This is a genomic window from Aureimonas sp. N4, assembly GCF_001463925.1.
GTDB classification, from domain to species: domain Bacteria; phylum Pseudomonadota; class Alphaproteobacteria; order Rhizobiales; family Rhizobiaceae; genus Aureimonas; species Aureimonas ureilytica_A.
Genome location: NZ_BBWS01000008.1, coordinates 1 through 113,864 on the forward strand (window position 1 = coordinate 1; position 113,864 = coordinate 113,864).

At 66.6% G+C, this 113,864-nt stretch carries 100 protein-coding genes (1 of these 100 running past the window's edge); 50 read left to right on the top strand and 50 right to left on the bottom strand.

Annotated elements, in window-relative coordinates:
• On the top strand, positions 1–992 hold a 992-nt coding region (locus AUL28_RS02535), incomplete at its 5' end, for a calcium-binding protein (protein ID WP_280137260.1).
• Positions 993–1,052: 60 nt separating this feature from the next.
• Here the strand turns inward: AUL28_RS02535 and AUL28_RS02540 are convergent.
• Complete coding sequence (locus tag AUL28_RS02540; RefSeq protein ID WP_062230558.1) at positions 1,053–2,144, bottom strand: catalase family protein; 1,092 nt, start codon at positions 2,142–2,144, stop codon at positions 1,053–1,055.
• Between the two features lie 94 nt (positions 2,145–2,238).
• Positions 2,239–2,430: a hypothetical protein gene (locus AUL28_RS02545; RefSeq protein ID WP_156419869.1), complete on the bottom strand. Its 192-nt coding sequence runs from the start codon at positions 2,428–2,430 to the stop codon at positions 2,239–2,241.
• Between the two features lie 68 nt (positions 2,431–2,498).
• Between AUL28_RS02545 and AUL28_RS02550 the strand changes: the two genes are divergently transcribed.
• Entirely contained in the window at positions 2,499–3,494 is a 996-nt protein-coding gene (locus tag AUL28_RS02550) for a ribonuclease Z (protein ID WP_062230560.1), read from the top strand.
• Here AUL28_RS02550 and AUL28_RS02555 read toward each other — a convergent pair.
• From AUL28_RS02555 to mutM, 4 genes are all read right to left on the bottom strand, one after another.
• Positions 3,470–4,540, bottom strand: a complete 1,071-nt coding sequence (locus AUL28_RS02555) for a lipocalin-like domain-containing protein (protein WP_062230561.1) — start codon at positions 4,538–4,540, stop codon at positions 3,470–3,472. The two genes, AUL28_RS02550 and AUL28_RS02555, sit on opposite strands and share 25 nt — an antisense overlap.
• Complete coding sequence (locus AUL28_RS02560) at positions 4,540–7,077, bottom strand: FtsX-like permease family protein (RefSeq protein ID WP_062230562.1); 2,538 nt, start codon at positions 7,075–7,077, stop codon at positions 4,540–4,542. Before AUL28_RS02560 ends, AUL28_RS02555 begins: the two co-directional genes overlap by 1 nt.
• Positions 7,074–7,808 (bottom strand): ABC transporter ATP-binding protein, encoded by a 735-nt coding sequence (locus AUL28_RS02565; RefSeq protein ID WP_062230563.1) that lies wholly within the window; start codon positions 7,806–7,808, stop codon positions 7,074–7,076. The genes AUL28_RS02560 and AUL28_RS02565 overlap by 4 nt, the downstream gene beginning before the upstream one ends.
• A 113-nt stretch (positions 7,809–7,921) precedes the next feature.
• Positions 7,922–8,827 carry a bifunctional DNA-formamidopyrimidine glycosylase/DNA-(apurinic or apyrimidinic site) lyase gene (gene mutM, locus AUL28_RS02570; protein ID WP_062230564.1) on the bottom strand — a complete coding sequence of 302 codons (906 nt, stop codon included), beginning with the start codon at positions 8,825–8,827 and terminating at the stop codon, positions 7,922–7,924.
• Positions 8,828–9,030: 203 nt separating this feature from the next.
• On the opposite strand from mutM, the gene ubiE reads away from it, so the two are divergent.
• From ubiE to AUL28_RS02605, 7 genes are read left to right on the top strand one after another with little or no spacing between them, the layout of a single operon-like run.
• Complete coding sequence (ubiE, locus tag AUL28_RS02575; RefSeq protein WP_058599150.1) at positions 9,031–9,810, top strand: bifunctional demethylmenaquinone methyltransferase/2-methoxy-6-polyprenyl-1,4-benzoquinol methylase UbiE; 780 nt, start codon at positions 9,031–9,033, stop codon at positions 9,808–9,810.
• Positions 9,811–9,816: 6 nt separating this feature from the next.
• Complete coding sequence (ubiB, locus tag AUL28_RS02580; protein ID WP_082640202.1) at positions 9,817–11,403, top strand: 2-polyprenylphenol 6-hydroxylase; 1,587 nt, start codon at positions 9,817–9,819, stop codon at positions 11,401–11,403.
• Positions 11,404–11,463: 60 nt separating this feature from the next.
• A complete protein-coding gene (locus AUL28_RS02585; RefSeq protein ID WP_058599151.1) occupies positions 11,464–11,721 on the top strand; it encodes a FitA-like ribbon-helix-helix domain-containing protein in 258 nt (85 codons plus the stop codon).
• A 2-nt stretch (positions 11,722–11,723) separates the two neighbouring features.
• Entirely contained in the window at positions 11,724–12,125 is a 402-nt protein-coding gene (locus tag AUL28_RS02590; protein WP_244493391.1) for a type II toxin-antitoxin system VapC family toxin, read from the top strand.
• Positions 12,122–13,342 carry a bifunctional phosphopantothenoylcysteine decarboxylase/phosphopantothenate--cysteine ligase CoaBC gene (gene coaBC / locus AUL28_RS02595; protein WP_062230566.1) on the top strand — a complete coding sequence of 407 codons (1,221 nt, stop codon included), beginning with the start codon at positions 12,122–12,124 and terminating at the stop codon, positions 13,340–13,342. Before AUL28_RS02590 ends, coaBC begins: the two co-directional genes overlap by 4 nt.
• Positions 13,339–13,794 (top strand): dUTP diphosphatase, encoded by a 456-nt coding sequence (gene dut, locus AUL28_RS02600; RefSeq protein WP_062230567.1) that lies wholly within the window; start codon positions 13,339–13,341, stop codon positions 13,792–13,794. Before coaBC ends, dut begins: the two co-directional genes overlap by 4 nt.
• Positions 13,791–14,408: a LysE family translocator gene (locus tag AUL28_RS02605; protein ID WP_062221818.1), complete on the top strand. Its 618-nt coding sequence runs from the start codon at positions 13,791–13,793 to the stop codon at positions 14,406–14,408. The genes dut and AUL28_RS02605 overlap by 4 nt, the downstream gene beginning before the upstream one ends.
• Positions 14,409–14,548: 140 nt before the next feature.
• Here the strand turns inward: AUL28_RS02605 and AUL28_RS02610 are convergent, their stop codons facing one another.
• Positions 14,549–15,358: a GGDEF domain-containing protein gene (locus AUL28_RS02610; RefSeq protein WP_062221816.1), complete on the bottom strand. Its 810-nt coding sequence runs from the start codon at positions 15,356–15,358 to the stop codon at positions 14,549–14,551.
• A 304-nt stretch (positions 15,359–15,662) separates the two neighbouring features.
• Between AUL28_RS02610 and cysK the strand changes: the two genes are divergently transcribed.
• Both cysK and AUL28_RS02620 read left to right on the top strand, forming a co-directional pair.
• A complete protein-coding gene (cysK, locus tag AUL28_RS02615; protein WP_058633263.1) occupies positions 15,663–16,691 on the top strand; it encodes a cysteine synthase A in 1,029 nt (342 codons plus the stop codon).
• A gap of 175 nt (positions 16,692–16,866) precedes the next feature.
• On the top strand, positions 16,867–17,808 hold the full coding sequence (locus tag AUL28_RS02620; protein ID WP_062230568.1) for a mechanosensitive ion channel family protein: 942 nt from the start codon (positions 16,867–16,869) through the stop codon (positions 17,806–17,808).
• Positions 17,809–17,815: 7 nt separating this feature from the next.
• Here the strand turns inward: AUL28_RS02620 and AUL28_RS02625 are convergent, their stop codons facing one another.
• Positions 17,816–19,204 (bottom strand): cytochrome P450, encoded by a 1,389-nt coding sequence (locus AUL28_RS02625; RefSeq protein ID WP_082640216.1) that lies wholly within the window; start codon positions 19,202–19,204, stop codon positions 17,816–17,818.
• 226 nt (positions 19,205–19,430) lie between these two features.
• Between AUL28_RS02625 and gyrB the strand changes: the two genes are divergently transcribed.
• The gene (gene gyrB / locus AUL28_RS02630; protein ID WP_062221802.1) at positions 19,431–21,881 is read left to right on the top strand and encodes a DNA topoisomerase (ATP-hydrolyzing) subunit B; all 2,451 of its coding nucleotides are present in this window, start codon (positions 19,431–19,433) and stop codon (positions 21,879–21,881) included.
• A 390-nt stretch (positions 21,882–22,271) separates the two neighbouring features.
• Here gyrB and AUL28_RS02635 read toward each other — a convergent pair whose 3' ends face one another.
• On the bottom strand, positions 22,272–23,483 hold the full coding sequence (locus AUL28_RS02635) for a pentapeptide repeat-containing protein (protein ID WP_192843382.1): 1,212 nt from the start codon (positions 23,481–23,483) through the stop codon (positions 22,272–22,274).
• A gap of 774 nt (positions 23,484–24,257) precedes the next feature.
• Between AUL28_RS02635 and AUL28_RS02640 the strand changes: the two genes are divergently transcribed.
• The 3 genes from AUL28_RS02640 (at position 24,258) to AUL28_RS02650 (ending at position 26,413) form a co-directional block, all read left to right on the top strand.
• Entirely contained in the window at positions 24,258–24,803 is a 546-nt protein-coding gene (locus AUL28_RS02640) for a hypothetical protein (RefSeq protein WP_156418394.1), read from the top strand.
• 155 nt (positions 24,804–24,958) lie between these two features.
• Entirely contained in the window at positions 24,959–25,369 is a 411-nt protein-coding gene (locus AUL28_RS22500) for a hypothetical protein (protein WP_156418393.1), read from the top strand.
• A gap of 429 nt (positions 25,370–25,798) precedes the next feature.
• Positions 25,799–26,413, top strand: a complete 615-nt coding sequence (locus tag AUL28_RS02650) for a hypothetical protein (protein ID WP_058633259.1) — start codon at positions 25,799–25,801, stop codon at positions 26,411–26,413.
• Positions 26,414–27,158: 745 nt separating this feature from the next.
• Here the strand turns inward: AUL28_RS02650 and AUL28_RS02655 are convergent.
• Complete coding sequence (locus AUL28_RS02655; protein WP_306302749.1) at positions 27,159–27,383, bottom strand: DUF1330 domain-containing protein; 225 nt, start codon at positions 27,381–27,383, stop codon at positions 27,159–27,161.
• 202 nt (positions 27,384–27,585) lie between these two features.
• On the opposite strand from AUL28_RS02655, the gene AUL28_RS02660 reads away from it, so the two are divergent.
• From AUL28_RS02660 to AUL28_RS02675, 4 genes are all read left to right on the top strand, one after another.
• Positions 27,586–28,056, top strand: a complete 471-nt coding sequence (locus tag AUL28_RS02660) for a hypothetical protein (RefSeq protein WP_062230569.1) — start codon at positions 27,586–27,588, stop codon at positions 28,054–28,056.
• Between the two features lie 260 nt (positions 28,057–28,316).
• A complete protein-coding gene (locus tag AUL28_RS23500) occupies positions 28,317–28,448 on the top strand; it encodes a hypothetical protein (protein ID WP_280137261.1) in 132 nt (43 codons plus the stop codon).
• A gap of 48 nt (positions 28,449–28,496) precedes the next feature.
• Positions 28,497–28,832: a hypothetical protein gene (locus AUL28_RS02670; RefSeq protein WP_062230571.1), complete on the top strand. Its 336-nt coding sequence runs from the start codon at positions 28,497–28,499 to the stop codon at positions 28,830–28,832.
• A 166-nt stretch (positions 28,833–28,998) separates the two neighbouring features.
• On the top strand, positions 28,999–29,430 hold the full coding sequence (locus AUL28_RS02675) for a GFA family protein (RefSeq protein ID WP_062230572.1): 432 nt from the start codon (positions 28,999–29,001) through the stop codon (positions 29,428–29,430).
• 781 nt (positions 29,431–30,211) lie between these two features.
• Here AUL28_RS02675 and AUL28_RS02680 read toward each other — a convergent pair.
• The 7 genes from AUL28_RS02680 to AUL28_RS02710 form a co-directional block, all read right to left on the bottom strand.
• Positions 30,212–30,607: a VOC family protein gene (locus AUL28_RS02680; protein WP_062230573.1), complete on the bottom strand. Its 396-nt coding sequence runs from the start codon at positions 30,605–30,607 to the stop codon at positions 30,212–30,214.
• A 6-nt stretch (positions 30,608–30,613) separates the two neighbouring features.
• Complete coding sequence (gene panB / locus AUL28_RS02685) at positions 30,614–31,432, bottom strand: 3-methyl-2-oxobutanoate hydroxymethyltransferase (RefSeq protein ID WP_062230574.1); 819 nt, start codon at positions 31,430–31,432, stop codon at positions 30,614–30,616.
• Complete coding sequence (gene panC, locus AUL28_RS02690; RefSeq protein ID WP_062230575.1) at positions 31,429–32,298, bottom strand: pantoate--beta-alanine ligase; 870 nt, start codon at positions 32,296–32,298, stop codon at positions 31,429–31,431. Before panC ends, panB begins: the two co-directional genes overlap by 4 nt.
• Before the next feature lie 99 nt (positions 32,299–32,397).
• Positions 32,398–33,705 carry an ABC transporter permease gene (locus AUL28_RS02695; RefSeq protein WP_062230576.1) on the bottom strand — a complete coding sequence of 436 codons (1,308 nt, stop codon included), beginning with the start codon at positions 33,703–33,705 and terminating at the stop codon, positions 32,398–32,400.
• 4 nt (positions 33,706–33,709) lie between these two features.
• On the bottom strand, positions 33,710–34,381 hold the full coding sequence (locus tag AUL28_RS02700) for an ABC transporter ATP-binding protein (RefSeq protein WP_062230620.1): 672 nt from the start codon (positions 34,379–34,381) through the stop codon (positions 33,710–33,712).
• 5 nt (positions 34,382–34,386) lie between these two features.
• A complete protein-coding gene (locus tag AUL28_RS02705) occupies positions 34,387–34,851 on the bottom strand; it encodes a hypothetical protein (protein WP_062230577.1) in 465 nt (154 codons plus the stop codon).
• A 78-nt stretch (positions 34,852–34,929) separates the two neighbouring features.
• The gene (locus tag AUL28_RS02710; protein ID WP_062230578.1) at positions 34,930–36,672 is read right to left on the bottom strand and encodes an alkaline phosphatase; all 1,743 of its coding nucleotides are present in this window, start codon (positions 36,670–36,672) and stop codon (positions 34,930–34,932) included.
• Positions 36,673–37,052: 380 nt separating this feature from the next.
• Here AUL28_RS02710 and AUL28_RS02715 point away from each other — a divergent pair, with 380 nt between their 5' ends.
• From AUL28_RS02715 to AUL28_RS02730, 4 genes are all read left to right on the top strand, one after another.
• Positions 37,053–38,666, top strand: a complete 1,614-nt coding sequence (locus tag AUL28_RS02715; protein ID WP_062230579.1) for a methyl-accepting chemotaxis protein — start codon at positions 37,053–37,055, stop codon at positions 38,664–38,666.
• Positions 38,667–38,925: 259 nt separating this feature from the next.
• The gene (gene rpsO / locus AUL28_RS02720) at positions 38,926–39,195 is read left to right on the top strand and encodes a 30S ribosomal protein S15 (protein ID WP_058599175.1); all 270 of its coding nucleotides are present in this window, start codon (positions 38,926–38,928) and stop codon (positions 39,193–39,195) included.
• 325 nt (positions 39,196–39,520) lie between these two features.
• Entirely contained in the window at positions 39,521–41,659 is a 2,139-nt protein-coding gene (pnp, locus tag AUL28_RS02725) for a polyribonucleotide nucleotidyltransferase (protein ID WP_058599176.1), read from the top strand.
• 145 nt (positions 41,660–41,804) lie between these two features.
• Positions 41,805–43,181 (top strand): diguanylate cyclase domain-containing protein, encoded by a 1,377-nt coding sequence (locus tag AUL28_RS02730; protein WP_062230580.1) that lies wholly within the window; start codon positions 41,805–41,807, stop codon positions 43,179–43,181.
• 79 nt (positions 43,182–43,260) lie between these two features.
• Here the strand turns inward: AUL28_RS02730 and AUL28_RS02735 are convergent, their stop codons facing one another.
• Positions 43,261–44,313 carry an aldo/keto reductase gene (locus AUL28_RS02735; protein ID WP_062230581.1) on the bottom strand — a complete coding sequence of 351 codons (1,053 nt, stop codon included), beginning with the start codon at positions 44,311–44,313 and terminating at the stop codon, positions 43,261–43,263.
• A 245-nt stretch (positions 44,314–44,558) separates the two neighbouring features.
• Between AUL28_RS02735 and AUL28_RS02740 the strand changes: the two genes are divergently transcribed.
• From AUL28_RS02740 to AUL28_RS02750, 3 genes are all read left to right on the top strand, one after another.
• Positions 44,559–45,257 (top strand): alpha/beta fold hydrolase, encoded by a 699-nt coding sequence (locus AUL28_RS02740; protein ID WP_062230582.1) that lies wholly within the window; start codon positions 44,559–44,561, stop codon positions 45,255–45,257.
• A gap of 239 nt (positions 45,258–45,496) precedes the next feature.
• Positions 45,497–46,009, top strand: coding sequence for an MmcB family DNA repair protein (locus tag AUL28_RS02745; RefSeq protein WP_058635862.1), 513 nt, complete (start codon positions 45,497–45,499; stop codon positions 46,007–46,009).
• A gap of 294 nt (positions 46,010–46,303) precedes the next feature.
• Complete coding sequence (locus AUL28_RS02750; RefSeq protein ID WP_062230583.1) at positions 46,304–48,073, top strand: putative bifunctional diguanylate cyclase/phosphodiesterase; 1,770 nt, start codon at positions 46,304–46,306, stop codon at positions 48,071–48,073.
• Between the two features lie 63 nt (positions 48,074–48,136).
• Here AUL28_RS02750 and AUL28_RS02755 read toward each other — a convergent pair whose 3' ends face one another.
• From AUL28_RS02755 to hrpB, 3 genes are all read right to left on the bottom strand, one after another.
• Positions 48,137–48,712, bottom strand: a complete 576-nt coding sequence (locus tag AUL28_RS02755; protein WP_058599182.1) for an ActR/PrrA/RegA family redox response regulator transcription factor — start codon at positions 48,710–48,712, stop codon at positions 48,137–48,139.
• Between the two features lie 48 nt (positions 48,713–48,760).
• Complete coding sequence (locus tag AUL28_RS02760; protein WP_082640207.1) at positions 48,761–50,167, bottom strand: ActS/PrrB/RegB family redox-sensitive histidine kinase; 1,407 nt, start codon at positions 50,165–50,167, stop codon at positions 48,761–48,763.
• Positions 50,168–50,589: 422 nt separating this feature from the next.
• On the bottom strand, positions 50,590–53,052 hold the full coding sequence (gene hrpB, locus AUL28_RS02765; RefSeq protein ID WP_062230621.1) for an ATP-dependent helicase HrpB: 2,463 nt from the start codon (positions 53,050–53,052) through the stop codon (positions 50,590–50,592).
• A 129-nt stretch (positions 53,053–53,181) separates the two neighbouring features.
• Here hrpB and AUL28_RS02770 point away from each other — a divergent pair, with 129 nt between their 5' ends.
• On the top strand, positions 53,182–53,655 hold the full coding sequence (locus AUL28_RS02770; protein WP_062230584.1) for a GNAT family N-acetyltransferase: 474 nt from the start codon (positions 53,182–53,184) through the stop codon (positions 53,653–53,655).
• Here AUL28_RS02770 and AUL28_RS02775 read toward each other — a convergent pair whose 3' ends face one another.
• Positions 53,656–54,345 carry a DUF1345 domain-containing protein gene (locus AUL28_RS02775; RefSeq protein ID WP_202814876.1) on the bottom strand — a complete coding sequence of 230 codons (690 nt, stop codon included), beginning with the start codon at positions 54,343–54,345 and terminating at the stop codon, positions 53,656–53,658.
• Positions 54,342–55,631 carry an ABC transporter substrate-binding protein gene (locus AUL28_RS02780; protein WP_062230585.1) on the bottom strand — a complete coding sequence of 430 codons (1,290 nt, stop codon included), beginning with the start codon at positions 55,629–55,631 and terminating at the stop codon, positions 54,342–54,344. The genes AUL28_RS02775 and AUL28_RS02780 overlap by 4 nt, the downstream gene beginning before the upstream one ends.
• Before the next feature lie 197 nt (positions 55,632–55,828).
• Here AUL28_RS02780 and AUL28_RS02785 point away from each other — a divergent pair, with 197 nt between their 5' ends.
• Complete coding sequence (locus AUL28_RS02785; RefSeq protein WP_058601117.1) at positions 55,829–56,587, top strand: SDR family NAD(P)-dependent oxidoreductase; 759 nt, start codon at positions 55,829–55,831, stop codon at positions 56,585–56,587.
• Between the two features lie 45 nt (positions 56,588–56,632).
• On the opposite strand, the gene AUL28_RS02790 is transcribed toward AUL28_RS02785, so the two are convergent.
• The 7 genes from AUL28_RS02790 to dnaK form a co-directional block, all read right to left on the bottom strand.
• Positions 56,633–57,238, bottom strand: coding sequence for an HdeD family acid-resistance protein (locus AUL28_RS02790; protein WP_062221806.1), 606 nt, complete (start codon positions 57,236–57,238; stop codon positions 56,633–56,635).
• Between the two features lie 287 nt (positions 57,239–57,525).
• Positions 57,526–58,104, bottom strand: a complete 579-nt coding sequence (locus tag AUL28_RS02795; RefSeq protein WP_058635857.1) for an NADPH-dependent FMN reductase — start codon at positions 58,102–58,104, stop codon at positions 57,526–57,528.
• The gene (locus AUL28_RS02800) at positions 58,101–58,733 is read right to left on the bottom strand and encodes a class I SAM-dependent methyltransferase (protein WP_058601126.1); all 633 of its coding nucleotides are present in this window, start codon (positions 58,731–58,733) and stop codon (positions 58,101–58,103) included. Before AUL28_RS02800 ends, AUL28_RS02795 begins: the two co-directional genes overlap by 4 nt.
• 93 nt (positions 58,734–58,826) lie before the next feature.
• Complete coding sequence (locus AUL28_RS02805) at positions 58,827–59,510, bottom strand: class I SAM-dependent methyltransferase (protein WP_244493392.1); 684 nt, start codon at positions 59,508–59,510, stop codon at positions 58,827–58,829.
• Between the two features lie 88 nt (positions 59,511–59,598).
• Entirely contained in the window at positions 59,599–60,741 is a 1,143-nt protein-coding gene (gene dnaJ, locus AUL28_RS02810) for a molecular chaperone DnaJ (protein ID WP_058601124.1), read from the bottom strand.
• 274 nt (positions 60,742–61,015) lie between these two features.
• A complete protein-coding gene (locus tag AUL28_RS02815) occupies positions 61,016–62,104 on the bottom strand; it encodes an acyltransferase family protein (protein ID WP_058601115.1) in 1,089 nt (362 codons plus the stop codon).
• Between the two features lie 246 nt (positions 62,105–62,350).
• Positions 62,351–64,279 (bottom strand): molecular chaperone DnaK, encoded by a 1,929-nt coding sequence (gene dnaK / locus AUL28_RS02820; RefSeq protein ID WP_058635866.1) that lies wholly within the window; start codon positions 64,277–64,279, stop codon positions 62,351–62,353.
• Positions 64,280–64,565: 286 nt separating this feature from the next.
• On the opposite strand from dnaK, the gene AUL28_RS22505 reads away from it, so the two are divergent.
• From AUL28_RS22505 to AUL28_RS02835, 4 genes are read left to right on the top strand one after another with little or no spacing between them, the layout of a single operon-like run.
• Positions 64,566–64,706, top strand: a complete 141-nt coding sequence (locus AUL28_RS22505; RefSeq protein ID WP_156418389.1) for a hypothetical protein — start codon at positions 64,566–64,568, stop codon at positions 64,704–64,706.
• Positions 64,707–64,717: 11 nt separating this feature from the next.
• Positions 64,718–65,641 (top strand): hypothetical protein, encoded by a 924-nt coding sequence (locus AUL28_RS02825; RefSeq protein WP_062230586.1) that lies wholly within the window; start codon positions 64,718–64,720, stop codon positions 65,639–65,641.
• Positions 65,638–66,033, top strand: a complete 396-nt coding sequence (locus tag AUL28_RS02830; RefSeq protein WP_062221757.1) for a phage holin family protein — start codon at positions 65,638–65,640, stop codon at positions 66,031–66,033. Before AUL28_RS02825 ends, AUL28_RS02830 begins: the two co-directional genes overlap by 4 nt.
• The gene (locus tag AUL28_RS02835) at positions 66,030–67,022 is read left to right on the top strand and encodes a DUF3618 domain-containing protein (RefSeq protein WP_062230587.1); all 993 of its coding nucleotides are present in this window, start codon (positions 66,030–66,032) and stop codon (positions 67,020–67,022) included. Before AUL28_RS02830 ends, AUL28_RS02835 begins: the two co-directional genes overlap by 4 nt.
• Before the next feature lie 86 nt (positions 67,023–67,108).
• On the opposite strand, the gene AUL28_RS02840 is transcribed toward AUL28_RS02835, so the two are convergent.
• Complete coding sequence (locus AUL28_RS02840) at positions 67,109–69,889, bottom strand: PBP1A family penicillin-binding protein (RefSeq protein WP_062230588.1); 2,781 nt, start codon at positions 69,887–69,889, stop codon at positions 67,109–67,111.
• Positions 69,890–70,189: 300 nt separating this feature from the next.
• A complete protein-coding gene (locus tag AUL28_RS02845) occupies positions 70,190–71,023 on the bottom strand; it encodes a MipA/OmpV family protein (RefSeq protein WP_058601109.1) in 834 nt (277 codons plus the stop codon).
• A 252-nt stretch (positions 71,024–71,275) separates the two neighbouring features.
• Between AUL28_RS02845 and AUL28_RS02850 the strand changes: the two genes are divergently transcribed.
• Entirely contained in the window at positions 71,276–72,241 is a 966-nt protein-coding gene (locus AUL28_RS02850) for a Bug family tripartite tricarboxylate transporter substrate binding protein (protein ID WP_062230589.1), read from the top strand.
• 60 nt (positions 72,242–72,301) lie between these two features.
• Positions 72,302–72,649 (top strand): ArsC family reductase, encoded by a 348-nt coding sequence (locus AUL28_RS02855; RefSeq protein ID WP_062230590.1) that lies wholly within the window; start codon positions 72,302–72,304, stop codon positions 72,647–72,649.
• A gap of 42 nt (positions 72,650–72,691) precedes the next feature.
• On the opposite strand, the gene AUL28_RS02860 is transcribed toward AUL28_RS02855, so the two are convergent.
• The 3 genes from AUL28_RS02860 to AUL28_RS22510 form a co-directional block, all read right to left on the bottom strand.
• Entirely contained in the window at positions 72,692–73,063 is a 372-nt protein-coding gene (locus tag AUL28_RS02860) for a cupin domain-containing protein (RefSeq protein ID WP_062230591.1), read from the bottom strand.
• The gene (locus tag AUL28_RS02865) at positions 73,060–74,454 is read right to left on the bottom strand and encodes a dipeptidase (protein ID WP_062230592.1); all 1,395 of its coding nucleotides are present in this window, start codon (positions 74,452–74,454) and stop codon (positions 73,060–73,062) included. Before AUL28_RS02865 ends, AUL28_RS02860 begins: the two co-directional genes overlap by 4 nt.
• Positions 74,455–74,550: 96 nt before the next feature.
• Positions 74,551–74,724: a hypothetical protein gene (locus AUL28_RS22510; RefSeq protein WP_156418388.1), complete on the bottom strand. Its 174-nt coding sequence runs from the start codon at positions 74,722–74,724 to the stop codon at positions 74,551–74,553.
• Positions 74,725–75,199: 475 nt separating this feature from the next.
• On the opposite strand from AUL28_RS22510, the gene polA reads away from it, so the two are divergent.
• From polA to AUL28_RS02935, 14 genes are all read left to right on the top strand, one after another.
• On the top strand, positions 75,200–78,121 hold the full coding sequence (polA, locus tag AUL28_RS02870; protein WP_062230593.1) for a DNA polymerase I: 2,922 nt from the start codon (positions 75,200–75,202) through the stop codon (positions 78,119–78,121).
• 186 nt (positions 78,122–78,307) lie between these two features.
• Positions 78,308–79,531: a PAS domain-containing protein gene (locus AUL28_RS02875; protein WP_062230594.1), complete on the top strand. Its 1,224-nt coding sequence runs from the start codon at positions 78,308–78,310 to the stop codon at positions 79,529–79,531.
• Between the two features lie 11 nt (positions 79,532–79,542).
• A complete protein-coding gene (pyrF, locus tag AUL28_RS02880; RefSeq protein ID WP_062230622.1) occupies positions 79,543–80,235 on the top strand; it encodes an orotidine-5'-phosphate decarboxylase in 693 nt (230 codons plus the stop codon).
• A 109-nt stretch (positions 80,236–80,344) separates the two neighbouring features.
• The gene (locus tag AUL28_RS02885; protein ID WP_058636010.1) at positions 80,345–80,635 is read left to right on the top strand and encodes a DUF1330 domain-containing protein; all 291 of its coding nucleotides are present in this window, start codon (positions 80,345–80,347) and stop codon (positions 80,633–80,635) included.
• Entirely contained in the window at positions 80,632–81,156 is a 525-nt protein-coding gene (locus AUL28_RS02890) for a GNAT family N-acetyltransferase (protein WP_062230595.1), read from the top strand. Before AUL28_RS02885 ends, AUL28_RS02890 begins: the two co-directional genes overlap by 4 nt.
• Before the next feature lie 131 nt (positions 81,157–81,287).
• Positions 81,288–82,793, top strand: coding sequence for a polyhydroxyalkanoate depolymerase (locus AUL28_RS02895; protein WP_082640211.1), 1,506 nt, complete (start codon positions 81,288–81,290; stop codon positions 82,791–82,793).
• Positions 82,794–82,896: 103 nt separating this feature from the next.
• Complete coding sequence (locus tag AUL28_RS02900; protein WP_058601098.1) at positions 82,897–83,325, top strand: DUF2852 domain-containing protein; 429 nt, start codon at positions 82,897–82,899, stop codon at positions 83,323–83,325.
• A 161-nt stretch (positions 83,326–83,486) separates the two neighbouring features.
• Positions 83,487–84,248, top strand: coding sequence for a M48 family metallopeptidase (locus AUL28_RS02905; protein ID WP_062230596.1), 762 nt, complete (start codon positions 83,487–83,489; stop codon positions 84,246–84,248).
• A gap of 126 nt (positions 84,249–84,374) precedes the next feature.
• A complete protein-coding gene (locus AUL28_RS02910) occupies positions 84,375–85,070 on the top strand; it encodes a phosphoribosylanthranilate isomerase (protein ID WP_058601122.1) in 696 nt (231 codons plus the stop codon).
• Positions 85,067–86,290: a tryptophan synthase subunit beta gene (trpB, locus tag AUL28_RS02915; RefSeq protein WP_062221729.1), complete on the top strand. Its 1,224-nt coding sequence runs from the start codon at positions 85,067–85,069 to the stop codon at positions 86,288–86,290. Before AUL28_RS02910 ends, trpB begins: the two co-directional genes overlap by 4 nt.
• A gap of 9 nt (positions 86,291–86,299) precedes the next feature.
• Complete coding sequence (cutA, locus tag AUL28_RS02920; protein WP_062230597.1) at positions 86,300–86,620, top strand: divalent-cation tolerance protein CutA; 321 nt, start codon at positions 86,300–86,302, stop codon at positions 86,618–86,620.
• A 37-nt stretch (positions 86,621–86,657) separates the two neighbouring features.
• On the top strand, positions 86,658–87,485 hold the full coding sequence (trpA, locus tag AUL28_RS02925) for a tryptophan synthase subunit alpha (protein WP_062230598.1): 828 nt from the start codon (positions 86,658–86,660) through the stop codon (positions 87,483–87,485).
• A gap of 65 nt (positions 87,486–87,550) precedes the next feature.
• Complete coding sequence (gene accD / locus AUL28_RS02930) at positions 87,551–88,471, top strand: acetyl-CoA carboxylase, carboxyltransferase subunit beta (protein ID WP_062230599.1); 921 nt, start codon at positions 87,551–87,553, stop codon at positions 88,469–88,471.
• A 14-nt stretch (positions 88,472–88,485) separates the two neighbouring features.
• Positions 88,486–89,823, top strand: coding sequence for a bifunctional folylpolyglutamate synthase/dihydrofolate synthase (locus AUL28_RS02935; protein WP_062230600.1), 1,338 nt, complete (start codon positions 88,486–88,488; stop codon positions 89,821–89,823).
• Between the two features lie 66 nt (positions 89,824–89,889).
• Here AUL28_RS02935 and trxA read toward each other — a convergent pair whose 3' ends face one another.
• The 12 genes from trxA to alr all read right to left on the bottom strand — a co-directional run bounded on the left by trxA (position 89,890) and on the right by alr (position 110,130).
• On the bottom strand, positions 89,890–90,213 hold the full coding sequence (gene trxA, locus AUL28_RS02940; protein WP_058636003.1) for a thioredoxin: 324 nt from the start codon (positions 90,211–90,213) through the stop codon (positions 89,890–89,892).
• 115 nt (positions 90,214–90,328) lie between these two features.
• Positions 90,329–93,979, bottom strand: coding sequence for a double-strand break repair helicase AddA (gene addA, locus AUL28_RS02945; RefSeq protein ID WP_062230601.1), 3,651 nt, complete (start codon positions 93,977–93,979; stop codon positions 90,329–90,331).
• Positions 93,976–97,086: a double-strand break repair protein AddB gene (gene addB / locus AUL28_RS02950; RefSeq protein WP_062230602.1), complete on the bottom strand. Its 3,111-nt coding sequence runs from the start codon at positions 97,084–97,086 to the stop codon at positions 93,976–93,978. The genes addA and addB overlap by 4 nt, the downstream gene beginning before the upstream one ends.
• Before the next feature lie 182 nt (positions 97,087–97,268).
• A complete protein-coding gene (locus AUL28_RS02955) occupies positions 97,269–98,057 on the bottom strand; it encodes a nucleotidyltransferase family protein (RefSeq protein WP_062230603.1) in 789 nt (262 codons plus the stop codon).
• Positions 98,054–99,592: a tRNA (adenosine(37)-N6)-threonylcarbamoyltransferase complex ATPase subunit type 1 TsaE gene (tsaE, locus tag AUL28_RS02960; protein WP_062230604.1), complete on the bottom strand. Its 1,539-nt coding sequence runs from the start codon at positions 99,590–99,592 to the stop codon at positions 98,054–98,056. The genes AUL28_RS02955 and tsaE overlap by 4 nt, the downstream gene beginning before the upstream one ends.
• A complete protein-coding gene (locus AUL28_RS02965; RefSeq protein WP_244493393.1) occupies positions 99,589–102,117 on the bottom strand; it encodes a sensor histidine kinase in 2,529 nt (842 codons plus the stop codon). The genes tsaE and AUL28_RS02965 overlap by 4 nt, the downstream gene beginning before the upstream one ends.
• A gap of 206 nt (positions 102,118–102,323) precedes the next feature.
• Positions 102,324–103,724: an adenosylhomocysteinase gene (gene ahcY / locus AUL28_RS02970; RefSeq protein WP_062230605.1), complete on the bottom strand. Its 1,401-nt coding sequence runs from the start codon at positions 103,722–103,724 to the stop codon at positions 102,324–102,326.
• Between the two features lie 358 nt (positions 103,725–104,082).
• Complete coding sequence (locus AUL28_RS02975; protein ID WP_058600072.1) at positions 104,083–104,388, bottom strand: HPr family phosphocarrier protein; 306 nt, start codon at positions 104,386–104,388, stop codon at positions 104,083–104,085.
• Between the two features lie 50 nt (positions 104,389–104,438).
• Positions 104,439–104,840, bottom strand: coding sequence for a PTS sugar transporter subunit IIA (locus tag AUL28_RS02980; protein WP_058599925.1), 402 nt, complete (start codon positions 104,838–104,840; stop codon positions 104,439–104,441).
• Positions 104,841–105,119: 279 nt separating this feature from the next.
• Positions 105,120–107,522, bottom strand: a complete 2,403-nt coding sequence (locus AUL28_RS02985; protein ID WP_062230606.1) for a diguanylate cyclase domain-containing protein — start codon at positions 107,520–107,522, stop codon at positions 105,120–105,122.
• A 206-nt stretch (positions 107,523–107,728) separates the two neighbouring features.
• Positions 107,729–108,985 (bottom strand): D-amino acid dehydrogenase, encoded by a 1,257-nt coding sequence (locus AUL28_RS02990; protein ID WP_062230607.1) that lies wholly within the window; start codon positions 108,983–108,985, stop codon positions 107,729–107,731.
• Positions 108,982–110,130, bottom strand: a complete 1,149-nt coding sequence (gene alr, locus AUL28_RS02995) for an alanine racemase (protein ID WP_062230608.1) — start codon at positions 110,128–110,130, stop codon at positions 108,982–108,984. Before alr ends, AUL28_RS02990 begins: the two co-directional genes overlap by 4 nt.
• Positions 110,131–110,254: 124 nt before the next feature.
• Here alr and AUL28_RS03000 point away from each other — a divergent pair, with 124 nt between their 5' ends.
• On the top strand, positions 110,255–110,695 hold the full coding sequence (locus AUL28_RS03000; RefSeq protein WP_062230624.1) for an Lrp/AsnC family transcriptional regulator: 441 nt from the start codon (positions 110,255–110,257) through the stop codon (positions 110,693–110,695).
• A gap of 67 nt (positions 110,696–110,762) precedes the next feature.
• Here the strand turns inward: AUL28_RS03000 and fabI are convergent, their stop codons facing one another.
• The 3 genes from fabI to fabA are packed head-to-tail and all read right to left on the bottom strand — an operon-like array spanning position 110,763 to position 113,427.
• A complete protein-coding gene (gene fabI, locus AUL28_RS03005) occupies positions 110,763–111,599 on the bottom strand; it encodes an enoyl-ACP reductase FabI (RefSeq protein WP_062230609.1) in 837 nt (278 codons plus the stop codon).
• 13 nt (positions 111,600–111,612) lie between these two features.
• The gene (gene fabB, locus AUL28_RS03010; protein ID WP_062230610.1) at positions 111,613–112,836 is read right to left on the bottom strand and encodes a beta-ketoacyl-ACP synthase I; all 1,224 of its coding nucleotides are present in this window, start codon (positions 112,834–112,836) and stop codon (positions 111,613–111,615) included.
• A 57-nt stretch (positions 112,837–112,893) separates the two neighbouring features.
• A complete protein-coding gene (fabA, locus tag AUL28_RS03015) occupies positions 112,894–113,427 on the bottom strand; it encodes a 3-hydroxyacyl-[acyl-carrier-protein] dehydratase FabA (RefSeq protein WP_058599931.1) in 534 nt (177 codons plus the stop codon).
• Between the two features lie 202 nt (positions 113,428–113,629).
• Between fabA and AUL28_RS03020 the strand changes: the two genes are divergently transcribed.
• Positions 113,630–113,864, top strand: the 5' portion of a protein-coding gene (locus AUL28_RS03020; protein ID WP_062230611.1) for a hypothetical protein. It continues 230 nt past the right edge of the window; 235 of the gene's 465 nt are visible here — the first part of the coding sequence; it begins with the start codon at positions 113,630–113,632; the stop codon falls past the right edge of the window.

The window sequence follows — 113,864 nt, forward strand, 5'->3', positions numbered from 1 at the left end:
CGGATGGCGGCCTGAGCCAGATCGACATGCGCGTCACCGACCTCCTGCACGGAACGGGCAAGCTGCTGACGGGAACGGATGGTAACGACCAGCTGACGGCAACGAGTTCGGACGGCTGGGTGCTCAAAGGTGGCGCGGGCGACGACAAGCTGACGGGCGCGGGCGGCAATGACGAGTTGCAGGGCGGCTCGGGCAATGACAGTCTCGACGGCAGGGGCGGCGCCGACACGATGATCGGCGGGCTCGGCAACGACGACTACATCGTGGACTCGGTGCTGGATGTCGTCATCGAGGCCGCCGGCGAGGGCAGTCGCGACCGCGTTATCACCTCGGTCGACTACAAGCTCTCGGCGAATGTCGAGCATCTTCAGATGGTCGGCAAAGGGAATGTCTCTGCTACCGGAAACGAACTCAACAACATCATGGGCGGCAATTCGGGGGCCAATGTTCTCGACGGCGGGCTCGGCGCAGATACGATGGACGGTGGCGCCGGAAACGACGTCTATTACGTCGACAATCTCGGCGACCGCGTGATCGAGAAGGCGGGGGGTGGGACCGATCTCGTCCATTCCTCCGTCAGCTTCAAGCTCGGCGAGAATGTCGAGGATCTGCAGCTGACCGGCATGTCGGACATCAACGGAACCGGCAATGCGCAGGCCAACCGGATTTTCGGCAATATGGGGGCGAACCTGATCGATGGCGGCGCGGGAGCCGACATGCTGATGGGCGGCATTGGCAACGACACGTTCCGCTTTGCCGCCGGGGAAGCGAATGGCGACTGGGTTCTCGATTTCCAGCGCCCTTGGTCCGGCATGTCCGGTTATGGAGACAAGCTGCTCTTCGTCGGCTACGGGCGGGACGCGCGCTTCTCGCAACTGGGGCAGAGCGACACCTATGTCGTCAGCAGTGCGGATGGTTCGATCAGCGACGAAATCCGCATCCTGGGCAACACGGGCCTGACAGCGAGCGACGTGACCTTCGGCGAGTTGTAACGGCCGAACCGACGATGGGGCGCCGGATCGTCCGGCGCCCCATCCGAAACTGAGCCTCGCCTACTCCGCCGCCAGACCCTTGGCGGCCGGCTCGTGCAGCGGGCAGCGGTTGAAGCGGGCGCGGAAGTCGGCGGAGTGCTGATAGGCCGTGCGGCGGGCGCGGTTGATGTTGCCGAGCGGGCGGTGCGCGGCGAGGCCGGTCCAGACGCTGAAGCGCATTTCCTCGTCCACGGCGCGAACGCGGTCCTCGTCCCAGCTGTCCTGCGGCTCGGCCGTGAGCGTGGCGACGGTCTGGAACGGGGCCTCGTCTTCCTTCCATTCGACGGTCGGGTCTTCCACCGGCTGCTTGGCGAGATCGCGGCAGAGCTGAACGCGCAGCTCCCACACGCCCATGCGCTCGCGCATCTCGGCCTGCACGGTTTCTCGGATGGCGTCCGGCCGGCCGGAGGCGTCGATCTCGCGGGTCTCCAGCTCGGTCAGGTCGGGCGCGACCGGCACGAGGCTGAACTTGGCGATATAATCTCCATAAAGGAACGGCGTGACGCTGTAATAGGTCTGCCCCAGCGGATCGACATTGGGCGCGCCGCCGAGCGACTGGATCGCCGGGCTTTCGACGCCGACCGCTTCCAAGGCCTTGTTGACGCCGCGCAGAACGGACGACATCACCGTCTTCGTGCCCTCCAGCTTGTCGGTCGTCTTGGCCAGAAGCTTGAGATTGCCGAGAAACTGGTCGGCCGTCTTGGCTTGGAAGACCGGGCCGTTGACCATGATGAAATCCTGCGTCTTGCCCTCGGCTCCGGGCAGGCGCTCGCCTTCGACGTCGAGAATTTTCAGGGCCAGACCGCGCGGCAGCGAGATCGCGTCGGGCAGGATGTCGCCGGCATTGGTGGACAGCCGAAGATAGGCCTTGTGCGTGGCCGGTTGGGCGAAGAGCCCTTGCGCGAGTTCCGGCGGCAGGCCGTCATGGACGCGCAGCGTCGCTTCCAGAATGCCATGCGCCTTGGCATGAACCGAGCGCACGGCGTGGCCATAATCATGCGCCGTGGTTTCGAGGATCGTATCGAAGGTCTCGTTCAGACCCTGAGCGGTCTCCGCTTCGTCCGGCTGAATGTCTTCCACATCGGGCGAATAGCGAATGGGGGCGTTGGTCATGGCGAGGCCCTTCTGGGAGTCTGGAACATGGGCGGCTAACCAAGCCATCGACAAAAGAGTTCCATCGCGCGCGAAAGGTTCGTTTAGTCGAATATCAGCCCTTGGCGTGGTTCGCTTCGCCCGAGCTGCCGCCCAGAACCGCCTGGAGATTGGCGACCATGAGTTCCACATTCTCGCGGCTGGCGCGGATTTCGAACACTTCGTCGCGGTCATCCACGATATGGATCACGAAGCTGCCATCGTCGCTTTCGCTGGCAAATCCGGCGAGGGTCCGGCGTTCGGCCATGATGAACTCCATTGGTTCGTAAGGCTTCGGGCGGCGGGCGCCGCCGGGGTCGAGAGGGAAAAGGCTCCATGGTCGCTTTGGTTCAGCCCCGTCTCGTGAACGGACCTTCGGGCGACTCCACGCTCTATCTCGACTTCGCCTTCGGGCGGCGGGCGATGTTGTTCGATCTCGGAGACATCCACGCGCTGTCGCCGCGCGAGGTCGGCCGGATCACGCATGTCTTCGTGTCGCATCTCCACATGGATCACTTTGCCGGCTTCGATCGCCTCTTGCGCCTGCGGCTTAATACGCCCGGCGTTGTCCGTCTCGTCGGGCCACCGGGCTTGGGAGAGGCAGTGGCGCACAAGCTCGCGGCCTATCGCTGGAACCTCCTCGGCGACACCTCGCCGGATTTCGCGCTGGAGGCGCTGGACTGGCGCGAGGGCGGCTTCGTCGCGACTGCCCTGTTTCGCGCGCGGGATGGTTTTGTGGGGCGTGCGTCCACGCTGCCCGATCTGCCGACCGGTCTCGTCTGGCAGGAGGCGGGGCTGGTGGTCGAAGCCGTGGAACTCGACCATGGCATTCCCTCGCTCGCCTTCGCCTTGCAGGAGCGCCTGCGAGTGAATGTCCACAAGGTCCAACTGGACGAGATGGGGCTGGCCGTTGGCCCCTGGCTTTCCCGCGCCAAGGAGAGGTTGCGGGCCGGCGAGAGCGGGGCGGTGGAGGGGCCGGACGGGCAAACGCTGTCGCTGGAGACCCTCGTTCAGGCCGGCGCGCTGCAGACGGCCGATGGCCAGCGCATCGCCTATGTCACCGATGCCGGATGGATCGAGGCCAACCGCCGGCGCATCCGCACTATTGCCCAGGACGCCGACACGCTCTTCATCGAAGCCGGCTTTCTCGACGCCGATCGCGAGATCGCCAACGGCCGGCAGCATCTGACCGCCGCGCAGGCCGGCAGCCTCGCGCGCGAGGCCGGCGCGCGGCGCGCCGTGCCGCATCATTTCTCGCCCCGCTACGAGACGCGGGAGGAGGAACTGACCGCCGAGTTCGAGGCGGCCTATAGGCGCAGCGGCGAGGCGTAGCCGGTGAGTTCGAGATAGCCGCGCGCGCCGGGGGCCGAGACCGCGCCTTCCCAATAGACCGGCAATCCGCCCGAGCGCCCGTCGAGTTCCTGATCGGGAAAGAGCGGTTTCAGGTGAAAGCTCCGTTCGCCCTCGGGCAGGCGCAGGGTCAGGCGCTGCTCCACGGGATAGACCGCATCGGTGCGCGGCGAGCGCCAGGTTTGGAGCGGCTCCAGGCTTACGTCTTCTGGCCGGAGGCGCGTGATCGAGCCGTCCGCGCGGCGATAGGAACCGCCGGCATAGATCGTGCCGCCGTCCCGCCCGCGAATGCGGAAGGCGACGAGTGCGCCGCCATCGTCGAGATTGAGCCCCGTCCAATCCCAGCCGGACGCCTCGACGGATAAAAGCGTGGACGACCATTCGCGGTCGAGCCAGGCCTCGCCCGTCACCGTCTCGCTCTTGCCCTCGCGCGTGACCGTGCCGGAAACGGTGAGATGCGGAATGGAATAGTAGTAGCTGGCCTCCTGGGGGTTCGGCCCCTTCTGGCTGTAGCCTTCCTTGCCCTGAAGCAGGATCGGCTGCGTCGGCTGGAAGGCGAGGTCGAGGGCGAACTCGCCCGTCGAGACCTCTGTCGTGAAGCGCCCGTCCGCCTCGCGCTGGAAGCGCCAGTCCTGAAGCGTCACGTCGGCATCGGCTTCCGCCGCCTCCGCAAGGCCGAAGCCGGCGCGCGCGGCGCGTTCGCCGTGGAGAAGGTGGCCGAGCGCGGGGTCGGACAGGCCGGCATGGGCGAAGAGCACTTGCGTCGGCGCAAATCGGCTGGGATTGGCCGGGTCCACTTGGGGCCGCGTGCGGAAGAACGTCACCTGGAAGCCGAGGTCGCGGCCCTCCGCCGTCTTCAGCCAGCCGGTCACATACCACCATTCCGTGCGGAAATCGGGATGGGCGCCATGGTCGCGCGGGAAGGCGAGCGCCGCGCCGGGCACGACGGGCGGATAGGCGATCTCGGCCGCGCGGAGCGGAGCCGTGAGGGTCGCGAGCGCGAGGAAACAGGCGAGAAACCGTTGCATCACCAATCCTCCCGCACGGCCAGAACCGCGCTTCGATGCGTCGCCCGCCGTCCGGCGAGAAGCGCCGTGCCCGCCGCCGCCAGCACCAGGGCGGCCACCACGGCCGGGATCGTGCCGATGGGCAGACGTGTCGTCATGGTCCAGTTGAAGGATTGCGGGTTGATGACATGGATCAGAACCTGCGCCAGCGCGAGGCCGAGCAGCACGCCGGCAATGCCGCCGACAAGCCCGAGCAGCGCGCCTTCGCGCGCCAGCATGGAGAGGATCTGGCCCTTGGTGAGGCCGAGATGGCGGAGCATGCCGAACTCGCGCGAGCGCGCCAGCGTCTGCGCCGAAACGGTGGCGGCGACGCCCGCCAAGCCGACGAGAATGGCAACGCCTTCCAGAACATAGGTGACAGCGAAGGAGCGGTCGAAAAGCTCGAGCGCGAAGCGGCGTAGCTCGGCCGGGCGCGAGACATCCACCGCGCCGCGCACCGCCTCGGGCAGGGCGGCGATCAGGGCGGCCTGCACCGCGCGCTCGTCCGCGCCGGGCGCGAGCGTCACCATGGCCTCGTCGCGGCCCTGATCGCCCGTCAGCGCCTCATAATCCGCTTCGGGCAGGATCACGGCGCCTGCCTGCCTGGCATAGTCGCGCCAGATGCCGGCGACGGTGAAGCGCTCCGTGCCCCGGCCGATGGGCAGCGAAATCGTGTCGCCCGGCTTCCAGCCATAGAGACGCGATGCCGGCTCGGAGACATAGGCGGAGATCGTGCCTGGCTTCGGCTGGACTGGCTCGCCGAGAAGCGTCAACAGTCCGTCCGGCCGCGCCGGGTTCACCGGCCGGGCGATCAGCGTGACGGGCGGTCGGTCGGCCTCGATCACGAGGGGGAACTGCCGGCTGAAGGCGATGGTGCCGACGCCGGGCACGGAGAGAAGCGCATCGCGCGTCGGCGGGTCGAAGCCCGCGCTCGCCTGCGCGCGCAGGTAAAGATCGGCCGAGAGAACCTGCCCCAGCCATTCGTCCACCGCGCCGCGAAAGCTCGTCACCATGGTGGCCATGGCGATCATCAGCGCCGTCGAGGCGACGATGCCGCACAGGGCCGTGGCCGCTTGGCCTGGCGCGCCGTGGAGGTGGCGCGTGGCGAGTTGGCCGGGCACGGAGCCGCCGTCGCGCCGGACAAGCGGCAGAAGAAGCTGGCGCGACAGGAAGGGCACGCCGGCGACGCCTCCCGCCAGCATCAGGGCCATGCCGACAAAGCCGAAGACGGGCAGGTTGGCGACGGCCGGCAGGAGCGCCGCGCCAGCGCCCGCCAGAAGCAAGATCAGCGCCGGCTTCCAGGGCACGGGCTTGCGCGGGTCGAGAAGATCGCCACTGTTCTTCAGCGCGGCGGCGGGCGCGGCGCGCGAGGCCGCGCGCGCCGGCAGGATGCTGCCGGCCAGCGCCGCCACGAGGCCGAGCGCGAAGAAGGCGAGCGCCGCCAGCGGCTGGAACACGATGCCCGCCGCCGCGCCGCGAAAATAGCCCGCGCCCAGATCGCCGCCGAACCAGCGAAGCGCGAGGCTCGCCAGCCCATAGCCGGCGAGAAGCCCGGCGGAGGCGCCGATCAGACCGATCAACAGCCCTTCGAGCGCCACGGCCGCCACGACGCCGCGCCGGGGCAGGCCGAGCGTGCGCACCAGCGCGAAGGCGCGCAGCCGCCGCGCGACGGAGAGCGATTGCGCGGAAAACACGAGAAAGCCGCCTGTCAGAAGCGCCACCAGCGCCAGCATGTCGAGATTGACGCGGTACGCCCGCGACAGGGCGCTGCCCTGCGCTTCCTCAGTTTCGGTGCTGGCGAGCGTGGTGCCGGCCGGCAGGAGCGGGCGCAGCGCGCTCTCGGCCGCCGTGCGGTCGGCCAGCGACAGGTCGATTCGATCGAGCCGGCCCAGCCGGTCGAAGCGCCATTGCGCGCTCGCGATGTCGATCACGCCGATGGCCTGCCCGTCCGGCACGCCGGGCAGGGAGCCCGCGACGCGAAAGCGCGCGCTCCGGCCATTGGCGGTGAGCTGAAGCGTCTCGCCGGGTTGAACATTCAGCGCGGCTTGCGCGGCGCGGGAGAGAAAAAGAGCGTCGGGATCGAACACGTCGTTGTTGGTCGTGTCGGGCCCGCGCGGGGCGAGGCCGATCAGGCTGGGCGTCACGCGCGCCGCGCGGATCACATCGAGGCCGAGAAGCGTGATGCGCCCGCGCTCGCCGCGCGCGTCGAGGCTGATGACGGGGCTGGCATCCCGCACGCCCTCCGCCCGCGCCGCCGCGCCGTAGAGCGCCTCGTCGAAGCCGAGCGGGGCCGAGGCGCGGATGGAGAGATCGGCTGCCCCGCCCACGGCCCGCACCGCGCCGCCGAAGGCGCTGAGCGCCGAACCGTTGACGAGATGGACCGCAAAACCCAAGGCGACGCCGACCGCAATGGCCAGGGCGGTGGCCAGAAAGCGGGCGGGATGGGCGCGCCATTCGCCCCCGATGAGCCAACCCAGCGCCAGCCGGGCTTCCACAAGGTCGGAGCGCACGCCGCTCATGCCGATGGCCTGAGGCCGGTGCGCGTCAGCACCAGAACCCGATCCGCGATTTCGGCCGTCGCGCGGCTATGGGTGACGATCACGGCGGCCGAGCGCCGGGTCTGTCCGCCCCCTGCGCGCACGCGCTCGGCAAAGAGCGCGAGAATGCGCCCGGCCGTTTCGGGGTCGAGATTGCCGGTCGGCTCGTCGGCGAGGATCAGGGCGGGCTGGTGGATCAGGGCGCGGGCGATGGCGACGCGCTGCATCTCGCCGCCCGACAGGTCTCGCGCATAATCGCCGCCGCGCGAGCCCAGCCCGACCGCCTCCAGCATGGCGTCGGCCCGGTTCGACAAGGTGGCGCGCTCATTCGAAACGAGGGCCAGCGGCAGGGCGACGTTCTGGCGCAGCGTCAGATAGGGCAGGATGTGAAAGGCCTGGAACACGAAGCCGATGCGCTCGCGCCGCAGCTTGGTGCGCGCCGTCTCGTCCAGCGCGCCGAGCGCGGTGGTCTCGATCCGCACCTCGCCGGCATCCGGCTCGTCCAGCCCGGCGAGGATATTGAGAAGCGTCGATTTGCCGACACCCGACTCGCCGACGATCGCGACGAGTTCGCCGGCCTTCACATCGAGGTCCAGCCCGGAAAAGAGTTGACGATCCGCGCCCACGGATTTCGACAGGCTGCGCACCGAGAGGGCTGCGGCCCCACCGACTGAGTTCCGTGCCTCCGGGGCGCGCGTTCGGGTCTCGTCCAATCTCTCGCCTCGTATCTGTTCGCTATTGGGGGATCGTAGGCCGCCGGGAGGCGTCGCACAGGGGGCGCGACAGGGCGACCCGGGGTTCAACCCCGAGATGGCCACATGCCCGCTCAGCGCTGGCAGACCGGGCAGAAGAAGGTCGAACGGCCCGACTGGACGATCCGTTGCACCACGCCCCGGCAGCTCTCATGGCGGCAGGGCTCGCCTTCGCGGTCGTAGACGTTGAAGCGGTGCTGGAAGTAGCCGAGGCTTCCATCGGCCTGCCGATAGTCGCGCAAGGTCGAGCCGCCGGCCTCGATCGCGTCCGCGATGGTCTCGCGAATGTGAAGGGCGAGCGTGTCGAGGCGCTGCGTCGCCGTGCCGTCCTTCTTCACCAGCGAGCCCGCCTCGCGCCGGGGCGACAGGCGCGCGCGCCAAAGCGCTTCGCAGACATAGATATTGCCAAGCCCGGCGATGATGGTCTGATCGAGAAGCGCGGCCTTCAGCGGCGCGGCCTTGCCGCGAAAGCGGGGCGCGAGATCGTCGCCCGACAGGGTGTTGCCGGTCGGCTCCAGACCGAGTGCGCGAAAATGCGGATGGTCGGCCATCTCCGCGCGCGGAAACAGCGTCATGTAGCCGAAGCGTCTGGGATCGTTGAAGACGATGCGCGCGGGCGTGCCGTCCGGTCGCTGGATATGGAAGAGCACGTGATCGTGCAGCTTGTCTTCCGAGCGGGCGAGGTGAAAGGCCGCACCCGCCACGGGCTCGGCCGCCTCGCCGCCCGCCGTCTCGATGCGGAAGGAGCCGGACATGCCCAGATGCATGGCGAGCACGAGATCGCCTTCGAGATCGGCCAGGAGATATTTCGCCCGGCGCGACAGGGCCTCGACGCGCCGCCCTTCCACGCGCTCGGCGAAGCGCTCAGGGAGCGGAAAGCGCAGGTCCGGCCGGCGCAGTTCCACGCGCTCCACCCGCGCGCCCTCCATCACGGGCTGAAGTCCCCGGCGAACCGTCTCCACCTCTGGCAATTCGGGCATGGCACCTACCTGTTGTCTCCTGGAGGCTGTTATGGACCTTGGCCAAGTCCTGTGTCGGGTCAGCGAGGAACAGCCTCCAGGCGGCCGCCGCGCCGATGGCGCTATCGGTTCGCTTGGTTTAAGACCGGCACACACTGGACGGCCTGCTGGCCGCTCACACCTATAGGCCGGCTTCGGCCCAGGTCCAACGCACGAGGTGAACGATGTCTGAATCCCGAGTCGGTTCCGCGGAAAGCATGGAAACCTCCTACGGATTCGAGACCGTTTCCGGCCGGGACGAGAAGCAGGCGCGCGTCAACGAGGTGTTCCACCGCGTGGCCGAGCGCTACGACATCATGAACGACCTCATGTCGGGCGGAATGCACCGGCTCTGGAAGGACGCGCTGGTCAATATGGTGGCCCCGTCCAAGCGGCCGGGCTGGCGCTTTCTGGATGTGGCGGGTGGCACGGGCGACGTCGCCATGCGCATCGTGGAAGCTTCCAACCGGCAGGCCGAAGGCACGGTGCTCGACATCAACGGCTCGATGCTGGCGGTGGGCGCCGAGCGCGCCCGCAAGAAGGGGCTCGACGAGCATCTTCTCTTCGTGGAAGGCAATGCCGAAGACCTGAAGCTGCCGGCGGAGAGCTTCGACGCCTATACGATCGCCTTCGGCATCCGCAACGTGCCGCGCATCGATCTGGCTCTGTCGGAAGCCTACCGCGTCTTGAAGCCGGGCGGGCGCTTCCTGTGCCTCGAATTCTCGGAAGTCGAGCTTCCCGTCCTCGACAAGATCTACGATCTCTGGAGCTTCAAGGCCATTCCCGCCATCGGGCAGGCGGTGGCCAAGGATCGCGACTCCTACGAGTATCTGGTGGAATCCATCCGCCGCTTCCCCAATCAGGTGAATTTCGCGAGCGCCATCCGCAAGGCCGGGTTCGACCGCGTGACCTATCGCAATCTGACGGGCGGCATCGCGGCCATCCATTCCGGCTGGAAGCTTTAAGAGCCCGTGGCCAATCCCGTCACCGGCACGATCGCCCTCGTCCGGGCGGTCTATATCATGGCCCGAGAGGGCGTCTTCTCCGCGCTGCCGGCCGAGGGCCTGCCGCCCATGGCCGCGCTCGCCCACAAGGCGGCCGGGCTTCTGGCGCGCCGCTCGGCCAAGAAGGCGGCCCGTAAGGACCGCCTGTCGGCCGCGCTGAACCGCCTCGGCCCCTCCTATGTGAAGCTCGGCCAGTTCCTGGCGACGCGCCCCGACATCGTGGGCACGCAGATCGCCGTCGAGCTCAGCCACCTGCAGGACAAGGTGCCGCCCTATCCGCGTGAGGTCGCGATCGAGACGATCGAGGTGACGCTCGGCCGGCGCATCGACGATCTCTTCCTCGAATTCGGCGAAGTCGTGGGCGCGGCCTCCATCGCGCAGGTCCACAAGGCGCGGGTGCGAACGCGCGATGGCGAAGAGCGCTTCGTCGCGGTCAAGGTCATCCGGCCGGGCGTGCGCCAGCGCTTCCTGCGCGAGCTGGAAGCCTTCGCCTTCATCGCGAAAGTTTTGGAAACCGTGGTGCGATCGACGCGCCGCCTGCGGCCCGTCGCCGTGGTGCAGACGCTCGCCCAGTCCACCCGCATCGAGATGGATCTACGGCTGGAAGCGGCGGCCTCGTCCGAAATGGCGGACAACATCAAGGACGATCCCGGCTTTCGCGTGCCGGGCATCGACTGGGAGCGCACGGGCCGCGACGTCCTCACCATGGAATGGGTGGACGGCATCAAGATGAACAATGTCGAGGCCGTGCGCGCCGCCGGCCACGACCTGCCGCAGCTCGGCGTCAACCTCATCCAGTCCTTCCTGCGGCACTCGATGCGCGACGGCTTCTTCCATGCCGACATGCATCCGGGCAATCTCTTCATCGCGCCTGATGGCACCATCGTCGCGGTGGATCTCGGCATTGTCGGCCGGCTGGCCGCCGACTCGCGTCGTTTCCTCGCCGAAATCCTCTACGGCTTCATCCGGCGCGATTACCGCCGCGTGGCCGAAGTGCATTTCGAGGCCGGCTATGTGCCGCGCAACCAGGATGTCCTGAGTTTCGCACAGGCGCTGCGCGCCATCGGCGAGCCGATTCACGGCCAGCCGGCCGAAACCATTTCCATGGCCCATCTCCTGACCCTCCTGTTCGAGGTGACGGAGCTGTTCGACATGCACACGCGGCCCGAACTCGTGCTGCTTCAAAAGACCATGGTCGTAGTGGAAGGCGTCGCGCGCTCCTACGATCCGCGCTTCAACATGTGGGAGGCGGCCGAGCCCGTCGTCTCGGACTATATTCTGTCCGAAATCGGCCCGGCGGCGAAGCTGCGTGACGCGCGCGAAGGGCTGGAGGCTTTGGGCCGCATCGCCAAGCGCCTGCCGGATTTCGCGACGGGCCTGGAGGTCTTCGCCAAGAACATGCCCGATCTCATCGAGAATGGCATTCACATCAACGACGACGACCTGATGGAACTTGCCAAGGAATCGCGCACCGGCCTCATCATCAGCCATATCGCGCAGATCGCCTCGGCCATCGCGCTGGTGGTGATCGCTTGGCAGCTGACCTTCGGGTAGCGTGATTGCATTGCTATCATCTCGTCCCGGTTCTATCGTCCGGGCGAGATGGAGGTCGCGATGGGCAGTTTGACGGTTCGCAATATCGAGGATGACGTGAAGGCCGCGCTGCGACTGCGCGCGGCCCGACGTGGCGTCTCCATGGAAAGCGAAGTGCGTGACATCCTGCGGCAGGCGGCGCGGGAGGCTTTGCCCCTGCCGGAAAGCGATGGCGAACGCGAAGCGCGGATCGCACGCATCCTCAGCTTCGGCCAGCCCCCTTTGCCATCCTTCGATTTGAAGGCCTTTTCGGACGCGCTTTCGGACGGTACGGAGTGATCGTGGTCGATACGTCGGCTGTTGTGGCGATCCTGGCGGCGGAGCCGGAAGCGCCCTTGTTCGCCCGCGTGGCCGGAACCCATGACGATCTGGTCATGTCCACCGGCACTCGACTGGAACTGACCATAGTAGCCCATGCGAAATGGACCCAACGGGGAATGCACCTCGTCGAGGGGCTTCTGTCCGAGATGCGGGTGGCCTTTTATCCCTTCGATCAAAGGCAGATGGACATCGCCATGGACGCCCATCGGCGCTTCGGCCGAGGCTCCGGCCATCCCGCCAAACTGAACTTCGGCGACTGCTTCTCCTATGCCCTCGCCCGCGCGCTTGACGCGCCGCTGCTCTTCAAGGGCGACGACTTCGTCCACACCGATCTCCGCTCCGCCCTTCCGAGCCCGCCATGACCCTCGCCGACAAGCGCATCCTTCTCATCGTCGGCGGCGGCATCGCGGCCTATAAGTGCCTCGACCTGGTGCGCCGCCTGCGCGAGCGGGGCGCGAAGGTGACGCCTGTCATGACGAAGGCGGCGGCGGAATTCGTCACGCCCCTGTCGCTCGGCGCGCTGGCGGGCACCAAGGTCTATGGCGATCTCTTCAGCCGAGACGACGAGCACGATGTCGGCCATATCCGCCTCGCGCGCTCGGCCGATCTCGTGATCCTCGCCCCTGCCAGCGCCACGCGCATGGGCAAGATGGCGGCCGGGATCGGGGACGATCTGGCCGGGGCCATTCTTCTCGCCACGGTCGCCCCCGTGCTCATCGCTCCCGCCATGAACCCGGCCATGTGGGCGCATCCGGCGACGCGCCGCAGCCTCGCGACCCTCCAGGGCGACGGGCTCTGTACGGTCGGTCCGAACAAGGGCGAGATGGCCGAAAGCGGCGAGGCGGGCGAGGGGCGCATGGCCGAGCCGCTGGAGATCGTGGCGGCGGCCGAACGAATTCTCTCGCCTCCAGATCGCCCGCTCGCGGGGCGGCATATTCTCGTCACCTCCGGCCCGACGCATGAGCCGATCGACCCCGTGCGCTATATCGCCAATCGCTCGTCTGGGCGGCAGGGCCATGCGATCGCGGCCAGCCTCGCGCGGCTCGGCGCGACCGTGACGCTCATCTCCGGCCCCGTCACGCTGCCCGACCCCGTGGGTGTCAGCACGGTCCATGTCGAGACGGCACGCGAGATGCTGGCGGCCGTGGACGCGGCACTGCCGGCGGATGCCGCCGTCTTCGTCGCGGCCGTGGCGGACTGGCGCGTGGCGAGCGAGGCGGGCGAGAAGATCAAGAAGCGCGCGGGGGAGGGGCCGCCGACCCTGCCGCTCGTGGAAAACCCGGACATCCTGCGCACGCTTGGCACAGGCCCCCGTCGCCCGCGCCTCGTGGTCGGCTTTGCGGCCGAGACCAACGATCTTCTCGCCAACGCCGCCCGAAAGCTGGAGGCCAAGGGGGCCGATCTCATCGTCGCCAATGACGTGTCGGGCGGCGTCGTCATGGGCGGCGCGCGCAACGCCGTGAAGCTCGTGTCCCGCGCCGGGGTCGAGGAATGGCCCGATCTGCCCAAGGAGGATGTTGCCGACCGGCTGGCGGCCGAGATAGGACGACGGCTTCTGGAACTGGAGAGCGCCTCGTGACCAAGGGCCCGACCATCGGCATTCGCCGCCTGCCCCATGCCGAAGGGCTGGAGCTTCCCGCCTATGCCAGCGCGGGTGCGGCCGGGGCGGATCTTCGCGCCGCCGTGAGCGAGGATCTGACCATCCCGCCGCTCGGCCGGGCGCTGGTGCCGAGCGGTCTCGTGTTCGATATCCCCGAAGGCTTCGAGATCCAGGTTCGCCCGCGCTCGGGGCTCGCCGCGCGCCATGGCGTGACGGTGCTGAACGCCCCCGGCACGGTGGATTGCGACTATCGCGGCGAGGTCATGGCGATCCTCGTCAACTTGAGCGCCGAACCGTTCACGGTGACGCGCGGCGAGCGCATCGCGCAGCTCGTCGTCGCGCCCGCGCTCCAAGCGCGCTTCGCAGAGGTCGAGAGCGTCGGCGAAACGGCGCGCGGAGCGGGCGGCTTCGGCTCCACGGGGCGCGCATGAGCGCCGCCGGTTTTCTCGCCTATGCGCTGACCCTGGCGCTCGCCGCCGCCATTCCCGGCCCTGGCGTGGTGGCGCTCGTCGCCCGCGCGCTCGGCGCGGGCTTCCGGCAGGCCATGGGCTTCACGCTCGGGCTGATTCTGGGCGATCTCACCTTTCTCACCGCCGCCGTCTTCGGCCTCGCGCTGGTGGCCGAAGCGCTGGGCGAGGTCTTCATCGTGGTGCGCGTCGTCGCGGCGCTTTATCTCGGCTGGCTTGCCTGGAAGCTTTGGCGCGCGGCCGGCAACGCGGCCGAGGTCGAGGCCATGGCGAAGGAGCGCCCGCTCGGCAGTTTCATCGCCGGGCTGACGGTCACGCTCGCCAACCCCAAGACCATCGTCTTCTATCTCGCGCTTCTGCCGACGCTGGTGGATATCAGCCATGTGTCCGTCGGCGACTATGCCGTTCTGGCGGCGCTGACGACGCTGGTGCTGCTTCTGGTCATGACGCCCTATGCCGCGCTCGCCGCCAAGGCGCGCCATGTCCTGCGCCGCCCCGCCATTCTCGCGCGCCTCAACCGCAGCGCGGCCCTCATTCTCGGCGGTGCGGCGATCTGGAGCTTGGTGCGCAAGGTCTGACGCTTGCGCCCTGTCCCGAGCTTTAAGGCTTGCGAGCCTCAAGGCTCGTTCCCGCTGAGGGGCCGGTCCTGTCCAGCCCCCGAGCGCAGGCAGAATGCGGGAGGCGACGACGGTCAGCCTTCCCCCGATGGGATGGCGTCTCAGGCCCGCCGCGCCTTGGCCTCGATCTGGTGATGCGTCCCGCCGACGCTGCGCAGGGTGCCGAGTTGGGAGAGGGTGACTCGGTTTCGGCCTGAGGTTTTAGCTTTGTAGAGATTGGTGTCGGCGATCTTGTACGCCGCCTCGAAGCTGACCTTGGTCTTGAACGAGATGCCGCCGAGCGAGACGGAGAGCCGGGTTCGCTGGTGGCGCGGGCCGACCTCCAGCATGTTGATGCGCGAGCGCAGGCGCTCGGCGACGATCATCGCTTCCTCGTAGCCCGCATTGCGCAGGAGAACGGCGAATTCCTCGCCGCCCAGCCGGCCGACGAGATCGTCCTTGCGCACGTTCATGCGCAGCGTGGCGGCTATGAGGGACAGCGCCTCGTCGCCGGTGCCATGGCCCAGGCGGTCGTTGATGCGCTTGAAATGGTCGGCGTCGAGAACCAGCAGCGTGTGGGGCACGTCGTCTTCGGCGCGGCGGCGGCTGTCGGGGCCGATGCGCAGTTCCACCGATTTCTGGAAGGCGGCGCGGTTCAGAACCTTGGTCAGGCCGTCGCGCGTGGCGATGTGGAACAGTTGCTTGTTGCGCCGGCGCAGCGCCACGATGCGGGTGGCCGCGTAGAGTTGCAGCGGTAGCGCCGAGACGAACAGCATCAGAAGCGTGAAGCCCAGCGCGCCTTGCGCGGCGGGAAGAGCGAAACTGCCGAAATACCAGTAGGTCGCGATCACGACGACCCCGGCCATGGTGAGGGTCAGTCCGAGGAGTTCCAGACAAAGCATCCGGAGCGATTCGAGCGTTTGGATGGGCATGGCGATCCGGCGAAAGGGTGGGTTGCCGTCAGTGTGCCCTTGTTTTCGCAGGACTTTCTGAATGCTGGGCGAAGGTTTTGACTTAAAGGCGGCGCACTTCGCCATGTCGCCTACGCGTCGGCGTTTTTCATTCTAGAGGAAATTTATTTCCAACGACTTGATGGTTCCGCGCATGAATTTGCCGCGCTGCCCCCGGAACGGGGTGGGGAGGGTTCGCCAGACGACCCTCTTCCGCGCTAGATTGATCCTGAGCGCGCCCGCGAGGCGCGGCCCGATAAAGCCCAAGGCAGAAGGACACGCCGTCATGGACACGCCCGCCAACAACCAGACCGCCCGCACCCATGGCCGGGGCCGCATCTACGATTCCATCATCGATACGATCGGCGACACGCCGCTGGTGCGGCTCGACAAGTTCGCGCACGAAAAGGGCGTGAAGGCCAAGATCCTCGCCAAGCTCGAATTCTTCAACCCGATCGCCTCGGTGAAGGACCGGATCGGCGTCGCCATGCTCGAGGCGCTGGAGGCCGAAGGCACGATCCGGCCCGGCCGCAACACCCTGATCGAGCCGACCTCCGGCAATACGGGCATCGCGCTCGCCTTCGCGGCGGCCGCCAAGGGCTATCAGCTGATCCTGACCATGCCAGAGACCATGTCGATCGAGCGGCGCAAGATGCTGCGGCTTCTGGGGGCCGAACTCGTGCTGACCGAGGGCGCCAAGGGCATGAAGGGGGCGATTGCCAAGGCCGAGGAGCTGAAGGCCGAAATCCCCAATTCCGTGATCCCGCAGCAGTTCGAGAACCCGGCCAACCCGCAGATCCACCGCGTCACCACGGCCGAGGAAATCTGGAACGACACGGCCGGCCGGGTCGATCTCTTCGTCGCCGGCATCGGCACGGGCGGCACGATCACGGGCGTCGGGCAGGTGTTGAAGAGCCGCAATCCGGGGCTTCAGGTCGTGGCCGTCGAGCCGGAGAATTCGCCCGTCCTGTCGGGCGGCGCGCCGGGGCCGCACAAGATCCAGGGCATCGGCGCGGGCTTCGCCCCGGCCATTCTTGACCGCGAAATCTATGACGAGGTGGTCGCCATCTCCAACGACGAAGCCTTCGAGACGGCCCGCCTCGTGGCGCGGCTGGAAGGCGTGCCGGTCGGCATTTCGTCGGGCGCGGCGCTGGCGGCGGCAGCCAAGGTCGGCGCGCGCGAGGAGAACGCGGGCAAGAACCTTGTCGTGATCATCCCCTCCTTTGCCGAGCGCTATCTCTCCACCGCCCTGTTCGACGGTCTGGTCGCCGAGGACGAGCCCAAGGAAAAGCCGAAGGGCGCGCCCTCGATCTGAGGCGCTTTCCTCCGCTCGAACCCTCCAAGGGGCCGCCGCTTCACCGCGCGGCCCCTTTTCTTTCGGCCGGTCTGTCCTTTCTTGGAAAGGACTCGCGCGGCGTCCTCCCTTCATCGGGCCATGCTCATGGATCAGGCGCGCCGCATTCCTCGCGACCGCCAACCGCAAGGCCCCCATGCCGCTTCAAGATACGATCGAATCCTCGCAGACCTTCCTGCGTACGCTCGCCGCCCAGGCCGCGACCTTCCTGCCCAATCTTCTCGTCGCCATCCTCGTCATGGTGATCGGCTTCTTCATTGCGGGCCGGCTGGCGGCGCTGGTGGGCCGGGCCTTCGGCCTGTCGCGCATCGACGAGACCGTGCGCGGGCCGCTGGTGGCCATGGTGCGCTATGTCGTGATCGTCATGGCGCTGATCATCGCGCTCGGGCAGATCGGCGTGCAGATGACCTCGCTGCTGGCCGTGCTCGGCGCCGCCGGCCTCGCCGTCGGTCTCGCCCTGCAAGGCACGCTCACCAATATCGCGGCCGGCATCATGCTGCTTTGGCTGCGCCCGTTCCGCGTCGGCGACTATATCGAGACGCAGAATTTCGCCGGAAGGGTGCATGAGATCGGCCTCTTCACCTGCCATCTGGAAACCTTCGACGGGCTCTTCGTCTTCGCGCCCAATTCCACGCTCTGGAACGTCTGGATGCGCAATCACTCGCGCGCGGCGTCCCGGCTTCTGGCGTGGCAAATCACGGTTCCGCGTCAGGTGCCTTTCGAGGCCGCGCATGAGGCGCTGATCTCTGCTTGGCCCCAAAGCGCGGGCGAGGAGCAATTGTCCGAACCCGTCGCCTTTCTGGACCAACTGACGGCGGATACGCAGGTCATCGTGTTTCGTGGTGTCGTGAAGGAAGGCGCGACCACGGAGGCGCAGCGCCGCACGGCACAGGCGATCCGGCGCATCTTCCTCGAGCGCTTCGGCGCCGACGGCGAGCCGCGCGCTATCCAGCGCATCGTGCCGGGCAACAGCGACCCGTCGCGCTATCTCGGCGCGGACGACGCGCCGGAAGCCAACCGGACGCTGGTCAACGAGAGGCCCGACGCGCCGAGCCAGGGCGTCGTCACGGCCCCCTGACGCGCCCTCAGCCCGCGCGGCGGGACACCCGCATCGGCAATCCGCCGCGCGGCTGCACCGTGATCTTCTGCACGGGATGAGGCGCGCGGGTTCCGACATAGTCGAAGCGCAGATCGCGCATGAGGCTCGCCAGCGCGATCACGCCTTCCTGCATGGCGAAGGACGCGCCGATGCACACGCGCGGGCCGACGCCGAAGGGGAGGTACTGGTAGCGGTCGAGCTTGGCGCGGTTTTCCGGCAGGAACCGGTCGGGCAGGAAATGGCCCGGCCGCTCCCACAGACGCTCATGCCGGTGAACGAGCCAGGGCATCACCAGAAGCGAAGCCCCGGCCGGCACGTCGAGATCGCCCACCCGGTCGTCCTCCAGGGCCATGCGGTTCAGCGAGGGAGCGGGTGGGTAGAGGCGCATCGCCTCCTCGAAGGCGGCGCGCGTCTGCGGCAGGGCCTCCAGCCAGTCGAGCGGATTGGGCAGGCCGGGCAGGAGCGTGTCCAACTCGCGCTCCACCTTCTCGCGTTCGGCGGGGGCTTGCGACAGAAGATAGAGCGTCCAGCCGAGCGCGCGGGCGGTGGTCTCGTGTCCCGCGCCGATGAAGGTGATGAGATTGTCCTCGACCTCGGAAGGCGACAGCCCCTCGCATTCGAGAAGCGAGGTCAGGAGATCGCGCGGCGCGCTGCCAGGATCGCTCGCCATCTGCCGGCGGCGGCGCTCGGCCGTGTCGGAAATGAGCTTGCGGAAATAGCGTGCTGCCGAGCGTCCGCGCCAATGGCCGATGCGCGGCAGGAAGCTCGGCGCATCCAGAATATCCAGCGGATCGACCCGGCCCATATGCGCCATGAAGACGTCCATGGCGCGAGCGAATTCGGTCGGCTCGCCGGTGATGTCGTCGGAAAACAGCGTCGCCTGGAGGATGTCGTAGGTCAGGAGCGTCATCTCGTGCGAGATGTCGAGAACGCCCTCCGAGCGCCCCGCCAGCCCATCGGCAAAGTTCTGCGAGCGGTCGGCCATGACGCGGGCGAGACCCGCCACGTTGCGCGGGGCGAAGACCGGGGCCATGGCCTTGCGCGTGCGCTTCCACAGATCGCCCTCGGCCGTCAGCAGCCCGTCGCGAAGGAGCGGCTTCAGGACGCGCTGGCGCAGCGGCTGCATGACGTAATTGGCGGCATTCTCCACCAGCGTGCGGCGGATGAGCGTGGGATCGTTGACGACGATGGTGGGCGTCTTCAGCCAGTCGTTGCGCAGCACCGGCTCGCGAAAGGCGCTCTCTCCCCAAAGCTCGATCGGGTTGCGCGAGGCCGTCAGAAGGAAGGCGAAGAAACCGAGCGGCTTGTCGTGCGGGCGCGGGGCGGGGGCCAGAAACGGAGCCAGATCGCTCATCGAGGACGACAGGTCGGTCATCAACGTCTCTCCTGCGCGGCGACGCCAAGCGGCGTCGATGGCGTCCTGTCGATATGGGAAAGCGATCATGGCGACGAAAGGGCCACCGAACCAAGGCGCGTTTCTCTCCCTTGGCCGCCCAAAGCCCGTAAAGCTTGGATTGCGATGCAAAAACTTCTATATGAAGGCGGTCGAACAGACGAGCCGCGCGGCCCCGCCCGCCGCGCCATGACCCGTTAGGAATGCCATGTCCGAAGCCCCCGAGACCACAGAAACCGCCAGCGCGGAATACGGCGCCGATTCCATCAAGGTGCTGAAGGGTCTCGACGCGGTTCGCAAGCGGCCGGGCATGTATATCGGCGACACGGACGACGGCTCGGGCCTGCACCACATGGTCTACGAGGTGGTGGACAACGCCATCGACGAGGCGCTGGCCGGCCATGCCACGCATGTCACCGTGACGCTGAACCCGGATGGCTCCTGCACCGTGACGGACAATGGGCGCGGCATCCCGACCGACATTCACACGGGCGAGGGCGTGTCGGCGGCCGAGGTCATCATGACCCAGCTCCATGCCGGCGGCAAGTTCGACCAGAATTCCTACAAGGTCTCGGGTGGCCTGCACGGCGTCGGCGTGTCGGTCGTCAATGCCCTGTCCGTGTGGCTGAAGATGAAGATCCGCCGCAAGGGCAAGATCCACGAGATGAGCTTCACCCACGGCGTGGCCGACGCGCCGCTGGAGGTGACGGGCGAGGCGGGCGACGAAACGGGCACCGCCATCACCTTCCTGCCCTCGACCGACACGTTCCGGGGCGTCACCACCTTCGACTACGGAACGCTGGAGCATCGCCTGCGCGAGCTCGCCTTCCTGAACTCGGGCGTGCGCATCATCCTGACCGACAAGCGCCATGCCGACGAGAAGCGTAGCGAACTCTTCTACGAAGGCGGCTTGGAGGCGTTCGTTCGCTATCTCGACCGGGCGCGCAAGCCCCTGCTTTCCGAACCGATCACGGTGAAGGCCGAGCGCGACGGCATCACCGTCGAGGCCGCGCTCTGGTGGAACGACAGCTATCAGGACAACGTCCTGTGCTTCACCAACAACATCCCGCAGCGCGACGGCGGCACGCATATGGCGGGCTTTCGCGGAGCCTTGACCCGGCAGGTGATCGGCTATGCCGAGTCGTCCGGCCAGCTCAAGAAGGAGAAGGTCCAGCCCACCGGCGACGACTGCCGCGAGGGTCTGACCTGCGTTCTCTCGGTCAAGGTGCCGGACCCCAAGTTCTCCTCGCAGACCAAGGGCAAGCTCGTCTCCTCCGAGGTGCGCCCCGTCGTCGAGGGCGCGATGAACGAGGCGCTGAACGCCTGGTTCGAGGAGCACCCGTCCGACGCGCGCACGGTCGTCGGCAAGATGGTTCAGGCGGCAGCAGCGCGCGAGGCGGCCCGCAAGGCGCGTGAGACCGTGCGCAAGGACGTGATGAGCGTTTCGACGCTGCCCGGCAAGCTCGCCGACTGCCAGGAGAAGGACCCGGCGAAGTCCGAGATTTTCATCGTCGAGGGCGATTCCGCCGGCGGCTCGGCCAAGGGCGCCCGTTCGCGCCAGAACCAGGCGATCCTGCCGCTCCGTGGCAAGATCCTGAACGTCGAGCGCGTGCGCTTCGATCGGATGATCTCGTCCGACCAGATCGGCACGCTGATCACCGCGCTCGGGACCGGCATCGGCACGTTCGAGGGCTCGACCTACGGGTTCGACGCCGACAAGCTGCGCTACCACAAGATCATCATCATGACGGACGCCGATGTCGACGGCGCCCATATCCGCACGCTTCTCCTGACCTTCTTCTTCCGGCAGATGCCGGAGCTGATCGAGCGCGGCTATGTCTATATCGCGCAGCCGCCGCTGTATAAGGTGACGCGCGGCAAGCAGAGCCAGTATCTCAAGAACGAAAAGGCGATGGAGAACTACCTGATCGACACCGGCCTCGAAGATGCGATCCTGCATCTCGACGGCGGCGAGGCACGGTCGGGCCGGGACCTGCGCACCGTGGTGGAAGACGCGCTTGTCGTGCGCCAGCTCCTGTCGGGTCTCCATTCGCGCTATAGCCGTCAAATCGTGGAACAGGCGGCCGTCGCCGGCGCGCTCTCGCCCTCGGTTGCCGACAATCAGGGCGAGGCCGAGGTCATGGCCGACCGCATCGCCAAGGCGCTCGACACCGTGTCGGAAGAAACCGAGCGCGGCTGGATCGGCGAGTCCGACGGCATGGGCGGCTATCGCTTCCAGCGCACCGTGCGCGGCGTTCTCGACGTGCAGGCGCTCGATGCCGCGCTGATCCATTCGGCCGACGCCATCGCGCTCCATCGCCTCTCGGCGCGTCTGGCGGAGGTCTATCCGCTGTCGCCCATGTTGAAGCGCAAGGAAACCGAGCGCGCCATTCTCGGGCCGCTCGATCTGGTCAACGCCGTGTTCGAGGTCGGCCGCAAAGGCCTCTCCACCCAGCGCTACAAAGGTCTTGGCGAGATGGACCCCGAGCAGCTCTGGGAAACCACGCTCGACCCCGAAGTGCGCTCGCTGCTTCAGGTCAAGATCAACGACGCGACGGATGCCGACCAGCTCTTCTCCCGCCTGATGGGCGACGAGGTGGAGCCGCGCCGCGAGTTCATCCAGGACAACGCGCTGCAAGTCGCCAATCTCGACATCTGACGGCGCGCATAGCGCACCTGCAAGTGATTGCGCCCAACCTGCAAGCCCTTAAGCTGACCAAAGGAGGCCGCCGGAGTTGATCCCGGCGGCTTTCTGCATCCATCCCGGATTTGTTCCGAGCGTCTTGGCTCCCCTCCAAAGCGGTCCTCTGGATCTAACCAACCAGCTTTCGTCGCGAGTTTGATCCTCCAGAAGATAGTCCGCAACCTCGGTCTTTCCGATCTCGTCGACGGCAGGAGTTAGCTTTCGCCCAAAAGCGGACCAGTAGCTTTCGGCCCATTCCATGCGTCTGAAGGGGGGGCAGCCTATGCTTGCTTCCTCAACCGCGACGGACCAAGGCCCTCGCATTCGGTCGGGTTTGCGATCCCCTTTCGTGCTCTGTGCCACCGGTCAACGCCGAATGCGATTTCCCAGAATGTAGCCGAACAGTCCCATCAGGATGATACCGAGAGCGCCCTGCAGTCCGACCAGGATATTGGCGGTGCGTCCGACCACGGACATTCCGATTTCCGGCGGGTTGGAGGTCATCATGTTGAGCGCGCTGTAGCTGACGATGTCGATCAAACTGTGCGTCGCGGTCTCTTCTCCATGCGGAACGAGCCCACCCAAGATACCGTACAGGGCGGCGAAAAGCGCGATCAGGATCAGGAAAGCCCGCAAGACCCGCGACATGCTCTCTCCGTAGTCACAGAGCCATTCCACGAACCGATCCGAGGCCCAGGCATAGGTATGAAGCAGGGCTGGGCCCCAGTCTTTGCGGTGCGTCGCTTCGCGAGCCTTGGTCCAGGAACTCAGGCAGCCCATTTTGCGACCCTTCTTGTAAGCCCAACCGGCCTCCGCCTTGGCTCCGATGCTGGTGAAATTGGCCTCCAGCACGCTGTAGCTCCCGCGCGCGCCGTCATAGTTTCGGTCGATCTCCTCGCCCACCGCACCATCGAGCTGCTCGACCCGAAGCCGGCATCCCTCGATCCACGCGCCGTTGAAGCGGGTGTGCCTGAGGTTGGAATTCGACAGGTCGAGACGAATGAGCCGCGTTTCGGAAAGATCGGCCCCTTCGAAATCCGTGCCGCTGAGCGTGGCGTTTGCGAAGTTCGATCCGCGCAATCTCGATCCGCGCAGCTTCGTTCCTTTGAGGCTGGCTCCTTCGAAGTCCGAAAAGGTCAGATTGACGTCCGACAGGTTCGCCTCGTCGAGGCGGGCATTTCGAAATACGGTGCGGTCGGCATCGGCTCCCGTGAAGTCCGCACCCCACGCGTCGGCCGCTTCGAAATCGGTCCCGTCCAGAAGTGCTGCCTGAAACCGGGCAAAGCGCAAATGGGCGGATGTGAACCGTGCATCCTCGAGCATCGCCCCCTGGAACGAGGCCTGGCCTGCAACCGCAGCGTTGAACGAGGCTCCACTGAAGTCCCCGTTCTTGAAGCTGGCTTCTTCGATCAGCGCACCGTCCAGCCGCATCCCGCGTCCGACGCCCTTCGTCAGATCGGCGCGTTTCAGATTGGCGTCGGAAAGATCCGCATCCGTGAGGGAGAAGCCCGACAGCACGGCATCGCTGAGATTCAGCCTTCGCCCTTGGGCGTCCCACCAGACAGCGGGGGCGTCCATGCTTGCAAGTGCGCGAGCGAGCGAAGGGCCATCGGCCCGCGTGCTGCGCAGAGCGACCGTCGCAGACATCGGATACCGATCCAGACCTCGATCCGCAGCCAGCCAAGCCAAGAAGGCATCCAAACGCTGCTGAGCATCAGAGCGATCGTCCGACGAACTTCCAGAATCTGGCGTTTGAGTGCCGATGGCGCTCCGTTGTGCCATCGAGCTTTCCATGGTCATGCGCCTCGTAACCCATCACTGATCCGTGATGGGACAGAGGTCAGGGCGTGCGGTTTTCAAGTCACGGCACGCGAAGCAGAGCGACCGGTTCGTTTGGCGGGAAGCAGAGCGTTCCGAACGGGTCGACAGCGCAAGAGCCATTCCTGCGCGATCTCGCCCGAACGATGACGGGCCGCTTTCGGCTCCAACCGCGCTGACCGCTTGCACCGTTGGCTCACATCGATAACGGCCTCGGACCAAAGGTCCTCTTTCACAGGGATACGTCATGGCTTCGCTCGAGCCTGCCGCAGGCCGCTGATACCGGACCCTCACCGGCGCACCCTGGCCTTCGACGTTGTTTTCTTGACCGGCTCCAGATCTGTGGAGGCGATCCATCGGAGAGGCGCGCCCGAACTCGGTCACCGCGTGAGGAGGTGGGCATCATTTCCGACGTGGCGAACCTGCTGCGTGACCAGGACAACCACATGAACCGAAGCTGAACTGACCGGTTCAGCGTGCTGTGTGCCGACCGGGCCTAAGACCGTCATCACCGAAACCCAAAGGATGATGACGATGACCGACGATCTCCACGACACACCCGATCAGGCTCGCGCCGAAGCGTCGCACCTATCCTCGCCGGCGGCGCGCCGAGCGCGGCCATCCCGGCGGAACGCTCTTCTGGGCGCGGGTGCCCTCGGCATCCTGGCGCTCGGCTTTGCCGGCGGCGCGGCGGCCTGGAGCGCGAGCCAGCACCCCGAGGTCACATTCGACACCAGCCTTGCGACCACGCCGATCAGCCAACTCTCGAACGCGTCCTCGGTCGGCATCGCCGGACAGGTCGCCGAGGTCTACGGCAACAAGTTCGTCCTGAGCGAGGGCACCGCGAAAGCTCTGGTGGAAACCGGGCGTGCGGGGGAAGGAGGAAAGCTCGTTGCCGCTGGCGAGACGGTGACGGTTCAAGGCCGTTTCCGCGATGGGTTCCTCCATGCGAGCGCCATCCAGCATGCCGATCAGCGGATCGACGAGCTCGATCCGCCCCCGCCGCCTCATCGCGCGCCCGGCCATGGCCTCCGCGATGCCGGGCCAGCCGGCCCGGACGCTGCCCCCGACGCGAACTGAGCGTCGCGCAGCCAGGCCGCCCCTTCTCATCCAAATGTCCGGCGAGACCGCCGGATCGATCGCAGGCCCCTTCGATGTCCATCTCTTCGGGCACCGCGGCTCGAGCTCCATCCGCAAGGCGCCGGATCGGGCATTTCGTTCAAGGACAGAACCCCATGATCAAGTCAGCTCTGCTCGCAACGGCGCTCGCCGTCGGGCTTACCTCATTCGCGTCGGCGCAGACGGCTCCCAAGCCGAACGCTCCTCCGCCCCCGCCACCGGCCACAGCGGCGATGCCGGGACCGGGAGGGGACGCCCGTCCCGCGCCCGGCGACATGCCGCCACCGCCCCCGCCGGGCGAAGCGCCGCGACCGGGCGACCATCGCGGGCCGCCGCCACCCCCGCCGATGGGCAAGGGCGTCGAGATCCGGCTCGGCCGTGACGCCGGCATCCGCGTCACCTGCGGCGACGAGCCGATGGCGGCCTGCTTGGCGGCCGCCAAGCCGCTCACCGACCGCATCCCCGACATGAGCGTGCCGCCGGCGCCGCCCGCGCCTCTCGGCGCGCCGATACCTCCGGCGAACTGAGAGCCCAATGGCCCGGCGGCGGGGCACCGCCACCGGGTCTTTATCGCCTGACCTTGGTCGAGGCATGGGCGTGCCCGGACGATCTGGCTTCGCGCCGAACAGCCGTCCCGTGCGTGACGGCGCGAAGCCTGCCCTCCCTCTCGCCCAACATCGGAACGGCTATCGCCCCCGGGCTCCCCGCCTCCCATGACGCAGATGGCGGTCGGTCAGCGTCGTGGACGTTGGGACAAACAGGTGCGTTTCGATCCGTGGCGGCATCATCGAGCCGGCGTCCGATCGTCGGGCCGCGATCGCAGCCGCCCGATGTGCCGCCGACGAGGACGCTTGCGGGATTTCGCAACGCTTCGCCACGAAACCAACGCGAAGGCAGAAGCTTATGGATGAAAACCTGGTCGCGATTTGATCGCGCCTCAACCAACGGAGTGCCCCATGCGCCTGTCCCGTTCCATGAGTCTTGTCGTCGGTTCGCTGCTTCTCGCAACCTCATGGGCACAAGCCCAGGACGGACAGCCGGCACGCGTGCGCGGAACGATCGCGGCCGTCGAGGGCCAGACCCTGTCCGTGACCTCGCGAGAGGGGCCTGTGGTGAAGATCCAGATGGCACCGAATGTCGGCCTGCGCGGTATCAAGACGGCCGCAGCGAGTGACATCAAGCCGGGAGATTATGTCGGGGTCGCCTCCGCCCCCGCATCCGGCAGCCAGCCTGCGGGGGCGTTGGAAGTCCTGATCTTTCCTGCAGCGATGAAGGGCGCCAACGAGGGTAGCTTCCCATGGGATCTGCAACCCAATTCCACGATGACCAATGCCACGGTTTCCAACGCGGTGGAGAACGTATCGGGCCGCCAGTTGACCCTGACCTATCCCACCGGCTCCAAGACGGTTTCGCTCCCGGCCAACATACCCGTCGTGACCTTCGCCGATGCGAGCGCAGCCGATCTGAAGCCTGGCGCGCCGGTCTTCGTACCTGCCACGAAGGCCCCCGACGGTACGCTGTCCACCGCCTTCGTGGTGGTGGGAAACCAGGGCGTCGTTCCCCCTATGTGACCGCCTGGCCATGCTGGGTTGCGCCGATCCGAGGCGCTATGCAGCCTCGGATCGACCGCTGACGTCACGCCCTGTGGCGAGAGAGTTTCGGCAACACCCCCTGGAAGCACGAAGAGATCCACTTCGGCATGGCGGGGTGGTCCTCTGGTGGCAGGTCCGCGCAACCCAAATCTCTGAACCTCCGCTTTTCTGCCTTACGGCCGAAAAGCGGACCGGCAGCTTTCGGTCCTTTCAGAATCGTCGTGTGCAGCCGAACCCGGTGGAAGAACGAAGGCGTCTACGCCAGGGAAACCGTCATTGGGATGGTGCCCCAACCGATCGTGGCTTGGCAGACAGCGGTCCACGTTCCCGGCATCCACGATCTGGAACTGGACACCTCGACCTGATCACCCGAAGAGTCTGCCGCTCGTATCGAAGCCATCCGGGGAACTGGTCCGCAACACCCGACCGCCCGTGAACGCATCCTGGCGGCCCGCGACACATCAGGAACGTCCGCTGTCGAGAAAACCGGGATAGTACTTGAACGTCACGGACGGCTCGAAAGCGGTTGGCCCGCTTTCGGGCGTCCGTTTCGTGTCTTAGATCCGCTCGCCGGGGTGGTTTCCGGCTGATCTGCTCCAAGGCGATGAGCCAGCAGAGCCGACGCAGCCTGCCGGATGGTTCCCGATCCTCGACCGGGGTTCACTCCGTCCACAAGGATGAGGCTGCGAACGAGGGCTTGATCTCGCACTTCCAGGGCAGCGGCCTATTCCGGCGAAGCATACCACCTCCGCGCCGTTGCTGCGTCGGGGAACTCAACGACGACGATGGCGGGGTGCTGCGGTTCTCCTTCGAGGACGCTGATCGCTCCGCCACGGACAAGATGGCGGCCGCCGAAAGCTTCGATCGATGCGGCCGCGCGGGAACGATAAGTCTCGAAGGCCGCATGATCACGCACGGTGACATTGGAGATCGGATAGACAGGTACCAACGCCCCTCGATCCCTGACGAAATCTACCTAACGAAACGTAGTCTTCCACCCCGATGCCGGCGGCCTTCCAACGAACGACCGCTTCCAAGCGGCGCAGGTGGCCGCCTCTACGGCCGCACGGGGCCGGTCTATCTCCGTATAGCAAACGTTTGCAATCTGGTACGGTCGCGATCCCAGCCCGTGAAAAACGGCAGAGCCCGGCATGATCAAGCGCTACAGAATCCTGGCCGACTACCACCAGTTTTACCTGTGGGATCATGGGGAGAGCCCGGATGCGCCCACAGACTATACGGAAGCCGATACGGTTCTGCGCATCAAAGCCGCCCCATTCGTGGTCGTCGTTCAGCCCGAACGCAACATGGAGGTGCCGGTCACGGTCGAGATCAGGGACGAAGCGCCCGAGGTCGCTCTCGCTGCATGGGATCATGTCGCCGAAGCCAGCCTCGCCTTGCCGTCCGGCAAGCTCGAGATCCACGAATGCACCGGGGGATCGATCGACATCCTGACGGTTCCGGCAGGCACCTACCGTGTCAGAGCCCATCACGGTGGGTTGAGAACATTGAGCGACGACGGGCTCGATGGGAACGATCACTACCGGATCGTGCTGTGGCCTGCGCCTTTCGCAGACATCACCGTGTTGAAGCAATATGTCGATCCGAGCGCCGGATCGTAAACCGCAGGCATCGCCTCCTGATGCCTAGGCCGTGGCCTCGACACATCGCTATGTGTTCGATCCCAGGCCTGAGGGTGTGATCCTTTCCATGGAACGGAACGAGCTTTACGGGACATGTTCGGCACGGCGGCGCCCTGACCACGCATGCCATCCGAGCAGCCATACAGCGATCGCAAGCTTGGCTCGCGACGCTGAGCCGAGAGTTCGGTAGCAACCCGAAGACGGGCGTCAGATGGCGCAAACGTCGGACCTTGGAGGACATGACGACCGGACTGAGGGAGCAACGATCGACCACGCTGAGCGAGGCCGAGGAGGCGATGGTGGTGGCGTTTCGCCGGCACACGCTACTGCCGTATGAATGCGTGAAGGGATCGATTGCTGCGGTTGCGTGAGCGAATGGAAGCGTGCGAACTCCGCCCGATCCATCACGGGAGATACCCATGAATGACGATGTGAAAGCTCGCCTTTACGGACTTGGCAGCGTGGTGGCCGGGATTGCTATGTCATGGCCCACCATCTTCGACCGTTTGAGGCTCGCTCGGCAAGGCGCGCCGGAGGTCAGCGTCTGGTCGATGGCTTCCTTCTTGGTCGGCCCCCTGATCGTTATGGGTCTCGTAATGATGCTGCTGGGAGCCAGAACGGAACCGCTCATGCGTGACGCCGAGCGGAAGCGTATGAGGCCTTTCGGAAACATCGTGGCGCTCGCCTGTGTTGTTGCGGGATTCGGGGGAATGCTCGGAACGAGCTATCTACTGCGCTCCTATGGGTATCGATGAGCCGGCCCTGTCCCTGAAGCGCGCTTGGGTGGCGTCCGGACTGTCGGCTTGGGACTTGAGAAGGAGGCATCGCCTCATTGGCATCCGGTGATGTAATCGCTTTCGGTGCGTTCGAGGCGCCAGTTCGGATTGACGCTCCGCGTCATAATACGAGAATGTTGGAGTGATGGAACCCGAAGTGGAGGATCGACAAGGCGGCTGTCACTGTGGCGCGGTCCGCTTCCGCGTCAAACTGACAGACGGTCTGCGAACTGCACGGCGATGCACGTGTTCCTATTGCAGGATGCGCGGGGCGGTCGCGGTTTCCGCGAACCTGCACGATATCGAGATCACGCGAGGCACGGACGCCCTGACTCTCTACCAGTTCGGGACCAAGACCGCGAAGCACTACTTCTGCTCGATTTGTGGGATTTATACCCACCATCAGCGTCGCTCGAACCCGAACCAATACGGAACCAATGTCGCCTGTCTGGACGGCGTGAGCCCGTTCGACTTCAATGAGGTGCCCGTCAACGACGGCATACGGCATCCCACCGATGCATCGTCGGGGGGACCACGCATCGACGGGGTTCTGCGGTACGAACGCAATCCAGTCTAATATAGCGGCCCGAGGCCAGTGGTTCTGGTGAACGGCAGCTTTCGGCGGAGACGTAGGTGAGCCAGGAACCGCAAGGACGTGTCGATAGCGGTTGGATCGCGTCTAGGCGACCGCTTCGCCCGTGTCGATGGGCGGTCGGACTGATTGCCCGACCGTTCGGGTGCTGACGACATGCGATGGCGGACGTCCGTCAGCGCCTTTTCGCGGCGACATCCGACACGAGAAACCCAGACGATCGCGACGCCAAGCGCTGTCAGCTACGGTCCGGCATGAGCCGGTGAGATGGCTTCGATCGCGAAAGTTAGGACCGGCAACGCTGCCGTGGTCACCATGACGGTATAGGAGATCGCAGCGTCCGATCCCGATCTGCAGCAGCAGGCGGAGCGGTGTCAGGACGCCAATAACGGACACGGCCAGCCGTGTCGCGGCAAGCCCGCTCGTCCACACGACCGGCACATTACCACCCTGATCGCGAGGACCGGAGAGACCGGCAGGATCAGAAAGAAGCGGTGCGCCATCACCCTTCCGAACCGCCAGCCTCGATTGAAGCCGCTCGTGATGCCGAGTGATGGAAACAGCGCCGTCGCAGCGTTCAAGAGAAGAATCGGACCCCAAGCTGGCTCTCCAGCGCCCTTGCGCGATATAGCTAGACAGAAGACCGCTGTCATCGCGAAGTTCAGGAATACGAAGAGCTTGGATGGAGCGGCTTAATCGGTCCCACTGATGGGTCCGGTCGGAAAGTTAGTTAAGGGTTGGTTGGTCCTGCCCCGGCCGCTCTCCCTCAGCCCGCGTTCGGCTGGATCAAATCCCAGCGATTGCCGAACGGGTCGCGAAACACCGCGACCGTGCCATAGGGTTCGCGGCGCGGCGCTTCCTCGAAGGGGACGCCGCGCGACAGCATCGCGGCGTGCTCCCGCGCGAAATCGTCCGTTTCCAGAAACAGGAACACGCGCCCGCCCGTCTGATCGCCGATCCGGGCGGCTTGGCGCGCGTCGGCGGCTTTCGCCAGCAGCAGGCCGCCACCGGCCGAGCCCTTGGGGCGCACGACGACCCAGCGCTTGTCAGGCGAAAGCGCTCGATCCTCCACCAAGTCGAAGCCGAGAACGCCGACGTAGAAGGCGAGACCCACGTCGTAATCGGGCACGAGAAGCGCCGTCAGGGCGAGGGACTGGCGCAAGCAGGGTCAGTCCTTCGGCTGATAGACATGGTCCGGGCCGGGGAAACTGCGCTCGCGCACGGCTTCCGCATAGTCGCCGACCGCCTTGTTGATCGCCGCGCCGACGTCGCCGAAGCGGCGCACGAAGCGGGGCACGCGCGCGTTGAAGCCCAGCATGTCTTCCAGAACGAGGATCTGCCCGTCGCAGCGCGCCGAAGCGCCGATACCGATGGTCGGCACCGACAGAGCGGTCGTGATGCGCTCGGCCAGCGGCTCGACCACGCCTTCCACCACCACGGCGAAGGCGCCGGCCTCGGCCACGGCGCGCGCGTCCGCCTCGATCCGATCCCATTCGGCGCGCTCGCGCCCTTGCGTGCGGAAGCCGCCGAGCGTCATGACCGATTGCGGCGTCAGCCCGATATGAGCCATCACGGGAATGCCGCGCGCGGCGAGAAAGCCGATCGTCTCGGCCATGCCCGCGCCGCCTTCGAGCTTCACGGCCGAGCAGCCGGTTTGCGTCAGAACGCGCGCGGCGCTGCGAAAGGCCGCCTGCGGGCTTTCCTCGTAGGTTCCGAAGGGCAGGTCCACCACGACCAAGGCTCGGGCCGAGCCGCGCATGACGCTTTGCCCGTGCAGGATCATCATGTCGAGCGTTGCGCCCAGCGTGGTGTCCATGCCGTGCTCGACCATGGCGAGGCTGTCGCCGACGAGAAGAATGTCGGCATGGGCATCCACCAGCCGCGCCGTCAGCGCGCTATAGGCCGTCAGCGCGACCAGCGGCGTGCCGCCCTTGCGCGCGCGGATGTCTGGCACGCTGAGACGCTTCGTCTCGCTGCGCGCGCTCATGCCTCTCCTCCCTCGGCGGGGAGGGGCAGCACGCGCTGGTCGATCAGCAGGACCTGGCCGAAATGGGCGGTGACGAGAAGCACGGCGGGCCGGTCGGAAAGACGCTCCAGCGGCTCCAGGGTTTGAGCGTCGCACAGGTCGAGCGACTGGAGCCGGGCGCGGGGCTCGGCCTCGATCAGGGCGCGCGCTCCGGCCAGAAGCTGTGCGCCGTCGTGCTCGCCCGAGCGGGCCGCGCGCTCGGCTGCGTCGAGGGCGCGGGAGATCACCACGGCCGCCGCGCGGTCCTCGGGCGTCAGCCGGGCATTGCGCGAGGAGGCGGCGAGCCCGTCGGCCTCGCGCACGGTCGCAACGCCGACGATCTCAGTGCGGACGGACAGATCGCGCGCCATGCGGCGGATGACGGCGAGCTGCTGGAAGTCCTTTTCGCCGAAATAGGCGCGGTGCGGCTCTGCGATGTTGAAGAGCTTGGTGACGACGGTCGCGACGCCCCGGAAATGGCCGGGCCGGTGCCGGCCGATCAGGACGTCCGACAGGCCCTCGACCTCGACATGCGTCCGGATCGGCTCGGGATAGATCTCCGCCACATCGGGAGCGAAAACGACGTCCACCCCATGCGCCCGGCAGAGGTCGAGATCGCGCGGCAGGTCGCGGGGATAGGTGGCCAAGTCCTCGTTCGGGCCGAACTGCGTCGGGTTCACGAAGATCGTCAGCACCACGATGTCGTTTTCGCGCTTGGCCCGCTCGGCCAAGGCCATATGGCCCTGATGCAGATAGCCCATGGTCGGAACGAGGCCGACCGTGCGGCCGGCCGCGCGCTCGGTGTCGAGACGCTCGCGAAGCGCTGATATCGTGGATGTGAGCTGCAAGGGGGTGCCTCTCGTTGCGCCATGCCCGCTTGGCGCGAGCACCCCGTGGTATCAAGTTGGCGGCCCGCAGGTACAGACCCAATCTCCACAGACCGGCTCTTAGCCCCGCAGCGCCTCGGCCGGGGACTGGCGATAGGCCAGGCTGGCGGGAACGAGCGTCACGAGCGCGACGGCGGCGAGAAGCAGGAGAAGCGTCGTGAGGTCGCCGGCGCGCAGTTCCACGGGAAGCGCGATGCCGCTGGCCCCGCCCGCGACCTGCGCCAGGAGGCTGGCGGCCGCAAAGCCGAGGCCGAAGCCGAGAACGACGCCCGCGCCGACCATCGCGAAAATCTCGGCCCAGACGATGGCGAAGATCGACAGGCGCGGCGCCCCGAAGGCCCGGAGCGCGCCGATCTGCCGGCGTCGTTGCAGAACATGGACGATCACGACGAAGAGAATCGCCGCGCCGACCAGCGCCTGCGCGCCATAGGCGATGGCGGCCAGAACCGTGCGCGCGTCGCCGAGCGTCCCGTAAAGGCGCGTCAGAACTTCGGCCGGGAAGACCGCGAGCGTTCCGTCGTGCCGATAGTTCTGGCGCAGCTTGTAGGCATCCGCGATGGTGCGCGGCTTCACCACGATGGCCGGAACGCCGGGCGCGTCCGGCCGCTCCAGCGCGGCCGGATCGATGGGACGGTTCAGATCGAGGCTGCGGCGGGCTTCCTCGGCCTGCTGATCGTAGTCCGCTGCCAGCACCGCGATGCCGACGCCGCCGCGGGCGGCCTCCTCGCCATGGGCGGTCTCGTCCGCTCCATGGTCCTTGCTTCCCGGTTCATGGCCATGCGCCAGCCAGACGGCCTCGATCGGCACGAGAATGGCCTTGTCCCAGGCTGTGCCGGTCGGCTTCATGCGCCCGACCACCTCGTAGGAAATCGCACCATGGACATGACCGCCCTCCGACAGGCGGCCATGCAGCGGCTTGAAGCGCGAGCCGATGGGGCGCGCGACGGCGGAGCCCACCACGGCGTCCTGCAATTTCTGGAAAGCCCGCCCTTCCGCCAGGCCACCGAGGCCGCCGACGACATCGCCGGTGGTGCCGACCACGGGATCGTCGCCGACGAAATCGCCGAAGCCGACCGGCGCGGCATAGGCGACGCGCGGGTCGGCCCGCAGGGCTGCCAGCGTGCGACCGGGCAGAAGGGGGAGGGGCGCGGGCTGGAGAAACACGGACGAGAGCACGAGCTGCGTTTCGCTGCCCGGCGCACCGATCACCAGATCGAAGGCCGAGGCGGCGCGCGCGCTGCCGAGCCGGATGGCGCGCTCGCCGAGCGTGACGCAGGTGCCCAGCGCGCTGGCCAGCGCGATCAGAAGAACGACGGCGAGGACGCCCGCCCAGTGCCGCCGGAGATCGGCCCAGATGAAACCGAACATGGGATCAGTGCTCCGGCGCGAGTTGGCCATTGGCGAGCCGCAGGACGCGGCTCATGCGCGCCACGAGATGCGGATCGTGCGTGGCGACGATCAGGGTGACGCCGGTCTCGGCGCTGAGTTCGAGGAGGAGGTCGCCCACCGCCGCGCCGGATTCCGCGTCGAGGCTGGCGGTCGGCTCGTCGGCGATCAGGATGCCCGGCCGGCCGGCGAGCGCGCGGGCGATGGCGACGCGCTGCATCTGCCCGCGCGATAAGGTCTCGACCCTTTGCGCCTGTCGGACAATGCCGAAGCGGTCGAGCAGTCGCTCGCCCTCGGCGCGCGCCTCGGCCAGCGGCAGGGCGCGGGACAGGCGATGGGGCAGGAGCACATTGTCCATCACGGATAGGCCGGGAAACAGGTGGAAATCCTGCATCACGAGGCCGATCGAGGCCGCGCGCCAGCGGTCGCGCCGGGCCTCCCCTAGCGTGGCGAGATCCGTCTCGCCCCAGCGCACCAGGCCCTGGCGCACCCGCTCCAGACCGCTGACGGCGTTGATGAAGGTCGTCTTGCCCGAACCCGACGCGCCTGTCAGCGCCACGCGCGCGCCGGCTGCCAGGTCGAGGACGGGAATGGCGAGCGCCGGCGCGTCGAGGCCGGCAAAGCGAATGTCGAGATCGCGAATGGAAAGCGCCGGCATGTCGGTCACACCGTCCGGAACCGGGCATCGACGATGCGCACGAGGCTGACGAAGCCGGTTTCGGGGTCGGTCCAGGAGCCGATCTCGAAGCGGCCGGAGACTTCGATCACCTTGTTGGCCTGTTCGAAGGTCTGCGCTTCCTTCAGATAGACCACGACGATATTGGCCGGCCAGTCCGCGTCGGATGAGCAAAAGGGGCAGAGCGACATCGGAATTTCGGTGAGCACGAAGAACTTCGCCTCGGCCTTCAAGGGCGGGGCCATGAAGCCCTGCATCTCGACGCTCCGGCCGGTGAGCGCCTTGGCCTTTTCGGAAAAGGACAGGCCGAGCACGCTGATCTTGCCGTAGAGATCGTCGAAGCCGATCCGCTCGATCGCGGCCAGGGCTCGGCGCGGCGCGAGCGCGAGCGTGGCAAGGGCGGCGAGACCCGAGCCGATCAGGCGCCGGCGGGTCGGGGCGAAACTGGCCATGGGCAAGCCTCCTCCAAATGGCGACAGGTCCCGGCGCAAGAGGCGCCGGGACCCGAGATGGCGGTTCAGAACGAGCGATCAGTTCTTCTGCGGGGCGAGCGCGAAGGCGTCGGCCAGAACGCGGTAGATGTCGCTTTCTTCCATGTAGCCCTTGAACTCGTCGGCGCCGGGGCCGGCGGCCTGGAGCACGACGTCGTCCACGGCATGGACGGCCGTGTCGGCCGAACGCGGCAGGTTGCCTTCGCGGAAGACCGCGCCCGGCACGGCCTTGTAGGCCTCGTTGGCCACATATTCCTTCTTCTCGTTCTGGACGGCGGGCTCGAACGGGCCATCCATCTTCGGGCGGAAGGTTTCGTAATAGTCGGGGAAGTCGGCGGCGAAGATCGCGAGGCGGCGCGACACGTCCACCTTGTCCGGGTAGCCGTCGCCGTCCTTGTCCTCGTAGTTCGGGAAGCCGGCCTCGGCATAGACGCCGACCTTCTCGCGCATGTCGGTGCCCGGCTTGTCGTCGTCGATCGTGCCGATGATGGAGATGCCGTGCGTGTGGTCGGCGGTGGTGACGATCAGCGTGTCGGGATGGGTCTTCTGGAACTCACGCGCGACGCCCACGGCCTTGTCGAACTCGATCGTGTCGATCATCGAGCGCTCGAAATCCATCGGATGCGAGGCCTTGTCGATGCAGGAACCCTCGACCATCAAGAAGAAGCCCTCGGGATTCTTCGACAGCTTGTCGAGCGCGACTTCCGTCATCTCCACGAGGCCCGGCTGGTTCGGGAATTTCGACACGGTGCCCTTCTTCAGGAAGCCGCGGTCGAGCATGAAGTCCATGTTGCCGGTGTGGAACAGGCCGAGAAGCTTGTCCTGATTGGAGCCCTTGGCGGCTTCCAGCTCACCCTTGTCGGTCGCCAGCGCGTAGCCGGCGTCCTGGAACATCTGGATGTAGTTCTTGTCGTCCTTGCGCTTGGAGCCCGGGGTGGACTGCGGCAGGAAATAGGCCGAGCCGCCGCCGAGCAGCACGTCCGGCTTCACCTTGAAGATCATGTCCACGATCTCGGGCTTGTCGGCGCGCTTGCGCGTGTGGGCCACCACGGCGGCGGGCGTGGCGTCCTCCAGCTCGGAGGTGACGACGATGCCGACCGACTTCTTGGTGGTGCGGCGCAGCGCCTCGGCGATGGTCTCGACCTTCGGATCGTCGAAGGAATTCTTGGTGCGGTCGGCATAAACGCCGAGCGCGTTGATCGCCGTCTTGTGGCCGGTCATGTAGGCCGACATCGTGTTGGCGCTGTCGGTGGCGACCGAGTTGGTGGACGAGGTGCCGACGAAGGCCATGTGGTCGAGATCGTCCATGGCGAGGCGACCGTTCGCCTTGCCCTCGGTCATGCCCTTGGACATGATGCGCGCGCCGGTGCGGTTGGCGACCGTCATGCCGTCGCCCAGCAGGAAGATGATGTTCTTGGCCTTGGCGATGGCGGGCGTGCCGAACACGTCCCAGGTCACGCTCTGGGTTTCGTCGCCGGCCTTGGCTTCGACCTTGTAGCTGCCGGGCGCCAGGATGTGGCCGCCCTGGATGCGAACGGCGGAAGCCTCGACGCCGTCTTCCTTTTCGATGAACTCGACCGGCTGGCCCAGAACCTCGGCGGCGGGCTTGCCGTTGATCGTGACGGTGACGTCACCGGGCTTCACGACGCCCTTGAACTCGACCTTCATATCGAAAGGGGAGCCGGCGAGGATGGTCGCGCGGTCGAGCGGCATCACGGTGGCAGCCTGGGCCGCGAGGGGAAGCGCGCTGGACAAGGCGAGCAGGGCAAGAAGACGACGCATCGAAGGCCTCCTGTGAGGTGGGATCGTATGCGCAATAGGACCTCTGCGTAACACTCTCGTGACGAGCCAGAGTATAACCCCCAGCTGATCTGTAATGTTATATTATTACAATTCGGGATGTGGAAGCCATTCTGGTCGACTTCAAGTTTGCGGCAGGATTTAATTTTCCGTAATCTGTATTAAGCACCTATGATGCGGATACTTCTGCTATCCTTGCACCGAGATATTTGATCATTAAAATAAAAATATTGCGGAACGTCGCTAAATCTCTTATGAGTTGTACGATTCGGAAGTAAAAATTCAGCTCGCTGCGTTGGCAGAGAGTTAAGCTGTGTATGTCATCACTTGCAATTGATGAGGTCGGTATCGATCGTGGGGTCATGGCGATGGGTATGTGGTATTCGTTCAAGGTTCGTTTGGCTGTATCGTTTCTGTTGCTGACAGTTCTGGGGGCGGCGGGGAGCTATCTGGCGCTGGAGCAGTCCAGGCGAACGTTCGTGGATTTGACCACATTGGCGGAAGGCCCGCTTCAGCAGGTGGATGCGTCCGGGCATTTGCAGCTTCAACTCAGCGAAGCGCGCCGTCTCATGTTCAAGGCGCTGGTTATTCCCGCCGACGCGCGTGGAGCCATCGAGTCCGAATATGCCGGCATCTGGCGTGAAGTCGATGTCTCGCTGAAAGCCTACGAGGCTTCGTTGCCCACCGGCGAGCGCGGGACTGTCCAAACGCTATCCGCATCCCTCGTATCGCTGCGGGCGCAGATGGACGCGATCCTTCGGGACATCAACACAGGCGTCCCTTCGGCCGAGATCCTGAACGCGATCACCAAGGACGAGGGGCCGACCGCCCAGCGCATCGACAATGAACTGGCGCAGGCAAGCAAGGCCGCGAAAGCCAATGTGACGACTTTCGTCGCCCGGGCGGGTGAGAGCTACGACAGGGTCTGGACCGAGACGGTCTCGATCGTCGGCGCCTCCTTGTTGCTCGGCGGCGGTTTCGCGGCTCTGATGCTGATGACCGTCTCGGCTGGCTTTGCCCTTCTGCGCGAGAACATGCTGCGCGTCGGTTCGGGCGATATTTCCCATCGCATCGTGCATGGCCGAAAGGACGAGATCGGCTTGCTTCTGACGACCCTCTGCCAGATGCGGCTCAAGCTCAACGAGATCGTCGCCGCTGTCGGAAACACCGCCAATTCGCTGTCTGGTACGGCGAGCACCACGGCCAGCCTGTCGCAGCAGCTGGCCTCCGGCTCGGCCGAGCAGGCTGCGGCCTCCGAGCAGGCCAGTTCCGCCATGGAAGAGATCGCGGCCAATATCCGTCAGAACGCCGACAATGCCTCCCAGACGGAAAAGGTCGCGCGCGAAGCCTTCGCCAGCGCCCGGTCGAGCGAGACGGTGGTGCAGTCCTCCGTGGTGGCCATGCGCGAGATTGCCGAGAAGATCGCGCTGGTGCAGGAAATCGCGCGCCAGACCGATCTTCTGGCGCTGGACGCCGCCATCGAGGCGGCGCGTGCCGGCCAGCACGGCAAGGGTTTCGCGGTCGTCGCCTCCGAAGTGCGCAAGCTCGCCGAGCGCAGCCAAGGCGCGGCGGTGGAAATCGCGGCCCTGTCGGAGCAAACGCTGAGCGCTTCCGAAGAAGCGGGCCGGATGCTAACCGTGCTCGTGCCCAGCATCCAGCGCACGTCCGAACTCGTCAGCGAAATTTCCGCGTCCTGCCGCGAGCAGTCCATCGGCATCGAGCAGATGAACCAGGCCATGCAGCAGTTGAATCAGGTGACGCAGGAAAACTCGGACGGCGCCGTCCAGATGTCCGCAGCCGCCGGCCATCTCAATGGCGACTCGGACGAGCTTCAGTCCCGCATCGGTTATTTCCAGTTGGAAAAGATGGCGCAAGGGGCTGGGGTGCCGGTGGCGGCCACATCGACGGCCGCGCGGGCGGAGCACCGCCCCGAGCCCGAGGCTGCGGTTCACCCGTCCCGACAACTCGCGGCCTGACGCCACCCTGGGGGGGCGAATGTTGCCACCCCGCTCCGTCAAAACGATCCTTCGTCGCATCCGCCCGGCCCCGCCGGGCGCTTGCGTTTTTCGGGGCCGGAACGCCGCCTTCAGGGCTGGGCTGGTGTTTTGGCGCAAAGCCGCTTATATCGGGGGCGCGAAAGGGTGAGCGGTACGCCGCCCCTTGCGCTTTCATGGCCCTGGCTGGACGACATCCCGGCTATGGGCGACCCCATCCTCCAACACGAAGGACATCACGATGTCGATCACGCCCGAGCGCAAGTCCGAGCTTCTCAAGGAATACGCCACCAAGGCCGGCGACACGGGTTCGCCCGAGGTCCAGGTCGCGATCCTGTCGGAGCGCATCGCCAATCTGACCGAGCACTTCAAGGGCCACAAGAAGGACAACCACTCCCGCCGTGGCCTTCTGAAGCTCGTTTCCCAGCGTCGTCGTCTTCTCGACTACCTGAAGGAGCGCGAGGAAGCGCGTTACACCACGCTGATCACGCGCCTCGGCCTGCGCCGCTAAAACCATTCGGACGGGGCCGGGTCCGATCACGGATCCTGCCCCGCCCGCCCCTTGGCCCCGCCCTTCGGGCAGGGCCCATGCCCCGGCAAACCCGCGCCGATCGCGGGGGCTGCCAGGGAGGGCTTGGCCCTCCCGACGAGTGGAACGCTCATGGGGCAGGATTGCCGGTTGCTTCCCGGCGTGGGTTCGCGGGCTTGCGCCCCGGATCGCAGCGTGACCGGGCGGCTCGCAAAGCCCCCCGCGAAGCACCCCGCCGTCTTGCCCGTGCGCGTTTTGAAATTCTGCCCCGGCCGCCCATCGCGGCCCGCACGAGAGGCATATTCTCATGTTCAATACCCATAAGGTCGAGATCGAATGGGCCGGCCGCACGCTGGTTCTCGAAACCGGCAAGATCGCCCGTCAGGCTGACGGCGCCGTGCTCGCCACCTATGGCGAGACCACCGTTCTCGCCACCGTCGTTTCGGCCAAGTCCCCCAAGCCCGGCCAGGACTTCTTCCCGCTCACCGTCAACTACCAGGAAAAGGCCTTCGCGGCCGGCCGCATTCCGGGCGGTTATTTCAAGCGCGAAGGTCGCCCGAGCGAAAACGAGACGCTGGTCTCGCGTCTGATCGACCGTCCGATCCGCCCGCTCTTCGCCGAAGGCTACAAGAACGACACGCAGGTCGTCGTCACCGTTCTCCAGCATGATCTGGAAAACAATCCCGACGTTCTCTCCATGGTCGCCGCCTCTGCCGCGCTGACGCTGTCGGGCGTGCCCTTCATGGGCCCGATCGGCGGCGCGCGCGTCGGCTACATCAACGGCGAATACAAGCTGAACCCGCATGTGGACGAGATGGCCGAGTCCAAGCTCGACCTCGTCGTGGCCGGCACGCAGGACGCCGTCCTGATGGTCGAGTCCGAAGCCCGCGAGCTGGACGAGCAGACCATGCTCGGCGCCGTCATGTTCGGTCATCGCGGCTTCCAGCCGGTGATCGACGCGATCATCAAGCTGGCCGAGCACGCCGCCAAGGAGCCGCGCCAGCACAATGCGCCCGACTTCTCGGCGCTCGAGAGCGAGATGCTCGGGCTTGCCGAGGGCGAACTGCGCGACGCCTACAAGAACACCGACAAGCAGGCCCGCTACGCCGCCGTGGATGCGGTAAAGGCGAAGGTCACGGCGCATTTCTTCCCCGAGGGCGCGACCGAGCTCCGCTATTCCAAGGAAGACGTCGGCACCGTCTTCAAGGAACTGCAGGCCAAGATCGTCCGCTGGAACATCCTGGACACCAAGAGCCGCATCGACGGCCGCGATCTTTCCACCGTTCGTCCGATCGTGGCGGAAGCGGGCATCCTGCCGCGCACCCACGGCTCGGCGCTTTTCACGCGCGGCGAGACGCAGGCCCTCGTGGTCGCGACGCTCGGCACCGGCGAGGACGAGCAGTTCGTCGACAGCCTGACGGGCACCTACAAGGAAACCTTCCTCCTTCACTACAACTTCCCTCCGTATTCGGTGGGTGAGACGGGCCGCATGGGATCGCCGGGCCGCCGCGAAATCGGCCATGGCAAGCTCGCATGGCGCGCCATCCGCCCGATGCTGCCGGCCAAGGAAGCCTTCCCCTACACGATCCGCGCCGTCTCGGAAGTGACCGAGTCGAACGGCTCGTCCTCCATGGCCACCGTCTGCGGCACCTCGCTGGCTCTGATGGACGCCGGCGTTCCGCTGGCGCGCCCGGTCGCGGGCATCGCCATGGGCCTCATCCTCGAAGGCGAGCGCTTCGCGGTTCTGTCGGACATTCTGGGTGACGAAGATCACCTGGGCGACATGGACTTCAAGGTCGCCGGCACCGAGAACGGCATCACCTCGCTGCAGATGGACATCAAGATCCAGGGCATCACCGAGGAGATCATGCGCATCGCGCTCGATCAGGCCAAGGGCGGCCGCGTCCACATCCTGGGCGAGATGAACAAGTCCCTCGGCACGGCGCGCGCCGAGCTGGGCGAGTTCGCCCCGCGCATCGAAGTGATGAACATTCCGACCGACAAGATCCGCGACGTGATCGGCTCGGGCGGCAAGGTCATCCGCGAGATCGTCGAGAAGACCGGCGCCAAGATCAATATCGAGGACGACGGCACGGTGAAGATCGCTTCGTCCTCGGGCAAGGAGATCGAAGCGGCCCGCAAGTGGATTCACTCCATCGTGGCCGAGCCGGAAGTCGGCGAGATCTACGAGGGCACGGTCGTCAAGTGCGTCGAGTTCGGCGCCTTCGTGAACTTCTTCGGTTCGCGCGACGGTCTCGTCCACATCTCGCAGCTCGCCGAAGACCGCGTTCAGAAGACGCAGGACGTGGTCAAGGAAGGCCAGAAGGTCTGGGTCAAGCTCATGGGCTTCGACGAGCGCGGCAAGGTTCGCCTTTCGATGAAGGTCGTGGATCAGGCCACCGGCGAAGAGGTCAAGAAGGCCCCCAAGGAAGACGCTGCGGAGTAAGTCCGCCGTCTGAAACGGTGCTGACAATCGAAAGGGGCGGGTGGCGACACCCGTCCCTTTTTCGTGCCTTCGTTAAATCGCGGCCTTCCGTGACAGCTGTTCCTTCATCTCGCTCGGGCAGAACGGGTGAGAAACGGTCTTTCCCATGAACAGTCTCGACAGCCATTACCGCCGCTCCCTCCGGCGCTTCATCGTCCCGCTGGGCCTCCTGATCTGCGTTCTCCTATCGGCCCTGCTGGCGGGTATCCTGGTGGTGGCGAACCAGCAGACCCGCTCCGTGGACGAGGCGCAGCGACGGCTGGTGACGGCGGCCCTGCGCATGAACCAAACCGACCTCAAGCGCACCACCATCGATTACGGCACCTGGGAAGACGTCGGCGCGCATGTGATCGACGCCAGGGATCTGGACTGGATGGAGACCAATGTCGGCCTGTCGGTGTTCCGCACTTTCGGCGTCGATGACGTTTTCGTGGTCCAGCCGGATGGCAAGACCCTCTTCGCCTTCAGGGACGGCGCGCGCATCGAAGCCAAGGTCGAGGATGTTCTGACGCAGGGGCTCCAGCCGCTCCTGGCGGATGTGCTCCGCTGGATGCCCGGCAACGCCACCGTGGGCAATCTCCTGGCGGACGGAATTCCGGCGATGGCGGCGGTGACGCCCTTGGCGCTGCGCGATTTTCCCGCCAAGCAGCACCTGCCTGTCCTAATCCTCGTGAAACGGCTCGACGCGGAGATCATCACGGAACTGGAGCAGGCTTCGGCGCTTCAGAGCCTGCAATTGCAGCGCCAGCCGCCCTCCGATATGACCAGCGTGCCGATCGACACGATCGACGGACGGCCGACCGCTTATTTCGTATGGGGCAGCGCCCATGCGGGAGCCGAGCTTCTGTGGGTGGCCCTGCCGATCTGGGCGGCGCTGGTGCTCGCCTGTGCGGCCAGCGGCTATTTCCTCCATCGACGGATCAACGCGGCCGCCCGCCTTCTCAGCGTCGGCGAATGGCAGGTGCGGCACGATCCGCTGACCGGCCTGCCGAACCGCATCCGGCTGTCGGAGCGCCTGGAGGAAACCTGCGGCAACCTCATCGAGTCGCAGCATGGCTTTGCGCTTCTCTATCTCGACCTCGACGGCTTCAAGGCCGTCAACGACAGCCAAGGCCACGATGCGGGAGATCAGGTTCTGCGCGCGGTGGCCGATCGCATTCGAACGCAGCTGGCTCCGTGCGACCTCGCCGCCCGGCTCGGCGGCGACGAGTTCGCCGTTCTGCTTCTCCCAGTGCCGTTTCCCGACGTCGCGCGCTCGCGGGCCGAAGCCTTGATCGAGGCGATCTGCCGGCCGATCCGTCTAGAAAGCGGCGTGGAGGTTCAGGTCGGCACCACGATCGGCGTGACCGTGGCTCCGCAGGACGGATTGACGCCCGATACGCTGCTGCGCCGCGCTGACGATGCGCTCTACGAAGGCAAGCGGCGCGGCAAGACGCGCGTGTGTTTCGCGAACCAGGTTCCTCAGCGCGCCAGCGTGGATTGAAGGCGGGGCCATAGGCCCGACGCCCTTCGACGCAGGCCGGCCCGACCCGCGCGAAAAGCGGGTGGGCCGGTCGGCTCCGTCAGGGCGCGGGGTTACCGACGCGCTGGTGAACCGCATCCACCGCCGCCTGCATCTCGTCCGTCCAGGTGACGTGTTCGGCCGCCAGGCATTCCTCCAGCTGCTCCATCGTCGTCGCGCCGATGATCGTGGCCGTGACGAAGGGCTGAGCGAGAACGAAAGCGTTGGCGAAGGTGGCGGGCTTCAGGCCGAAGCGCTCCGCCAGCGCGACATAGGCGTCCACCGCTTCGGCCGTGCCGGGCTTCTCATAGCGCTGAAGACGATCGAACAGGGCCTTGCGCGAGCCGGCCGGCCGCGCGCCGCCGGCATATTTGCCGGTTAGATAGCCTTGGCCGAGCGGCGAGTAGGCGAGAAGGCCGACATCTTCACGCAGCGCAACCTCGGCCAGCGCCGGCTCGAACACCCGGTTCAGGAGATTATAGGCGTTCTGGATGCTGGCGACGCGCGGTGCGCCCGTCCGCTCGGCATGGGCGAGGTAGCGCATCGTGCCCCAGGCGGATTCGTTGGACAGGCCGAGATGGCGGACCTTGCCCTCCTTTACGAGCTCGCCCAGCGCATCCAGCGTTTCCTCGATGGCGACTTCGCTCGGGTCCTCTTCGGGCGACTTCCAGCGCGTCGGCACCGAGCCGAAGCCCGAGGTCGGCCGGTCCGGCCAATGAACCTGATAGAGATCGATCGCCTCGACGCCCAAGCGCTTCAGTGAGCCCTCCAGGGCTTCGCGAATATTTCGGATATCGAGGCGCGGCTTCGACCCGTCGGCGCGGAACCATGTGGAGTCGGAGCGGCCGACGACCTTGGTCGCAATCACCAGCTGGTCGCGAAGGCCCCGGGTCTTCAGCCAGGAGCCGATATAGCGCTCCGTCGCCCCTTGCGTCTCGGCCTTGGGCGGGATCGGATACAGCTCGGCCGTGTCGAGGAAGTTGATGCCGAACTCATGGGCGCGGTCGAGCTGGGCATGAGCCTCGCTCTCCGTGTTCTGCTCGCCGAAGGTCATGGTTCCAAGACAGATGCGGCTGACCTGGAGACCGGTGCGGCCGAGAGGACGTGTCTGCATGAAAGGTCCGATCGTGAAAGGCGCAAAGGATGGGCGGCGGTCGATCCGGGCCTGCTCGGGCCGGTCCGATCGGAGCGTCGCATCGAGGACGTTCCATGCCGGCTCTTACGCCCGCTTCGCCCGCGCAGCAAATGGGGAGGCGGGCAAACTTCGTTTGTGGAGAAAGACGCGCTTTCTCGTCGGCACCGGGGGATGGCGCCCTATATCAGTCAGCCGTGCCCCGATCCCGACACCGGAGCGACCCGATGCGCCTCGTCTTCATTCCCGCCTTTGCCTGCGACGGCGATCTCTACGAACCGCTCGTGCCGCTGCTGCGGCCGGACTTCGACTGCCGGACCGTGATCCCAGCCGAGCCCGACATGAAGGCTTGTGCCAAGGCGGTGCTGAATGCGGCCGGCGAGGGGCCGTTTCTTGTCGCCGGCACCTCGTTCGGCGGCCATGTCGCGCGCGAGGTGGCGTTGATGGCGCCCGCCCAGGTGCGGGGGCTCGTGGTCATGGGCGCGGGGCCGACGGGGGTGACGGACCCTGCGCCGCTGGAGCGCCGCCGTGCCGCGATCGAGGCCGATGGCGGGGCGGATATGCTGGAAGACATGGCGCGGCGTATCGTGTTCGAGCCCGAAGGGCGCGGTGCGGCGGCGGCCGACACGTTCCGCCTGATGACCGGGCGAGCCGGCGCGAGCCTTCTTCTGGCGCAGAACGAGGCGCTGCTCTCGCGCCCCGATCGCACAGCCGATGTCTCTGGTATCACCTGCCCCGCGCTTCTTCTCTGGGGCGCGGAGGACCAATTTTCGCCGCCTTCCGCCGGAGAGGCCATGGCGAGCGCCATGCCCGACGCGCGCTTCGTGCTTCTGGAGGAATGCGGCCACCTGCCGAGCCTGGAGGCGCCGATGCGCGTCGCCGCCGAAATCCGCCATCGTTTCGTGGACGAAGCGCCGGGCCTCTGAGCGGGTTGTTGGACAAGCGGGCTGCGTCGATCAGGCGAGCTCGGCCCGCGCGCGGAACCATTCGCCGTGTTGACCTTCGAAGGCCTGCTTGGCCTGTGGCGGCAAGGGATAGGCCGCACCTCCCATCTGCCCAAGAGCAATCCGCAGGCGTTGCGAACCTCACGCGACACCCTGTCGCGTTTTGCTTTTGTTCCCGTTTTGGCTTGCCGATCAGCTCGAGCCTAGGTTAACTCCCCGTTATGCCTATCGTTTCGCTGAACCAGCGCGATCCGCTGATCGACGGTCGCCAGTCCGAACGCGCCATGCTGGTGCGTCGGGGTGTGCAGCGCCTGATGATCCAGATGCGCGTGTCCGTCCTGCCCGAAATTCCGCTCGTGACCGGGCGGCGCGCCGATCTGCTCGGCTTGTCGGAAAAGGGCGAGTTCACGATCGTGGAAATCAAATCCTCGATCGAGGATTTCCGCGTCGATCGCAAATGGCCGGATTATCGGCTGCATTGCGACCGGCTGTATTTCGCGACCCATCCCGGCGTTCCCGCCGACATCTTTCCCGAATGCTGCGGCCTCATCCTGTCGGATGGTTACGGGGCGGAAATCCTGCGCGAGGCGCCGGAGGAGCGCATGTCGCCCGCCACGCGAAAGGCCCTGACGCTGCGCTTCGCGCGCATCGCCTCCGATCGTCTCCTGCGCGCGGAATGGAGCGCCAACCCGTTCCTGACGGAGGGCGGTCTGGCGCTGGACGAGGATGGTTGAGCGCGTTCCGAAATCTCAGGCATCTCGTTCCAGCCCGGTCGCCTGAGCCGTCTGTCATCCCTCGCGCGCTCTTTGCGCAATAGGCCATAAGCTGATGCCAAATGGATCGGCCCAAGTCTGACATAAGGCCGAGGCCCTTGCCAAAGTTTCCTCGATACGCAGGGTCGAGCAAACCGCTTTGTCAATAAATTTCCGATACAACCTCAAGGAGCGCCTGCGGGGAACTCTTGAGGAAGCGATTTGGTTGTGATCAGGTTGCTCGAATTGCAAACGGAAATGCTCCGTGAAATTGCGATGGGACGTGACCTCTCGTCCTTTGCGGACTTGCTGTGCCGCAGTGCGGAGCAACTGGCCACGGATGTCATCTGCTCGATCATGACCCTCGACGGGGATGGGCGTCTGCATCTGCTGGCGGGGCCGAGTCTGCCGGATTCCTATCGCACGTTGCTTCATGGTATCCCCTGCGGACCGAGGGCCGGCTCCTGCGGCACGGCAGCCTTTCATGGTCGAGAGGTCGTCGTCACCGACATCGAGAGCGATCCTCTTTGGGAGGTGGCGCGCGGTTTGGCCTTGCCGTTTGGTCTGCGGGCCTGCTGGTCGAGCCCGATCACCGGCGATAATGGCCGCGTGCTTGCAACCTTCGCTTTCTATTATCGAACGAGCCATCGCGGTCCCGGCGAGATGGAGCGGCGCATCGTCGAGACCTGCGTCGATCTTTGCGCCATTGCGATCCGGCATCACGACGCGCAGACTCGCGTCGAGCGCCTCGCATTCATCGATGCCTTGACCGGCCTTCCGAACCGCGCGGCCTTCGAGGAGTTTGCCGAACGGGCTTTGATGAGCGAAGCGCATCCGGTCGCGATTCATTACATCGATGTCGATGAGTTCAAGCTGATCAACGACACGCTCGGCCATCGCGCGGGCGACCTTCTCCTCAACGAAATCGGCCGTCGATTGAAGGTGGTCGTCAGCGACGATGTCTTTCTGGCGAGGCTCGGCGGCGACGAATTCGTCCTATACCTTCGCGGTAACGATCCCGCGACGCAGGCCAGACTCGCGCGCACGGTTCTGGAGGCTCTCATCCCGCCGGTCGAGATCATGGAGCATTCGTTCGTGGTCACGGCCAGCATCGGCATCGCCTTGGGGCGCAGCCAGGATGGCTATCTGGAGGAGTTGTCTCGAAACGCCGATATCGCTCTTTACAGGGCCAAGGCGGAAGGGCGGAACACCTATCGCCTCTTCTCGGACGACATGGCTGGGGAGACGCAGGAGCGCCAGAAGCTGAAAGCTGATCTGCGCTGGGCGATCGACCATGACGAGCTTCATCTCGTGTATCAGCCGATCATAGACATGCAGACCCGTTCGCTGTCGTCCTTCGAAGCGCTGCTGCGCTGGACACATCCCGAAAGGGGGCCGATCGGTCCCGATCGCTTCATTCCATTGGCTGAAGAAAGCGGATTGATCGGCAAGATCGGTCTATGGGTTCTTCGCCGTGCGGCGCGGGACGCCTTGGCCTGGCCAGCCGAGATCGCGCTGGCCGTCAACATCTCGCCCTTGCAGTTGAAGCAGCCGGGCTTCGTGCTGGAGGTCACCCGAGCGTTGCGGGACAGTGGATTGCCGCCGACGCGCCTCGTTCTGGAGATGACGGAAACCGCGCTGTTCGACAATGACGCGTTGACGCGCCAAGCGCTGACGGAACTCAAGGCGCTCGGAGCCACCATCGCGCTGGATGATTTTGGAACCGGCTACTCGTCCCTGAGCCTGATCCGCGACCGTCGCTTCCGGCAACTCAAGATCGACAAAAGCTTCGTGGACGGCATCGGCTCATGCCGCGACAGCGAGGCGATCGTGAGGGGAACCATCAATATCGCCCGACAGATGGGGTTTCGCATCGTGGCGGAGGGAATCGAATACGCGTCTCAGCTGGCTTGGCTGGAAGCGAATGGCTGCGACGAGGCGCAGGGATACCTCATCAGCCGCCCGATGCCGGAAAAGGACATCGCGGGCTTCATCCTGGCCCAGACCCACCTATCGACACGCCTGAACGCGGCTGGCCGAACATGACCGCACGGGGGCAATGAGAGGCTTCCCGCAGGATCGAATTCAGCGAGCCCGAAGCGGATCGATCTAGCGGGGCGCGCGCTTGGCGAGAATGCGCTGGAGCGTGCGACGGTGCATGGACAGGCGGCGCGCCGTTTCCGATACGTTGCGATCGCACATCTCGTAAACACGCTGGATATGTTCCCAGCGAATGCGATCGGCCGACATCGGGTTCTCGGGCGGCTCGGCCTTGATGGTGGGATCGCGCATCAAGGCGGCGATCACCTCGTCGGCATCCGCCGGCTTGGCGAGATAATCGATCGCGCCGAGCTTCACCGCGTTTACGGCCGTCGCGATATTGCCGTAGCCCGTGAGAACCACGACACGCGCATCTGGCCTTGCCTGACGCAGCGCCTCGATCACATCGAGCCCGTTGCCCGTCCCGAGCCGCATATCCACGACGGCATAGGCGGGCGGTGCGGCGCGGATGGCACCCGTTCCATCCGATACGCTTTCGGCGGTACGAACGTCGAAGCCGCGCTGTTCGAAAGCGCGCGCCAGGCGCGTGACGAACGGCTTGTCGTCGTCCACCAGAAGAATGGAGTTGTCACCCTCGACACGGATCTCGGCGAGGGATGAAGAATCGTTCTCGTGCGTCAGCATGGCCCATATCCCTTGTGCATCAAGATATGGGGCACCAGGGGACTGAAATCAAAGCCGGGAAACGTCAAACTCGCTGAAACTATCGGCTGCATAATGTGTGGACGGCGAAGCACTTTGGGAGGCCAGTCTTGTGTCGAGCGTCGAGCGGGCCCAGACGATCTGCACACTGGCGCCCTGCGGGTCGCCTTCCGGGCGGTTGCCGAATGTGATCTGCGCCCCCGAGCGCTCCAGCAGCGTCTTGGCGATGAAGACGCCGAGGCCGAGATTGCCGCCGAACTGGCGCGGCTCGCTTTCACGCGGCGAGACATAGGGATCGCCGATCCGCGACAGGACATCGGACGAAAATCCCGTGCCGTCGTCGATCACACGGATCGCCACATGATCGGCCGTCCAGGAGACATCCACCACGACTTCGCCCGTGGCGAAGTCCACGGCGTTTTCCACGATATTGCCGAGCCCGTAGAGAATGCCGGGATTGCGCCGAAGCACCGGCTCCGCACCCGTTCGGCGCCCAGCCGACACGCGAATGGCAATGTCGAAATCGCGATGGGGCGCGATCACTTCCTCGATCAGGGAGAGAAGCGGCAAATGTGCCATATGCTCCTCCGAGGAGGAGGATAGGCTGGACAATTGGCGCAGGATCGCCCGGCATCGCTCGGTCTGGGTGATCAGGAGATCGATGTCCTCGCGCATCGGATGGTCGGGCGGGGTGAAGCGGCCCATTTCCTTGGCCACCAGCGCGACGGTGGCGAGCGGCGTGCCGAGTTCGTGCGCGGCCGCGGCCGCCAGGCCATCCAGCGCCGACAAGTGGTTCTCACGCTGGAGCACCATTTCCGTCGCGGTCAGCGCGTCCGACAGGGTGCGGGCCTCGGCGGCGACGCGGTAGATATAGAAGGTGGCGAAGACCAGCGTCGTCACCAGCGCGAACCACATGCCGCCGAGATAGGGAAAGGGAAGGTTGAAGGGCAGGTCCGACGGCCAGGGCACGGGGTAGTGAAAGAAGGCCAAAAAGGTCGCCGCCGCTACCGCCAGAATGCCGAGGCCGATCGTGACGGCGGCCGGCTGCGTGGCCGCCGCGATCATGGCGGGCACGATCAGGAAGATCGAGAACGGGTTCTGAATGCCGCCCGTGAGAAACAGAAGGCCGGTCGGTTGCAGGATGTCGAAGGTCAGGATCGCCGTGACCTGACGCGGCGACAGGCGCTGCGTGCGCGTATAGCTCAGCCCGATCGCGATATTGAGAAGCGCCGACAGCGCGATCAGGCTGAGACAGGCGATAACGGGATAGGGATACCACAGGCCCCAGGCGACGAAGATACAGGCCGCCATCTGCCCGCCGACCGACAGCCAGCGCAGCCGCGTCAACGTCGCCACTCGCATCCGCTGGCTTTCGCGCAGGCGGCGCGGCGGCCAGGTCGGGGCGTCGAAGTCGGACGGACCGGGCAGTTTCATCATCGCGGCGCAGCTTTCCCTTGATCCGTCAAGAGATAGAACATCCGGTGTCGTCCGACAGGGTGGCCGATGGACGCGCGGCGCGGCGGTCGCGCAGCAGGCTGACCAGCGCCTTGCAAAACCTTTACGGGTGCGGCCGGGCGGATCTGTTCATCCCTCGGAGCGAGCCCGGCGTCTGACCCGTCCTTCGCAGTGTCGAAGGTTTGGCCCTGCGCCCTCCCATCCGTGCGCCTCGCTCCGTGCGGGCCGACGAAACATCCCTCGGCCCGCCTTCAGCCGAAGATTCTGAGAGGGATTTTCAGAGCCGGGCACGTCACCCTACGGCGGAGGACCGACGAGGGGGGGGCGTTGCCGGCGGGCATCGGCGGCGATGTCCATGGACGCAAAGAGCCGATGGGCCGATCCGAAGGGTCCGGTTCCCGGTTTCAGGTGCGCGGCTTGGCGCGGTTCGTGGGCGCGGCGGACGCCGGGTCTTCGGGCCAGGGATGACGGGGATAGCGCCCGCGCAGGTCGGCGCGCACATCGGCCCAGGAGCCCGCCCAGAAGCCCGGCAGGTCGCGCGTGATCTGGATGGGGCGATGGGCGGGCGACAGAAGCTCCAGCGTCAGCGGCCAGCGCCCGCCGGCCACGCGCGGATGCGCCTTGAGGCCGAAGAGTTCCTGCACGCGGATCGCCAGCACTGGCCCGTCCGCCTCGTAGCGGATCGGATGGTGCGAGCCGGTGGGGGCGGCGAAATGGGTCGGGGCCAGCGTGTCGAGGCGGCGCGCTTCGCCGGGCGGCAGGCGCGAGAGAAGCGCTTCATGCAGGCTTCCCGCCTCGATGGCGCCGAGCGAGGACACGCCGGGCAGATACGGGCCGAGCCAATCCGCCAATGTGTCCAGAAGCGTTTCGTCGTCGAAGCGCGGCCAGCTTTCATCGGCCTGTGCCACGAAACGCAGGCGTTGCAGCAACCGCTCGCCGTCCTTGCCCAGAGGCAGCGCGCCCATGCCGAGGCGGCGGATGCCCCCCATCAACGCCTCCGTCACCCGCCCATCCGAGGGAAGCGGCAGGGTCGCCTCGCTCAAGGTGGCGCGGCCGAGCCGGCGCAGGCGGCGCGCCCGCACGCTGCGGCTGCCGGGGTCGAAGGCGACCACCTCCTCCTCGCGGATGCGCGCGGCCATGACGGCCTCCAACGCCTCGCGCGATAGCGGGGCGGCGGCGCGAATGCGCCCGACGCGCGCTTGTGCATGGGGCTGAGCCAGCCCGCCGAGATCGGCCACGACCAAGGCCGGCTCGCGTGCCAGCGCATGGGTTTCCTCCAGTGCCCCGCCGCGCCCGTTCGACAGGACGAAACTGCCCCGCGCCCCGCGCGCGATGGCGATCCGATCGGGATAGGCGAGGGCGAGCAGCGCGCCGGGCTCGTCGCTGTCCAATTCGCCCGGCCCGTCCGCCTGGCGCATGATGCGCGCAGCGAGATCGCTGGCGGCCTTGGCGCGGGGGCTGCGATCGGCGCCCCAGCGGCGCAGACGCTCCGACAGGTCGATCTCGTTACCGCCGAGTCCGTGCTCGCCGAGCAGCACGGCGAGGCGGGCGGCCAGACGCCGGCTTTCGCCCTGCGCCGCGCCCGTCACCATGCGCGCGAGACGCGGCCCGAGCGGCAGGGCGCGCATCCGCTCGCCGGCCTCCGTCAACCGCCCGCTCTCGTCCAGCGCGCCAAGCTCCTCCAGGAGAAGCCGCGCTTCGGCGACGGCCGGCGCGGGCGGCTTGTCCAGAAAGGGCAGGCTCGCCGGATCGGCCGCGCCCCAGCTGATGCAGTCGAGAAGCAGGCTGGAAAGGTCGGTCGAAAGGATTTCTGGGCGGTCGAAGGGCTCCAGCGCCGCCGTCTGCTCGGCGCGCCACAGCCGAATGGCGGTGCCCGGTGCGGTTCGCCCCGCGCGGCCAGCCCGCTGCTCGGCCGAGGCACGCGACACACGCACCGTTTCCAGCCGCGACAGGCCGGTGGCCGGCTCGAAAACCGGCTGGCGCTTCAACCCGCTGTCGATCACCGTGGTCACGCCGTCGATGGTGATGGACGTCTCGGCGATCGTCGTGGCGAGCACGACCTTGCGCCGCCCGGCCGGAGCGGGGCGGATGGCGACATCCTGCGCCGCGCCTTCCATCGCGCCGAAGAGCGGGGCGAGGATCACATCCTCCGGCACGCGCCCCTCCAGCCGCTCCAACGTGCGCTCGATCTCGCGCTGGCCAGGCAGGAAGACGAGAATGGAGCCCGAGCCGCCCTTCAGTTCCTCCAGCACCGCGCGCGCGCTGGCGTCTTCCACCGGCTCGTCCGGCGCGCGGTCGCGGTGCCGAATCTCGACCGGAAAGGCGCGGCCTTCGGACTGGACGACCGGGGCATCCGACAGGAGCGAGGCGACGCGCGCGCCATCGAGCGTCGCGGACATGACGAGAAGCTTCAGGTCTGGCCGCAGCGCCCCTTGCACATCGAGGGCCAGCGCCAGACCGAAATCGCCGTCCAGCGAGCGCTCGTGAAACTCGTCGAACAGGATCGCCGCCGTCCCGTTGAGTTCGGGGTCGGAGATGAGAAGGCGCGTCAGCACGCCCTCGGTCACGACCTCGATCCGCGTGCGGGCCGAAACGCGCGTGTCGAGCCGCATCCGCCAGCCGACGAGCCCGCCGACCTCCTCGCCCGCCAGCGAGGCCATGCGGCTGGCCGCCGCGCGCGCGGCGATGCGCCGGGGCTCGACCAGAAGGATGCGGCCCTCGGGCAGGTCGTTCAGGAGATGCAGCGGCACCAGCGTCGTCTTGCCCGCGCCGGGCGGGGCGACGAGCACGGCCGAACCATGGGCGGCGAGCGCGCGCGAGACATCGGGCAGGACGGCGGAAACGGGAAGCGTGGGCAGCGCGATCATGCCGGGCGTTTTGGCGGGCGGCAGCGCGCAAGTCCAGCGGCGCGCGGGCCTTCGCGCCGTTTGTGCGACGAAAGCGTTCCGCCTGTCCGCGATCTTGCCAGACCCGTCGAAAATGGCCATGCGGGGCGCATGAGTGAGCACCCCGATCGCGCCATCCCGTCCCCGCGCCCCTATGAGCCCCAAGACCGCGACGCCTGCCTCGCCCTGTTCGACGGCAATGTGCCGCGCTTCTTCGCCCTGTCCGAGCGCGCCGACTTCGCGCGCTTTCTGGAGCGGCAGCGCTCCGATGGCACCTATCTCATTCTGGAGCGCGAAGGCCGCGTCGTCGCCTGCGGCGGGCTCGGCGTCTCGGCCGATGGCGCAATGGGCGAACTGTGTTGGGGCATGGTCGATCGCACGTGCCACGGGCAAGGGCTCGGGCGCGCGCTGACCGAGGCGCGTCTGCGCGTGGCTGCGACGAAGCCCGGTCTTCGCCGGATCAGGCTCGACACGAGCCAGCATACACAGGGCTTCTATGCCCGCTTCGGCTTCCGCACCCTGTCCGTGACCCCGGACGGCTACGGGCCGGGACTGGATCGCTGGGACATGGTTCTGGATCTCTGATCAGATCACGCTCGCGCCCACATTCACCGCCAGCGCCAAGATCGTCGTGTTGAACAGGAAGGCGAGGATCGTGTGGGCCAGCACGAGCTGGCGCATTCCGCGCGAGGTGACGGCGACGTCCGAGGTCTGCGCCGCTGCGCCCATGGTGAAGCTGAAATACAGAAAGTCGAGATAGTCCGGCATCGTATCGCCACCCGGAAAGGCGAGGCCGCCTTCGGCCTTGGGGTCGCCGTAGAATTCCCCGGCATAGTGCAGCGCCATGACGACCTGCGTGATCACCCAGGACAAGAGCACGGTGACGCCCGCAAGCGCCAGGCGGCCGGGGCTATGAGTCGCGTTGTTGCCGAGTCCGTGCAGCTCGGCCGCAATGGCCCCGAAGCTTGCGAAGATGCAGAGGCTGGTGACGATCAGAACGGCGAGCCGCCCTTCGTCCTGCCGCCGGGCGCGGGCGCGCAGCAGGCCGAGATCGGCGCGCATCATCATGCGCCCGACCGAGAGGAGATAAGAGAGCACCCCGACATCCCAGGCGATCAAAGCGCGGGTCGAGCCGCGCATGGAATGGGGCAGGAGCGCAAAGCTCGCAGCCATCAAAGCGATCGACACGAGAAGGCGCGGCCGGTTCTTCAGGATCAGCCCAAAGCGGCGCCAGTTGCGGGCGCGCCGGGTCGGCGAAAGCGGTGTCTGGCTCAAGGCTTCGACCTCCGCGCCCATTCCTCGGCCAATTTGTCGCCCCAGCCGGGAGGCGGCTCGGCGATGGTGAAACCCAGCGCTCGCGCCGACGGGATGGCGGGGTCCCGCGCTTCCGCGCGCATCCGATCCGCCAGCGGGGCGGGGAGGGTCTTGGCGGCCAGCGCGCTCGGGTCCGCCCAGCCGGCGAGATCGGCCTTGCGAAGCTGGGCCTCGGGCGACAGGAAGAAGTTGGCCGCGACCAGTGCCCCGGCGGGCTGGGCGGCGGCTTGCGGAATGGCGAGGAAATGCGTGCCGCCGATCGTGCCGCCGTCGAACAGGAAGGGGCGGGCGGTGGTCGGCAGATGGCCCTGGCGGATCGCGCTGGCTGCGCCCATCGGGTTCAGGCCGGCCACGATGTCCACCTCGCCCTTGGCCAGAAGGTCGAGCGCTTCGCCGTCGCTCCAAGGGAAGGAGCGGCCCTCGTGCCAGCTGGCCGCGCGCAGCCGATCCAGAGCGCGCCAGAGCGGCGCGCTGACGCTGGAAAAGTCGCTCTCCTCCACCGGGCGCAGGAGCACGGAGGGCTCGTCCGCCAGATCGAACAGCATCTGTTCCAGAAAACGCCGCTCCGTCAGGCTGCCGGGCGCGGGTAGGGCGACCCGGCCCTTGTGCGCTTCGGCATAGGCGACCAGCGCCTCGGCCGAGCGGGGCAAGCCCTCCACCGGGCCGGTGCGCGCGGTGTCGGTGAAGAAGGTCAGCTTTTGCAGGCCCCAGGGCGCGAGACGAAAATCGCTCGGCTCGCCCGCATCCGACAGGACGCTCGGATGCTGTTCGAGATCGACGAAGCGCCAGTTGGGCAGGCGGTCGGCAAAGGGGGCGGAGAGAAGGCCGGCCTTCATCATCGCGGGAAAGCCGTCGCCCTCGATCCAGACGAGATCGGGCACGGTTCCGCCCGATGTCGGCGATAGAGCGGACGCAGCACTCGCCTCGGCGGAAACCTCCAGCGTCACGCCGTAAAGATGGCTGAGTTCCCCCGACGCCCATTGGAGATAGGCAAGCGCGGCGGGCGGCGCATTGGGCACGGCGATCCGCACGCTGGTCCCCCGCGCCGCGCTCTCGACCCCGCTCCAGTTGGCAAGGTCGGGCAGCGGCGCGGCGCCGGCCGGCGCAGCCAAAAGGGCGAGCACGCTGACGAGAGCGACGCGGGCGGAGCGGCCCAGGCCCCAGCGCGATCCCCTCGAGCGGGCGGCGCGCCCGCTCGCTTCGACCCCACATTCCCCTTGCGCCTCGCGCTTCAAGCCTCGTGTCATGTGGCGGCGACCTTTCCTTGCAACGCGCACGCGGCCTCGTCCCGGTGCGGCGGGACGGGAGGCCGGGGCGAGGCGGAAGGAAGTCTTTTCCCTTCCGCGCACCCTTGCGCTAAAGGAGGGGCAGGTCCGCGTGAAATCAACCGGCCGAACGCCCGCGCGAGGCGCGTGGGCGCTCTTCTTATCCATGAGGTTCCGCCGTGTCCGAAGCCCAGCCGCGCGATTCCCGCAAGACGATCGTCCTCACCGGCGCTTCGCGCGGCATCGGCCATGCCACGGTCAAGCGCTTCTCGCGCGAGGGCTGGCGCGTCATCACCTGCTCGCGGCAGGATTTCGCGGTGGATTGCCCCTGGCCGGCGGGCGCGGAGGACCACATCAAGGTCGATCTCGCAAACCCCGAAGATGTCGGCTTCGCGGTTTCGGAAATCCGCCAGCGGCTCCAGAAGAATGGCGGCCAGCTGAACGCGCTGGTCAACAATGCCGCGATTTCGCCGAAAGCCGAGAAGGGCGCGCGCATGGACTCGATCCGCACGCCGATGAATGTCTGGCGCGACGTGTTCCAGGTGAACTTCTTCGCGCCCATCATGCTGGCGCGCGGGCTCCACGCGGAACTCGCCGCCGCCAAGGGCTCGATCGTCAACGTGACCTCGATCGTCGGCAGCCGGGTGCATCCCTTCGCGGGCACGGCCTATGCCACGTCCAAGGCCGCGCTCGCCTCGCTGACGCGCGAGATGGCCGCCGATTTCGGGCCGGACGGGGTGCGCGTCAACGCCATCGCGCCGGGCGAGATCGACACGGCGATCCTCTCGCCGGGCACCGAGAAGATCGTGGAGCAGATCCCGATGCGCCGGCTCGGCAAGACCGCCGAAGTCGCCGACATCATCTATTTCCTCTGCTCGGAACAGGCGTCCTATGTGAACGGTGCGGAAATCCACATCAATGGCGGTCAGCACGTCTGATCGACAGCGGCCGGGACGAGCGAGCGCCCCGGCTTGCGCGTCGGTTCAGCGCCGGCCCGAGCCGCCCTTCGGCCCGGTGCGCGCGTCGAGCGCGGCCAGAAGCAGGCTGATGCCGGAGATCAACAGCGAGATGCCGAGAAAGCTGCCGACGGCCCAGACCGCCGTGCCCGGCAGGCCGATCACGAGGAACAGCGCCAGCGCGACATTGACCAGGGCCGACACGACCAGAAGCACGAAGCGCCCGGTCGATTGGCGAAAGGCGAGGGCCAGCGGAAAGGTCGCGAGCCCCACCAGCAGGAAATAGACGGCAAGCGCCGTGGTCAGAGTCACCGCTCCGGCGAACGGGTCGAACAGGATGATCGCGCCGAGCAGCAGCGTCAGCAGCGTGAAGGCGAGATTGCTCCAGAACCCTTCCGCGCCGCGCATTCGGAAACAGGCGATCAGCCCGGCGAAGGCCAGGAGGATCAGAAGCCAGCCGAAGAAGAGCGTGGAGACGATGGTGGCGACGAAGGGCAGAAGCAGCGCCGCAACGCCCGCGAAAGCCATCAGCAACCCCTGAAGGCTGAAGGCGCGCCAATGGGCATGGAGATAGCGCCGCATGTCCCGTCGCACCGTCGCTGGGTCCATGGGCGGATCGGGATCGAAACTCACATGCAACTCCTCTGGCCGATAGGCCATTTGGCCGGCAGGACGCCTTCGCTGGGGAACATGCCCAAAGATCGCGGGAAAGCAAGTTCGGTCCATGCAGCCTGCGCGCTCATCGCGAGTTGGACGGCGCGCTCTGGCGGATCGCTCTGGATTCCCAATGTCCGCCGGGCGTCAATCGCGTTCCCTGGCAGGTGTTCGAAGGCCGGGAAAACCACGAGGGGAGCCGGTGCAACGAAACGGGGCGGTTCAAACCAGCCGTCGTGTCGGCCTCCGGTCTATCCCACAAGCTTTCAGGCTTGACGCCCCAATGCGCCCACATGATCTAGCGCGCCGTCCAAAAAGTCGCCGAGCCGCTCGGCATCGCCGGGCCGCGTCAGCTGGCCGCTAGCGTCGATGGCCGTGCCCGCCTCGCCCAAGCGAAACTCGCGCGTCATCACCTCCGCGCCGAGATAGGCCAGAACGGTTCGCAATTGTCCAAGGGTTTCGCGGCCGCCCGTCGCGTCCGGTGCGGCGGCGGCCAGCGCCACCACCAGTCGGCGGAACGGATCGAGCGGGCGGTTTTCGCGCGCCGCCGCATGGGCGATCCAGTCGATCGCGTTCTTCAAAAGGGCCGGCATTCCGCCATGGTGCTCGCCGCTGACGATCAGGACCCCGTCCTGCAGGGCGATGCGCTGCGCCAGCAGCCAAGCATTCTGCGGCAAGGCCTCGTCCTTCCCGCCCTCGAAGAGCGGAAGCGGATAATCGGCGAGGCTTGCTGCCGTCAGCAGCGTGTTCGAAGCCGCCAGAAGCCGTGTCGCCTCGGCCGCGAGGCGCGATTCGGGCGCGTCGGGCCGGGGCGAGCCGGAAAGAACGAGAAGGCGTGGGATCAATGCACCGCGCCCGCCGCCGCGAAGGGCGCGGCCTGCGAATAGATCCAGACGCGCGCCGGGGGGATGTTGTCCCAGACGATCGGCGTCGAGGACACATCGAACACGCCGGCCACCGATTTGACCGGCGGCTTCCAGAGATAGGACAGTTGGGTCAGGTTGCCGCCCGGCATGAGACGGCGGAAATAGCGCGAGAACAGCGCCTGACGCTCCGCCTGCTCCATGTGGACGATCGGGATGGCGAAAAGGATGGCGGCGAACTTCGTCTCGCCATCGTCGCCGAGCGTGGCGTCGAGATCGAACCCGTCGCCGTGGATCACGTTCACGCGCGGAAAGCGCTCGCGCAGGGTCGAGGCGAATTCGCGGTCATATTCGATCGAGGTGATGCGCTCGGGCGCGACGCCGGCATTCAGAAGCGCGCGGGTGACGACGCCGAGACCCGGCCCGAGTTCGAGGATCGGCCCGTTCAGCTCCGTCGTCGCCGCGCCCACCATGGTCGCGCAATAGCGGGCAGATGAAGGGGCGACGGCGCCCATCTTGATCGGATGGCGAATCCAGGTTCCGAAAAAACGGGCGAGATCGGCGTTCCGCTCGTCCTTGTTCGTCGTCGCGGCGTCCGTACGGCGTTCCATCACCATTCCTCCCGGTTCGAGTCGCTTCTGCTAACCTCTCATACCGCCGGAATGAGACAAGCTTGATGACGCAAATGCGAAGGAAATGTTTTTTTAACCGATGGTGCCGGCGAGCTTGGGGCAGCCGCGCCGATAGACGAGAACGCGGGCGGGCGGAATGTTGAGCTTCACCCAGGGGCTGACCTCCACCTTCGCCTCGACGCGCTCGGGCCGAACCGGCAGGGCGGGCGAATAGGTGAACTGCACGAAGGGCGCGCCGACCGGCAGACGATCAAGATAAGCACCGAGCGCCGCGCTGCGCTCGTCCTCGGGCCGCGCCATCAGGGGCAGGCTGGAGACGACGGCGGCCAGCGGGCGTCCATCCAGCCATGCGTCGAGGTCCGCCCCCGGCCGATAGGCATCGCCTCGCAGGATATGCACGGCGGGAAAGAGCGAGCGCAGAAGCGCGCAGAATTCGGGCGCGTATTCGAGACACAGAAGCCGGTCCGCTTCCACGCCCCGCTTCAGCAGCGCGCGGGTGACGACGCCCGTTCCCGGCCCAAGTTCCAGGATCACGCCGTCCTCGCCCGGCAGGGGCACGTAGGAGGCCATGCGCTCGGCCAGCGCCTTGGACGAGGGCGACACGGCCCCGACCTTCAGCGGCTGGCGCAGCCATTCGCGCAGGAAACTGGCCTCGGCCAAAGGCGGCTTGCGGAGCGGGGTGGTCGACAGGCGCGGATCTCCCTCGAAGCGATCCGGCAGGACCCGCGTCGGGGCATGGCCCCCGGCGCGAGGCACAGGCGCGGCCGGATCGACCCCACCTATGCCTGGATGATCCGCCCGAAGGGCGGGAAAGGGAGGGCAAGCCGACCCTTTCAGCGAAGGCTCAATCGCTGAGGCCTTCGAAGAATTCCTTCATACGCGAAAAGAAGCCGGTGGATTGCGGCGAATTCTCGGACGAGGAGATTTCTTCGAACTCCTGTAGCAGTTCGCGCTGGCGACGCGAAAGGCTTTGCGGCGTCTCGATGGAAATCTGAATGAAGAGATCGCCCATCTGCGCCGAGCGCAGAACCGGCATTCCCTTGCCCTTGACGCGGAACTGCTTGCCGAACTGCGTGCCTTCGGGAACCTTGACCCGCGTCTTGGCCCCGTCGAGCGTCGTGACCTCGAAGGAGCCGCCGAGCGCGGCGGTGGTCATGGAAATCGGCACCTTGCAGAAGAGGTCCGCCCCGTCGCGCTGGAAGAATTCGTGAGGCTTGACTGACAGGAAGATGTAGAGATCGCCCGCCGGGCCACCGCGCAGGCCCGCTTCGCCTTCTCCGGCGAGGCGAATGCGGGTGCCGTCCTCGATGCCGGCCGGGATCGAGACCGAAAGGTTGCGCTCCTCGGGCAGGCGGCCTTCGCCGCCGCACTTGCCGCAGGGGTCCGCGATGATCTCGCCGCGCCCTTGGCAGGTCGGGCAGGTGCGCTCGATGGAGAAGAAGCCTTGCGCGGCGCGCACGCGGCCGATGCCGCCGCAGGTGGGGCAGGTGCGCGGCGCGGTGCCAGCCTTGGCGCCCGAACCGTTGCACACGTCGCACTGGATCGTGGTGGGCACGCTGATCTCGGCGGTCTTGCCGAGATAGGCCTCTTCCAGCGAAATCTCCATGTTGTAGCGCAGGTCCGAGCCGCGCTCGCGCCCGCCCGAATTGCCGCCCTGACGCCGAGTCTGGCCACGCCCGCCCATCATCTCGCCGAAGATGTCGTCGAAGATATCGGCCATGGAAGAGGAGAAGTCGCCGCGGAACCCGCCGCCGCCGCCACCGTTCTGGAAGGCGGCATGTCCGTAGCGATCGTAGGCCGAGCGCTTCTGCGGGTCCTTCAGAACCTCGTAGGCCTCGCCGATCTCCTTGAACTTCGCCTCGGCGACAGCGTCGCCAGGGTTCTTGTCCGGATGATATTGCATGGCGAGCTTGCGGAACGCCGCCTTCAGAACCTTGTCGTCACAGGTTTTCGCGACGCCGAGCGTTTCGTAGTAATCGACCTTCACGGACACTGCTTCACCGTTCTCGCACCGAGTGGAATGCGGGATGGCCGCGCCCTGTCGCAAATACGAGGCAAGCCGATCCCGGCGCGCGCCGCAAAGGCGCGTTCTGGCATGTAAGCGCTGTTCTGGCGCGTTACCATAGGCAAGGCTCGCGAGAAAGACGGCCGCGCGCGCCGCATGGCTGTATCGTAGCCACCTGTCATGTTTACGCCACGGCTCTTGGAATGGAAGCCATGGCGCGAACTATCGAAGAAACTCAGGCGCTGACCGCGATGCGTCAGGCGTTGGCGAGGCGCGCGGCAGGGGCGGTGCGGCGGTGCGTGCCCGCCAGAAGCGCGGCGATCCGGCCGTCCAGCGTATAGTGCCAAAGCAGCGCGACGAGGATCGAGGCCAGGATCGGCAGCACCAGATAGGCGTGGAAGCCGATCCAGCCCGTCGGCTCGATGACGCGCTTCCAAAGGATCGACAGGAACAGCGTCTCCATGACGGGATGCCAGAGATAGATGCCGAAGGAAACGCAGGTGAGCTTCATCGCTGGCGCCAGAGCGCGGGTGGAGTCGGGCCGCGCGCTTTCCGACAGGCCGATCAGGAGGATCGCGCCGAACAGAAAGAGAAGCGTGGCGTGGACGTCGATCTGCCACACCATGCAGGCGACGGCCAGACCCAGGCTGACGAGGCCCGGCGCATGCGAGGTCACGTTGAGCGCGCGCCGGGTGACGAGAAGCGAGGCGAGGCCGCCGGCCATGAAATCGGCGAGCGCGCGGTAAGCGCCATAGGTATCGGCTGTGGTCCAATGGCCACTCGGGAAGAAGCCCGCGCGGCTGGCGATCTCCAGACCCACGACATAGGCCGCGAGCGTGAGCGTCAGGCCGAGCGCGCCGGCCCTGCGCACCACGAAGGGCACCAGCGGAAACAGGAGATAGCAGAAGATTTCCGCGCTGACCGACCAGGAGGGATAGTTGAAGGAGAGTGCGTTCGTCGTGCCCCAGGCATGGATCGCCAGAAGATGCAGCGGCACCGCGTGGAGATCCCAACGCTCAGGCAGTTGAAGATGCACGAAGCCGGCGCGGCCGATCAGCGCCACGCCGACGAAGAAGGCGAGCGTCAGAAGATGCAAGGGGTAGAGCCGCGCGATGCGCCGACGCAGGAACGTCGCATAGGCCGGCAGCGTGTCGATGCGGTCGCCATAACGGCTCATGATCACGAAGCCCGAGATCATGAAGAACATGTCGAGCAGCGGCAGGAGCCGGAACAGAAGATCGGTTTCCGTATAGGCGGCTTGGCCCGGCGCGAAGAACAGGAAGTGATAGGTCATCACGAGAAGCGCGGCGGCAAAACGCCAGCAATCGAAAATGCGGAAATGCATCGGCTTCGCCTCTCAGGGCCCAGTCCATCTCAGGTGTTGAAGGCCATTATAGACGGAAAGGGCTCACCCGGCAGTCAGAGTGGGAGGTTTACCTCGGGTTAACGTTAAGTCTTGCTTGGAGATATCGGTTTGACCTTCAGGTGGTGGAGGTCGGGCGGTGCCGCCTATGGGAGGCCGAGCATCCGCTCCAAACGAAAACAGCCCCGGCTCTTTCGAACCGGGGCTGCTGGCAGTGATAGAAGGAGATCAGGCCGACTTCTTGCGGCCGTCGTCCTGCACTTCCTCGAAGTCGGCATCGACCACGTCGTCATGCTCGGCCTTGGCCCCGCCCTGCGAAGCGGTCGCGTCCGCGCCGCCATCGCTCTGCGAGGCTTCGTACATGGCCTGACCGAGCTTCATCGAGACCTCGCCGAGCTTCTCGCTCTTGGCCTTGATGGCGTCGGCATCGGCGTCCGACTTGTCGAGCTCGGCGCGTAGGTCCGCAATCGCGTCCTCGATCGCCTGACGGTCGGCGGCCGAAACCTTGTCGCCATAGTCCTTGAGGGACTTCTCGGCCGAGTGGACGAGGCTTTCGCCGTGGTTCTTGGCTTCGACGGCGGCGCGGCGCTTCTTGTCGGCGTCGGCGTTGGCCTCGGCTTCCTTGACCATTTTCTCGATGTCGGCGTCGGAGAGACCACCCGAAGCCTGGATCGTGATCCGCTGCTCCTTGTTGGTCCCCTTGTCCTTGGCCGACACGTTGACGATGCCGTTGGCGTCGATGTCGAAGGTCACTTCGATCTGCGGCACGCCGCGCGGTGCGGGCGGAATGCCCTCGAGGTTGAACCGGCCGAGCGACTTGTTGTCGGCCGCCATCTCGCGCTCGCCCTGGTAGACCTGAATGGTCACGGCGTTCTGGCCGTCCTCGGCGGTCGAGAAGACCTGGCTCTTCTTGGTCGGGATCGTCGTGTTACGGTCGATCAGGCGCGTGAACACGCCGCCCAGCGTCTCGATGCCGAGCGAAAGCGGGGTCACGTCGAGAAGGAGAACGTCCTTCACGTCGCCCTGCAGAACGCCGGCCTGGATCGCCGCGCCCATGGCGACGACTTCGTCCGGGTTGACGCCCTTGTGCGGCTCCTTGCCGAAGAAGCCCTTCACGACTTCCTGGACCTTGGGCATACGCGTCATGCCGCCGACGAGAACGACCTCGTCGATGTCGTTCGGCGTGAGGCCCGCATCCTTGAGGGCGGCCTTCATCGGGCCGACCGTGCGCTGCACGAGATCGTCGACCAGCGCTTCGAACTTCGAGCGCGTCAGCTTCAGCGTCAGGTGCTTCGGGCCGGTCGCGTCCGCCGTGATGAAGGGCAGGTTGATCTCGGTCTGCGAGGCGGACGAGAGTTCGATCTTGGCCTTTTCGGCCGCTTCCTTCAGGCGCTGAAGAGCGAGCTTGTCGTTCTTCAGGTCGATGCCCTGATCCTTCTTGAACTCGCCGGCCAGGTAATCGACGAGGCGCATGTCGAAGTCTTCGCCGCCGAGGAACGTGTCGCCGTTGGTCGACTTCACCTCGAACACGCCGTCACCGATTTCGAGCACGGACACGTCGAACGTGCCGCCGCCCAGATCGTAGACCGCGATCGTCTTGCCGTCGTTCTTCTCGAGACCGTAGGCGAGCGCGGCCGCCGTCGGCTCGTTGATGATGCGCAGGACGTCGAGGCCGGCGATGCGGCCGGCGTCCTTGGTCGCCTGACGCTGCGCGTCGTTGAAGTAGGCGGGAACCGTGATGACGGCCTTCTCGACCTTCTCGCCGAGATAGGCTTCGGCGGTTTCCTTCATCTTCTGAAGGATCATGGCCGAGACCTGGCTCGGCGAATATTTCTCGCCATGCGCTTCGACCCAGGCGTCGCCGTTGGAAGCGTTGACGATCTTGTAGGGCACGAGGCCCTTGTCCTTGGCAACGGTCGGGTCGTCGTAGCGACGGCCGATCAGGCGCTTGACCGCGAACAGCGTGTTCTCGGGGTTGGTCACCGCCTGGCGCTTGGCCGGCTGGCCGACCAGACGCTCGCCGTCGGTCGAGAAAGCGACGATGGAGGGTGTCGTACGCGCGCCTTCGGCGTTCTCGATCACCTTCGCCGTCTTGCCGTCCATGACGGAGACGCAGGAATTGGTCGTGCCAAGGTCGATACCGATCACCTTCGCCATGTTCATTTCTCCTTTAAGAGCGTGCAGCCCGGACCCCCGTTCGAGGCATTCCGAAAGGCGGCACCTAGCGGATTCGTCGTGTCGCCGAGGGGCGGGGATGATCCCTCCCGGCGAGGCTGGAGGCTATATATGAATGGGGCTTGAGGGGCGCAAGACACCGTTTCGATCGGCGCGCCACAGCTTGCGATTTTCCCGCTCCATACCCGCCTAAGCATGGACGCCCAAAGGAAAACCCCCCTTTGGGCGAGCCTTGCGCAGGAACTTCGCCCCGAATGGTTCGCTTGGCTTGCGAACGGTCTTCGCCGCATCCGACGACGCGGAGGAGACGCCCACACAACAAGAAGGCGGAGCCATGCACAGTATCATCTATCTGATCGGCCTCATCGTGGTCGTTCTGGCGATCCTGTCGTTTCTCGGGCTGCGCTGAGGAGGTCCGGGATGTCATCAACGCACAATCCAACCGGCGCAGAGCGCTGGAGCGACGATCGCCAGACCCTGTCGCAGGCCGCCGAACGCGAAGGCCAATCGGCCCGTGCGCAGGCCTCGCAGGCCTCGGCCAGTCTGCGCGACGAGGCGTCGAGCCTCATGTCCGAAGCGCGGTCCAAGGCCTATGAGACGGCTGAAAGCGGGAAAGCTGCCGCCGCCAGCAGTCTGGAGGATTTTACCGCCGCCATTCGCAAGGCCTCCGACGAACTCGGAGAGCGCGACCAGTCCATGGCCGCCGGGCTCGTGCGGCAGGTCGCGGCCGGACTGGAGCAGGCCTCCGGCGCGCTCAAGGGTCGCGATCTCCAGGACGTGACGCGCTCGGTCGCGGATTTCGCCCGTCGCCAGCCCGCCGCCTTTCTGATCGGCGCGACGCTGGCCGGCGTGGCGCTGGGCCGCTTCGCCCGCGCCTCGGGCGATCATGCCGACGCGGACAGGGTGAGGAGCGCTCTGCCGACAGCCGAGAGCGAGCATTCCCACACGGGCTCCGGCGAAAGCGCCGCGCGCTACGCCTCGCACGGCGGGTCGTCCGGTCACGACAGCACCGTCACCAAGACCAGCGGCAGCACGGGCCATGTTCCCGGCGCCAGCGCCGTCACGCGCCCGCCCGCCGGCGCGATGGGCGCTTCGATGCCGGGGAGCCTCGCGTCGGGCGTGCCCACCAGCGAAGCCATCGCATCGTCCGGCTCGTCCGCGCTCGCCGCCGATCCGCTCGGCCCCGGCGCGCCGGATGCCGATCTTCTGTCGGGCGGCGCGAAATCCGGCTCGGCCGGCCGCACCGAGTCTCGCGCCGATCTCGGCGCGCCCGGCACATCGGGCTCCACCAACACGCAGAGCCTGACGGGCTCCTCCTCCAGCCTTCAGGGAGACAAGCGATGAGCGTCGAGCCGCGTGAAACCCGCAGCGTTCCCGATCTTCTGGCCGATGTCCTGCGCGAGGCGACGGAGCTGTTTCGCACCGAGGGCCGCCTGATCCGGGCGGAACTCTCCGACAAGCTGAGCCAGATGCAACTGGCCGGCGGCTCGCTCGTGGCGGGCGCGATCTGCCTTCTCGTGTCGCTGATCATCCTCGCCGGCGCGCTGGTCACGGCGATGGCGAAATACATGGACCCCGCCTGGGCCGCGCTTCTGGTCGGCGTGATCATCGCCGCCATCGGCGTCGTGCTTCTGGCCGCTGGCAAGAAAAGCCTCGAAGCCGTCAATCTCGCGCCCGAGCGCACGCTCGGCCAGCTTCAGAAGGACGGCCAACTCGCCAAGGAGCAGACCCGATGAGCCTCGAGACAGACCGCTTGGCCCGCGAAGCCGAAGATCGCCGCTCCAGCCTGGAGGCCACGCTCGACAGCTTGAAGGGAAAGCTGTCTCCCGGCCAGATGGTGGACGAGTTCATGACCTATGCCCGCGAGGGCCAGGGCGCGGAGATGCTGCACAATCTGAACCGTCAAGTGCGCGACAATCCGCTGGCGCTCGGCCTGATCGGGGCCGGCGCGGCGTGGCTCCTGCTGGGTCAAGGCGCGCGGGCGACTACTCACAGCCATGACGCCGGCCGGTCGCCGGAGCGCTATCCGTCGTCGCTCGGCGAAGGCACCGGCACGAACGGCGTCGTCACCCGAACCGGATCGCAGGCGGACGCTTCGCCGGGGCTGGCCGACCGGGCGCGCTCGGCCGGCGGCGCGGTGGCGGACAGCACGCGCTCGGCCGCCTCGGGGCTGGCCGATCGCGTGTCCGGCGCGGCGGGTAGCATATCGAGCGGCGCATCGGCCGCCTCCGACAGCGCGACGCGCCTCACCCACGACGCCCGCGACGCGATCGCTCATGCGGGTTCCTCCACCTATCGCAGCGCCTCGCATCTGGGCGATCAGGCTTCCTCCTACGGCCGCTACGCCCAGCGCTCGCTGCTCGACACGCTGCAGAAGGAACCTCTGATCCTTGGTGCGGTGGCGCTGGCGGTGGGCGCGGCCATCGGCGCGGCTCTGCCTTCCACCCGTGTCGAGGACGAGTTGATGGGCGAAGCGCGCGATCGCCTGCGCGACGATGCGCTGGAGCGTGGGCGTGACATGGCCGGAGCGGTGGAGACCGCCGCCACGAAAGCCTATGAGGCCGGCAGCGCCGAGGCCGAGAACAAGGGGTTGAAACCCTCCGGCGGGTCGGGCGAGACAATCGCTGAAAAGGTCTCCTCCGTCGCCAAGGCTGCGGCCGGTGCGGCCAAGGAGGAGTTGCGCTCCGACGATACCTCCTCCTCGAAGGAGCGGCCGGCGATCTGACGCGCGGCAGGTTCCAGAAATGCAAAAAAGGCCGTGGGACTGACCCACGGCCTTTTTCGTTGTGTCGCCTGCGTCCGGCGTGCGGATCAGTTGTTGAAGAAGTCTCGGAAGAGGGAGCGGTCGCTTGCCCGACCGCCGGGGGCGGGGCCTTCCAGCACCGCGTCGGGCGGCAGGTCTTCCGGGCGCACCACGCGGGCCGGCCCTTCGAGCACTGCGTCCGGCGGCAGGTCGCCGCGCCGCACTGAGCGCGCCGGCGCGATGGGCGCGGGCGGACGCATACGGGCGGGCTCGCCATATTCGGGCGGCGGCCCGCCATACTGGTCGTCGCCATAGGGGTCGGCATACGGGTCGCCATAGGGATCGCGGCCAGCGGGCCGAGCGCCGTAGGCGTCGCGGCTCGGCAGGTCCTGTTCCGGCCGGCTGGCATAGCCCCGGTCCTCGCCGCCGAGACCCTGGCCCTGATCGTGGCGCGGCTGCTGGCGGGGCGTTTCGCGATAGTTCGGAGTTTCGCGGTAGCGCGGTATGTCGCGCACGGCCGGCGTCGGCTCGCGCGCCGCCACGGGCGCGTCCTGGTAGGTGCCCTCGGGGGAGGGCGCCTGCGCCGGGTCCTCGGCGGGCGGTGCGATGGCGGTGGGCTCGCCCGGCACGGTCTGGCCGTAAGGATCGGTGCCGCCGGCCGGCAGTTCGGTGTTCTCGTAGACCGGGTTGCCGCCCGCGTCATAGCCGATGATCGCGCCGTTCGGCTGCGCGCTCGCCACCGGAATATTGGCGGGGTCGCCGATCCGGTAATGGCCGGGCAGCGGCACGGCGGGCAGGCCTTCATGCGCGGCGACCATATAATCCTTCCAGGCGTCGGCCGGCAGCGAGCCGCCTGTGACCTGGCGCATCGGCTTGCCATTGTCATTACCGAGCCAGACGCCGGTGGTCAGATTCGACGTGTAGCCGATGAACCAGGCGTCTTTGAAATCCTGCGTCGTGCCGCTCTTGCCGGCGATCTGCCAGCCGGGGAAGGACGCGCGGCGGCCGGTGCCCGAGGTGACGACGCGCGTCAGCATGGCGTTCATCATGCCGACCACGTCCTGCCCGACGATCACGGGCGGCACCGCGTCGTCACGCTCGTAGAGCACCTTGCCGGACGATGTGGTGACGCGGTTCACCAGATGAGGCGTTGCCAGATAGCCGCCATTGGCGAAGGGCGCGTAAGCCCCCGTCAGCTCCAGAAGCGAGACTTCCGACGTGCCGAGGCCGAGCGTGGCATTGTCCACCAGCGGCGACTGGATGCCCATGCGCTTGGCGGTGGCGATCACCGTCTGCGGCCCGAGATCCGCCGTCAGCTTGGCGGCGACCGTGTTCAGCGATTTGGCGACGGCATCGGCCATGCTGACCTCGCCGCGAAACTTGTTGTCGTAGTTGGAGGGCGTCCAGTTGCCGATGCGCACCGGCCCGTCATTGACGATGGTCTCCGGCCGGTAGCCGTGCTCCAGCGCCGTCTCGTAGACGAAGGGCTTGAAGGACGAGCCCGGCTGGCGCTTGGCGTCCACCGCGCGGTTGAACTGCGACGTCGCATAGTCGCGCCCGCCCACGATGGCGCGGATCGCGCCCGTGCCGTCCACCGAGACGAGCGCGCCCTGCGACACGTTCTGGTTGGCGCGGTCGATCGTCTTGGCGATGGCCTGCTCGGCCTTCTTCTCCAGATTGAGGTCGATCGTGGTCTGCACCACGACATCTTCCTTGATCTCGCCACCGACCAGGAGCGGGAGATCGCGCATCACCATGTCGGCGGCGTAATGCTGCGCGCCGGTCCAGAAGCTCTTGGGCTTGGTGGGCTTGGCGGCCTTGGCGGCGTCCGCCTCGGCCTTGGTGATCATGCCCTCGTCCACCATGGCCTGAAGCACGACCTCGGCGCGGGCGCGCGCCGCCTGCGGATCGCGCGCCGGCGACAGGCGCGAGGGCGCCTTCAGAAGGCCGGCGATGGTGGCGGACTCGATCAGGGTCAGTTCGTCGGCGTTCTTGTCGTAGTAGCGCCGCGCCGCCGCCTGGATGCCCGTCGCGCCCGAGCCGAAATAGACCCGGTTCAGGTACATTTCCAGGATCTGATCCTTGGTGAACTTGTGCTCCAGCCAGAGCGCCAGAATGGCTTCCTGCACCTTGCGCTGGATGGTCTGGTCGGGCGTCAGGAAGATGTTCTTGGCGAGCTGCTGGGTCAGCGTCGAGCCGCCCTGCACGGTGTCGCCCGCCGCCATGTTCTGCGAAAAGGCACGCAGAATACCGATCGGATCGACGCCGTAATGCGAATAGAAGCGCCGATCCTCGATCGCCATGACCGCCTGCGGCACATAGGGGCTGATCCGGTCGAGCGCGACCGCTTCGCCGCCCGTGGTGCCCCGGTCGGCCAGAAGCTCGCCCGAAACCGAGACGATCTTGACGTTGGGCGGCCGGGCGGGAATGGCCCAGGCTTCCTGCGGCAGCTTGATGGCGAAATAGCCGATCACGGCCAGGCCCGCGAGCCCGCCCCAGAATGCCAGAAGAAAGCAAAGCCGGATCGTGTGGCCGATCAGCGAACGGCGCTTTCGCGGACGGCGGCCGAAAAAGCCACCCATGCCACCGCCGTCGCCGGTGCCGCCACCCTTGCCGCCGCGCCCGGAGCCACCGCCGCCGCGCCCGCCGCTGCCGAGATCACGCGAGTTGGTGTCGCGGCGCGTGGCGCGCCCGTCGATGTCGCGGGCAGCGCGTCGCCCACTCCCTGCGCGACGCTCGTTCGAAGCCACCACGGCGCGGTCGTCGGCGGAGACGCGAATTTCGCTTTCGTCCGGTTCGACGTCGCCGCCGAAGGTCGGCTCGATCCGCTCGTTCTTGCGCCAGGCCATCCGCACCCCTTTTGTTTCGATCTCGCAGCGCGTGCAGCGCACGGCATGGCCTGTCCATGCGCGAGGTCCGCCGACCTTGCAATGGCATGAGGCGTCTGAACCCCGTCTGAACCCTTTGGAACCATGGCGCGGGGTCGAAGGCGCGCATGGCAAGGCCACCGCATGTCCAGCCTAAATGCGGCGATTTAACGGGGTCTTAAGGAACGCTGCCGAGGCGTGAACGGCGCGCCGCCCCCAAACGCAAGAGGCCCGGCGGGATCGCTCCGGCCGGGCCTGCTTGTCATGTTCGGAAGGCGTCGCTCAGAACAGGTCGAGCGAGAAGCGGTGCGACAGGCCGATGCCGGCGAAGAACTGGTCTTCCGAGCCGACCTTTACGATCGGCGAATCCTTGGCGTCGCCCACCATGCGCTCATAGGCGGCATTGGCGTTGATGAACCAGTTGGGGCGGAACTCGTAGCGGGCCGAGCCGCGCACGCCGACCGTCTTGAAGCCGCCATCGGCCTCGTAGGCCGACAGGCGGCCGAAGGAGGCGAGGCTCTCGATCGGCGTGACCGAGAAATAGGTGCTCATGTAGTTGCTGTCGGCAAAGCTCGTGGTGGGGCCGAGCTTCAACTCCCAAGCCTTGGTCGGGCGCGAGATGAAATCGACGCCGGCATTGCCGACGAAACCGTCCGCCTCGCCGAAGGCATAGCGCGCTTCGCCATAGATTTCGGCGTTGAACGTCTCGTAGATCGGGAATTCATAGCCGGCGCGCAGACCGACCTGATAGGTCTCGTCCAGCGCGCGCGTGCCGCGCAGCTCGGGATAGTCGGCCGCGTTGCGCTTGTCGATGAAGCGGAACGAGGGGGCCAGCTTGAAGCCGCCGTTCGTCTCCTCGCGCGAGCCGATCTCGAACAGGCCCGGCAGGTTCAGATACTGCAGTGAGACGATCGGGAAGCCCGAAACGATGTAGTCCTTGGCACCTTCATAGGCGGGCTGCGTGGACACGCCCGCGCCCAGCTCTATGATCAGGTCCGAATTGTTGGCGACGGCGACAGCGCTCGTATCGGGCGTGCCGTAGTCGGCCGCGGAGGCGGCCGAGGCGAGCAGGCCGAGCGTAACGGCAAGAAGGGTCGAGGCAAGACGCTGAGACACGAAAGACTTCTCCGGGTGCGGACGGATCCGCTTTGTCGCTATCATTAGCCCAATTCTTGCCTGGCAAACCCGTCTTTCAAGCCAATCGATCGCGTGCAGTGCATTCGGTGGTGCGGTCGTTACCTCGAAGACACAATTGCGCCTCGCTCACGTTTGCGTGTGGTTCCGCCCCGGTACTTGCGCGCCTATGACCCTGTTGATCCTCTTCGCTGGAGCGCCCCTGCCGGGAGGCTCTGGGTTCTGGGAGGAATCATGAAAGCCAGCTTCGTCGTCGCGGCCCTTGTCGCGACCTTTACCGCCGCGCCCGCCTGGGCACAGGATTTTCCGTCCAAGCCGGTGACGCTGGTCGTGCCCTTTGCGGCGGGCGGTTCGACCGACCTCGTGGCGCGCACGGTGGCGCAGGCCATGAGCATGCATCTCGGGCAGCAGGTCCTTGTGGACAACAAGGGCGGCGCCGGCGGCAATCTGGGTGCGAGCTTCGTCGCCAAGGCCGCGCCGGACGGCTACACGATCCTGATGGGCACGATCGCGACCCACGCGCTGTCGGCCTCGCTCTACGCCAAGCCGCCCTTCGACCCGGTGAAGGATTTCACGCCCGTCGCCTGGCTCGTCACGGTGCCGAACGTCCTGACCGTCAATAAGGACTATCCGGCCAAGGACGTGAAGGAGCTGATCGCGCGGCTGAAGGAAAAGCCCGGCGAAGAGCTTTACTCCTCGTCCGGCAACGGCACGCCGCTACATCTCTCTGGCGAATTGTTCAAATCCATGGCGGGCGTGGACATGGTGCATGTGCCCTATCAGGGCTCCGGCCCGGCGCTGGTGGATGCGATCTCGGGCGCGGTACCGATCAATTTCGACAATCTGCCCTCGTCTACCGAGCATATCCGCGCTGGCACGCTGCGCGCGCTCGCCGTCACCACCAAGACCCGCGCGCCGAACTTCCCCGATATTCCCACGATGGAGGAGGCCGGCGTTCCCGGCTACGAGACCAACACCTGGAACGCGCTCTTCGCACCAGCCGGCACGCCGCCGGAGGTCGTCGCCAAGCTTAATGATGCGGCCAACGCGGCCTTGAAGGACGAGGCGGTGGCCAAGCGTTTGGCGGAGGTCGGCGCGACCGAAGTCGGCGGTTCGCCCGAAAAGCTCGCCGAACACGTCAAGACCGAGATCGCCCGCTGGAAGCCGGTGATCGAGGCATCGGGCGCGCGGATCGAGTAAGACCCGTTCCTGAAACGGCGGGCGGCGATTCGGGCCGCCTGCCATTTTAAGGGAACGCTCATGACGGTCACGCTCCACGGCATCCGCAACTGCGACACGGTGAAGAAGGCGCGCCTCTGGCTGGAGGCCAAGGGCGTCGATTACGCCTTTCACGACTTCAAGACGCAGGGGGTGAGTGAGGCGCAGCTCGAAAGCTGGTGCGATCAGGTGGGCTGGGAGAATGTCCTCAACCGCGCCGGCACGACCTTTCGCAAGCTGCCCGAGGCCGAGCGGGAGGACCTGTCGCGCGAGAAAGCCATCGCGCTGATGAAGGCTCAGCCTTCCATGATCAAACGCCCGGTTCTGCAGCGGGGCGACACGATCACCGTCGGTTTCAAGCCCGAAGACTACGCTCAGCTCTTCGGCTGAGACGAGACGGGCGAGCGGTGTTGGCCGCACGCCCGCTCGCTGTCAGATCGCGTGTTTGGTCGCGGCCGTTGCGGGATCGCCCGTGTTGGGCGTGCCGGCCGGCTCGATCAGGAGGAGATGGGTTTCCTCCTCCGCCACCGGGCAATGCTCGACGCCCTGAGGCACCACGAAGAGCTGGCCCGGCAGGAGCGTCACGTCGCCCTCGCGCATTCGGATGGTCAGCCGCCCCTTGAGGACGAAGAAGAAATCGTCCGTCTGGGGATGCGAATGCCAGACGAATTCGCCCTGCACCTTCACCACCATGACATCGTGGCCGTTGAAGCCGGCCACGACACGCGGCGACCATTGCTCGCCGAAACTGGCGAGCTTGGCGGCGAGATCGATGGGCTCCCGGTTCACCGGCTCCCCGCTCATGCGCGCTTTTCGCCGAGCGCCGCCAGCACCCGCGCCCAGGAGCGCTGGCCCTTGGCAAAGGAACTCATCTCGTATTTCTCGTTGGGCGAATGGATGCGGTCGTCGCCGAGACCGAAGCCGATCAGAAGCGAGGGCATGCCGAGGCGGCGCTTGAACTCGCCGACCACCGGGATCGAGCCGCCCATGCCGATCATCACGGCGGGCTTGGGCCATTCGGCCGAGAGCGCCTCGCGCGCCGTGCGCAGAACCGGCGAATCGAAAGGCAGCTGGATGGCCGGCGAGCCGCCATGCTCGTGGAACTCGGCCGTGCAGTCCGCCGGCAGGCGCTCGGCCACGAAGGCGCGGAAGCTCTCCCTGATCTTGGCCGGGTCCTGATCGAAGACGAGGCGGAAGGAGACCTTGGCATGGGCCTCGGCCGCGATCACGGTCTTGAAGCCCTTGCCGGTATAGCCGCCCTCGATGCCGTTGACCTCGGCCGTGGGGCGCGACCACGTCTGCTCCAGAACCGAGCGACCCTTTTCACCCGAGGGCACCGACAGGCCGACCGAGCCGAGGAACTCCTTTTCGGAGAAGGGGAGCGTCGCCCAGGAGGCGCGGACCTCCTCGGGCAGTTCCGGTACGCCGTCATAGAAGCCCGGCAGCGTCACACGCCCGTCCGCGTCGTGGAGATCGGCCAGGATTTTGGCGAGTACGTGGATCGGATTGGCGGCCGCCCCGCCGAAATAGCCCGAATGCAGGTCCATGGAGGCGGCGCGGATCGTCAGCTGCTCGCCCACGAGACCGCGCAGGCCGGTCGAGATCGCGGGCGTTTCGCGGTCCCACATATTGGTGTCGCAGATCAGGGCGACGTCGGCCGAGAGTTCCTCGCGGTTGGCGTCGAGGAAGGGCAGAAGCGAGGGCGAGCCGGATTCTTCCTCGCCCTCGAGGAAGATGGTGACCGTGACCGGCAGCGAGCCCGTTTCGGCGATGAAGGCGCGGCAGGCCTCCACGAAGGTCATCAACTGGCCCTTGTCGTCCGCCGTGCCGCGCCCGGTCAGGCGCTCGGTGCCATCGGGCATGGTCACACGACGGGGGTCGAACGGATCATTGTCCCAGAGCGGCAATGGATCGACGGGCTGCACGTCGTAATGGCCGTAGAAGAGAACATGGGGCGCACCCTCCGGCCCCTTGCGATGGGCGACCACCATCGGATGCCCCGGTGTCTCGCGCACGGAGGCGTCGAAGCCGATCGCGGCCAGATCCTTCTGGAGCCAATCCGCCGCGCGCCGGCAGTCGCTCGCATAGGCCGGGTCGGTGGAGATCGAGGGGATGCGCAGGAGATCGAACAGGCGATCCACCGAGCGGTCGAGATTGAGATCGAGACAGGAGAGAACGCTGTCGAGACCGGCCATGAGGCCCTCCGCTGATCGTGACGGCGCGTCGCGCCGCCGGGATCGAACGGGCATAGCGCCTCGGGGCGCGAGCCGCAAAGGGAAAGGCGGCAAAGACTACTGCGTCGGCCTGCGGCGGAGAATCTCGGCATTCACAAGGATGATCGCGAGGGTGAGCCCGCTATGCCAGTTCCAATCGCCATGCAGCCCATCCCAGAGCACACCAGCAAGCACGATCAGAAAAGCGAACCCCATCCAGTAGAGAGCCGTCAACTGCTTCTTCTTCGTCATGAGCCCAGCCCAAGCTGCCAGCCATCGTGGCCGGATCGAGGTGCGATCATAATTTAGGAAGGTGTCAAACAGAAGAAGAGCCGTCGCGGACTGGAGGGGGGTTGTCGCGACGGCTCCTTCTGATAGAGCGGAGTCCCGAGAGGGGGGATGGGGACATTCCGCTCTGAGTTCGGCACAAAAGCGGGGGACGAGCTTTGGGGCCGAAAGCGGCGCTGTCGTGCGCCGTTGGTGATAAAATGCGCCTTAGGCCGTTTCTGTTCAAGGCCGTATGATCACGAAAGCGTGATCTTGCAATTAAACATTTGTAATTCCTGTTGGACCCGAAGCCGACCTTGCTTTCTCCTAGGGAGCTTCGGCGATGATCCCTGGCCGCAAGCCCGAAGCATGTGGGTTTGGAGGGATTGCCGACCCGGTGACGGCGGACAGCCAAGTGGCGCGATGGACAGGCCGCGCGGCGCGCGATACCACCTGACCCATGCAAAAGGGCGATCACCTCTTCCTCGTCGATGGTTCGGCTTACATCTTCCGGGCCTATCATGCGCTGCCGCCGCTGACGCGCAAGTCCGACGGGCTGCCTGTCGGCGCCGTGTCCGGCTTCTGCAACATGCTATGGAAGCTGGTGGAGGAATCGCGCGATACCTCGGTCGGCGTCTGCCCGACCCATTTCGCCGTGATCTTCGACCATTCCTCGACCACGTTCCGCAACGCGCTCTACGATGGCTACAAGGCGCATCGGCCGCCGCCGCCCGAGGATCTGCGCCCGCAATTCTCGCTGATCCGCGAGGCCGTGCGCGCCTTCGACCTGCCCTGCATCGAAAAGGAAGGCTTCGAGGCGGACGATCTGATCGCGACCTATACGCGCCTTGCCGTCGAGGCGGGCGGGGACGTCACGATCGTCTCCTCCGACAAGGACCTGATGCAGCTCGTCGGGCCCAGCGTCATCCTCTACGACCAGATGAAGGACAAGCGCCTCGGCCCCGAGGACGTGCGCGAGAAGTTCGGCGTCTACCCCGAGAAGATGATCGACCTTCAGGCGCTGGTCGGCGACACATCGGACAATGTGCCCGGCGTGCCCGGCATCGGCCCCAAGACCGCCGCCGAGCTTCTGGAAACCTTCGGCACGCTGGAAGCGCTGCTGGAGCGCGCGGGTGAAATCAAGCAGGCCAAGCGCCGCGAGAACATTCTTGCCCATGCCGATCAGGCGCGCCTGTCGAAGCAGCTCGTGACGCTCGACCAGAACACGCCGCTCGACACCGCGCTGGACGATCTCTTCATCCACGAGCCGGACGGCGAAAAGCTGGTCGCCTACCTGAAGGCGATGGAGTTCACCACGCTGACGCGGCGCGTGGCGGCCAAGCTCGGCACCGATGCCAGCGAGGTCGCACCCGCCCCCGTGACGATTTCCGACGCGCCGCGCGGCCCCGATCTCGACGCCGGCGCCGAAGCCGCGCCGACGGGCGAGGGGGGCGCCATGCCGCTGACGCCGGCCGGGCTCGCCGCCGAGCGCCTGTCGGAGGCCGCCTCCACGCCGGTCGATCGTTCGCGCTACGAAACGATCCGCGACGAGGCTCGCCTCGAAGCCTGGATCGCCCGCGCTTATGACACGGGGCTTCTGGCCTTCGACACCGAAACCACCTCGCTCGACGCCATGCGCGCCGATCTCGTCGGCCTGTCCTTCGCCGTCGCGCCGGGCGAGGCGGCCTATGTGCCGATCGGCCATGTCGGGGAGGGGAGCGGCGATCTCCTGTCGGGCGGCGATGCGGCGACGAGCGTCGGCGTGCAACTGCCGCTCGGGCGCGTGCTCGATCTCCTGAAGCCGGTGCTCACCGATCCGTCCATCCTGAAGATCGGCCAGAACACCAAATACGATTATCTCGTCATGCTCCGTCATGGCATCGACATCGCCCCGATGGACGATACGATGCTGATCTCCTACGTGCTCGACGCCTCGTCGTCGCTCGAAGGGCACGGCATGGACGAATTGTCCGAGCGCTTCCTCGGCCACAAGCCGATCTCCTACAAGGACCTCTGCGGCACCGGAAAGGGCGCGAAACCGATCGCCGCCTGCCCGATCGACAAGGTGACGGAATACGCCGCCGAGGACGCCGACGTGACGCTGCGCCTGTGGCGCGTGCTCAAGCCGCGCCTCGTGGCCGAAGGGATGAGCTCGGTCTACGAGCGGCTGGAGCGCCCGCTGGTGCCGGTGCTGGCGCGCATGGAAGAGCGCGGCATTCGCGCCGACCGGCAGATCCTGTCGCGCCTGTCGGGTCGCTTCGCGCAGAAGGCGGCGGGGCTGGAGGCCGACATTCACATTCTGGCCGGCGAGCCCTTCAATGTCGGCAGTCCCAAGCAACTGGGCGAGGTTCTCTTCGGCAAGCTCGGCCTGCCCGGCGGCAAGAAAACCAAGACCGGCCAGTGGGCGACCGACGCGCGCCTTCTGGAAGACCTCGCTGCCCAAGGGCACGAACTGCCCCGTCGCATCGTGGACTGGCGCCAGATCACCAAGCTGAAGGGCACCTATACGGACGCGCTGCCGACCTACATGGACGAGGCGGACCGCATCCACACGTCCTATTCCATGGCCTCGACCACGACGGGGCGTCTGTCCTCGTCGGAGCCGAACCTTCAGAACATTCCGGTGCGCACGCAGGAAGGGCGCGAAATCCGCACCGCCTTCGTCGCGCCCGATGGCCACAAGCTTCTCTCGGCCGACTACAGCCAAATCGAGCTTCGCCTGCTCGCCCATATGGCCGATATTCCGCAGCTGACGGAAGCCTTCCGGCAGGGGCAGGATATTCACGCAACCACCGCGTCCGAGATGTTCGGCGTGCCGGTGGAGGGCATGCCCTCCGAGGTGCGCCGCCGGGCCAAGGCCATCAATTTCGGCATCGTCTACGGCATCTCGGCCTTCGGCCTCGCGGCCCAGCTTTCGATCCCGCAGGGCGAGGCGGCCTCCTATATCAAGCGCTATTTCGAGCGCTTCCCCGGCATCCGCGATTACATGGACCGCGTGAAGGCCTTCGCGAAGGAGGCCGGCTATGTCGAGACGCTGTTCGGCCGGCGCGCGCACTATCCCGACATCCGCTCCTCCAATCCGCAGGTGCGCGCCGCCGTCGAGCGCGCCGCCATCAACGCGCCGATCCAGGGCTCGGCGGCCGACATCATCCGCCGCGCCATGGTGCGCATGGAGGACGCCTTGAAGGCCGAGCGCCTGTCGGCCCGCATGCTCCTGCAAGTGCATGACGAACTCGTCTTCGAAGTGCCGGACGAGGAGGTGGAGGCGACGATCCCGGTCGTTCGCCATGTCATGGAAAAGGCGGCCGAGCCGGTCGTCGATCTTGCCGTGCCCCTCGTGGTCGATGCCAGGGCCGCGGCCAATTGGGACGAGGCGCACTGACGAACTAGTCAAAGCTTCGTTTCCATCGTCCGCGACATATCATCACAAGATTCTGAAAAGCCCAATCATTTGAAAGGGATGGGTTTTGGTGGGCACAAAGGGAGAACCAAGCCGGGCTTGAACTCGTTAGGGGGCGCGATATTCCCTTTCAACGCGCTGCCCTTTCGCGGCGCTCAAGGACACGGCATGGATCGACCAGAAACCGAGACCAGTACCGCCGGCATGCCCGACGGGATGACGACGGCCGCTCTGGCGAAGCTCCCGCTCGCGCTCGTCCTCACCAATCCGCATCTGCCGGATAATCCGATCGTCTACGCCAACCAGGCCTTCGCCCGTATCACGCGCTATACGGTGGAAGCCGTGGTCGGCCGCAATTGCCGCTTCCTGCAGGGGCCGGACACCGATCCGGACGCTTCCGGCCTGATCGGCGCGGCTTTGCGCGACGAGCGCGACATCACGATCGACATCCTGAACTATCGCGCCGACGGCACGACCTTTCTCAATCGGCTGATGATCACGCCCCTTTATGACGCGGGCGGCCAGCTTCAATGTTTCCTCGGCGTGCAGCGCGACCTGTCCGAGGGAAGGGACATGCATGATCTGCCCCGCAGCGAAACGGGGGTCGTCAAGGCCGATGCGGCGCTCGGCGAGATCCAGCACCGGGTCAAGAACCATCTGGCGATGATCATCGGCATGATCCGGATGCAGTCGCGCGCCCATACGAGCGGCGAGGCCTTCGACACGCTGGCCCGGCGCATCGAGAGCCTGCAACTTCTCTATCAGGAGATGACGGAATCGGGCGTCGGCTCGACGCGCTCGCAGCGCATTCCGCTCGGCGCCTATATCAGCCGCATCGCGTCCACGATCGGCTATCTCGACGGGCGGCGCTCGGTGCGCGTCAATGTCGATTGCGATGCGATCGACATCAGCGTGGAGCGTGCGGCCCGTGTTGGCCTGCTCTTCTCCGAGCTTCTGACCAACGCCTTGAAACACGCCTTCAAGGGACGCGACGAGGGGCTGGTGGAGGCGCGGCTGAAGATGCTCTCCTCGGGCGTCATTCGCCTCACCGTGACCGACGACGGCATCGGCCTGCCGCGCGAGGCGCGCTGGCCCTATGGCGAGGCCGACAAGGCGCGCACCAGCCAGCGGGTGGACGAGGCGGTGGCGCTCTCGACCGATGGAGACATGGCGCGCGAGGTCGCCACGAGCTTAGCCGAGGCGACGGGCGGCATCGTTCGACCGAAAGCCAGCGACGGCGAAGGGAAGAAGGAAAACGGCGGACCGCGCGGCGGTCTCGGCGGGCGAATCGTGGTATCGCTGGTGCGCGGGCTCGACGCCCGAATCGATGTCAGTTCCCACACGAGCGGCACCACCGTGACCGTCGATATTCCACGGGAGTCCCCATCCTGAGCCAGGACGCCATCCTTCCCGCTGACGATCGCCTGATCGTCGGTCTCGACATCACCGGACGCGCCGAGGCCGAAGCCCTCGTGGATGCACTGGGCGATACGGTTTCCTTCTACAAGATCGGCTATCAGCTCGGCTATTCCGGCGGCCTGCCGCTCGCCGCCGAGTTGGTGCGCATGGGCAAGAAGGTCTTTCTGGACCTCAAGCTCCACGACATCGCCAATACGGTGGAAAAGGGTGTCGCCAACATCGCCGCCATGGGCGTGACGATGACCACCGTCCATGCCTATCCGCAGGTGATGCGCGCCGCAGCGGCAGGCGCTTCCGGCAGCCCGCTCTGCGTCCTCGGTGTCACGGTGATGACCTCGCTGGGGCAGGACGATCTGCGCGAAGCCGGCATCGAGATGAGCGTGGAAGATCTGGTGATGCGACGGGCAGGTCAGGCGCGCGAAGCCGGGCTCGGCGGCATCGTCGCCTCGGCGGCCGAAGCAGCATTGCTGCGCAAATTGATCGGCCCCGATATGGCCGTGGTCACGCCCGGCATCCGCCCGGCCGGCGCGGACGCGGGAGACCAGAAGCGCGTCGTGACGCCGGCCGATGCCCTGAGCGCGGGGGCCTCGCATCTCGTCGTCGCCCGCCCGATCATCGCCGCGCCCGACCCGCGCGCTGCCGCGCAAGCCATTCTGTCGGAAATAGCAGGCGTCTGACGGGCCGGATCGTGCGCCCCTGCCGGGCGAGCGGCTCGCCGCCTTGCCTCCGGCGGGGCTGGCGGGCCATCATGCCTCGAACTGCTTTCGAAGGGGGGAGGAGACACCCATGCCCAAGGCCTATTGGATCGCCCATGTCGATGTGAGCGACCCCGAGCGCTATCAGGATTATATCGCGGCGGCCGCACCGGCGCTCCAGCGCCACGGCGCGAAGTTCCTGGCACGGGGCGGGCCGTTCGAGCCGCTGGAGGGCAACACCCGCGCGCGCAACGTGGTGATCGAGTTCGCCTCCATGGAAGACGCGCTCGCCTGCTACCGCTCGGCCGAATATCAGACCGGCAAGGGGATTCGCGAGGCCGTATCCACGGCCGATATCCTGATCGTGGAAGGCGTCGATTGACGCGGCCCGGCCCGGCGTCCCATCGCATTCGCGGGATGGAGCCGGGCGATCTTCCGGCCGTTTGCGCCATCGCAGCGACGAGCGGTGTGGGTCTTGGCTCCGACGCTTCGCTCAAAGCGCTTCTGCCGCGCTACGAGGTTTTCGTCGCCGCCTTGGAGAATGGCCAGATCGCGGGCTTTGCCGCCGCCGCGCCGCTCTCTCTGCTGGCTGGAGAGGCCGACGGAGACGGGTCGGAAGGCTGTTTCTGGATCGGCGCGCTCGCGGTCGATCCCGCTCATCGTCGCCATGGCCTCGGCACGGCGCTACTCGGTGCGGTCACCGCGCGGGCGAACTGGTTCTTCTGCCGCGCGCTCGGCCTCTCCGACGCGCGGGAGGCCAATGCGATCCGCTTTGCCGAGCGCCATCGCTTTCTGGCGGTCGATCCCGAAAACTGGACGCCAGCCCTGCGCAAGCAAATCAGCGCGCAATGCCCGGACGATGCTTCCTTAGGGGAGCGACGCCTTCTGATCCGCTGGCTTTGATCCATTTCAGCGTCGAAGTTGCGCTCGCCATGAAAGGGCCGGGAACGAGGGCGCAAGGAAAAGATTGCATTTGACTGCTATAGTGGTGCCGAGGCCGGGGATCGATCCGGCCCGGACAAGGAGTGAGACGCTTGTACGAGCTCTATGAATGGAACCATGCCGTTCTCGCTCCCTTTCGAGCGATGGCGGACGCGACCCGCACCTTCTACCAGAACCCCATGAACCCGCTGGCCGGGACGGAAATGGGGCGCACGGTCGCCGCCATGGCGGAGCTGTTCGAGCGCACCACCCGCGTCTACAGCAAGCCGGAATGGCAGATCCACGACACGCTGGTGGGCGGGCTCCGGGTGCCGGTGGTGGACCGCACGGTGATGACCAAGCCCTTCGCGCGGCTGGTGCATTTCGAGCGCGCCCTGCCCAAGGAGCGTCCCGCCAATCCGCGCTTCCTGATCGTCGCGCCCATGTCGGGCCATTATGCCACACTGCTGCGCGGCACGGTGGAAGCGCTCTTGCCCTATGCCGAAGTCTACATCACGGACTGGATCGACGCGCGCCTCGTGCCGCTGACGGAGGGCCGGTTCGACCTCGACGATTATGTCGATTACATCATCGAAATGCTGCATTTCCTCGGGCCGGACACGCATGTGATCGGCGTCTGCCAACCGGCCGTGCCGGTCATGATGGCCGCCGCGCGCATGGGGCATGACGAGGACCCCGCCGCTCCCGCCTCGATGACCCTGATGGGCGGGCCGATCGACACCCGCGTCAACCCGACCGGGGTGAACCGTCTGGCCGAATCCAAGGGCATCGACTGGTTCCGCGACAATGCCGTGATGAAGGTGCCGTTTCCCCATCCCGGCTTCATGCGCGATGTCTATCCCGGCTTCCTGCAACTCACCGGCTTCATGTCGATGAATCTCGACCGGCACCTGATCGCCCATAAGGACTTCTTCTGGCATCTGGTGAAGAACGACGGCGATTCCGCCGAGAAGCATCGTATCTTCTACGACGAATACAATGCCGTGATGGACCTCACGGCCGAGTTCTATCTCCAGACGGTGGAAGAGGTCTTCATCAACCATTCGCTGCCGCGCGGCGAGATCACCCATCGCGGCCTTCGGCTCGACATGAGCAAGATCCGCCACACCGCCCTTCTGACGGTCGAGGGCGAGAACGACGATATTTCCGGCGTCGGCCAGACCCGCGCGGCGCAGACCCTCTGCTCCTCCATCCCCGACGACATGCGCGTCCATTATCTCCAGCCCAAGGTCGGCCATTACGGCGTCTTCAACGGCTCGCGCTTCCGCGCCGAGATCGCCCCGCGCATCATCGACTTCGCGCTGACGCACGGGCTCCAGGCGCGCGAGCGCCGCGCCGCTCAGCCTTCCCCCGCATCCACAGACGCCAGCGGCTCGAAAGACGAGGTGCCCGACCCTGCGGGCGCGGCGCCCGCGCCCGCGCCCATGGCCGAACTGACGCTCGCCCCTCCGGCCGATCCGATCGAGGAAGCGGCCATGGAGGCCGAGCATCGCGCCGCCGAACTCGACCTGCCTCACGGGGTGGACGAGGCGGCGAGCCCCGCCAAGGGCGCGTCGGGCCTTATGAAGGCACTACGCAAGGTCAAGCGGAAGTCGTGAGGGAAAACGGGGGCGGCGTTGAATCGCCCCCGCTTCGCCACCATCTCGATCTATGGGATCGCTGCCCGCTACCCATGGGCTTTCGGTTGATGGACACCACGACATGAAATCTCACGCCTTGATCCGCCCCGCCTGGACCCCTGCCACGATCGCGCTGATGGTTCTGGGCTTCATGGCCTATTGGCCGCTCGGCCTTGCCGTTCTCGCCTATATCCTGTGGGGCGACCGGCTGGAGGCCTTCCGCTTCGACGTGAACCGCGCGACCGATAAGGTTGTGGACGGGTTTCGCCGTTCGGGCGCCCGGATGCCGTTCCAGGCCGGCGCGACCGGCAATCTCGCTTTCGACGAATGGCGCGACACCGAGCTGAAGCGCCTCGACGAAGAGCGCCGCCGGCTCGACAATGCCAGCGCCGAGTTCGAGTCCTACGCGCGCGAACTGCGCCGCGCCAAGGACCGAGAGGAGTTCGATCGCTTCATGAGCCAGCGCGGCCGCCGTGCCGGCGCGGTGGATGCCGATATCGTTCGCAACTGATCTGCCTCGCTCGTTGCAGACATGGAAAGCCGCCGGTCCCCCGGCGGCTTTTTCGTATGCCTTCCAGCCTGTGTTGCTAGGCGCTAGAAGAAGGTCCGAATGCGCCGGATTGGCGTGTCGTTTCGTGTGTCGGAACGGGGCCTTGCGGCCGAAGAGACGGGATGTCGCGTTTTCTGAAATCCATTCTCCCGAAGGCCCGGAAACCCGCCTTGCCGGAGGAATTGCTCGTGGCCGAGCGGCGCGTTCCCCTGGAGGTGCGCGAGCATCCGACCGCGCGTCGCATCACCATGCGCATGACGCCGGGTGGGGGCGGGGTTCGGCTGACCATCCCACGCCGCACGGCGCGCGCGACCGTTCTCGACTTTCTGGAACGCCATCGCGGCTGGGTGGAAGAGCGGCTCGGCCCCGCGCCCCAACTGGTCTGCGACGGCGCGCGCCTGCCCTTCCGGGGCGGGGCGCTTCTGGTGGTGCACGATCCCGCCCGGCGGCTGACCCGGCTCGATCCGCCGCCGCAGGAGGGCGGCGACTGGCGTCTTCATGTCGGCGGCGAGCCGGCCCATACGGCGCGGCGCGTCGCCGACGCCCTGAAGCGCGAAGCCCGGCGCGATCTGGAGGCGGCGGTGGAGCGCCACGCCACGCAACTCGGCCTTCGCCCGCGCTCGATTTCGCTGAAAGACACGACGAGCCGTTGGGGTTCCTGCACGGCCGACCAGCGCCTGTCCTTTTCCTGGCGCATCGTCATGGCACCGCCCTTCGTGCTGGACTATCTCGTGGCCCATGAAATGGCGCATCTCCGGGAGATGAATCACGGCCCCGGCTTCTGGTCGCTCTGCCGCGAGCTTTGCCCCGGCATGGACGCGGGGCGGGCCTGGCTGCGCACGGAGGGCTCCGGCCTCCATGCGGTTCGTTTTTCGGCGGGCTGATCGTCGCAAATGCATTGGCAAACCGGCGCTGCGCTTTACACTCGCCGTATTCCGAGGCGATAAGACTGTCTTTACACGAGCTTGAGCCTCACGGGCCGCTTCGATCGGCCGAACCGGGATGAACGCGTGACACGACCGCATATCAAGATCTGCGGACTGAAGACCGAAGCCGATATCGACACCGTGCTGGAGCGCGGCGGCAAGGAAATCGGCTTTATTCACTTCGCCCCGAGCCCGCGCCATCTGGAGATGGACGCGATGATGCGCCTGCGCGCCCATGCACTGGGCCGCGCCGCCGTGACCGTCGTCACCGTCGACGCCGACAACGAGACGCTGGCCCGCATCGCCGAGCGCATCCGGCCCGACACGCTGCAGCTTCACGGCTCCGAGTCTCCCGCGCGCGTCGCCGAGATCGCGGCGCTGACCGGCCTGCCGGTGATGAAGGCGATTTCCGTTTCGATGCCGCAGGATCTGGAGGCCGTCGCCCGGTTTCGCCCCGTCGCCGACCGGATTCTGCTGGATGCCAAGCGCCCCAAGGGCTCGGTCTTGCCGGGCGGCAACGGCGTGTCCTTCGACTGGAGCCTGCTCGACGCGCTCGGCGAGGACCGTCAGTTCCTTCTGTCGGGCGGCATCAACCCGTCCAACGTGGCCGAGGCCGTGCGCCGCGTTCGCCCGCAGGGGCTCGACGCCTCCTCGGGCCTGGAATCCGCCCCGGGTCGCAAGGATGCCGGCCTGATCCACCGTTTCTTCGACGCGCTCGACGCCGCTGCGCTGGCTGGCGCGTCCGATGCTTCCTCCAGCCTTGAGCGACGCTTCGCATGACCGAGATCCCGACCCCCAATTCCTTCAAGCTCGGCCCGGACGATGACGGCCGCTTCGGCCTATTCGGCGGTCGTTTCGTTGCCGAAACGCTGATGCCCATCATTCTGGACCTCGAAGCGGCCTACAAGGCGGCCAAGACCGACGAGAGCTTTCTCTCGCAACTCGCCGATCTCCAGACCCATTATACCGGCCGCCCGAGCCCGCTCTATTTCGCCGAGCGGCTGACGGAGCATTTCGGCGGCGCGCGCGTCTACTTCAAGCGCGAGGAACTGAACCACACCGGCTCGCACAAGATCAACAACTGCCTCGGGCAGATCTTGCTCGCGCGCCGCATGGGCAAGACGCGCATCATCGCCGAAACCGGCGCGGGGCAGCATGGTGTTGCCACCGCCACCGTCTGCGCGCGCTTCGGCATGCCGTGCGTCGTCTTCATGGGCGCGACGGATGTCGAGCGCCAGAAGCCCAATGTCTTCCGCATGAAGCTTCTGGGTGCCGAGGTGCGCGCGGTGACGGCGGGCGCGGGCACGCTGAAGGACGCCATGAACGAGGCGCTGCGCGACTGGGTGACCAATGTCGAGGACACCTATTATCTGATCGGCACCGCCGCCGGCCCGCATCCCTATCCCGCCATGGTGCGCGACTTCCAGCAGATCATCGGCGACGAAACGCGCCAGCAGATGCTGGATGAGACCGGCGCGCTGCCGGACGCCGTGGTCGCCTGCGTCGGCGGCGGGTCCAACGCCATCGGCATGTTCCGCGCCTTCCTGGACGATCCGTCCGTCGCGATCTACGGCGCGGAAGCGGGCGGCCATGGGATCGACGTGCCAAACGGCCATGCCGCCTCCATGAGCGGCGGCCGGCCCGGCGTTCTTCACGGCAACCGCACCTATCTCCTTCAGGACGAAAGCGGTCAGATTCTGGAAGGCCATTCCATCTCCGCCGGCCTCGACTATCCCGGCGTCGGCCCCGAGCACGCCTGGCTGCGCGACACCGGCCGCGTCTCCTATGTGCCGGTGACGGACACGGAAGCGGTGGATGCGTTCCATCTCTGCACCCGCATGGAAGGCATCATCCCGGCGCTGGAATCGGCTCATGGCCTCGCCCATGTCGCCAAGATCGCGCCCACCATGCGCCCGGACCAGTCCATCGTCCTCTGCCTCTCGGGGCGCGGCGACAAGGACGTCCACACGATCGCCAAGTCCATGGGGCTGGAGATCTAAGGACAAGCCATGCAGGCGATCTCGATCGACGTGACCTGCCCGGACGAGGCAACGGCGCGCGAGATCGCCGATGCACTCCTAGGCCGGCATCTGGTGGCCTGCTGCCAGATCGGCGCGCCGATCGAAAGCCGCTACTGGTGGAACGGGGCGATCGAGCGGGCGGCCGAAGTGCCGCTTGTCCTGAAAACGCGGGCCGATCTTTTCGAGAGCGTGGCCGCCGCGATCCGCGATCTGCACCTCTATGAGACGCCTGCGATCCTGGGAACGCCTATGCGCGCGGACGAGGCCACCTTGAGATGGATCGCGGACGCCTGTATCGCATCGTCTTGACGAACTCTGGATGACGAACCGGGCGCGAGGCTTTCCCATGACGACACGCATCGAAACGCGCTTTGCCGATCTCAAGGCCGAAGGGCGGCCCGCGCTCGTGACCTTCATCATGGCGGGCGACCCGGACGGGGCGACGACGCTGGAAGTTCTCAAGGGTCTGCCGGGCGCGGGCGCCGATCTGATCGAACTCGGAATGCCCTTTTCCGACCCGATGGCGGATGGCCCGGCGATCCAGCGCGCCGGCCTGCGCGCGCTGAACGCCGGCGAGACGCTGGGCGGCACGCTGGAGACGGTGCGCCGCTTCCGCGAGATCGACGATCGCACGCCCATCATCCTCATGGGCTATTTCAACCCGGTCTATATCTACGGCGTCGATCGCTTCGTGGCGGATGCCAAGGCGGCGGGCGTCGATGGGCTGATCGTGGTCGATCTGCCGCCCGAGATGGACGACGAGCTGTGCCTGCCGGCGGTGGAAGGCGGGCTGAACTTCGTGCGTCTCGCGACGCCCACGACCGACGAGAAGCGCCTGCCCGCGGTGCTCAAGAATACGTCGGGCTTCGTCTACTACGTTTCGATCAACGGCATCACCGGCTCCGCCGCGCCCGACGCATCGGCCGTGTCGGCCGCCGTCCAGCGCATCAAGGGCCAGACCTCGCTGCCCGTCTGCGTCGGCTTCGGCGTGCGCACGGCCGAGCAGGCCCGCGCCATCGGCCGCCATGCGGACGGCGTCGTCGTCGGCTCGGCGCTCGTCGCGGCCATGGAAGGCGCGGCCGAGGGCGGCACGCAGGCCGTGGTCGATGCGGTCTGCGGGCTCGTGCGCGAGCTGGCCGGCGGCCTTGCCGATCTGAAGCTTGCGGCGGCCTGAGCGGCACGCCATCTCACCCTTTCGCGCCCGCTGCGGGCGACACGCATTTCCGAGGGATCGCCCCGATGAACTGGATCACCAATTACGTTCGCCCCAAGCTGACCAGCCTTCTCGGCCAGCCCTCGCGCGAACTGCCGGAGAACCTGTGGATCAAGTGCCCGGAAACGGGCGAGATGGTCTTTCACAAGGATCTGGAAGCCAACCAGTTCGTCATCCCATCGTCCGACGTTCATATGAAGATCGGGGCGCGCGATCGCCTGACCCATTTCTTCGACGGCGGCGTCTTCGAGGAGATCGCGCTGGAAAAGGTGCCGCTGGACCCGCTGAAGTTCCGCGATTCCAAGCGCTACACGGACCGTTTGAAGGAATACAAGACCAAGACGGGTCTTGAGGATTCCGTGCTGGTGGCGGCCGGCGAGATCGAGACGCTGCCGATCGTCGCCGCCGTTCAGGACTTCGCCTTCATGGGTGGCTCGCTTGGCATGGCGGCGGGCGAGGCCATCGTCACGGCGGCCGAAACGGCGGTGGATCGCAAGCGTCCGCTGGTTCTCTTCGCGGGGTCGGGCGGCGCGCGAATGCAGGAGGGCATCCTGTCGCTGATGCAGCTGCCGCGCACGACGGTCGCGGTCGACATGGTGAAGGATGCCGGCCTTCCCTATATCGTCGTCCTCACCAACCCGACCACGGGTGGCGTGACGGCCTCCTACGCCATGCTGGGCGATGTCCACATCGCCGAGCCCGGCGCGGTGATCGGCTTTGCCGGCGCGCGCGTCATCGAGCAGACGATCCGTGAAAAGCTGCCCGAAGGCTTCCAGCGGTCCGAATATCTGATGGAGCATGGCATGGTGGACATGGTGGTCCATCGCCATGAGCTGAAAGGCACGATCGCGCGCCTTCTGAAGGTGCTGACCAAGACGCCGGCCGCGCTTTTGCCACCGCCGCCCGAAAACGACGACTCGGTTCCGGCCGAAGCCGACGCCGCCTGACACCCGGAGCGCCCGTGACATCCGTTCCAAGCCTTGCCGATCAGGAAATCGGCAAGCTTCTCGAACTGCATCCCAAGGGCTTCGACCTGAAGCTCGACCGGATTCTGCGCCTCCTGGCCGATCTCGGCACTCCGCAGCTTCGCCTGCCGCCGACGATCCATGTCGCGGGCACCAATGGCAAGGGCTCCACCTCGGCCTTTTCCCGCGCCATTCTGGAGGCGGCGGGCCGTGCGGTGCATGTCCACACCTCGCCCCATCTGGTGGACTGGCGCGAGCGCTACCGGCTGGGCCGAGCCGAGGGGCGCGGCGAACTCGTGTCGGACGAGGTGCTGGCGGAAACGATCCGCCGCGTCGCCAGCGTCAATGCGGGCCGGCCCATCACCGTGTTCGAGCTTCTGACGGCGGTCGCCTTCGTGCTCTTTGCCGAACATCCCGCCGACGCGACGGTGCTGGAGGTCGGGCTGGGCGGGCGTTTCGACGCGACCAACGTGATCGAGACGGCGGCGGTCAGCGTCGTCACCGCCGTCTCGCTGGATCATCAGGCCTTTCTCGGTGACACGGTCGAGAAGATCGCGGGCGAAAAGGCCGGCATCTTCAAACGCGGCGTGCCGGTCGTCATCGGCCCGCAGACCAGCGAGGGTGCGCTGAATGTTCTGTGCCGTGAGGCGGAGCGAACCGGCGCGCGCGTTCGAGTTTACGGACAGGATTTCATCGCGTTCGAGGAGCATGGCCGCCTCGTCTATCAGGACGAGCGCGGGCTGATGGACCTGCCCATGCCGCGCCTGCCCGGCCGGCACCAGCTCGGCAATGCGGCCACCGCCATTGCGGCGCTGCGCGCGGGCGGCTTCGATCCGTCGCAGGCCGCGATCGAAGCGGGGCTGACGCGCGTCGAATGGCCGGGGCGTCTCCAGCGCATCACGTCGGGCCGGCTTTTCGATCTTTGCGTTCCCGGCTCCGAACTCTGGCTGGATGGCGGGCACAATCCCGGCGCCGGCCTCGTCGTGGCAGAAGCCCTGGCCGATCTGGAAGACCGCACGCAGCGCCCGCTGTTTCTGATCGCGGGGATGCTGAACACCAAGGAGCCGGTCGGTTTCTTCGAAGCCTTCGCCGGCATGGCGCGCCATGTCTTCACCGTGCCGATCCGCTCGTCCGACAGCGGACTTTCGGCGGAAGAGCTGGCCGATGCCGCGATCGACGCAGGGTTGGAGGCCGAGCCCTGCGACAGCGTGGAAGAGGCGATCCGGCTTGTGTCCACCGGCTGGCAGTCGAGCCCCGCGCCGCGCTTCCTCGTCTGCGGCTCGCTCTATCTGGCGGGGGATGTGCTGCGCGAAAGCGGCCTCGCACCGCGCTGATCGTGTGGCTCGCTCATAAAAAAGCCCGCGCACCGCGCGGGCTTTTGACGTTTCGGGCCGGGTAAATCAGGCCGCGACGTTGGAATTGATCCAGGCGACGAGCTTAGACTTGGGGGCCGCGCCGACCTGAACCGAGGCCTGCTCGCCATTCTTGAACAGCATGAGCGTCGGGATCGAGCGCACGCCGAACTGCGCGGCGAGGTCCGGGTTCTCGTCGATATTCACCTTCACGATGTCGACCGCGCCCATCTCTTCCGAGATTTCCTCGAGCGCCGGGGCGATCATCTTGCAGGGGCCGCACCACTCAGCCCAGAAGTCCACCACGACGGGCTTGCTGTTCTGCAGAACGTCGGACTGGAAGCTGTTGTTGTCGGTCTTCTTGGTGGCCATGGTCAGGCTCCGGTGAAGGCCGGGCTTGAGCCCGGCGAGGGGAGGGGGAATGGGTGCGACTCACGTGAGACGCTCCCGTTCTGTCGTCCATAGGTAGATGGCCGGAGGGGCCTCTTCAAGCCGAGCCCTTCGCACCCGCAGCCTGACGAGCCCGCGCGGCAATGGCGCGGTCCATGGCCTTGGCGCTGATCTCTACGAGAACCTGCCCCTCGGTATAGAGCAGAGCCGCCCGAATTTCGGCCTGGGGATAGAGCGGCTTCAGGAGTTCGCGATAGAGAGCGAGCTGCAGGACATAGGGCGGCGGCACGTCCTCCGGCGTTTCGGTGAACACTCTGTTCGTCTTGTAATCGAGAATGCGCACGATCCCCCCATCGACGCGGAGCCGGTCGATCGAGCCGTTCACGACATAGGAATGGCCGCCGAGTTCCAGCCGGCCCGAAACGGAGACCTCGGCGCGGCTGCCTTCCGCGAAATAGGGGGAGAATCGCGGATCTTTCAGGAGACCGCAGGCGCGGTGCAGCACGGCTTCGCGATCCTCCTGCGTCAGGAAGGCGCCGGCGACGTCCAGGAAGAGGCGCGCACGTTCTTCTCGATCGTCCGGCGCGATGTCGGGCAGGATTTGCAGGAGCTTGTGAACCAGCGTGCCGCGCCGGATGGCGACGCCCGGCTCCCGCCCGCCGCCCAGAACCGGCGAAAGCGCATCCGGCGTCAGCGCCTCGTCCGGCTCGCGCGGCTGGATGTCGAGCTCTTCCAGCGTTTCGATACGATGCGCGCCGCCGGCCGTGGACGGAGCGAGCGGGCGCGGCGGGGGCGGCTCTTCGGGCAGTTTCGACAGGTCGAGCGCGCGCGAGGGCGCGGCCGGCGGGGCGAGGGTGGCCGCGGCCAGCCGGTCCCGCGCGGGGTCGGCACCCAAGCGAAGCGCTAGACGCTCGCCTGTCTCCATGTCCTTGATCTCGCGCGCATGGGGGGCGAGGGCGCTTTCCACCCGTTGCAGCCAGGAGGCGGCGTCCGGCCCGCGCGTGCCCGACAGGCCGCAGACCACGAGCCGGTCGGCCGCGCGTGTCATGCCGACATAAAGAAGCCGTCGATATTCGTCCTCCGCGAGAGCGCGCTCGCGCTCTTGCAACGCGCGCACCACGTCGTTGCGCAGGGCTGATTCTGGGCACCAGAGGAAACCGGGCGGCTGGTCGGGCGCGAGGCCCGGCATATCGCCCCATTCCAGGAGCTTCGCCCCATGGCTGTGGCTGAAGGGCGCGGAGCCGGGATCAACCAGAAACACGACAGGCGCTTCCAGACCCTTGGAGGCATGGGTCGTCATGATCCGCACCTCGCCGCGCCCGCCTTCCATCTCGCGCTTGATCTCGGGCGGCGAGGCTTCGAGGTCGGCCAGAAAGGCGTCGAGCCCGCCGCGCCCGGCCGATTCCTCGGCGAGCGCCAGATCGAGAAACGCGTCCACCACATCGCCCGCGTCGCGCCCCAGCCGGGCGACAAGCTTCGCCCGCCCGCCCTCCGGCCCCAGAATGCGGGCGAAGAAGGTGAAGACCGACTCGAAGCCCGCGCGCCGGCGAAGTTCCTCCAGCCGCTTGAACGCCGCGCTCGCCTTCACCAGCAGCGCCTCGCGCGCCGGCCCCTTCACGAAATCGGGCAGGCGCTTGTCGGCATCACGGAAGGTCAGAAGACGCAGCGCGAGATAGAGCGGCTCAGGTCGGCCCTCGTTGCGGCGCGACAGGGCGAGCGCCATGAGATCGTCGTCGGAAAAGCCGAAGAGCGGGCTCTTGAGCACGGCCGCCAGCGAGAGTTCGTCCTCCGCGTTCGACACGGTGCGGCCGAGCGCGATGAGGTCGGACACGGCGATATGCTGCGTGATGACGAGCCGGTCCGCGCCCGCGACGGGAATGCCGGCTTCACGCAGCGCCGCGCCCATGGCCCCCACGAAGCCCGAGCGCTTGCGCACGAGAACGAGCACGTCGCCCGCGCCCAGCGCGCGCCGCTCGCCCTTCACGCTGATCGGCTCGCCGATCCAGCCCTTGATCGTCTCAGCAATGCGCCGCGCCAGCCGGTTGGCCGGGGAGGCTTCCGGCTCGTGGTCGATCGGGTCGAGCCAGTCGTCGGATTCAGACCTGGCTGAAGGGACGAGCGCCGGCCAGACCTCGATCAGGCCCGGCTCGGCCCCGCGCGCCGAAACATGGACGGGTGGCTCGCCGCCGAAGGTCAGGCCGCGTCGGTCCTCCGGCTCGGCGAAGACCTGATCCACCGCGTTGAGAACATCGGCCACCGAGCGGAAGGAGCGATGTAGTTCGACCCGCTCGAAGGGCAGGCCTGCGGCTTCCGCGAGGCGCTGGAGGTTCAGCCGCTCATTGGTGAACATGGCGGGCGAGGCGCCCTGGAAGGAGTAGATCGACTGTTTCTCGTCGCCCACGGCGAAGATCGTGCGCGGCATCTTGCGGGCCGTGCCGCCGGCGAAAAACTCCTCCACCAGTTGGCGTACGACCTCCCATTGGCGCGGGCTCGTGTCCTGCGCCTCGTCCACCAGAACATGGTCGATGCCTTGGTCCAGCTTGAAATGGACCCAGCTCGAAGCCTCCGAACGGAGGAGAAGATCGGCGGTGCGCACGATTAGGTCTTCGAAGTCGAGCCGCCCACGCTTGCGCTTGAGCGCCTGATAATCACCTTCCAGCTTCTCGGCGATGGTGAGCGCCGCGCGGCTGGCGCGGAACAGGCGCAGCGTCGCCAGCCGCTCGCAGGCGGCGTCCATGAAGTCGGCGGCTTCCTCCAGCCGGTCGGCGAAATCCGGGAAGGCGTCCGCGACCGCCTTGGTCGCGACGGAGGACGGCTTGTAGCGCCCGCCATCCTTCTTCTGCACGATCTCTCGCAGCGCCTCGAAGCGGCGCGCCGGGGTCTCGGCCGCTTCGAAAGCGCCGAGCTTGTCCACAAGCTTGGCGTCGGTCGCCTTGACCGAGCGGGCGGCGGCTTCCGCCAGCGCTTCGCGAAAGCTCTCCTCGAAGCCCGGCGGGTCGATGGCTCCGGCGAGGATCGTGTCCTCGTCGTCGCCCTCCCTCAAGCCCAGCGCCTCGCGCAGGCGCGGCACCGCGCCTTCCACGCCCCCGGTGGAGGCGAGATGGCGGCGGATGCGGTCACGCTTGGCAACGATTTCGCCGAGCAGCGCGTCGAGCCCCCATTCGCCCGCCAGCGTCAGCGCGTCGGCAAAGGCGAGCGTCAGTTCGGCGCGCTCGGGATCATCTGGCTCGTCGGTCGAGCCGGCGACGAACATGCGCCGCGCTTCGCCCAGAAGCAGCGCGCTTTCCGTCTCGTCCATCACCTCGAAATGGCCGGGAATATTGGCCTCGATCGGGAATTGATGGAGGATCGCCTCGCAGAAGGCGTGGATGGTCTGGATCTTCAGCCCGCCGGGCGTTTCCAGCGCGCAGGCGAAAAGCCGGCGTGCCCGCGCGATGCGCTCGCGCGAGGGGCGCTTCTGCTCCAGAGCCTCCAGCGCGCGCCCAAGCACGGCTTCCTCCATCGTGGTCCAGGCCGCGAGGCGCGAGAAGACGCGCGTCTGCATCTCGGCGGCGGCGGCCTTGGTGTAGGTCAGGCACAGGATGCGCGAGGGCTCGGCGCCCGACAGGAGCAGGCGCACCACGCGCTCGGTCAGAACATGCGTCTTGCCCGAGCCGGCATTGGCCGCCACGAAAACGGAAAGCGCGGGGTCGGAGGCGATGCGCTGCGGGTCCGCCGCCGCGTTGAGCTTGGGCGTCAGGACGTTCATAGCGCCTCTCCTTCCTCGGCCGGGCCGGCGACCGACCATTCCCGCGCGCGCGCCAGATGGTCGTAGGGACCGGACGTATCGCCCGCCAGAAACGGCCGCGTGCGCGAGGGATAGGTTTTGTCCGCGGCGCGATAGGCCGCGACGAGCCGGCGGAAGCTGCCGAGCGCGGCACTCGCCAGATCGTCGCCCGATTGCGGCTCGCCCGTGCGCCCGCCGCCATGGGCGAGGCGTTCGTCATAGAACTCGCGCTCGCGCAGGCGCACATAAAGAAGATCGGCGACGGACGACACCGGCCCCAGCGCCTCGAACCCACCGAGCCGCGCCATGGCGGCTTCCAGCGGCAATTGCGGGGCGAGCAGCGTGCGCGCCTGTTTGACGGACGGGTGCGTGCCGGTCTTGTAATCGACGATCTCGATGCGCCCGTCGCTCAGGCGGTCGATGCGGTCGGCATAGCCCGTCAGCGTGAAATCGAGATCGGGAAAGGCGACCTCGCCGCGAATCTCGGTGAAGCTTTCCGCAATGCCCGGTGCGCGCTCGCGCTCCCATTCGATCATGTTGCGCGCCAGCGTTTCCATACGCGGCCACCAGATGGCCTCGATCTCGGCCGGCAGCTTTTCCCGCTCGAACTCCTCGCGCGCGATGGCGAGAAGTTTCGCCTCGGCGTCTTCCGCTGCGGGATCGACGCCCTCGGCCACGAAGCGATGGAGAATGGCGTGGTAGAGATTGCCGCGTTCGGGCGCGCCCGGCGCGCGCAGCATCTCGGGCAGCGGGTCGAGCCTGAGGATGCGGCGGGCATAGATCGCATAGGGATCGCGCACCCAGGTCTCGACCTCGGTGACGGAGGCCCTGCGCGGGCGCACCTCCAGCGGCGGGCATGGCTCGGGCCGGCGCGCGGGCGGCTGTTGATCCACGGCGTCCAACTGCCGCGCATGGTCGAGATAAACGCGCCCCCGCTCCAGAAGCTCGGCCTCGCCCGCCTTGCCGGCGAGCGTCAGGATGCGCTGGAGCCAGCGCGAGCGGATGGCCGGCGAGCCGCCCGAGCGATGGGCGCGCGCCATGATGACGCGCCGGTTGCCGAGCGCCATCCAGAGATCGTGCGCGGCCAGGCCGATGCGCCGCTCGGGCGGGTCGAGCGCGATTTCGGTGCGCATGACGCGCGAGAGAAAGGCGTCGGAGCGCGCCGCGCGCGGCCAGACGCCCTCGTTCAGGCCGCCCAAGATCATCACGTCGACATTCTGCAAGCGCGCTTCCAGCGCACCCCAGACGAAGACGCGCTGCGACAGGCCACCGCGCGGCTGCACGGTCACGTCGTTCATCAGGGCGCGTGCGACATCGGGCAGCTCTTCCGGGCGGAAGGCGAAGCCGGTGTCGGGTGCGGAGACGAGCGAGCGCAGGAAGTCGCGCAGCGCGATGCCGGCTTCCTCGGCGTAAAGATTGGTCGGCTTGCCGTTTTCGTCGCGGCCCAGGGCTTCGAGAACCCGCGTCAGGCAGACGGCATAATCCGCGATCTCGCCTTCGCCATCGTTGCGCAGGCCCGCCAAGGGCTTCAGCGCCCGTTCCAGCGCCTCGCAGAGCTTGCCCGCCTTGTCGCGATCCTCGTCGGACAGAAGACGCACGGGGCGGGGCGCGCGCGAGCCCGGCGCTTCCGCCTCGACGCGCCGGCGCTGAAAAAGGCTCGCCAAGGCCGCGCCATCGGCCGTGCCCGTGCCGCCGCGAAGGGCGATGAGTTCCACCACGCGCGCCGCGTCTCGCGCGTCGGCGGCCGGCAGGCCGAGGCGCAGGAGCGGGTGTTTCAGAAGCGAGAGAAGCGCGACGGGATCGCCGGGCTCCAGAGCCGCCGTGAGGGCCAACTGGGTGAAGGTGCCCGGCGGCGTCGCCCAAAGCGGGCGGCCGGCGGAATCGTTGGCCTGCACGCCGAACCGCTCCAACTCGGCCTCGACGCGGCGGGCGAGGTTTCGATCGGGCGTCGTCAGCGCGACGGTGGCCTTGGGGTCCGACAAGGCGTCGCGAATGGCGACCGCGATGGCCAGCGCTTCCTCCCGCTCGTCTGACGCTTCGATCAGTTCCAGCCCGTCGAGTGCCGTCCGCCCGTGTTTTGTGGCCTGCTCGGCCCAGAGATCGGTGGTTTCGGCCGGGCGCAGCGCGTCGGACATGAAGCGTTCTCGGGCGAGAAGCGGGTCGCCTTCGTCCGGGGCGAGCGAATGGACGAGATCGCGCCCGATCAGGAGACCGCCCAGAATGCGGCGCATGACGTGCTGCGGGTGGCCGGGCGCGGCGATGGAGCGCTTGGCGTCGATCGCCTGGAAGCTCTCCTCATCGAGATGGCAATCCACCCCCGGCAGGATCAGCGCGCCGTTCGGCAGATTGGCGATGGCCTGAAGGTAGCGCACGGTGGAGGGGGCGGTGGCGGTGGTGCCCGCAACGATGATCGGCGCTTTCGGCTGCGCCCGGCGCAGGCGCTCGGCCTCCGCGTCGAACCAGCGCACGCGCGCGGCGGCGCGGTCCTGCATTCCGCGCTCTTCCAGGATCGCCGGCCATTGCTCGGTCAGGATCTGGAGAAAGGTCAGCGTCAGCTGCCACCATTCGGCCAGCCGGTCGGGCGCAAGCTGGGCCAGTTGGCCGAGGCCCGCTTCCTCGTTCACGGCTTCGTCCAGAAAGGCGCAAAGGTCTTGCGCGAGATAGAGCGCGTCGGCGCTGGAGGCGGGCAGGATCAGCTCTTCGCCGGCCAGGAGCCGCAGCGACGCGCGGTTGAGGCTTTCCTTCCAGATGCGCACGAGCCGCCCCAGAAGCAGCCGGCGCTCCAGCGCGTTCATTTCCGCGATGAGTTCTGCCCCCGGCCCTTCTTCGAACAGGGCGCTCGGGTCGTCGGCATCGCCCAAGGGGCGAATGCGCGGCAGGATGGCCGCCGCGCCGCCCAGGCGCTTGGCGAATTCCTCGCCGAGCGAGCGCACCGCGCGGCGCGTCGGCACGAGGATCGTCAGTTCCGCCAGAGCCAGCGGATCGTCGGCAAAACTATATCCGGGCAGAAAGCGGCCGGACAGGATGCCGTCCGCCAGCGTCGGCAGGAAGGGCAGACCGGGCGAAATGGAAAAGACGTTGGGGCGCATGGCCTTAAGTCTAGCCGACATGGCCGGTGAAGACCAAGCTCCGGCACGCCGCAATCCCCCGCAACCTATCGCAAGGGCGCTGAGGGGCGTCCACGGTGCGCGGCCACAAGTGGAGCCGGCGGGGTTCGAGCCGCCGGCTTCGCGTTCTCATGATTTGGCTGGCCGCCCCGCTGGGGCCGGCGTCAGGCGTTCTGAACGCGCGTGGCGCTGGCCGCGAAAGCGGCTTCCGCGTCGTGGATCGCCTGCGGCGTGCCGACGGTGAGCCAGAGCCCGTCCAGCCGCCCGCCGAACAGGCGCCCGTTTTCGATCGCCGTGTCGAAGACGCGGTTGAGCGAAAAGCTTTCCTCCGGCAGGCCGTGGAAAATGTCTGGCTTCAGGATGCCGGCCCCGGCATAGATGAAGGGGCTCATGTCCCGTTCGGCGACGCGCTGCAGCCGGCCTTCGCGGTCCATGGTGAAGTCGCCCCGTCCGTCATAGCCCGTGGCCTGCCGCATCTCGGCGATAAGCAGCAGCATGTCGGCTTCCGCCGGGTTCCAGAGATCGGCCAGAAGGTCGAGATTGTCGCGGTAGCCGTCGATCCAGAACGTGTCGGAATTGATGAGATAGAAGGGATCGGAGCCTAGATGCGGCAGGGCGCGCACGATGCCGCCGCCCGATTCGAGCAGCCTGTCGCTCTCGTCGGAGATGATCACTTCCATATCGCGCCGCTTGCGCAAATGCGCGCGCAGAAGGTCGGCCATGTAGTGGACGTTGACCACCACCCGCTCCACGCCGTTGCGCGCCAGCGCATCCAGGCCGTAGTCGATCAGCGCCTTGTCGTTGATCTCGACCAGAGGCTTGGGGATCATCGAGGTGATCGGGCGCAGGCGCTTGCCGAGACCGGCCGCCAGGATCATCGCCGTCCTGGGCTTCGGCGCGCGGCGCGGCGGGCGGGCGTGAAGGGGCGTCGGGGCGAGGGTCTGAAGCGTCATAAGTCCTGCGTTCGGGCGGCTGTGTCATCGAGAAGAGCCCAGTCCCGGTAGAGAGCGGCGAGGTCGCCGAGAACCGGATGCATCAGGCTGCGCTGAAGATAGGATTGAATACGCGGAATGTGACGCAGGTATTGCGGCTTGCCGTCCCTGCGAAACAAGCGCACGAAAATTCCCAGAATCTTCGTGCTCCGTTGCGCACTCATGATCGCATAGTCTTGCGCGAAACGCGCGCGATCGAAAGTCCCATCCTGGGCTGCTCTGAGACCGATATAGTGATCGAGCAGGCGCTGTTCCAGTTCGAGCGGCATATCGACCCGCGCGTCCTGCGCCAGTGACGCTACGTCATAGGCCGAAGGGCCGATCATCGCGTCCTGGAAGTCGAGGATCGCGACCTGTTTCAGACCGGCCTCGTCCGGCCGCCACACGAGGTTCGGCCATTGCAGATCGCGCAGGACGATGGCGGGCTCGGCATCCTCCAACCGGTCGAACAGAGCGTTCCAGACAGTTTCGAAGCGCTGGCGCTCGGCCTCGTCCGGCAGACGGCCGCGCAGATGCGGCCAGTACCAGTCGAGCAGCAGGCTGACTTCGATGCGCAGCGCGCCTCGATCGAAGGGCGGCACGACATGAACGGCATCGCCCAACGCCGGCAGCTCGCGGCGCGGCGGGTGCGCGTGCCAATGCGCCAGCGCGGCCATCGTGGCCTCGTAGCGCTCCGGGATGGGGCAGTTGGTTTCATCCAGCACGATGCCGCGCCCGAGATCGGACATCAGCACGAAGCCGGCATCGAGGTTGGCGTCGAGAATCGCCGGCGCGCCGAGGCCCGCCTCGCTCAAGGCGCGGGCGATGGCGACGAAGGGCAGAACCGTTTCGGCCGTGTGCGCGATGCGCGCATAGGGCAGGCCATCGCGCACGGGCGGGCCTAGTATCAGCGCTGGCGAATCCATCAGGATCATCGGCGCTGCGCCCTCCGCCGTCACGGTCTCGTAGCGGCGGGCCGAAGCGTCGCCCTGGAACGGCGCACGGTCGGCTTCGGCAAAACCGGCCTGCGCGAGAAAGTCCCGCGCCGCCAGCGTGCGGGCCACGCGCTTGGCCGCATCCTCCGTCGCGCGGATATGGGCCGTCCGCCCGCCCGCCGGCCCATCGGTCAGTTCGATGTGAAGGCCGGCGCTCGTCAGCGCGTCGGTCGCGCGCTCGGGCCATTCCACCAGAACGAGCCCGGTTTCCACGGCCTCTTCGAAGCCGAGTTCGTCCAGCTCGCTCTCGTCGCCGAGGCGGTAAAGGTCGAAATGCGTGACCTTCGGCCGGGTCTCGTAGACCTGCGCCAGCGTGTAGGTCGGCGAGGGCACCTCTAGCGCGGGATCGCCCGCCAGCGCGCGGATGAAGGCACGGGCGAAATGCGTCTTGCCGGCGCCCAAATCCCCGGAGAGGGCCACCACGTCGCCCTGTTTCAGAACGAGCGCGAGGTCGGCCGCGAGGCGCGCGGTGGCCGCCTCGTCCGGCAGCGAGCGTTCGAAAGCGGAACTCAGCCGGCTCATTCGGCGGCGAGATCCCGCTCCTGCCGGCGCAGCGGGAAGCGGCAGGTCACGACCGCGCCGCCCTTCGGGCCGGAGGAGATCGTCACGTCGCCGCCATGCAGCTCCACGAAGCTCTTGACGATGGAAAGGCCGAGCCCCGCGCCCGACTGCCGGCCACCGGCCGGATCTGTCTCGAAGCGCTCGAACATGCGCTCGACATTGGCGGGCGAGATGCCGGGGCCTTCGTCGGCGACGGCGAAGAAGAGATTGTCGCCCCGCCGGCGCGCAGTGAGGCGCACGGTCGAGCCTTGCGGCGCGAAATTGGCCGCGTTGGACAGAAGGTTGAAGAGGACCTGCGTAACGCGGTGCCCATCGGCGCGGAAGCTCGCGCCGGCCTGCGCGATGTCGATGTCGAGCCGGATGTCGTTGTCGCGCAGCCGCTCGCTCACGGCCTCTGCCGCGTGGTCCACCGTATGGGCGATGTCCACGTCGCCCAGATCGAGGTCCATGATCCCGGCGTCGATCGTGGCCAGATCCAGAATGTCGTTGACGATCGTCAGCAGCGTCGTGGTCGAAGTGCCGATATAGTCGAGATATTCGCTTTGGCGCGTGTTGAGCGGGCCGGTCTCGGGCGAGCGCAGGAGCGCGGAAAAGCCGATGATGTTGGTCAGCGGCGAGCGCAGCTCGTAGTTCACATGCTGGACGAAATCGTTCTTCAGGCGCGAGGCATGTTCCAGCGCGTCGTTCTTCTCGCGCAGCATCCGCTCGGCGCGGCGTGCGTCGGTGATGTCGGAGAAGGTGAGCATGGTCTGCCCGTTGGGCAGCGGCACGATGCCATAGGCCTGCACGCGCCCGTCGGAGAGTTCGAACTCGCCTGATTGCGCCTCGCGCGGGGCTTCGTCGAAAGCGGTGACGGCATGGGCGAAGCCGGTCCAGCTGGCCTCCGGCTCCGAACCGTCCGCCGGGCGGCGGATCGTGACCGTCGCGGTGGTCGCGAAGGCGCGCACATGCGGCTTGGCGTCGAGGAATTCCTGCGACAGGCCCCAAAGCTCGGCGAAGATCGGATTGGACAGGCGCAGGCGCCCGTCCTGGCCGAACACCGCGACGCCTTCCCTGAGATAGTCGAGCGTTTCGCCCTGAAGGCGCACCAGCGTATTGAGGCGCGATTCCAGTTGCAGCTTTTCGGTCAGGTCCTCGAACACCCAGCTCGCGCCGCCTGATGGCTCGGGGCTGGTGAAGACGCGCAGCGTGCGCCCGTCCGTCAGATGCCAGAGCGCGTCGGTCGGCTGCGTGGCGCGGTGCGCGGCTTGGATCTCGGCCTTCACGTCGCGCAGCGGCCGGTCGTCCGGCAGAACGCCCACCGAGCGCAGATGGTCGAGGATCGACACGAGATCGGGCGCGCGGTCGAGATAGGTCGCCGAGAGGTTGAAGAGCTTGGCGAAGGCGGAATTGTGATAGGCGAGCTGCGTCTTGTCGTCGAAGCGGGCCACTGCCGTCGTCAGATGGTCGAGCGTTTCGGAATGCGAGCGCACGGTCTCGCGCAGCTCGCGCCGCACGCTTTCGGTCTCGGAAATGTCGATGGCAAGGCCCGCCGAGCCGAAAGGGCCGGCCGCGTCCACCACCAGGAAGTTGCGCCGGTCGGCGTCCACCACGGCGCTGAGCCGGTTGAGGAAGCGGCCCGACTGCGCGCGGCCGGCGGCGATCTGCGCGCGGTCCTGCTCGTTCAGGAATTCGGTCTGGGCGTCCACAGCGGAAATCACGCCCGGCGCGTCCACGGCGCGCGCATAGGCGTCGTTGACCCAGACCAGCCGCTCATCCTCGCCGCGCAGCCACATGGGCAAAGGCGCTGCGTCGAAGAGAGCCTGCATGGTTTCGATCATGCCATTGGCGCGGTTCTGTTCGAGGCGCAGCGTCGCGATTTCCTCGCGCAGGCCCGACAGCGGCGTGAAGCGCACCACGGCCAGCGCGCCGGCCGTGCGGCCCGCAATCTCCAGAACATGGCCGCCGGCCGACTCCACTTCCATGCGGAAGGCTTCGGCGCGGTTGCGCAGCTGCGACAGGGCGCGGATCAATTCGCGTGCTTCCTCGGGGGCCATCCAGCCTTCGAAGTCGAGAAAGGCGGCCGTGTCCTGCGGCGCGCCGAAAAGCTTGGGCAGCGTGCCCACGAGATCGGGCGCGCCGGAGCCGCTGAAGACGAGAAGGCGCTGATTGTCATCGGCCAGAAGCGTGCCGCGCCGATCCGCCTCGTTGAGCGCGTCGGACAGGTCGGCGCGCAAGCGCTTGTTCTCTTCGGCGGTCGCGGCCTGCTGGCGGATCAGCCAGACGGCGGCGATCATCGCCGCGCCGATGGTGAGGCCGATCAGCGCGAGGTTGAGCACCGTTTCGGGGCGCATCGCCCCGGAGGCTTCCTCAGCCCGCGCGCTCGTGACGCCGAGCGCCAGAAGCAGCGCGGGCGCGCCGCGCAGCACCCGGCCGAATCGCGTGTCGAGCATAGACAGAAAGCGGGTCGCCGAACCCGCCTTCATCATGGATTTCAGTCGTGTCATCCCCCGTCCTTCTCCGCCGCCTTTCGAGAAAAGACAGTTGTCCCCGTCACCGACGCCCCGCTCCCCAACGGGGCGACGATTCGTAAAACTTAAACGGTGGATAACCTCAGAGAAAGCGCAGGAACGGCACAGACGTTAAAAAAGAAAATACGCCGAAGGGGTTGCCTCCGGCGTATTCGACCCCTGCTTGTGAGGACCCCGAGTCGTTAGTACCGGTAGTGCTCAGGCTTGAACGGGCCCTGCGGTGTCACGCCGATATAAGCGGCCTGCTCGTTCGACAGGGTGGAGAGCTTGACGCCCAGACGACCGAGGTGAAGGCGCGCGACCTTCTCGTCCAGGTGCTTGGGCAGCACATAGACCTTGTTCTCGTATTTCTCGCTTTTGGTGAAAAGCTCGATCTGCGCCAGCGTCTGGTTGGTGAACGAGGCCGACATGACGAAGGACGGGTGGCCCGTCGCATTGCCGAGATTCAGAAGGCGGCCTTCCGACAGAAGCAGCATCCGCTTGCCATCGGGGAAGGTGACCATGTCGACCTGGGGCTTGATGTTGGTCCAAGTCAGGTTGCGCAGCGAGGCGACCTGAATCTCGTTGTCGAAATGGCCGATATTGCCGACGATTGCCATGTCTTTCAGAAGGCGCATCGTGTCGAGCGTCACGACGTCCTTGTTGCCGGTCGTGGTGATCACGATGTCGGCGGTAGGCGCGGCGTCCTCCAGCGTGACGACCTCGAACCCGTCCATCGCCGCCTGAAGCGCGCAGATCGGATCGACTTCCGTCACCTTGACGCGCGCGCCGGCGCCCGCCAGCGAGGCGGCCGAACCCTTGCCCACATCGCCATAGCCGCAGACCACCGCGACCTTGCCGGCCATCATCACGTCGGTGGCGCGGCGGATGCCGTCCACCAAGGATTCCTTGCAGCCGTACTTGTTGTCGAACTTCGACTTGGTCACGCTGTCATTGACGTTGATCGCGGGGAAGGGGAGGAGACCCTTCTTCTGCAACTGGTACAGGCGGTTGACGCCCGTGGTGGTTTCTTCGGTCACGCCCTTGATGGCGTCGCGCTGGCGCTTGAAGAAGCCCGGCGACAGCGACAGGCGCTTCTGGATCTGGCGGAAGAGGATTTCCTCTTCTTCGGAGCCGGGGTTGGACAGGACGTCCTCGCCCGCTTCGGCGCGCGCGCCGAGCAGAATGTACATCGTGGCGTCGCCGCCATCGTCCAGGATCATGTTGGCGGGCTCGCCGTCCGGCCACTGGAACAGGCGGTCGGTGTAGTCCCAATATTCGTCCAGCGTCTCGCCCTTGACGGCGAAGACCGGCGTGCCGGCGGCCGCGATCGCGGCGGCGGCGTGGTCCTGCGTCGAGAAGATGTTGCACGAGGCCCAGCGGACCGTCGCGCCCAGCGCCTGCAGCGTTTCGATCAGGACGGCGGTCTGGATCGTCATGTGGAGCGAACCGGCAATGCGCGCGCCCGTGAGCGGCTTGTCGGTGCCGAACTCCTCGCGGCAGCTCATCAGGCCGGGCATTTCGGTTTCGGCGATGTCGAGTTCCTTGCGGCCCCAGTCGGCCAGCGAAAGGTCCTTCACGACATAATCAACGGCTGCGCTCATGCCTCGTTCTCCTTCAGGGAGCGGGCGGCGTTGCGCCCCGCTCGCGGAACATCGGGCCGCAGCAAGGCGACCTCGGCTCGCCATGGCTGTAGCAGCCTCGGCGGCAAAAGGATATAACGAATTGCTTATATGATTATCTGAACCCTGACGCGCTGCGTAGCGAGGGGGGGCGCATCGCTTGCGGGCGGAGTGCGCGCGACGATTGCGCGACGAGGGGAGAGGCCGGTCTTGCTCAAAGGGAGGGGCGTGTATCGTCCGAGCCCCCGGTACGAGAGGGGACTTAAGGAGCAAACGGCTGCTAAGAGCCGTATCCGATGGGTGAGACGAAACTGGACGTGACCGCCGTTTCAGCGGCCCGTCAGCATTCCTCGCCGAAGCGATTGGCGACGAGATCGGCGATGGCCTGCATGGCCGCTTCCGCCTCGCGCCCTTCGGCGCTCACGTCGATCGTCGTGCCTTGTCCGGCCGCCAGCATCATCAGCCCCATGATCGACTGGCCGCCGACCGACATGCCGTCGCGCGAGATGGTGATCTCGGCGTCGAAGCTCTCGGCCAGTTGCACGAACTTGGCGGAGGCGCGGGCATGGAGTCCCTTGCGGTTGACGATGGTCAGGGTTCGGGCTGTCGTCACGGAGGTCTCGTTCGCTCGCGCCGCATTCGCCATGGCTTGTGTCTCCGCGCCGCCTGAATCCTGATCGCGAAAGGTCATGTCGTTTATTGCCCGCTCAGGATGCGACTGGCGACGGCGATATATTTGCGCCCCGCGTCCTGCGCCGCGACCAGCGCCAAGTCCATCGGCTTTTCGCCGCGCACGCTGGCGAGCTTGATCAGCATGGGCAGGTTCACGCCGGCCAGAACGTCGATCTGCCCCTCGTCCATCACGGAAATGGCGAGGTTGGACGGCGTTCCCCCGAACATGTCGGTGAGAATGATCACGCCCTTGCCGCGATCGGCATCCCGAACAGCCTGAACGATGTCCAGGCGGCGCTTTTCCATATCATCGTCGGGTCCGATGCAGATCGTCTCGAACGCCTCCTGCTGACCCACCACATGCTCCACGGCGAGTTTGAATTCGCGTGCGAGCTGGCCGTGCGTCACCAGCACAAGTCCTATCATCCGTTGTCCGCTCCGGGCTCCGTCGCCACATTCGTGGGCATACAATTGTGCGCCTGCTGCCGATCCCCCGCAAGGCAGCAAGAGGCCTTCCTTGTTGGATTTCTAAGGCTAAAAAGTGAACATCGGTCTCGCTGGGCCCTCCCAGGCAGGCTTTGGAGGCCTGCCGCACCTCTGAGCAGCCGATGCGGCGGGATTGGGCAATCTCTTCGGCCCGCTTTCGCGTCCCGTCGAGAATCATTCAAATTCCCGTGAGACGGTTGGGGAGGGACTGCTACGACGTCAGTCCATTCCCTGCATCGCCATTCGGGCGAAGGTGGTCAGAATGGCGCGCTCCTCGGCCCCGAAGAGATAGTACGGCTGATGGTGACAGACGCTGACGGCCCCGATCGCCTCACCGGAACGCGGGTCGATCATCGGCGCGGCGGCATAGAAGCGCGCGCCCCGATCGCAGGTCACGAAGGGATTCTGCGCAAAGCGCGGGTCGATGGACAAATCCGCGACCACCATCGGCTCCTGGGCTTGAACCGCATATCGGCAGAAAGACGCGTCCTTGGAGCTGGTAGCCAGCGTGATGTTGTGGCGGCCGACAAGTTCGACCTCGTTTCGATCGTAGAGCGAGATGAAACCGACCGGCATATTCAGGAGATCGGCCACATGTTTGGCGAGCGTGTCGAGCTCATCCCGCCCATTGGCGAGCTTGAGCGCGCGAAAACGCTCGACTGCTTCGCGCTGCGGATAGTCGGTCGGCGCAGCGGGAAGGGGCTGCGCCTTGCGCAGGATCAACCGGCTGGCGACGCGATTGCGGCCCGTCCGCTTGGCTTCGTAAAGCATTTGATCGGCTTCGCCGATCAGCGGTTCCAGCACGTCGGCTTGGCAGGGGCGCTCGGCGCAGCCGATGCTGAGCGTCACTATCGCGCCATTCGTCTCGTTGCCGGCATGGGGAATGGCGAGCGCCTCGACCGTCGCGCGAATGCGCTCGGCCACGATCTGAGCTTGCGCCAGCGTGCGGCCGGGCAGGATGAGGGCCATCTCCTCGCCGCCGATTCGCGCGGGCACGGCGTTCTCGCTCTCCATCGCAGTCCGCATGGCGCCGGCCACCGCGCGCAGGCAGCGGTCCCCTTCGGGGTGGCCATAGGTGTCGTTGAACAGCTTGAACCGATCGATATCCATCATCAGAAGGCTGACCGGCGCGCCGTCGCCCTTCGCCGCGAGGTCCAAAAGCATCTCGTCGAAATGGCGACGATTGGACAGGCCGGTGAGCGGGTCTGTGTTGACGAGCGCCGTCAACTCGGCATGGGCAGCCGCGAGCTTGGCTTCCACCATTCGGCGCTTTGTGATGTCGCGCAAGACGGCAATGAACCCACCGTCGCTCGGCACATAGCTGTAGCGGCCTTCCACCCAGATGTAGCTGCCGTCTCGGCGGCGAAGGCGATAGCAGTCTTCCGTTCCACCCACCGCCTGACGCGCGTTGTCCGCAATGCGCAGCACGATGGGCCAGTCATCGGAATGGATCAGCGTTCGCGCGTTCTGGTCCAGCATCTCGTCCGGCTCGTATCCGAGAAAGCGCAGGGCCGCCGGAGACACGTAGCGCCGGTTCATTTCCGCATCGAGGCGAATGATGAGGTCGGTCGAATGGTCCGCCAGAAGCCGGTATTGTTCTTCGCTGCTGCGAAGCGTGTTTTCCGTCTCGATGCGTCGGCGAAACTCGCGCCGAATCTGGAAAGCCAGGAACAGCGTCATACCGGCGAGAAGGCAGAGAACCAGTCCGATCGTCTGCGCTCGTCGGTTCCAGGAGGCGAAGATATCGTCTTCCGACAGCCCGACGCTGAGCAGCAGCGGCATGTCGCGCAGATGGACCGCGCTGAAGATCCGTTGGATATGGTCGAACTGGGAGCGGGAGGTGAAGCCCTCCGGCGGTGCGCTCAGAAAGAGTGAGGCGTCGGGCACCGACGAGACGTCTCGTCCCACGATGCCCGGAAGCGAGGGGGACCGCGCCAGAAAGATCCCATCTTCCGAAACCAGATTGACCACGTCGTTCGGACCAAGTGTGGCTCCGGTCATGATGTGTTCGAAAAGATCCAGTCGCACCAACGCGGTCACCAAGCCGTCGAAGGATCCGTCCCGCGTTTCCAGGCCGCGGCTGATGGCGACGACCATATCCGGCGCACGGCCATGCAGCACCAAAGGGCGACTGATCAGAAGGCCATTGCGGATGGCTGCACGCTGCGCCTGAAAATAGGGTGTGTCGGAGATGTTCGTCTCCGCGCCGACGCCACCTCGTCGGCTCCAGCGGACCCGGCCAGTGGCATCGGCGACGATGATATCGGCCAGCGCGGAATCCACCAACGCCCCATCGAACAGGACGGCCTGCTGCGAGATCCAGTCGATCTGCGTGAAGGCATCGTCGCCTGCGACTTGGGCGATGGAGCGCAGCACGCTGTCATAGATCTGGAAGCGGCGTGAAATTTCGAGCGATTGGGCCAACGCCAGGCTGCGAGCGCTGTTGGCGGCGCGCTGCCATGTGTCGTTGCGCAACTCCACCAGCGTCATGATGGAGACCGTGCAGAAGGACAGAAGCAAGGCCACCAGCGCCGCCCAGAAGACGAAGGCGCGCTGACGGTGCGCCGGCCAGCGCGAAGCGGAACGGCTTTCGGTCGCAGGAGCGGCTGCGGCAAGGCTCATACGCGGAGGTCGCCATAGGAAGCGACCGGGCGAGGTCGCGAGGTTTAAAGACGGCGGACAGGCCTGTCCTCACCGACTTTAACAACGCCCCGATTGAAGAATGGGTGAACCGCGCAATGGCTTAGTTCGGCCGTGAAACCTTACGATCGTCAAGCTTAACGAACGTTGAAGGGGCTCGCCTGCTCCAAGGCGAGGCGCTGTCTCCATCAGGCCCTGCCGTATCGCGCCACGGCGAGATCGCGCGCGTCGATGTCCCCCGTCCGGCCGCTGACGAGATCGGCGAGCAGCCGGCCCGATCCCGACGACATGGTCCAGCCCAGCGTTCCGTGGCCGGTGTTCAGAAACAGGCCGGCTATCTTGGTGGGGCCGATCACGGGGGTTCCGTCCGGCGTCATCGGCCGCAAGCCCGACCAGAAGCTCGCCTGTTTCACGTCGCCGCCTGGGAAGAGATCGGTGACCGAATGCTCCAGCGTGCGCCGGCGCGCTTCGGCCAGATCGTTGGTGAAGCCGGAAATCTCGGCCATGCCGCCGACGCGGATGCGGTTGCCGAGCCGCGTGATGGCGATCTTGTAGCTTTCGTCCATCACGGTCGATTCGGGCGCGCGGGCCTCGTCGACGATCGGGATGGTCAGCGAATAGCCCTTCACGGGATAAACGGGCAGATCGATGCCGAAGGGTTTCACCAGAAGCGGCGAGTAGGAGCCGAGCGCGACGACGACGGCATCGGCCGCCTCGAAGCCCCGATCCGTCTCGACGCCAAGGCACCGCCCGCCCTCGATGCGAAGCCCCTGGATCGTGCGCCCATAGGCAAAGCGTACGCCGCGCGCTTCGGCCCGCTCGGCGAGGCCATTGGTGAACTTGAAACAGTCGCCCGTCTCGTCATTGGGCGTCAGCAGCCCGCCGACGATCTTCTCGCGCGCATGGGCGAGCGCAGGCTCCATGCGGATGCAGCCTTCGGGGTCGAGCACCTCATAGGCGATGCCGTCCTCGCTCAAGGCCTTCTGGTCCTTCAGCGAGGCGTCGAGCTGTTCGCGCGTGCGGAAGAGCTGGATCGTGCCCTTCATGCGCTGGTCGTATTCGATATTGGTGTCGCGGCGCAGCTCGGCCAGACTCGTGCGGCTGTAGTCGGCGAGCCGCAGCATCCGGCTCTTGTTGATGGCGTAGCGCTCGGCCGTGCAGTTGCGCAGCATCCGCGTCAGCCAGCGCAGCATGGCCGCGTCCATCTTCGGGCGCAGGATCAGCGGCGCGTGCTCCATCATGAGCCACTTGATCGCCTTTTTCGGAATGCCGGGCGCAGCCCAGGGCGAGCAATAGCCGAAGGAGACCTCGCCCGCATTGGCGAAGCTCGTCTCCAGCGCCGGCCCCGCCTGCCGGTCGATGACGGTGACCTCGTGCCCGGCCTTGGCGAGATACCACGCCGAGGTGACGCCGATGACGCCTGCGCCCAGAACAGCGATCTTCATGCCAGCGCTCCTTCCGCATAGCGCCGCTCGAATCTCTGGCCGAGGGCGGTGAGGATTTCATAGGGGATGGTGCCGGCCGTGGCGGCCACTTCGCCCAAGCTCTGATGCGGGCCGATCAGTTCCACGAGATCGCCGGGCTTGAGAGCCGCCGAGCCGATATCGAGAATGACGGAATCCATGGAGACGCGACCGGCCGCGCCGAGCGGCTGCCCGCCATGATAGGCGCCGAGCCGATTGCTCAAGGATCGCGGCCAGCCATCGGCATAGCCGATGCCGATGGTCGCAAGGCGCATGGCGCCGGGGGCGACGAGGCTCCAGCCATAGCCGACGCCCGCGCCCGCCGGCACCTCGCGAATCTGGATGACGCGCGCGTCGAGCCGGGCGACGGCGCGCATCGGGTTCTCCGGCCCCTCGAAGGGCTGGCCACCGTAAAGCGCGATGCCGGGACGGCAGAGGTCGAAATGGAAGTCCGGGCCGAGAAACACGCCGGCGGAATTGGCGAGCGAGCGCCTCGCCTCCGGCAGGCGGGCTGCGAGCGCTTTGAAGGCCTCTAACTGCGCGCGGTTGGCCGGGTGCTCCGGTTCGTCGGCGCAGGCGAGATGGCTCATCACCAGGGTCACGTCGACCCCGGCGAGATGCGCCGGGTCGGCCGCGATCGCCGCGACCTCCTCGGGCGCAAGGCCGAGCCGGGCCATGCCGCTGTCCACCTGTAGGGCGGCGGGAAGCGGGCGACCAAGCGTCTGGGCGAGCGCGCCCCAAGCGGAGAGTTGCGTGCCGGAATTGATGACGGGCGTCACATGGGCCTCCGCGCAGCGGCGTTCGTCGCCGGGCGCGAGCCCATTCAGAACGAAGATTTCCGCCTCAGAAGGCAAAGCCGGGCGCAGCGCCAGGGCTTCGGAAAGATGCGCCACGAAGAAGCTGCGGCAGCCCTCGCTCCAGAGGGCGGGCGCGACGCGCTCGGCCCCGAGCCCATAGGCGTCGGCCTTCACGACGCCCGCGACCCGCGCGCCGCCGGCCTCGCGGCAGAGCCGGCGATAGTTCGCGCGCAAGGCCGACAGATCGATCGTCAGAACGGCACCGGCGCTGACAGCGCCTGCCGCTGAAATGGGCAGAGCGGGGGATGAAGCGGACGAGATCACGAGCATGCGCGCCTCCAATCGGAACTCCCCGAATTGTGGCGCAATCATTCTTGAATGTACGGCCGATCTCACGCACAAAATTCGAAAGATCGCTTCTCAATGCCATCTTCTTCGAAAGCTGCGCCATTTCATGCCGGACCTCGACAATACCGACCGCAAGATCATCCGTGCCCTTCGTCGCGACGGGCGGATGACGAATGTCGCCTTGGCGGGCGAGGTCGGTTTGTCACCATCGGCCTGCCTGCGCCGTGTGCAGATTTTGGAGGAAAGCGGCGTCATCCGGGGATACACCGCCATCGTCGCCGGGGCCGAGGGTCGGGAGGGCCATGTGGTGATCGTGCGCATCAGCCTGGAGCGGCAGACCGAGGATATGCTGCGCCGCTTCGAAGCGGAGGTTCTGAAACATCCCGAAATCCGCGAATGCTATCTCATGACCGGCGAAGAGGACTATCTCCTGCGCCTCGAAGCCGCGGGAGCGGGAGATTACGAGCGCATTCACAAGGAGGTGCTTTCGCGCCTGCCGGGCGTCCAGCGCATCAATTCGAGCTTCGCCATCCGCAGCGTTCTCTGAAGACCAAAAAAAGCCCGCCGCTCGGGATCGAGCGACGGGCTTTTCGAATGCCGAACAGGTGGTTGGCTTATTCGCCCGAGGTGTCACCGGCCGCGACGGCGCGGCTTTCCTGCGTCTTCAACTCGTCCAGCGCGGGCATGGACATGATGTTGTAGCCGGCATCCACGTAGTGGATTTCGCCCGTCACGCCCTTGGACAGGTCCGACAGGAGATAAAGCGTCGAATTACCGACCTCCTCATGCGTCACGTTGCGGCGCATGGGCGCGTTGCGGCGCTGATAGTTCAGCATCAGGCGCGCGTCGGAGACACCCGCACCCGCCAGCGTGCGCAAGGGGCCGGCCGACACGGCGTTGACGCGGATGTCGCGCGGGCCGAAATCGGCCGCGAGATAGCGCACGGAGGCTTCCAGCGCCGCCTTGGCCACGCCCATCACGTTGTAGTTCGGCATGACGCGCATCGAGCCGCCATAGGTCAGCGTCACCATGGAGCCGCCCTCGTTCATCATGGAAGCGGCTCGCTTCGCCACCTCGGTGAACGAGAAGCAGGAGATCACCATGGTGCGCGAGAAGTTCTCACGCGTCGTGTCGGCGTAGAGGCCCTTCAGCTCGTTCTTGTCGGAAAAGCCGATCGCGTGGACCAAGAAGTCGATCTGGCCCCATTCCGCTTTCAGCGTCTCGAACAGGGCGTCCACCGAGGCGATGTCCTCGACATCGCAATCCACGAGCAGGGTCGAACCGATTTCGGCGGCCAGCGGGCGCAGGCGCTTGCCGAAGGCTTCGCCCTGATAGCTGAAGGCGATCTCGGCGCCCTGGGCCGCCATGGCCTTGGCCGCGCCCCAGGCAATGGAATTGTGGTTCGCGACGCCCATCACGAGGCCGCGTTTGCCCTTCATCAGATCATTCATCGAAAGGGCTTTCTCAGTTGGGTACGCGCTGGAAGACCAGCGTGGCATTGGTGCCGCCGAAGCCGAAGGAGTTGGACAGGGCGATGTCGATCTTGGCATCGTCGATGCGCTGGCGCACGATCGGAACGCCCTCGAATTCCGGGTCGAGTTCCTGAATATGGGCGCTTTCGCCCACGAAGCCCGCCTGCATCATCAGAAGCGAATAGATGGCTTCCTGCACGCCAGCCGCGCCCAGCGAATGGCCGGTGAGCGATTTGGTGGACTGGATATGCGGGATGGCGTCGCCAAACACTTCGCGGATCGCGCCGATCTCCTTGCTATCGCCGACCGGCGTCGAGGTGCCGTGCGTGTTCACGTAGTCGACCTTGCCGTTCACCGTGGCAAGCGCCTGACGCATGCAGCGGATCGCGCCTTCGCCCGAAGGGGCCACCATGTCGTAGCCGTCCGAGGTCGCGCCGTAGCCGACGAGTTCGGCATAGATCTTGGCGCCGCGCGCCTTCGCCCGCTCGAATTCCTCCAGAACCACGACGCCCGCGCCGCCCGCGATCACGAACCCGTCGCGGTTCTTGTCATAGGCGCGCGAGGCCGAGGCCGGCTGGTCGTTGAAGTTGGAGGACATGGCGCCCATCGCGTCGAAGAGGTTCGACATGGTCCAGTCGAGGTCTTCGTGGCCGCCGGCGAACATCACGTCCTGCTTGCCCCACTGGATCATCTCCGCCGCATTGCCGATGCAATGGGCTGAGGTCGAGCAGGCCGAGGAGATCGAGTAGTTGACGCCGTGGATCTTGAACCAGGTCGCCAGCGTCGCCGAGGCCGTGGACGACATGGCCTTGGGCACGGCGAAGGGGCCGATGCGCTTGGGGCTGTTGTTCTTGCGCGTGATGTCGGCGGCCTCGATCAGCGTGCGCGTCGAGGGGCCGCCCGAGCCCATGATGATGCCGGTGCGCTCGTTGTTCGAGATGTCCTTCTCGTCCAGCCCGGAATCGGCGATCGCCTGCTTCATGGCGACATGGTTCCAGGCGCCGCCCTGGCTGAGGAAGCGCATGGCGCGACGGTCCACGAGGTCGGTCACGTCGAGATTGGGTTTGCCCCAGACGCGGCACTTGAAGCCGTTCTCGGCGAAATCCTCGGAGAAGCTGATGCCGGACTTCGCCTCGCGCAGCGAGGCCGTGACCTCGCTGAGATCGTTGCCGATCGAGGACACGATGCCCATTCCGGTCACGACGACCCGCCTCATGGCCTAACTCCTTCTTGGGGTCCGCTGGGACCGCCTATAATCTGTCAGTGTTTGCGCTCAGCCGCCGACCGAGGCATCCGCTTCGCCGTCCTTGAACAGGCCGACGCGCAGGTTGCTGGCGCGGTAGATGACCTCGCCATCGGCCTTCATCCACCCTTCCGCGATGCCGAGCTTGAGCTTGGAGCGCATGACGCGCCGGAATTCGACGCCGTATTCCACGAGCTTGACCTTCGGCGTCACCTGGCCGGAAAACTTCACCTCGCCGACGCCGAGCGCGCGCCCGCGCCCTTCCTCGCCCAGCCAGCCGAGATAGAAGCCGGTGAGCTGCCAGAGCGCGTCGAGGCCCAGGCACCCCGGCATGACCGGATCGCCCTTGAAGTGGCAGTCGAAGAACCAGAGATCGGGCGAGACATCGAACTCGGCACGGATCGAGCCCTTGCCGAACTCGCCGCCATCCGTCGTCACCTCGGTGATGCGATCGAACATGAGCATGGGCGGCAGCGGCAATTGCGCGTTGCCCGCACCGAACAGTTCGCCCCGGCCGCAGGCCAGAAGATCGTCCTTGTCGAAGTGGGTCTTGCCTGTCGTCATTGCCTTGCCCGTTTCCTCACAGCACTCTCGAAGGCCGCGTTCGTCGCGAAGCCCTTAGCACGGGTGCGTTCAAGGGCAAATGCGTCAGCCCTCGCTTGGATTCAACGTTTCTTCAATCTTTCCTCTCGCCTTTCTTGCGCCCATCTCCCCGCGTCATGCAGGCAGATGCCCGGCGGACAGGGCGAAACGAGGGGGGAGATGGATGGCGTATCAGGGGTTTGCGGCCGGGGCGGCGCTGATGCTGGCGCTGACGTTGGCTGGCGCTGCGCGCGCGCAGGAATGGCGCGGCGAGACGGCTGGCGGATCGGTGCGCGCCGCCTATACGCAAAAGGGGCGGCCAGCGGGCGTGCAGTTCGAATGCGAAGCGCCGGGGCGGCTTCGCACCATCGTCTCGGGCACCGGCGCGCGCTACCCGGAAGGCCGCGCAGTGACGCTGG

Coding starts and splice junctions, on each gene's coding strand:
- AUL28_RS02855 (WP_062230590.1), top strand. CDS start 72,302: ATGACGGTCACGCTCCACGGCATCCGCAACTGCGACACGGTGAAGAAG.
- pnp (WP_058599176.1), top strand. CDS start 39,521: ATGTTCAATACCCATAAGGTCGAGATCGAATGGGCCGGCCGCACGCTG.
- AUL28_RS02675 (WP_062230572.1), top strand. CDS start 28,999: ATGGAACCCGAAGTGGAGGATCGACAAGGCGGCTGTCACTGTGGCGCG.
- coaBC (WP_062230566.1), top strand. CDS start 12,122: ATGACCCTCGCCGACAAGCGCATCCTTCTCATCGTCGGCGGCGGCATC.
- fabI (WP_062230609.1), bottom strand. CDS start 111,599: ATGAATGATCTGATGAAGGGCAAACGCGGCCTCGTGATGGGCGTCGCG.
- addA (WP_062230601.1), bottom strand. CDS start 93,979: ATGAACGTCCTGACGCCCAAGCTCAACGCGGCGGCGGACCCGCAGCGC.
- addB (WP_062230602.1), bottom strand. CDS start 97,086: ATGCGCCCCAACGTCTTTTCCATTTCGCCCGGTCTGCCCTTCCTGCCG.
- AUL28_RS02620 (WP_062230568.1), top strand. CDS start 16,867: ATGCCGCTTCAAGATACGATCGAATCCTCGCAGACCTTCCTGCGTACG.
- AUL28_RS02975 (WP_058600072.1), bottom strand. CDS start 104,388: ATGGCGAATGCGGCGCGAGCGAACGAGACCTCCGTGACGACAGCCCGA.
- AUL28_RS02745 (WP_058635862.1), top strand. CDS start 45,497: ATGCCTATCGTTTCGCTGAACCAGCGCGATCCGCTGATCGACGGTCGC.
- tsaE (WP_062230604.1), bottom strand. CDS start 99,592: ATGAGCCGGCTGAGTTCCGCTTTCGAACGCTCGCTGCCGGACGAGGCG.
- AUL28_RS02550 (WP_062230560.1), top strand. CDS start 2,499: ATGGTCGCTTTGGTTCAGCCCCGTCTCGTGAACGGACCTTCGGGCGAC.
- AUL28_RS02700 (WP_062230620.1), bottom strand. CDS start 34,381: ATGCCGGCGCTTTCCATTCGCGATCTCGACATTCGCTTTGCCGGCCTC.
- AUL28_RS02850 (WP_062230589.1), top strand. CDS start 71,276: ATGAAAGCCAGCTTCGTCGTCGCGGCCCTTGTCGCGACCTTTACCGCC.
- AUL28_RS02540 (WP_062230558.1), bottom strand. CDS start 2,144: ATGACCAACGCCCCCATTCGCTATTCGCCCGATGTGGAAGACATTCAG.
- AUL28_RS03000 (WP_062230624.1), top strand. CDS start 110,255: ATGCCGGACCTCGACAATACCGACCGCAAGATCATCCGTGCCCTTCGT.
- polA (WP_062230593.1), top strand. CDS start 75,200: ATGCAAAAGGGCGATCACCTCTTCCTCGTCGATGGTTCGGCTTACATC.
- AUL28_RS02825 (WP_062230586.1), top strand. CDS start 64,718: ATGTCATCAACGCACAATCCAACCGGCGCAGAGCGCTGGAGCGACGAT.
- cysK (WP_058633263.1), top strand. CDS start 15,663: ATGGACACGCCCGCCAACAACCAGACCGCCCGCACCCATGGCCGGGGC.
- mutM (WP_062230564.1), bottom strand. CDS start 8,827: ATGCCCGAATTGCCAGAGGTGGAGACGGTTCGCCGGGGACTTCAGCCC.
- rpsO (WP_058599175.1), top strand. CDS start 38,926: ATGTCGATCACGCCCGAGCGCAAGTCCGAGCTTCTCAAGGAATACGCC.
- AUL28_RS02875 (WP_062230594.1), top strand. CDS start 78,308: ATGGATCGACCAGAAACCGAGACCAGTACCGCCGGCATGCCCGACGGG.
- AUL28_RS02705 (WP_062230577.1), bottom strand. CDS start 34,851: ATGGCCAGTTTCGCCCCGACCCGCCGGCGCCTGATCGGCTCGGGTCTC.
- trpB (WP_062221729.1), top strand. CDS start 85,067: ATGACCGAGATCCCGACCCCCAATTCCTTCAAGCTCGGCCCGGACGAT.
- AUL28_RS02750 (WP_062230583.1), top strand. CDS start 46,304: ATGGGACGTGACCTCTCGTCCTTTGCGGACTTGCTGTGCCGCAGTGCG.
- accD (WP_062230599.1), top strand. CDS start 87,551: ATGAACTGGATCACCAATTACGTTCGCCCCAAGCTGACCAGCCTTCTC.
- AUL28_RS02955 (WP_062230603.1), bottom strand. CDS start 98,057: ATGACGCTTCAGACCCTCGCCCCGACGCCCCTTCACGCCCGCCCGCCG.
- AUL28_RS02865 (WP_062230592.1), bottom strand. CDS start 74,454: ATGGCCGGTCTCGACAGCGTTCTCTCCTGTCTCGATCTCAATCTCGAC.
- AUL28_RS02640 (WP_156418394.1), top strand. CDS start 24,258: ATGACCGACGATCTCCACGACACACCCGATCAGGCTCGCGCCGAAGCG.
- ahcY (WP_062230605.1), bottom strand. CDS start 103,724: ATGAGCGCAGCCGTTGATTATGTCGTGAAGGACCTTTCGCTGGCCGAC.
- ubiE (WP_058599150.1), top strand. CDS start 9,031: ATGTCTGAATCCCGAGTCGGTTCCGCGGAAAGCATGGAAACCTCCTAC.
- AUL28_RS02715 (WP_062230579.1), top strand. CDS start 37,053: ATGGCGATGGGTATGTGGTATTCGTTCAAGGTTCGTTTGGCTGTATCG.
- dnaK (WP_058635866.1), bottom strand. CDS start 64,279: ATGGCGAAGGTGATCGGTATCGACCTTGGCACGACCAATTCCTGCGTC.
- cutA (WP_062230597.1), top strand. CDS start 86,300: ATGCAGGCGATCTCGATCGACGTGACCTGCCCGGACGAGGCAACGGCG.
- panB (WP_062230574.1), bottom strand. CDS start 31,432: ATGAGCGCGCGCAGCGAGACGAAGCGTCTCAGCGTGCCAGACATCCGC.
- trpA (WP_062230598.1), top strand. CDS start 86,658: ATGACGACACGCATCGAAACGCGCTTTGCCGATCTCAAGGCCGAAGGG.
- AUL28_RS02835 (WP_062230587.1), top strand. CDS start 66,030: ATGAGCCTCGAGACAGACCGCTTGGCCCGCGAAGCCGAAGATCGCCGC.
- alr (WP_062230608.1), bottom strand. CDS start 110,130: ATGCTCGTGATCTCGTCCGCTTCATCCCCCGCTCTGCCCATTTCAGCG.
- AUL28_RS02840 (WP_062230588.1), bottom strand. CDS start 69,889: ATGGCCTGGCGCAAGAACGAGCGGATCGAGCCGACCTTCGGCGGCGAC.
- fabB (WP_062230610.1), bottom strand. CDS start 112,836: ATGAGGCGGGTCGTCGTGACCGGAATGGGCATCGTGTCCTCGATCGGC.
- AUL28_RS02610 (WP_062221816.1), bottom strand. CDS start 15,358: ATGCCCATCCAAACGCTCGAATCGCTCCGGATGCTTTGTCTGGAACTC.
- AUL28_RS02545 (WP_156419869.1), bottom strand. CDS start 2,430: ATGGCCGAACGCCGGACCCTCGCCGGATTTGCCAGCGAAAGCGACGAT.
- AUL28_RS23500 (WP_280137261.1), top strand. CDS start 28,317: ATGACGACCGGACTGAGGGAGCAACGATCGACCACGCTGAGCGAGGCC.
- AUL28_RS02980 (WP_058599925.1), bottom strand. CDS start 104,840: ATGATAGGACTTGTGCTGGTGACGCACGGCCAGCTCGCACGCGAATTC.
- hrpB (WP_062230621.1), bottom strand. CDS start 53,052: ATGATCGCGCTGCCCACGCTTCCCGTTTCCGCCGTCCTGCCCGATGTC.
- AUL28_RS02560 (WP_062230562.1), bottom strand. CDS start 7,077: ATGAGCGGCGTGCGCTCCGACCTTGTGGAAGCCCGGCTGGCGCTGGGT.
- gyrB (WP_062221802.1), top strand. CDS start 19,431: ATGTCCGAAGCCCCCGAGACCACAGAAACCGCCAGCGCGGAATACGGC.
- AUL28_RS02695 (WP_062230576.1), bottom strand. CDS start 33,705: ATGTTCGGTTTCATCTGGGCCGATCTCCGGCGGCACTGGGCGGGCGTC.
- AUL28_RS02650 (WP_058633259.1), top strand. CDS start 25,799: ATGCGCCTGTCCCGTTCCATGAGTCTTGTCGTCGGTTCGCTGCTTCTC.
- AUL28_RS02735 (WP_062230581.1), bottom strand. CDS start 44,313: ATGCAGACACGTCCTCTCGGCCGCACCGGTCTCCAGGTCAGCCGCATC.
- trxA (WP_058636003.1), bottom strand. CDS start 90,213: ATGGCCACCAAGAAGACCGACAACAACAGCTTCCAGTCCGACGTTCTG.
- AUL28_RS02815 (WP_058601115.1), bottom strand. CDS start 62,104: ATGCATTTCCGCATTTTCGATTGCTGGCGTTTTGCCGCCGCGCTTCTC.
- AUL28_RS02965 (WP_244493393.1), bottom strand. CDS start 102,117: ATGACACGACTGAAATCCATGATGAAGGCGGGTTCGGCGACCCGCTTT.
- AUL28_RS02755 (WP_058599182.1), bottom strand. CDS start 48,712: ATGCTGACGCACGAGAACGATTCTTCATCCCTCGCCGAGATCCGTGTC.
- AUL28_RS02670 (WP_062230571.1), top strand. CDS start 28,497: ATGAATGACGATGTGAAAGCTCGCCTTTACGGACTTGGCAGCGTGGTG.
- AUL28_RS02605 (WP_062221818.1), top strand. CDS start 13,791: ATGAGCGCCGCCGGTTTTCTCGCCTATGCGCTGACCCTGGCGCTCGCC.
- AUL28_RS02730 (WP_062230580.1), top strand. CDS start 41,805: ATGAACAGTCTCGACAGCCATTACCGCCGCTCCCTCCGGCGCTTCATC.
- AUL28_RS02860 (WP_062230591.1), bottom strand. CDS start 73,063: ATGAGCGGGGAGCCGGTGAACCGGGAGCCCATCGATCTCGCCGCCAAG.
- AUL28_RS02770 (WP_062230584.1), top strand. CDS start 53,182: ATGAGTGAGCACCCCGATCGCGCCATCCCGTCCCCGCGCCCCTATGAG.
- AUL28_RS02555 (WP_062230561.1), bottom strand. CDS start 4,540: ATGCAACGGTTTCTCGCCTGTTTCCTCGCGCTCGCGACCCTCACGGCT.
- AUL28_RS02585 (WP_058599151.1), top strand. CDS start 11,464: ATGGGCAGTTTGACGGTTCGCAATATCGAGGATGACGTGAAGGCCGCG.
- AUL28_RS22510 (WP_156418388.1), bottom strand. CDS start 74,724: ATGACGAAGAAGAAGCAGTTGACGGCTCTCTACTGGATGGGGTTCGCT.
- AUL28_RS02990 (WP_062230607.1), bottom strand. CDS start 108,985: ATGAAGATCGCTGTTCTGGGCGCAGGCGTCATCGGCGTCACCTCGGCG.
- AUL28_RS02740 (WP_062230582.1), top strand. CDS start 44,559: ATGCGCCTCGTCTTCATTCCCGCCTTTGCCTGCGACGGCGATCTCTAC.
- AUL28_RS02985 (WP_062230606.1), bottom strand. CDS start 107,522: ATGAGCCTTGCCGCAGCCGCTCCTGCGACCGAAAGCCGTTCCGCTTCG.
- AUL28_RS02905 (WP_062230596.1), top strand. CDS start 83,487: ATGTCGCGTTTTCTGAAATCCATTCTCCCGAAGGCCCGGAAACCCGCC.
- fabA (WP_058599931.1), bottom strand. CDS start 113,427: ATGACGACAGGCAAGACCCACTTCGACAAGGACGATCTTCTGGCCTGC.
- AUL28_RS22500 (WP_156418393.1), top strand. CDS start 24,959: ATGATCAAGTCAGCTCTGCTCGCAACGGCGCTCGCCGTCGGGCTTACC.
- AUL28_RS02635 (WP_192843382.1), bottom strand. CDS start 23,483: ATGGACGCCCCCGCTGTCTGGTGGGACGCCCAAGGGCGAAGGCTGAAT.
- AUL28_RS02625 (WP_082640216.1), bottom strand. CDS start 19,204: ATGACCGACCTGTCGTCCTCGATGAGCGATCTGGCTCCGTTTCTGGCC.
- AUL28_RS02830 (WP_062221757.1), top strand. CDS start 65,638: ATGAGCGTCGAGCCGCGTGAAACCCGCAGCGTTCCCGATCTTCTGGCC.
- AUL28_RS02660 (WP_062230569.1), top strand. CDS start 27,586: ATGATCAAGCGCTACAGAATCCTGGCCGACTACCACCAGTTTTACCTG.
- AUL28_RS02800 (WP_058601126.1), bottom strand. CDS start 58,733: ATGGAACGCCGTACGGACGCCGCGACGACGAACAAGGACGAGCGGAAC.
- AUL28_RS02710 (WP_062230578.1), bottom strand. CDS start 36,672: ATGCGTCGTCTTCTTGCCCTGCTCGCCTTGTCCAGCGCGCTTCCCCTC.
- AUL28_RS02900 (WP_058601098.1), top strand. CDS start 82,897: ATGAAATCTCACGCCTTGATCCGCCCCGCCTGGACCCCTGCCACGATC.
- AUL28_RS02885 (WP_058636010.1), top strand. CDS start 80,345: ATGCCCAAGGCCTATTGGATCGCCCATGTCGATGTGAGCGACCCCGAG.
- AUL28_RS02760 (WP_082640207.1), bottom strand. CDS start 50,167: ATGATGAAACTGCCCGGTCCGTCCGACTTCGACGCCCCGACCTGGCCG.
- AUL28_RS02780 (WP_062230585.1), bottom strand. CDS start 55,631: ATGACACGAGGCTTGAAGCGCGAGGCGCAAGGGGAATGTGGGGTCGAA.